Origin of the sequence: Streptococcus sp. AM43-2AT, assembly GCF_003603405.1 — a bacterium.
Classification (GTDB): Bacteria; Bacillota; Bacilli; order Lactobacillales; family Streptococcaceae; genus Streptococcus; species Streptococcus ilei.
On the sequence record NZ_QTND01000001.1, the window covers coordinates 355 to 115,697 of the forward strand.

The window sequence follows — 115,343 nt, forward strand, 5'->3', positions numbered from 1 at the left end:
CCAGACAAGCCTGTAGAACCAACTCCAGATAAGCCTGTAGAACCAACTCCAGACAAGCCTGTAGAGCCAACTCCAGATAAGCCTGTAGAACCAACTCCAGACAAACCTGTAGAACCAACTCCAGATAAGCCTGTAGAGCCAACTCCAGACAAACCTGTAGAACCAACTCCAGACAAGCCTGTAGAGCCAACTCCAGATAAGCCTGTAGAGCCAACTCCAGATAAACCAGTAGAGCCAACTCCAGACAAGCCTGTAGAACCAACCCCAGATAAGCCTGTAGAGCCAACCCCAGATAAGCCAGTGGATCCAACACCAGGTAAACCAGTGAATCCAACCCCAGATAAGCCAGTGGATCCAACACCAGGTAAACCAGTGAATCCAACCCCAGATAAGCCAGTGGATCCAACACCAGGTAAACCAGTGAATCCAACCCCAGATAAGCCAGTGGATCCAACACCAGGTAAACCAGTGAATCCAACCCCAGGTAAACCAGTGGACCCAACATCAGGTAAACCAGTAGAGTCAACACCAGCTAAAGGACAACTTCCAAATACTGGTGAAACTACATCTGTAGGATCAACTGTACTCGGACTAGTTGCAGGCCTTGTAGGATTCGTGGCATTTGGTCGTCGAAAAAAAGAAGACGAAAAATAATTCTTCTTTCTTTGGTGAAAGATTGATTTTGCTGAATTCCAAATAGCAAGGTCTACTCGATGACTAGAAAAGGTTTTATGGCCTTGAAAAAGGGGATGATGCATCCCCTTTTTTAGACCAGTCAATCACTTCAGTTATCACAATGAGATTTTTATAATAGGAGCCTCAAGTTCTAAACAGGTTAAAAGCTACAACCTGTTTGTTTCAAGAGGCTCTTTTTGATAGGCAAGAGAGTTATACAACTTCATTAATTTGGAATGTGGAAAGGAAGTTCTACTTTTGGGGGAATCACCTATCCATACGAGCTGGCATACTCAGAAATGGTCAATAGAAAAGTATGAGGTAAAATAATCGATTTTAAGACGACAAGATAGAATTTTTTTGATAGATATCACTATATAAAAAACGCTTTTTGTGGTAAAATAATACAGATCATAAAAGGAGTGACAAAATGGTAGAACCTAAGTATAAACGTATTTTAATTAAGTTATCAGGTGAAGCGTTAGCCGGTGAACGGGGTGTCGGAATTGATATCAAAACGGTTCAAAAGATGGCCCTTGAAATCAAAGAAGTTCATGACCTTGGAATTGAAATTGCTCTCGTTATCGGTGGAGGAAATCTCTGGCGTGGAGAACCTGCGGCGGAAGCAGGTATGGATCGCGTTCAAGCAGATTACACTGGAATGCTTGGAACAGTTATGAATGCCTTGGTGATGGCGGATTCTCTTCAACAGGTTGGAGTAGATACGCGTGTCCAAACAGCGATTGCCATGCAACAAGTCGCTGAGCCTTATATCCGTGGCCGCGCCCTTCGTCACTTGGAAAAAGAGCGTATTGTTATCTTTGGTGCAGGCATTGGTTCTCCATACTTCTCAACGGATACAACGGCTGCTCTTCGTGCCGCTGAAATTGAAGCAGACGCAATCTTGATGGCTAAGAATGGTGTTGACGGCGTTTATAATGCTGATCCAAAGAAAGACAAGACAGCTGTGAAGTTTGAAGAATTAACTCACCGTGATGTCATCAATAAAGGCCTTCGTATCATGGATTCGACAGCATCGACCATCTCAATGGACAATGATATTGACTTAGTCGTTTTCAACATGAATGAGCCAGGGAACATCAAACGCGTTGTCTTTGGAGAAAATATCGGTACTACCGTTTCTAATAATGTAGAAAAATAAGGAAGTTAGAGGAATAAAATGGCAAATCCAATCGTAGAAAAAGCTAAAGAAAGAATGACTCAGTCTCACCAAAGTTTGGGACGTGAATTTGGAAGTATCCGTGCAGGCCGTGCGAATGCAAGTCTCTTGGATCGGATCTATGTTCAATATTACGGAGTTGATACTCCATTGAATCAAATCGCATCGATCACCATTCCAGAAGCTCGTGTGATGTTGATCACACCTTTTGACAAGTCTTCATTGAAAGATATCGAGCACGCTTTGAATGCTTCTGATCTTGGCATTACTCCAGCCAACGATGGTTCGGTTATCCGCTTGGTCATCCCAGCTTTGACAGAAGAAACTCGTCGTGACTTGGCCAAAGAAGTAAAAAAAGTTGGTGAAAATGCTAAAGTAGCCATCCGTAACATCCGCCGTGATGCGATGGATGAAGCCAAGAAGCAAGAAAAAGCTAAAGAAATCACTGAAGATGAATTGAAGAATCTTGAGAAAGAGATCCAAAAAGTAACCGATGATGCTGTGAAGCATGTTGATGAAATGACAGCACACAAAGAAAAAGAATTGCTTGAAGTTTAATCATTTCCAGCAGTTTACAGAGGAAATGAACTCAGTTGGCACTGCTGGCTGAGTTTTGTTTCCATTAAGGGGCTATTGATGAGCTTTAGCCAGAAAGAAGGAAAAAATGAATACCAACCTCGCACATGATATCGTGGGCCTTGTAACGGATGAGAATGATCGCTTTTACTTTGTCCAGAAGGATGGGCAGACTTATGCCTTGGACAAGTCTGAAGGAGAGCATGCACTTGGAGAATCCGTCAAGGGCTTTGCCTATACGGATATGAAGCAACGTTTGCGTCTGACCACCCTAGAAGTCACAGCCCGTCAGGACCAATTTGGCTGGGGGACAGTGACTGAAGTTCGCAAGGATCTGGGTGTATTTGTCGATACGGGTCTACCCGATAAGGAGATTGTCGTCTCTCTGGATATTTTGCCAGAAATCAAGGATCTGTGGCCGAAAAAAGGCGATAAACTCTTTGTTCGCCTAGAAGTTGATAAAAAAGATCGGATCTGGGGTGTCTTGGCTTACCAAGAAGACTTCCAACGAATTGCTCGTCCAGCCTACAACAATATGCAAAACCAGAACTGGCCGGCCATCGTCTATCGCTTAAAACTTTCAGGGACCTTTGTTTACCTGCCTGAGAATAATATGCTGGGCTTTATCCATCCAAGTGAGCGCTATGCCGAACCCCGTTTGGGACAAGTCCTAGATGCTCGGGTCATCGGTTTCCGAGAGGTGGATCGGACCTTGAATTTGTCCTTGAAACCACGCTCGTTTGAAATGCTTGAAAACGATGCGCAGATGATTTTGGCCTACTTGGAGGGGAATGGTGGCTTTATGACCTTGAATGACAAGTCCTCCCCAGAAGAGATTAAGGCTACCTTTGGGATTTCCAAGGGGCAGTTCAAAAAGGCTCTAGGTGGCTTGATGAAAGCGAAAAAAATCAAGCAAGACCAGTTTGGAACGGAACTAATCTAAGAGGAGCCTTATGCGAAAATCATTTTACACTTGGCTGATGACAGAGCGCAATCCCAAAAGCAATGCTCCGAAAGCCTTGCTAGCTGATCTAGCTTTTCATGAGTCTGCCTTTCCAAAACATACAGATGATTTTGATGAGGTCAGCCGCTTTCTGGAAGAGCATGCCAGTTTCTCCTTTAATCTAGGAGAATTTGATGCGATCTGGGAAGAATACTTAGGTCATTAGTAACAGGAGATAGTGGTGAGCCGGGGATGGTCAATTCTCGGTCACTTTGTTATAATAGAGAAAACTTACAGAAATAGAGAGGTTCTTTATTTGAAAGAACATTCAATTGATATTCAATTAAGTCATCCAGATGATCTCTTCCATCTGTTTGGATCCAATGAGCGTCATTTGCGTTTGATGGAGCAAGAGTTGGATGTGATCATACATGCTCGAACAGAAATTGTCCAGGTCATTGGGCAAGAAGAAGATTGTGAGAAAGCTAGACAAGTTATTGAGGCTTTGCTGATCTTGGTGAATCGTGGTATGACCATCGGGACGCCGGATGTCGTAACAGCTATTCAAATGGTTCGTAATGATGAGTTGGATAAGTTCGTCGCCTTGTATGAAGAAGAAATCATCAAGGATAGCTACGGCAAGCCCATTCGGGTCAAAACGCTGGGGCAAAAGATTTATGTAGATAGTGTCAAGCACCATGATGTGACCTTCGGGATTGGACCAGCCGGGACAGGGAAAACCTTCTTAGCGGTGACCTTGGCCGTCACCGCCCTCAAGCGTGGTCAGGTCAAGCGGATCATTTTGACCCGTCCTGCTGTAGAAGCTGGAGAGAGCCTTGGTTTCCTTCCGGGTGACCTCAAGGAAAAAGTAGACCCTTATCTACGACCGGTCTATGATGCTCTTTACCAGATTTTAGGGAAAGACCAGACTACTCGGATGATGGAACGAGAAATTATCGAGATTGCCCCTCTGGCCTATATGCGGGGCCGGACCTTGGACGATGCCTTTGTCATTCTCGATGAAGCGCAAAATACCACCATCATGCAGATGAAGATGTTCTTGACCCGTCTTGGTTTTAACTCCAAGATGATTGTCAATGGGGATACTAGCCAGATCGACCTTCCGCGAAATGTCAAATCCGGCTTGATTGATGCCCAGGAGAAATTAAAAAATATTTCTCAGATCGACTTTGTGCATTTCTCTGCTAAGGATGTTGTTCGCCATCCTGTTGTAGCAGAAATTATTCGGGCCTACGAGCCAATCCCAAATCCAGTGCTCAAAGAAAACCTGGATGTGGAAGAAGAAGCAGAATAAAAAGGCAAAGATCTTGTGATCTTTGCCTTTTAAATGTCAGAAATTATATTAATTCGTCGATTGGTGTGAAGTCGCGCTCTAGGCCTTCTGCAACCGGTTGGCTAGTGATGTGGCCTTGATAAGTAGTAACCCCTTGGCGTAAGCCTTCATCAAGGGCGATAGCCTTATGGAACCCTTTGTCAGCTAAAGCTTCCACATAAGGAAGGGTTACGTTGGTAAGGGCGATGGTAGAAGTGCGAGCGACAGCACCTGGAATATTGGCAACGGCATAGTGGAGCACACCATGTTTTTCGTAAACAGGCTCCGTATGAGTAGTCACACGGTCTGCTGTCTCAATAACCCCACCTTGGTCAACTGCAACGTCGACGATCACAGAACCTGGACGCATTTGTTTGACCATATCGTCCGTCACTAATTTTGGAGCTTTTGCACCAGGAATCAAGACAGCCCCGATGACAACATCGGCATCACGGACGCTGGCTTCAATGTTAAATGGGTTGGACATGAGGGTTTGGATTTGGTGACCGAAGACATCTTCTAGAACTGACAAACGTTTGGCACTGATATCCAAGATGGTGACTTGGGCACCGAGTCCAAGAGCGATACGAGCTGCATGGGTTCCAACGACCCCACCTCCGATAATGGTGACTTTTCCTTTAGGAACACCAGGTACACCACCTAAGAGAACGCCTGATCCTCCTTCTTGTTTGGTGAGGAAGTGAGCGCCGATTTGCACGGCCATCCGTCCAGCAACTTCACTCATTGGGACCAAGAGTGGTAATTGTCCTTCAAGGTCTCGCACTGTTTCGTAAGCTACCCCAGTTGTCTTTGCAGCGACCATGGCATCTGCTAACTCAGGAGCGGCAGCCATGTGCAAGTAGGTGAAGAGCAAGAGGTCTTCACGAAGGAAGCCGTATTCTTCAGCGAGGGGTTCCTTTACTTTGACGACCAATTCAGCTGCCCAAGCCTCTGCAGCAGTGGCAACGATAGTTGCCCCTTGTTTGGTGTAATCTTCATCCGCAAAGCCAGAACCAAGTCCAGCGTTGGTTTCCACCAAAACTTGATGGCCCTTGCCCACCAAGCTGTGTACGCCAGCTGGTGTCAAACCGACCCGATTTTCGTTGTTTTTTATTTCTTTTGGAATACCAATTAACATTATTTTCTCCTCCTTGCTTAGATATAGGTGTAAAAAGGCCATTGGTGTGAGATTGCTCTCCTAACTCAATGACCTTTTCACTCCTCATCCCATTTTTTTAACCGAATGGTTTTATTTTATATAAAAGCTAGTTAAAAATCAAGAAAAAATTTTAAATTGCCTTCCTTTATGTTTTCTGCTAAACTAATCCCTAAAGAAGGAGTGTCTAATGGAAAATTTATATGTGAAGTTAGCGGCTTATCGTGAAATGGAGACAGAGCGTTTACGTTTGCGTCCGGTCACTCTTGAGGATGCACCGGCTATGTTTGAGTACGCTTCTGATGAGGCTGTTACGCGCTATACTTTTACAACCAATCAAAGTCTTGAAGAGACGCGGAATAACATTGCCCTCTTTTACCTAGCTAGCCCACTTGGAAGATGGGGGATCGAGCTCAAAGAAAATGGAAAATTTATCGGGACGATTGATTTACTGGATTTGGATCTTTCTCTGAAGAAGGGGAGTATCGGCTATGTTCTGAATAAAGACTATTGGAACCAAGGTCTTGCGACAGAAGCTACCAAGACAGTGATTGCCCTAGCTTTTGAACAGTTAGGGATGAACAAGCTCATTGCCGTTCATGATAAGGAAAACCCAGCTTCTGGACGGGTGATGGCCAAAGCAGGGATGCAATTTTCCCACGAAGAAGCTTATGCGATGCTAGACCCGCATGAAAAAGGGCGAATGGTGACGAGAGTCCATTATGTCCTCACGAAGGAAGAATATTTGGCAGAAAAATGAGTCAGGATATTGACAAAAGGCCTATCTCCATGATATAGTAGATAGGTACTGCTGGTTTAGCTCAGTCGGTAGAGCGCATCCATGGTAAGGATGAGGTCGCCGGTTCAATCCCGGCAACTAGCATAGTAGAAGAGAGAAGCTTAGAGAGGATCTAGGCTTCTTTTTTGTCTTTATCTTCTAACTGGGAGTCTATTTGCAGACTCTTTTTCAACAATTTTCAAAAAAACGTTGACAAGCATAGAAATACGTGGTAAAGTTATAGCAACAAAGAGAAAGGAGAAAACCGTCATGAACAAAGTAGATGTTTTGATGACACAATTGAATACACAACTTCTCCAATCTCAGTTGAGTTCGATTTAAAAAATGAATGAAACCCAAGATGGAGGAGTCTGTCTTGGGTTTTTTGTATGCATTTTTGCCTGCCTTAACTGAATTGGTGATAGGCATCAGAAGGCCCAAGTATGGACTGAGCACCTACTCAGCTCCTTACTTGGGTTTTTTCTGTGCCATTTTGAAAAGGAGAGTAGATGATAAGAGCTATTTGGGAGTATATCAGAGAGCGCAAGTGGCGCTATATTAGCATTGCTGTGGTCCTGATTCTTTATGATTATACCTTATTGATCCCGACGCAAGTTATTCAGCGTTTAGTGGATCATTTGAGTCAGCAGACGCTGACGCAATCCAACTTTGTATGGGATATGGTCCTCTTGGTAGGATCAGCCATCCTCAATTACCTGACGGCTTTTTATTGGCAGTTGCGCCTTTTTCAGTCGTCCATTCATTTTAAGTCGACCCTTCAGGAGCAAGCATTTCGTAAGCTAGTAGCCATGCGGCGTCCCTTTTTTGAGAAATTCCGCTCAGGAGATCTCTTGACGCGCTTTACGACAGATGTCGATGGCATGGCCGATATGGCTGGTTACGGAATGATGATCATCCTTTATGGTGGCGGTTTATTTACCTTTATTATATTGGCCATGTTTTTCCTTTCTTGGCAATTGACTTTGATTTGTTTTATCCCCATGATATTTCTTGTCGTATCCACCTATTTTTTGAGTAAAAAGCAGGAGGATTACATTGAGCAAAACAGGGAAGCAGTCGCGCAGTTAAACGATGAGGTCTTGGAGTCTATCGAAGGGATTCGGGTCATGCGTGCCTATAGTAGACGGGACCAGCAGGTCAAACAGTTCCAAACAAAAACAGCTAGTCTTGCTAAAACAGGAGATAAAATCGCCTCTATTCAATATTCTTTTGGCCCTTTAGCCCTTTTGTTTATTGGAGTTTCGACTGTCTTACTCTTGGTATTTGGAGGTCAATCCTTAGCTAGTGGGCAATTGAGCTTAGGAAAACTCTTGGCCTTGCAACTGTATTTGGTCTTCTTGGTTGAGCCTATGTGGATGCTATCAGATTTTATCTTGGTCTACCAGACTGGGCAAATGTCCTTTAAGAAGTTAAAAGAAGTGATTGATGAAACAGATGATTTAGAGCCAGATGGTCCGCATTTCTTGGAACAAATTGATTCGGTAGAGTTTAAGGATTATTCCTTCCGCTATCCTGGTGCTGAACGAGAGAGCCTGTCAGGTATTGATTGGACCGTTCAGAAAGGCCAAACAGTAGGGATTGTTGGTCGTACCGGATCAGGAAAGACTAGTCTGGTTCGACAATTCTTGCGGCAGTACCCAGTTGGTGAGGGAGAATTCTTGGTCAACCAGCAACCGATCGTTGCCTACAACCGGCGCTCCATTGAAGATAAAATTGGCTATGTTTCCCAAGAACATATTTTATTCTCGAAATCCATTCGTGACAATATTGCTCTGGGTAAAAATGGTGCTAGTGAAGAGGATTTAGTGGAAGCGGTAGCCCAAGCTGCTTTTGCGGATGATCTCGAGCGGATGTCTCAGGGAATGGACACCATGATCGGTGAAAAAGGGGTCTCTGTATCAGGAGGTCAAAAACAACGGATCTCTCTGGCGCGTGCCTTTTTAAGGGATGCAGATCTCTTGTTGTTAGATGATTCCCTTTCTGCAGTGGATGCCAAGACCGAACAGGCCATTATTGACAGCATTCAAACAGAGCGGAAAGGCAAGACGACCATCATTGTTTCTCATCGCTTGTCTGCTGTCCATCAGGCGGATTGGATCATTGTCTTGGATCAAGGACAGATTGTCGAAGAAGGCAGAGCTAGTGATCTGCTGGCTCAAGAGGGTTGGTACTACGAACAATACCAACGGCAACAAAAACAGGAAGGAGAATAAGATGAAAGTATTGAAACGATTATTATCTAGGATCACGCTTTATCCTACAGTCTTTCTTGTTGGCTTTATTTGTCTCTTATTAGCGACCATCTTTTCTGAGTTGTCTCCATTCATTCTTCAAAAGATGATTGATGGGCCTTTGACCGCACTGACCCATAGTGGAGAGCAAGGTCAGCTACTCCAGATGGGAGGTTTTTATCTCTTGGTCTTAAGCATTGGACAGCTGATTAGCTACCTAGGGAATCGGATCTTGCTACACGGAAGCAATCAAGTGACGGCTAACCTAAGAGACCAAGCCTTTCAAGTCATGCAAGGTCTACCGATTTCTTATTTTGATGATAAGCCGGCTGGAAAGATCGCGACAAGAATTGTCAATGATACGGAAACCTTGCGGACTCAGTTTTATAACTCCTGTATGGTGTTGATTATCTTTTTAGTACGTTTTCTCTTTGTTCTAGGGATTCTCTTTTACCTGAGCCCTATGATGGGCCTTCTCTTGTGTTTGGTCTTTCCGATTTTCTACGGGATCCAGTATCTCTACAAGGTCATGACGGACCAGCCAATGAAGGATTTCTTTGATGCGAGAAGCGAGGTCAATACCCAGGTCAATGAACTCTTGCATGGTGCCAGCATGATCCAACTCTACGGGCAAGAGCCCCATGTTATCGAGGAGTTTGAAGCCACTACCCAGAAGATGCTATGGGCTAATGACCGGATCCTTTTAGCTGATTCAATCGCTTCTTGGACCTTGACGGAATTGCTCAAGTATTTGGTCATTGCAGGTATTTTGACCATCGCTGGCATGTCTTACTTAAAAGGGAATATTGGTGTGACGGCTGGTTTCTTGTTTATCAATATCAACTATGTCATGAACCTCTTTGAACTAATGGCTGCCCTTAGTCGTCAATTTCCGAATATTCGGCGATCACTAGAGACGGGGAGTCGTGTCCTTGCCTTCTTGGATCAACCCTTAGAGGCCGATGGTGTATTGGAGCTGAAGATAGAAAAGGCTCAAGTCGTGTTTGATGATGTTCAATTTGCTTATGAAGAAGGCAAGCCAATTTTACAGGATATTGCCTTTCAGGCGAGCCCTGGGGAAACCATCGCCCTTGTGGGCCATACTGGGTCAGGTAAGTCTTCCATTATGAACCTGCTCTATCGTTTCTATGATCCTCAAGATGGAGTGATTTTGATCGATGGGCAAGATATTCGCCAAGTCTCTCGTGAGAGCCTGCGAAGCCACATGGGCATTGTTCTGCAAGATCCTTATCTATTTACAGGAACCATTGCCAGTAATGTGGCCATGAGTCAGGATCATATTGACCGGGATGCGATCAAAGATGCGCTGAAAAAAGTCGGGGCTTGGCCTTTTGTAGAGCGCCTTGAAAAGGGAATCGACCATCCAGTGGTTGAAAAGGGCTCCGCCTTCTCAAGTGGGGAGCGTCAATTGATTTCCTTTGCTCGAACCCTCTATATGAATCCGAAAATTTTGATTCTGGATGAAGCGACCTCTCACATTGATACGGAGACAGAGGAGATTATTCAACAGGCCATGGCAGTCCTACAGAAAGGTCGGACCACTTTTATCATTGCCCACCGCTTATCGACTATTCAAGATGCGGATCAGATCCTGGTTCTATCAGAAGGACGTATTGTCGAACGTGGGCAATATGCAGACTTAATTGCCCATGGTGGCATTTATGCCCAGATGCATGCCATCCAACAAACGGTTGAATAAGTGTGGCTATGAATGTCAGTCTTCAAATAGTAAAAGTAGCGTGTATTCTAGTATATGCGCTATTTTTATGCTATAATTGAAATGATAGTGAGGTGATCCAAGATGTATATCGAAATGGTTGATGAGACCGGTCAAGTCTCTCAAGAAATGATCAAACAAACCCAGGAAATTTTAGAATTTGCTGCAAAAAAATTGGGCAAAGAAGACAAGGAAATGGCAGTGACCTTTGTAACCAACGAACGCAGCCATGAATTGAACTTGGAATACCGTGATACGGATCGCCCAACGGATGTGATTAGTCTGGAATACAAACCAGAGATGGACATTGCTTTTTCAGAAGAAGATTTAGAAGACCATCCAGAATTAGCAGAAATGATGGCAGAGTTTGATACCTATATTGGAGAACTCTTTATTTCTGTAGATAAGGCGCGTGAGCAAGCGGCTGAGTATGGCCATAGCTTTGAGCGCGAGATGGGCTTTTTAGCAGTGCATGGCTTCCTTCATATCAACGGTTATGATCACTACACTCCGGAAGAAGAGAAGGAAATGTTTGGCTTACAGGAAGAGATTTTGACAGCCTATGGACTCACAAGACAATAAACGAAAATGGAAAAATCGAGAACTGATTGCCAGTCTTGAATTTGCTTTAACAGGGATTTTTACAGCCTTTAAAGAAGAAAGAAATATGCGCAAGCATGCTCTTTCAGCTATCTTAGCGATTGTTGCCGGCTTCCTTTTTCGCATTTCAGCAACAGAGTGGCTCTTTCTACTCTTAAGTGTTTCTTTGGTTATTGCCTTTGAAATCATGAATTCTGCTCTTGAAAATGTAGTGGATTTGGCGAGTGATTACCATTTCTCCATGCTGGCCAAAAATGCCAAGGATATGGCGGCAGGAGCAGTTCTCGTTATTTCAGGCTTTGCCTTGGTGACAGGTCTCATGATATTTGTGCCCAAATTATGGGCTCTAGTATTTGGATAAGGGGGATATTTCCCTCATGAAAGGAAACTATGACATTTAAATCAGGCTTTGTAGCTATTTTAGGACGTCCCAATGTTGGAAAGTCAACTTTTTTGAACCACGTCATGGGGCAAAAAATTGCCATCATGAGTGATAAGGCGCAGACAACGCGCAACAAGATTATGGGAATCTACACGACCGATAAGGAACAGATTGTCTTTATCGATACGCCAGGGATTCATAAACCTAAGACAGCCCTTGGAGACTTCATGGTAGAGTCTGCCTATAGTACACTTCGGGAAGTCGATACGGTTCTCTTTATGGTGCCGGCAGATGAACCACGTGGGAAGGGTGACGATATGATTATCGAACGCCTCAAAGCAGCCAAGGTGCCCGTTATCCTTGTGGTGAATAAGATCGACAAGGTACACCCAGACCAACTTTTGGCACAAATCGATGATTTCCGTAGTCAAATGGACTTCATGGAAATTGTGCCGATTTCAGCCCTGCAAGGAAATAATGTTTCGCATTTGATTGATATTTTGAGCGAAAACTTGGAAGAAGGTTTCCAATATTTCCCTGCTGATCAGATTACGGACCATCCAGAGCGTTTCTTGGTTTCTGAAATGATTCGGGAAAAGGTCTTGCACTTGACGCGGGAAGAAATTCCCCATTCTGTTGCAGTAGTCGTGGATTCCATGAAGCGGGATGAGGAGACCGATAAAGTCCATATCCGTGCGACCATCATGGTGGAACGTGATAGCCAAAAAGGGATTATCATCGGAAAAGGCGGTGCCATGCTCAAGAAGATTGGAACCCTTGCGCGTAAGGATATTGAACTGATGCTAGGGGACAAAGTCTTCCTAGAAACCTGGGTCAAGGTTAAGAAAAATTGGCGGGATAAGAAATTAGACCTTGCCGATTTCGGATACAACGAAAAAGAATATTAAGAAGAGGTGGGCAGAAGCCTGCTTCTTGTTTTTGAAAGGAGTTCTATGCCCGAGTTACCAGAAGTTGAGACCGTCCGACGTGGTCTTGAGAAATTAATTCTAGGGAAAACCATCCAATCCGTGGAAGTAAAGTATCCTAAGATGATTCAGACAGATCTGGATGCTTTTCGTCAAGATCTTCCAGGTCAAGAGATTCGATCCATGGGGCGTCGTGGGAAATACCTCTTGTTTCATCTGACGGATTTGGTTTTGATCTCGCATTTGCGGATGGAAGGCAAGTATTTCTTTTATCCAGACGAAGTCCCTTTTCGCAAGCACGCCCATGTCTTCTTTCATTTTACAGATGGTAGCACCCTGGTCTATGAAGATGTCCGCAAGTTTGGGACCATGGAAGTCCTAGTGCCTGAGCTTGTAGACAGCTATTTTGTGAATAAAAAAATTGGTCCAGAGCCGACAGAAGCGGAATTTAAATGGCCTGCCTTCCAAGCAGCTCTGAAAAAATCAAAGAAACCCATTAAATCAGCCCTTTTGGATCAAAAATTGGTGGCTGGTCTGGGCAATATCTATGTGGACGAGGTGCTCTATCGAGCCAAGGTTCATCCAGCCCGTTTGGGGCAAAGTTTGACTGCTACAGAAGCCAGAGCCGTTCGCAAAGAAACAATTGCCGTATTAGCTCAGGCTGTCGAAAAGGGAGGCTCCACCATTCGCTCCTACAGCAATGCCTTCGGAGAAGATGGCACTATGCAGGAAGAACACCAAGTCTATGGGAAAACGGGTCAGCCTTGTAGTCGTTGTGGCTCTCCAATCGAGAAAATCCAACTTGGGGGACGGGGGACTCATTTTTGTCCCCATTGTCAAAAGGTAAAGTAAATGGGAAAGATTATTGGATTAACAGGAGGAATTGCCTCTGGTAAGTCGACTGTGACCTCCTATTTGAGAGAAAAAGGCTATGCTGTTATTGATGCTGATCGTGTGGTCCATGACTTACAGGCACAAGGTGGAGAGCTCTATCAAGCTTTAGTGGAGCATTTTGGGACAGAAATACTCCTAGATACTGGAGATTTGAATCGTCCTGCCCTGGCTGAACGCATTTTTTCAAGCCAGAATGAGATCGCCTGGTCCAACCAGATACAAGGCGAAATGATTCGCAAAGCCCTGGCGCGAGAACGGGATCGGTTAATTGAAGCAGAAGACCTCTTTTTCATGGATATCCCCTTGTTAATCGAGCAGGGATATCTGGACTGGTTTGACCAAGTCTGGCTGGTCTATGTGACGGAGGATACTCAGTTAGAACGTTTGATGGAAAGAAATGCTTTGACAGAGGACCAGGCGCGCGATCGGTTGGCGGCCCAGATGTCTCTGGATGAGAAAAAAGCTCTTGTGGATCTCGTGATTGATAACAATAGCAAGCGTGATCACCTCTATCAGCAAATCGATAGGGCTTTAGAACAAATAGAAAGAAGATGATCCTATTTCACAGGAAATAAAATGGCGTAGAAATCTTTTCATTGCCTGGATTGGTTGTTTTTTTGTAGGGGCCAGTCTTTCATTAGTGGTCCCCTTTATGGCCCTATTTGTGGAGGAGTTGGGAGTGAGAGGTCCGGCCGTTCCTTTTTATGCAGGGATTGCTGTTGCCTCCTCCTCCTTGACATCTGCCCTGATGGCCCCAATCTGGGGGAGTTTGGCAGACCGCTATGGTCGTAAACCCATGATGCTGAGAGCCTCGATTGCCATGACCTTGACCATGGGAGGAATCGCTTTTGTCCCTTCCGTCTTTTGGTTATTGCTCCTACGCTTATTAAATGGTGTCTTTTCAGGCTTTGTTCCTAACAGCACGGCCCTCATTGCTAGTCAGGTGCCAAAGAATCAATCTGGGTATGCTTTAGGGACCTTATCGACAGGAACCATTGCAGGTACCTTGATGGGACCCCTGTTGGGGGGATTGATTGCTGAGCAATTTGGTATGCGTAATGTCTTTCTCCTCGTTGGTTTTTTCCTCTTTCTCGTCTCTGTTTTGACCTGGTGGGGCATTGAGGAAGACTACCAACAAATTTCGAAGGAGGAGCACATTTCAAGCTGGACTTTACTGGCTTCTATCCAGCATAAGGACATTTTACTGGGTCTCTTTTTGACCAGTATGACCATCCAGATGATTGGCCAGTCCATTTCTCCCATTCTTCCTTTGTATGTGCGGGAGTTAGGCCAGAGTAACAATATTATCTTTGTCTCCGGCTTGATTGTATCAGCGATGGGGATTTCCAGTATTCTTACCTCTGGTTGGATGGGTAAGCTAGGAGATAGAATTGGCAATCACCGCCTTTTGCTCTTGGCCCTTCTCTATAGTGGGATCCTCTATATCTTCTGCGCCCTTGCGCAGACCCCTTTTCAATTAGGTATTTTTCGATTCTTATTTGGTATTGGAACAGGGGCCTTGATGCCAGGTGTGACCGCCCTCTTAAACCGTATGACTCCCAAAGAAGGGATCTCTCGGATTTTTAGTTACAATCAACTCTTCTTTTATGTAGGGGGAGTTCTTGGTCCCGTGATGGGCTCTAGTATCGCCATGCATGTCAATTACCATTGGGTATTCTATGGGACTGCTATTCTAGCTTTTACAGATTTAGCCTTCCTTTTATTCATCTTTAGAAAGTATTTGAAAGTGAGAGAAATCAGTGCGCATTAAAGTACAACTAACCTGCACGAGTTGTGGCAGTCAGAATTATTTGACAAGCAAAAATATGAAGACCCACCCGGAAAAAATTGAAGTTTTGAAGTATTGTCCCAAAGAGAGAAAAGTGACATTACATCTTGAAACGAAATGATTTTTATGGTAAAATAGGTAAGATTTTAAGGAGTTTTTTAATTATGACTAAACCGTTGATTACTATTTTATTGGTACTATCTGTATTAATTATTATCGCTATCTTCATGCAACCAACTAAAAATCAATCTAGCAACGTATTCGATGCAAGTTCAAATGATTTGTTTGAACGTTCAAAAGCTCGTGGATTCGAAGCAGTGATGCAACGACTAACAGGAGTAATGATTTTCCTTTGGTTACTCATTGCGATGATTTTAATGGTATTATCCAGTAAATAAGATAGGCTTAGACATTGTCTTTGCCTATTTTTTCATCTATGAGTCGTTTGATGGGGAGATTGTCACTTGTAAAGAAAACTCTCTAAAAGAAAGAAAATAAAGGAGGCTGGCTATCCAGCGCAAGATATGAAAAGTAAAATTATTGATTATTTAAAACAGGAGGGAAAAGCTCAGGTTGATCAATTGGCACAAGCCATTGGGAGTACAGATGCCAAAGGTTTTCGTGAACTGATTAAGACCATTTCGCTAATGGAGCGACGTCGTCAACTAACCTTTGAAGAAAATGGCTTTTTAAGTCTCCTTGATGCTAAACCAAAAGGGACTATTACTGTGAAAGGGATTTTTCATGCTCATAAGAGTGGCTTTGGTTTTGTCAGCTTAGAGGGGGAAGAAGAGGATCTCTTTATTGGACGAAATGATGTCAACCACGCCATTGATGGGGATACAGTTGAGGTTGTGATCACCAAGGTAGCCGATCGGCAAAAGGGGACAGCGGCAGAGGGGAAAATCATAGATGTCTTGGAGCATAGTCTCCAAACAGTTGTCGGCCAGATTGTTTTGGATGAAGAAAAGCCCAAGTATGCAGGCTACATCGTTTCAAAGAATCAAAAGATTAGCCAACGGATCTACGTGAAAAAGCCAGCCCTGCAATTGGAGGGGACGGAAGTTCTCAAGGTTGCCATTGAGCAGTATCCGAGTCGCAAACACAACTACTTTGTGGCCACTGTTCAAGATGTGGTTGGGCATGTCACAGATCCTGGAATCGATGTCTTGGAAGTCCTAGAGTCCATGGATATCGTCTCAGAATTTCCAGAAGCAGTCCTCAAAGAAGCAGAAAGCATTCCAGACAAGCCTAGTGAGAAAGATATGGAGGGACGTTTGGACCTTCGAGATGAAATCATCTTTACCATTGATGGTGCCGATGCCAAGGACTTGGATGATGCGGTTCACATTAAACGCTTGGAAGGCGGAAACTATGAACTTGGAGTTCACATTGCAGATGTCTCATATTATGTGACTGAAGGTTCTGCCCTAGACAAGGAAGCCCTCAATCGCGCCACCTCAGTCTATGTGACAGACCGAGTCGTTCCTATGTTACCAGAGCGACTTTCCAATGGGATTTGTTCCCTAAATCCTCAAGTGGATCGCTTGACCCAATCAGCCATTATGGAGATTGACGAGCGTGGTCGGGTCCTTCGTTACCAGATTACCCAAACAGTTATTAAAACGACCTTCCGGATGACCTATAGTGATGTCAATGAGATCATTGCAGGAGACCAAGAGAAGCGTGAGGAATACCAAGCTATTGTTCCAAGTATTGAAGCTATGGTTGGCCTTCATCAGATCTTAGAAGGAATGCGGGAAAAGCGGGGAGCCCTTAACTTTGATACCAGTGAAGCTAAAATCCTGGTCAATCCTCAAGGAAAACCGGTCGACATCGTCTTGCGTCAACGGGGAATTGCAGAAAGGATGATTGAATCCTTTATGCTAATTGCCAATGAGACAGTAGCTGAGCATTTTGCCAAACGAAAACTTCCCTTCATTTACCGGGTTCACGAAGAACCTAAAGCAGAGAAGGTGCAAAAGTTTATCGATTATGCCTCTAGCTTTGGCATACCTATTTATGGGACAGCTAGTTCGATGAGTCAGGAAACCTTGCAGGATATCATGAAGAAGGTAGAAGGGGAACCTTATGCTGATGTCTTGTCCATGATGTTGCTTCGTTCCATGCAGCAGGCGCGCTATTCCGAGCACAACCATGGTCACTATGGGCTAGCTGCGGAGTTCTATACTCACTTTACCAGTCCGATTCGCCGGTATCCAGACTTATTAGTCCACCGTATGGTGCGAGAGTATGGAAAAGATTCTGAAGTGGCTAGTCATTTTGAACAGGTTATTCCAGATATCGCTAGCCAATCCTCTAGTCGGGAACGCCGCGCTATTGATGCGGAGCGAGAAGTAGAAGCCATGAAGAAGGCAGAGTATATGGAGGACTATGTTGGCGAAGAGTACGATGCTCTGGTATCCAGTGTCGTCAAGTTTGGACTCTTTGTTGAACTTCCAAATACTGTAGAAGGTTTGATCCACATCACCACCTTACCTGGTTTTTATCATTTTAATGAGCGTGATTTGACCTTGCGAGGGGAAAAATCAGGCGTGACCTTCCGAGTTGGTCAAGAGATCCGAATTAGGGTTGAAAGAGCGGATAAGATGACTGGAGAAATCGATTTTTCTTATATCCCAAGTGAGCTGGATCTGATTGAAAAAGGCCATAAAGCTTCTGGGCGTAAGGAAGGAGGTCCATCTTCTAAACGCCGTCCTTCCAAGAAAGAAGGAGAGCGAAAGCAAGGAGGCTTTAGAGATAACAAGCGCAAGCATTCTCCAAAAGACAAGAAGAAAAAGAGTAAGAAACCTTTTTACAAAGAAGTAGCAAAGAAAGGAGTCAAGCATGGCAAAGGGCGAGGGAAAGGTCGTCGCACAAAATAAAAAGGCGCACCATGACTATACAATTGTAGACACGCTAGAAGCAGGAATGGTTCTGACAGGAACTGAAATAAAAAGTGTGCGAGCAGCTCGTATCAATTTGAAAGATGGGTTTGCCCAAGTGAAAAATGGGGAAGTTTGGTTGAGCAATGTTCATATCGCTCCTTATGAAGAAGGCAATATCTGGAACCAAGATCCAGAGCGCCGTCGCAAACTTCTTCTTCATAAAAAACAAATCCAGAAATTAGAGCAAGAAACCAAAGGAACAGGGATGACGCTGGTCCCACTTAAAGTCTACATTAAAGACGGCTATGCCAAGCTCTTGCTGGGCTTAGCAAAAGGGAAGCACGATTATGACAAACGTGAATCCATCAAACGGCGGGAACAAAATCGCGATATTGCTCGTGTGATGAAACAATACAATACACGTTAAAACAAGAAATAGGAACAGCTGAAGCAAAGGCTTAAAACTGTTCCTATTTTTAATGATCTTTTTTGAAACCGCTTGCATTTCTATCTGGATAAGGGTATACTGAAGGTAGCGTTGGTATAGTTGTTTTTCGTCGGCTTGAAAATTTTTTCTAGCCTCTTTTGTAGTCATAAAGGAGATCGACTATGAGAAAACTACTGGTCAAACTAATGATTGCTTTCATGGCCTTTGCCTTGATTCCAGTTCAAGTTGCTCAGGCTTGCTCAGCCATCATTGTTGGGAAGGAGCTCACGACAGATGGTTCCATGCTCTTCGGGCGGACTGAAGACTATCCTTATGCTCCCGATGGTGGTCGCCACAATAAAACTTACGAAGTGGTACCTGCCAAAGACTATAAGGATGGGGATATGTTGGAGGATGAATCCAATGGCTTTGCTTATCCGCACTTGAGTCATGAAATGAAATATACCGCAACTTATGATGCGGCGCATGGAGATGGTTCCAACGGGAACTTCGGAGCACACGGCTTTAACGAAGCTGGTGTTTCCATGACCTCTACAGTATCGGCAACCCCACACGATAAAATTTTGAAAGCAGACCCACTCGTGAAAAATGGATTGGCTGAGGCTGCTATGGTAGACTTGGTTCTTCCACGTGCCAAAACAGCTCGTGAAGGAATTGAGTTGGTTGCCAAGGTACTTGATGAAAAAGGATCTGCCGAAGGAAACATTATTGTCGTAGCAGATAAAAATGAACTCTGGTACATGGAAATCCTATCTGGACACCAATATGTAGCTATTAAATTCCCTCAAGACCGCTATGCCATCTTTGCCAATACCTACTATCTAGGAAATGTGGATTTCAAGGACAAGGACAATGTCATTGCTTCGAAAGATGTGGAAGCAGTTGCTAAAAAGGCAGACCACTACAAGACTGATAAAGATGGCAACTTCCATATTGCAGACTCTTATGGTCCAGATGAATATACCGAACGCAACCGCTCACGGACCTATGCAGGAATTACCTTGATGGATCCGAAGGCGGATGTCAAATATGATGACAAGCACTTTGACCTCTTACGCAAACCAACGGATCCTTCTAAGAAGTATAGTCTAGAAGATGTTTTCGCTGAACAACGGAACCGTTTCGAACACCTCAAACAATATACTCCAGATGACTTGGTGGAACCAGGTAAAGAAGTAGATACCAATAAATACAAATACGCTTTGGGAAATGAAAATGTCATCAACGCCCACGTTTACCAAATTAAGAAGGACTTGCCAACTCCGTTTGGTGGTGTCGTTTGGTTGGGTCTCGCTCAAAGCCGGAACACCCCATATGTGCCATTCTATGGTATTGTCAATGATACCTATGCACCATTCAAAGTTCGCTCCGCCAAATACGATCCAACTTCATGGTACTGGGCTGTTTGGCATATTGACCAAATGGTCATGAAGTACCCAGACCTCTTTGGCAACACCATCCAAGAGAAGTGGAAAGAATTGGAAAAAGGTTGGATTAAGGAACAAGCAGCTTTGGATCAAAAATACAGTGGACTCACTGATGATCAAGCGAAAGCTACTGCAGACGAAGTAACAAGTGATTCTCTCAAACGTGCGGAAACCATCTTCAAACAAATCAAGCAAGTTGAAAGCGAGATGGAAGATAAGATTCGTACGGAAAAAGGTTTGGAAGCAGACTTTGTTTATGACGGCTATAACAAGGCTAATCTGGTAGCAGCAGCTGAAGCTGAAAAAGCATCAGCAAAAGAAACGGATAAGAAGGAAGAAACAGCTTCTAGTCAGTCTTCTACGAAGGCAAGTGATTCAAATAGCAGTTTAACCGCCATCTTAGGAGTTTTAGCCCTTGCAGGATTTGGCTTGGCAGGTTTCTACTTTAAAAAATCAAAAAAGAATGAAAATAAAGAATAAGAAGATAGAGACTGATAGATAAGCCTCCTGTCTCAAATGGATTCTTAGAGAGTGGAATAGAAGTCTTCACAAAGGAAGCTTGCAATTCCACTCTTTTTATTGTTATTTGCTTGCAATTTTTGTATGATAGGAATAGATAGAAAGAAGGAGAAGAAACGGATGCCTAAAAAATTGATTGCCTATAAGCGGATGCCTTTGTGGACTAAGGATACCATGCCAGAAGCAGTCCAAAGAAAGCACAATACCAAGATAGGAACCTGGGGAAAGATTACCGTCCTCAAAGGAAAGTTGAAGTTTGTCGAGCTGACAGAAGATGGGGAAGAAGTAGCTAGCCATGTTTTTGAAGCAGGTGCGGATAATCCTATGGCACAACCGCAAGCTTGGCACCGTGTAGAGGCCCTTACAGATGATGTGGAATGGTTTTTAGAATTCTACTGTGAGCCCAAAGATTATTTCCCAAAAAAATATAATAGCAACCCCGTCCATTCAGAAGTACTAGAAGCTATGGAGTCCCTTTCTCCAGGGAAGGCCCTGGACTTGGGATGTGGGCAAGGACGCAATGCCCTATTTTTAGCCCAACAGGGCTTTGAAGTGACGGCGGTCGATCAAAATGAATTGGCTCTGGAAATCCTACAAAGTATTGTGGAACAAGAAGATTTGGAAATGACGGTGGGACTCTATGATATTAACTCAGCAGCCCTGACGCAAACCTATGACTTGATTGTTTCAACGGTAGTCCTCATGTTCTTACAAGCAGATCGCATTCCAGCTATTATCCAAAATATGCAAGACCAGACCAATCCTGGTGGCTATAACTTGATTGTTTGTGCCATGGATACAGAGGACTATCCTTGTCAGGTACCTTTCTCCTTTACTTTTAAAGAAGGTGAACTAGCAGATTACTACAAAGATTGGGAACTTATTAAATACAATGAGAATCCAGGTCATCTTCATAGACGAGATGAAGAGGGCAATCGGATTGCCTTACGCTTTGCGACGATGTTGGCAAAGAAAAAATAAATAATTAGCTAGACAAGGTTCCCTTTGAGGAGGCACCTTGTCTTTTTTGAAAACTTTCTGAGAACACTTGATTTTTTACAGAAAAGGAGTAGACTGGTAGTGTATCTTTTAACAATATTGAGGTAAAACATGTGAAGCTCTATGTTCAACTGATGATTATCTTTACCATCTCTTTAATCGGGGAGGGAATATCGACATTATTTCATTTACCAGTTCCAGGAAGTATTATTGGTTTATTGATCCTATTTCTTTGTTTGCAATTAAAATGGCTCCGCCTTCGTCATGTAAACCTGGTAGGGTCTTTTCTATTAGCCAATATGACCATTTTATTTTTACCTCCAGCGGTTGGGATTATGGATAAGTTTGATGTCATCCAGCCTTATTTATTTCCAATCGTGTTGATGATTCTGGGAGCTATCATCATCAATATTAGTCTCATTGCGCTTGTTGTTGGATTTATCAAGACCAGATATGAGGGTAATTATGAAGGAGGGGAAAAATGATGGAAAATTTATGGTCAAATCCTCTCTTTGGGATATCTTTATCCATCTTTGCCTATCTAATTGGGATGATGATTTTTCGTCGCTTCCCTCATCCCATCACGACTCCTCTCTTAGTTGCTACGGTGTTGGTCATCGCCTTCTTGAAACTGACAGGGATTTCCTATAAGGCCTATAATATTGGGGGGACTTACCTCAGCAATTTGATTGTCCCCTCAACGGTTGTCTTAGGTATTCCCTTGTATAAGAGTTTCCATTTGATGAAGCACCATGCTAAGAGTATTCTTCTTAGTAGTTTTCTAGCCGTAGTGGTCAACACAGTTTTCACAGCTGTCCTGGCTAAGCTTTTTGGGATGAAGTACTTTCTAGCTATTTCTCTCTTTCCTAAGTCTGTAACAACAGCTATGGCAGTAGGGATTGCTGAGAAAATGCAGGGGATTACCACAATAACTTTGGTCGTCGTTGTGGCAACAGGGATTCTAACCAGTGTCTTGGGGCCGACTATTCTTAAATTCCTAAAAGTAGAGGATCCTGTTGCCATTGGGTTGGCCCTTGGAGGGACAGGTCATGCGGTGGGTACTGGCACAGCCTTTCAGTATGGTCAAGTAGCCGGGGCTATGGGAGGTTTAGCAATTGGGATAACAGGTGTTTTCTACGTCTTTGTAAGTCCCCTTGTGGCGAGCCTTATTCTTTCCTAAAAAGGATGATAGTGTTCAGAAAAAAGCTTGGAAGAAGTTCCGAGTTTTTTTATTGTACAGGTAGATTGAGAAGGTGTATGATAATTTGAATTTCAAACAATTTTCAGATAGATTACTAATTGGTTACAGTAGTTGTAAGCGCTTGCCAAACCTTGGACCAAAAGGTATACTAAAAGAGGTTATACGGTTAATATTTAGTTAAAGGAGTTCAATATGAAGAAACGATATGCTCGATCAGCCTTGGGCTTGATCACTGCTCTCTTCCTCTTTGCCCAACCGGTAGAGGCCTGTACAGGTTTTATCATCGGAAAAAAATTAACAGCAGATGGGAATGCTTTGTACGGACGTACAGAGGACTTAGAACCGAACCACAATAAGAACTTTGTGGTGCGAGAACGAACTTATAACAAGAAAGGGGATGTCTTTGAAGATGCAACCAATGGCTTTAAGTATGAGCTCCCTGAAGTAAGTTATAAATATACAGCTGTCCCAGATGTGACACCAGAACAGGGTGTATTTGATGAAGCTGGTTTTAATGAGCATGGAGTGTCCATTTCAGCGACTGTCTCAGCTTCTGCAAATGACAAGATTCAAAAGGTCGATCCTTATGTAGAGGACGGATTGGCTGAGTCTGCTCTCACTAGTGTTGTTCTTCCGAGTGTAAAAACGGCTCGTGAAGGAGTCGAGCTAATTGCAAAAATTGTGGAAGAAAAAGGGGCGGCAGAAGGTAATATTGTGACGATTGCGGACAAGGAAGGAATCTGGTACATGGAGATTCTTTCTGGTCACCAGTATGTAGCGATTCTCTTCCCAGAAGATCGCTATGCTGTCTTCCCAAACACCTTCTTCTTAGGACATGTAGATTTTACAAATACAGAACGGACGATTGCCTCCAAGGATGTTGAAAAAGTTGCCCGTGATGCAGGATCCTATAAAGAAATCGATGGCCAATTCCATGTATCTCAATCCTACAATCCCCCTTTGCATGAGGCGGACCGTTCTCGTGTTTGGTCTGGTATTAAATCACTGGATCCAGATGCAGATGTGAACTATGATGACGACTATTTTGACTTGATGCATACAACGGATCGGAAATTGACGCTACGAGATGCGATGAATCTCCAACGCAATCGATTAGAAGGAACAGACTTCAAACCACAAGATCAAATGGAGTTAGATGGAAAAGGGATCCCAGAAAAAGGGAAGTTTGATGAAGTCTATAAATACCCGATTTCGAATCCGAATGTTATGGAAGCCCATATTTTCCAACTAAAGGACAATGTTCCTGATAGTGCTGGTGGGGGAACCATGTGGTTAGCGATGGGAAGCCCACGAAATGCCCCATATCTTCCATACTATGGAAACATCACCAATACTTATCAAGCTTATCAAGAATTAGGAACAGCCTATAATCCCCAATCTTGGTATTGGACTATGTCTCGGATCAATGATTTAGTTGCTAAATATCCTGATTTATTTGGAGATGGAGCAATCCGTACCGAAATGGAACGCTTAGAATCTCAATGGATGGCTGAGCAAGAAATCAGTGACCAAGAACAAATTGCCCTCGCTTCACAGCCAGAGCAGGCGAGTCTAAAAGCGACAGAAACGAGCATGGCTCGTGCGCAAAAGACCTTTGATCGTCTACAAGAAATTCGTCAAGAAGCAGAAGAAAAAGTGATTGCTCAATATGGACAAGGCGCCATTGACGATTTAACGGATGAAGAAGATGCAAACCAAGAAGAAGAGATCAATTTGGTACCATTTGACTATGACTTCATCATCACGATTGGCCTAGCCCTTGTGACAGTGATCGGTGTAGGAGTTTTCTTCATCAAAACAAAGAAAGCAAAGGGAGGTAAGAAGGATGAATAAGTTTCAACGAATATTGCTCTTCCTATTTCTGGTCTTAGCAGGGATTGGTATGGAGTTTGAGCTAGGTTTTCTCTCTCAACAAGAGTTTAGCCAAGTAGCAGGGAGAGATTTGGTTTTAAACCTGCTCGTTTTAGGAGTGATTGTCGTTCCTCTTTATCTCTTTATTAAAGGACTTGCAAAAAGATTTGAGGTTCCCCTGCTTGTTTTGTGGGCTACCATGTTTGGCGGTGCTTTTGTTGCTGGCTGGCTCAGTTTTTCAGGGAACAGCCTAATTGACCATTTTAATAGTCATCTCATTCAGGATGTTAGTACCTTTAATAAATGGACAGATGCTTTGACAGCCCCATTTGCTGAAGAATTTTTTAAAGCTCTAGTGGCCTTCTGGATTCTCTTGATTTTGGGTCGTAAAGATTTGAAATCGATTTTAATCGCCGGTTTTGGATCTGGTCTTGGATTCCAAATCATTGAAGACCTTGGTTATGTGGCGCGTCAAACACGATCTGGAGACCTCTCAGCAGTAACGGAGGCAGTGAACCGTATTTCTGGTGGCTTAGCATCTCATGCAGTCTACACGGCTGTTGTCTCTGTTGGAGCCTTTCTCATCTTATCTCAGAGCACCAAACAAAAAGAAAAGCTCTTTGGTCTCTGGTGTGTGGTCTCCACGGTGGCGAATCACTTCTTATGGAACTCCCCATTCTATGAAACAGATCATCGGATCAATATTTTGGTAGGCTTGCTCTTTGCCTTCCAAGTTGGAACCTTTATTGAGGTGGTTCTCTTTGCTTATAAAAAACCGAATCTAGCCCTTTTAAAGAAAAACTAAGGAAAGATTCAGTAGCTATCATACATTAAAAAGCTTAGAAACTTTTGTTTCTAAGCTTTTTTTCTAGATTCTATTTGCTTTCTTCTTTTTTCTTTAGACCAAAGAAGGCTAAGACGGATGTCAACAGAGCGAGCATATAGATAGCAGGAGAGTCAGTTGTTCCTGTTTCTGGCAGGGTAGCAGAGCCTGCTGTGAATGTTTTAGCGACTGTCAATGACAAGTGATAGTTGCTGGCATCGACCTGTTTATCATCCTTAGCAGATGGTAAAGTATTCTTTGTTTGGTGAGTTAGTTGATTAGGAGAATTCGTACCAACTAGAGCTGGAATATATGTTTGATCCTTTTTACCGGTAGATGGATTAGTTGGTTGCTCATTTTTACCGGTAGATGGGATAACTGGTTGGTCATTGCTTCCTGGGTAGGACTTTGGATCAGCAGGATCTGTTCCCTGTTTGATTTCTTCAATATCTGCCACACCATCTCCATCTGAATCTTTGCTAGCAGAAAGAGAGATTGTACGAGAATTTGGATTAATCACTGCATAAGCTGTGAGATCTGCCTTAGCAAGGTAATCTGCAAAGGCAACGTCCATGGAAGGACCTTCCTCACGAGCTCCTCCTAACATGGTGTAACCATCCCCACCTGCTGCTAAGAAGTCATTGGTAGTCAAGTAGTAGTCTTTAGCAAGGTTGAGAGGTTCATATTGACCGGTTTCTGGATTTTTAATTTCGACATAGAGGACGCGTTTTTCAGCTGGTAGGCTAGTATCGTAATAAACTTTTGCTCCAGAAACTTGGAGGAAGCCTCCGCTTGGTTCAAGGAGGGGTTGACCGTTTTCATCAAGAACTGTTTTGCCATCTTTTTCTTGTAAAATAGATCCAAGAGATTTCGTAAACATATCAGCAATATTCTGACCGGTTACTTTAATTTGAGAAATGGTATTCCCAAATGGGAGAACAGCAATGACGCTTCCTTTAGTGATTGGCTTATCTTTGGCAATGGTTTCGCGCAAGCCTCCACCGTTAGTTACAGCGAGGTTAGTCTTATGACTAAATCCGGTTTGACCATATTCGTAGAGGGCATCCGCTACGACATTTCCAAGGTTGGTCTCGCGGACACGGACATTTTCCCGTTGACCATTTAGTTCTACAGGACTATTGTCACGAACAATTTTTGCATTCTCGGCATCGTATTGTTCCTTGATCTTTTGGACCATGGCAGCTACTTTTGCATTTGGTACTACATTTTTTGTTGAAGCAGCTGAAATTTGTTGAGGATTTCCAAGCAATTGGTTGGCTTGATAGGTGATTTTGCCGATATTGTTCAGGTAGCTACCGGTTTGGTTATAGGTTACGTTTTCTCCATAAGTGGTTGATTGAACCGTATGGGAATGTCCATCAATGACGGTGACGCGTTTACCTTTCAGTTTTGGATTTTTTGAAAGTTCTTCAGCTAAGGTAGATCCTCGCCATTCGACTGGTGTAGTAGTATCTACCCCCAAGTGAGCAAGGACAACATAGTTTTTGTAAGTCTTGCCCTCAGCAGTAGCACGTGCTTCAATTTCATCAATGACCTTGTTTACTTCTGATATAGGATCCGTGAAGGTGACACCTTGGACATTCTTAGGGTGGGTTTTAGTAGCTGTTTCAGGAGTTGTTACACCGATAACGACAAACTCATCCCCAACTACATTCTTATCTTTATCGACAATGGTTGAAGCTTCAAATAAGCGAGCACCGTTGATGTAGGTGTTGGAGCTGAGAAGTGGAAAGTTTAAGATTTCTTTGTATTTCTTAGCCTCATCCAAACCAAAATCGAACTCATGGTTTCCGACTGCCATAGCATCGTAGCCAATTTCGTTCAAAATTTTCGCCCGTTCTTCCCCTTTCGAACTATTTGAAATCGGGAGTCCTTGGAAGGCATCCCCAGCATCTACGACCAATGTAGATGGATTTTTCGCCCGTTCTTCATCGATGACGGCGGCTAATTTAGCATCTCCAATCACACCCTTTTCTTCGACAATCCGACCATGAACGTCGTTGGTATGTAGGATATTTGCTTCAGGCAACTCAGCTGAACTCTCTGTAGCACCTTCGGAAGTAGCAGTACTAGCTTCTGTTGAAGCAGGAGTTGCAGCATCCGTAGCATTTGTTGAAGCAGGAGCTGCTTCAAGGCTAGTTTCAGGAGCTGTTTGCTCATCTGCAGCTACCTGAGAAGCTAGGAAGGCAGGAGCAAGCAATAAGATCGGTAAAAGAAGTTTCTTCTTTTTCATAAACGGTCCTCTTTTCTATTTTATTCCGTACTAAATATTATAGCTAAAAATAGAAGAAAAAGAAAACGATTTCTGATGCTTGGGTAAATAATTCTTGTGCGAGCTTTGGTGTTTCATCTAGTTGGCCTTAGCAATAAAAAAGAGAGTGGGACAAAAGTCCTAGCCTCTTAATTTTCTTTGGATTGTCGAGCAAGACGCAGTGGTTGAGTGGACTCTACTACGCTGATTTCATTAGCTTTTACAGCTCTACTCAACTGTGCGGAGGTGGGACGACGAAATCGAATTCTAACGAATTATCGATTTCTGTCCCACTTTCCATTTTCTTATTCAGTTATAGGTTGGTTCCAAGTGGTAAAGTCAGTAACACTTAATACGACAGTTGCGATTTCGATCGGCTCTTCTTTTGCTCCAGTTGACAACCATTTCGTGATCACTGCTTCAATCGTAGCTGCAAAGATTTCAACAGCATACTTATAAGGAACTTGGAATTTATTTACCAAATGGTCTTTGGCGTGTGGAGTATCGTCAAGAAGTTGCAGGGTGAAATTTTTCATTAGAAACTGAAACTCTTGGTAATCCATCTGCATCAAGGCGTAAATAAAATCATAATTATCTTGAATATATTGAAGGGAGGCAAGAAAATTTGCTCGATTGACAGTGCTTGTAGCGAATAGTTCTCCCAACTCGCCTAATAGTTCAGATTTTAGCTGGTTGAACATATCTTGTTTGTCTACATAATGGAGATAGAATGTCCCTCGATTAATGCCGGCTTCTTTTGTTAATTGGCTAATGGTAAGACTCTCAAGTGATTGTTCAAGAAGTAGGCGTGATAGGGCACTTCGGATAGCATTTTTAGAATTCGTTTTTCTCTTTTTTCGGGTCATAGTTCCTCCTTTATCATGTAGTTTGGTATAAATTATTGTTCACTAATCATCATATTATACAGAAATCAAATTTATTCCTCAACAGAATAAAATTTTAGTATCATTCTATAAGTCTAAATAGCTTAAAATCGGGTCTTGTTCTTATACTGTGAAAGCCACTTTGGCAGGATTATAAAATTTTTTCCCAGCTCTACTTTCAAAGGGGCTATTATATAAAAAAACAAGAAAAAACTTGAAATATCAGTTATCTAAACCAATTAAATAATTCGAATATATTTGTTATTATATCACAAACTAAGAAAAGGAGGTCAGATGATGCTTGGAGAATTCTCTCTCTTGAACTAGATAAGATCAAGCCTATTCATTGTCTATTTTTGCATAGAAAAGTATTAGTTTATAGTCCAGATTTCTCCATAAGTTTATGATTGTCAAGAGCTTGTTCATTCCAGGAATTTTAGTCGTTTTCATAGATTGATTATCCTTGGTCTTCCCGTGAAAAAGGACTATAATAAAGATAGGAACTTGTGTTTAAGTGGGAGAAGAAATATGGCTTATATTGAGATGAAACATAGTTACAAGTGCTATCAAACAGGTGAGACTCACATCATTGCCAATAAAGATGTTACTTTTGAAATTGAGAAAGGCGAATTGGTCATCATTTTGGGAGCATCAGGCGCAGGAAAATCAACCCTTCTCAATATTTTGGGAGGTATGGATACCAATGATGAAGGAGAGGTTCTGGTGGATGGGAAAGCCATCTCAAGTTTCTCATCACACCAACGAACGGATTATCGCAGAAATGATGTTGGCTTTGTTTTTCAGTTTTATAATCTCATTCCCAATTTGACGGCCAAGGAAAATGTTGAGCTAGCATCTGAAATTGTTTCTGACGCCCTAGATCCTGAACAAGTCTTGCGAGAGGTTGGATTGGGAGAGCGAATGAACAACTTCCCAGCCCAGTTATCTGGTGGGGAACAACAACGGGTGGCTATTGCACGCGCAGTGGCAAAGAATCCTAAGATTCTCCTTTGTGATGAACCAACAGGGGCTTTGGATTACCAAACCGGCAAACAGGTTTTAAAAATTCTTCAGGACATGTCTCGTAAGAAAGGAGCAACAGTGATCATCGTCACCCATAATGCTTCCTTAGCACCAATAGCAGATCGCGTCATTCAGATGCATGATGCCCAAGTAAAAACCGTGACCATCCATAAATCTCCGTTAGATATCGAAAACCTAGAGTATTAGGGGGGGTAGTCATGAAGCGAAAAGTATATTGGAAAGATTTATTCCATTCTTTTACTAGTTCCAAAGGGCGCTTTTTATCCATTTTAACACTGATGATGCTAGGAACCTTAGCCCTCGTCGGTTTAAAAGTAACGACCCCAAATATGCATCGGACTGCCCAACGCTTTATTGACCAACAAGAGATGTTGGACCTAGCAGTAATGGGGGATTTTGGTTTGGACAAGACTGATCAAGAGGAACTGAGAGGCTTGACTGGGGCTCGCTTGGAATTTTCCTACTTGACGGATGTGACAATAGATGGAAAGGACAAGGCTATTCGACTTTTTTCCACTCCAGAAGCCATCTCGCGCTTTCAGCTGACTTCAGGGCGACTTCCGCAGAAACAAGATGAGGTAGCTCTAGCAGCATTTTGGAAAGATAGTTACCAGATTGGGGATCAGATAAGTATCCATGCAAAGGCAGGAAGTCCATCTGTTCTAAAGTCAAAAAATTATCGAATTGTTGGCTTTATAAAGTCTGCTGAGATGTGGTCCGAAAAAGACTTGGGACAAGCTACGAGTGGAAGTGGTTCCTTAGATGCTTATGGGGTCCTCTCAAAAGGAGCCTTTACTAGTCCTGTTTATAGCCTTGCTCGGATTCGGTTTGATGATTTGAGGGGGCTAAATCCATTCTCAACTAGCTACCAAGACCGTCTGGTCTCCCATCAAAAGGAGCTGGAAAAACTCCTAGCTGGAAATGGACAGGAGCGCTATCGAAAACTTCAGGCTGATGGGAAACAAAAGATCAAAAAAGGCCAAGAAGAACTTGATGGTGCAAACAAACGGTTAGCAGAAGCGCGTGAAAAGGCAGGCCAAGCACAGACACAATTGACGGAGCAAGCCAATAAACTAAATCAGCTTTCTACACTCTTTCCCAAAGAAGAATTAGAAGCGAGACGACGCGAGTTGGCAGAAGCCCAAAAGCAACTAGATCAGGAATTGGTCAACATACAGACGGGTGAATCAGAACTAGCAACTAAACAAAAGGACCTGGAAAAGACAAAGGAAGAATTAGAGAATCTAGCTCTACCAAACTATCATGTTTACGATCGAAAAACCATTCCAGGCGGACAGGGTTACCTCATGTATAGTAATGCCAGTGCCAGTATCTCCGAGGTAGGCAATCTATTTCCTGTGGTGCTCTACGCAGTCGCTGCCATGGTCACCTTTACGACCATGACTCGTTTTGTTGATGAAGAACGGAGCCATGCTGGCTTGTTCAAAGCCTTGGGCTATCGAACGAAAGATATCTTGGCAAAGTTTCTCCTGTATGGCTTTGTTGCTGGAACAGTTGGGACAGGCCTAGGAACTCTTATCGGTCATTATGTTCTATCGGGGACCATTTCGCAAATTATCACTCAGGGGATGGTCGTAGGACCAAGCCAACAATATTTTTATTGGTCCTATACTTTGTTAGCCTTAGGACTTTCTCTCCTTTCTAGTGTCTTTCCAGCTTATTTGGTTGCTAGAAGAGAATTGAAGGAAGAGGCCAGTCTGCTCCTACTCCCCAAACCACCAGTTTCTGGATCCAGTATTTTGCTTGAGCGCTGTCGTTTTGTGTGGAAACGTCTTAGTTTCACTCAAAAGGTGACAGTAAGGAATATTTTTCGTTACAAACAGCGGATGATTATGACTATCTTTGGTGTTGCTGGTTCGGTAGCCCTTCTCTTTGCGGGTCTGGGAATTCAATCATCTGTCGGTGGAGTACCCCAACGTCAGTTTGGGGAAATCCTTAAATACGATATGATTCTCTCGATCAAATCCAGTCTGACAGACGAAGAGGAACAATCCTTGAAGAAGCGCTTGAAGCAGGCAGATATAAAAGAAACAGAAGCCATTTTTACAAAACGACTGGAGGCTTCTTATCCATCCGGACTTGGAAAGCAAACAGTTACATTAATGGTATCATCAAAAAACAGCTTGGAACCTTTTATCAGTCTCCGCTCAGAAGAGGGAGGACTCGACCTATCCAATGGGGCGGTGATTAGTAGTAAATTAGCGCAATTAGCTAAGGTGGGAGTTGGGGATGACTTACGGCTAGATGGTCATAAGATTAGGGTAGCTGCGATTACTGAAAATTATGTAGGCCATTTCGTCTATATGAATCAAGCAAACTATCAGAAAATCTATGGAAAAAAGGCTAAGAAGAATGCCTATTTGGTCCGATTACAGTCACCTTCGCATCAGTCGGTCCAGAAGGTCAGTCGGGACATGATGGAAGATGGAGCCGTGCTTGCTGTCACGCAAAACACTTCCTTGATTTCTCTCTTTCATTCCGTAGCCCAATCGTTGAATAAGACCATGATGATTTTAGTTCTAGTATCTATTTTGCTGGCGATTGTTATTTTATACAATTTAACCAATATCAATGTTGCAGAACGAATCCGTGAGTTATCAACCATAAAGGTATTAGGTTTTCATCATCAAGAAGTCACACTTTATATTTATCGAGAAACCATCCTTTTATCTCTTGTTGGGATAGGATTGGGCCTGGTAGGAGGCTATTATCTCCATCGCTTCTTGATTGCCATGATAGCCCCAGATGCCATTCTCTTTTATCCACGAGTAGCTCTTGGTGTCTATCTTTATCCTATTGTTGGTGTCATTCTGATCCTAGCTATTCTAGGAATCTTGGTCAATCACCATCTACGCAAGGTAGACATGCTGGAGGCTTTGAAATCTGTTGAATAGAAAATAAACTTCTACCCTAGGGTGGAAGTTTTTAAGAGCTTTGGTATAATGAGAAAAGGAGAAGAGACATGATAAAAATTGCTTTGCTTTCGGATATACATGGGAATACAACTGCTTTAGAGGCTGTGCTTAAAGATGCCAAGCGGGCAGGTGTAGAAGAATACTGGTTATTAGGGGATGTCCTTATGCCGGGGACTGGTAGACGACATCTTTTGAACCTACTTGAAGAATTGCCTATCACCGTACAGATTTTAGGAAATTGGGAAGATAGCTTGTGGCGAGCGATGAAGGGGATGCTGGATCCATCAAGGGCTAGTCACCGTTATTTGATGCGCCATTGTCAGTATATCTTAGAAGAAATTCGTCCAGAAGAAATAGAGGCCATGCAAAGTCTGCCCATGCAAGTGCATCGGGAAGTTTCTGGCTTAATAGTGGGCATCACCCATCATCTGCCAGACAAAAACTGGGGACGAGAATTGATCCATATAGGAGACCAGAAAGATTTTGATCGCCTCGTAACCAATCCCCCTTGTGATCTAGCAGTCTATGGTCATATTCACCAACAATTTTTCCGATATGGAAGTGGTGGAGAGCTCATCTTGAATCCAGGTTCTATCGGCCAGCCCTTCTTTTTGCAGGCCAATCTTCGAAAGGATCTCCGGGCCATGTATGCTATTCTAGAGTTTGATGAATCGGGTTTGAAAGATGTTGACTTTCGGCGGGTGTCCTATGACATTGAGAGAGAACTCCAACTGGCCAAGGATCTGAAACTACCTTACTTCCAAGTTTACTATGAAAGTTTAGTCAATGGGATTCACCATACCCATAATCAGGAGCTTCTACATGAAATAGCCCAGCGAGAGGGACACAATGTAGAAGTAGACGCATGGTTGAGAGATTTTTTCAACTAGTGTAACAGTTGACATTACAACAAATAAGGGTATAATAGACTAAAAGAAAGAACTTTAACGTCGGAAGAGTAAATGTATCTAGTTACTGATGGCTTTAGATCCAGTTTAAGACATCCCTATCTAGATGGAAGAGAGGAGTATCCATGCAAATTTCAAGTCGTTTTACCATTGGAACCCATGTATTAGTCATGATTGCTTTAAAAGGAGATTGTACCAAGGTGACCAGTGATATGATTGCTGGCAGCGTTGGAGTGAACCCTGTCATTATTCGGAAGACCTTGTCTCAATTAAAAAAGGCAGGATTGATCCATGTGGCGCGTGGAACAGGTGGCGCCGAGATGGCCAAAGAATTGGAAGCAATTAGTTTGTTAGATATCTATCAGGCTGTTGAATGCCTTGGGAAGACTGGTCAATTATTTGGTTTCCACGATCATCCAAATCCAGACTGTCCGATTGGAAAAAATATTCATGGAGTACTCGATGGAAAACTTGAAGAGATTCAATTGGCCATGGAAAAGGAAATGTCTCAGACCAGTCTCAAAGAAGTGGTAGAGCAAGCTAGGAAGCAAATGGAGTTGGCAACCGTTTCTTGATTTGAGTCTGTGAGAAACTCGATGTAAAAAAGCCTTTCAGTTTAGACCGAAAGGCTTTTTGTTTTGTTTGACTAATGATTTAAAGTTTGTCTGATTTTTATTTTTTACTGGCTAGAAAACTAACTAGAGTAAATCCAATTGCAAAAATCCATGTCCAGTAACGATTAGGAATGAACATGAAGGAAGAACGATCGCGAAAAGCAATGCGTTGTCCTGTTGCTTCATCAATCATATACCGCACTTGATCGGAAACAAATTTTTTTGTCAGTAGATAATTAATGCCAGCAGCAAATATGCCCCAAACACATCCAAAAATAATGCTATCATTTTTTTCGTTTATATTAAGATGCAGAACTGAATAAATCACATTTGCTAAAAATGCTCCGATGATGAAAGCAAGGGGAACGAGCAAGCCTTTACCACGCCAAACAATCATAAAACAATCTCCTTATTACTAACTTAATCAAAATAGAGCAAGTCTTTGCTAGTTTCGGTAAAGAGGCCAAAGCCATCTTTTGTCACATAGCCACAGTCTTCAATCCGAACACCGACTTTTCCAGGAATATAGATACCTGGTTCGACAGAGAAGCACATGCCTTCTTCGATGACCATGTCATTTCCTTCCATGATAGAAGGGAATTCATGCACATCCATCCCAATGCCGTGTCCGAGGCGATGGTTGAAGTATTCGCCGTAACCTGCTTTTTCAATGACACTGCGAGCAGCGCGATCGACGTCGTGAGCCGTCACACCAGGTTTGATCATATCCAGAGCAGCTTGTTGAGCTTCTAAAGTTAAGTGGTAGATTTCTTTTTTGAAGTCATCTGGTTTTCCAACCGCAACGGTACGAGTCATATCGGAAGCATAGCCGTTCACCATACATCCCAAGTCGAAGAGAAGAAGAGCATCCTTTTCAATTTTGTTGCTTCCAGGGATGCCATGAGGGTTGGCTGCATTGTTGCCGGTTAAGACCATGGTTTCAAAGCTCATTTCGTAGCCCAAGCGTTTGATGCCAAAGTCGATCTCTGCGACGATATCAGTTTCAGTTTTTTCCAGAGAGATGGCGTCAAATCCCATGTTGACAGCCTTATCCGCATATTGACCAGCAACTAACATTTTTTGGATCTCATCAGCAGATTTGATCAAGCGCATGCGGTTAATCCGAGGGCTGAGATTGGTAAATGTTGCTTGTTCAAAGACTGAACGAAGTCCATGGTATTTGGTCAAAATCAAATTATCAAATTCCAAAGCGACTTTTTTGGCTTCTGGGTTGGCGCTAGCTCCTTTGATTTTTTCCCAAGGATTTTCAGAATCCACATAACCAACCACTTGGAAATCCACAACAGCAGTCGCCCGTTCTACCTCAAGAGCAGGAACAAACAGAAGTGGTTCATGGTCTGGATAGACAAATAGGAAGAGCTGACGTTCGTGAGGATCGCTATAGAATCCTGTTAAGTAGTTGATAGTGACAGGGTCAGAAACTACTGCAATATCCGTTTTTTCGGTTTCAAGAAATGCTACAATTTGATCTAATTTAGACATAAGCTACCTTCTTTCTATTGATAATATTTTGTCAAATTTTTCCTAAAAAATCAAGAGTTTGCAAAAAGATGTTAAAATGCTTGAAAGTGTTTACAATAAGTGATAAAATAGTTGTTATAGAAGACTGAAAACGAAATTTTCAATAAAGAAAGGAAGTATTATGAATACAGACGATACTGTAACCATTTACGATGTTGCCCGAGAAGCGGGTGTCTCAATGGCGACTGTTAGCCGTGTCGTGAACGGTAATAAGAACGTTAAGGAAAATACTCGTAAAAAAGTATTGGAAGTCATTGAACGTTTGGACTATCGTCCGAATGCGGTTGCTCGTGGACTTGCGAGTAAGAAAACCACAACGGTAGGTGTTGTGATTCCAAATATTACTAATAGTTACTTCTCTACTTTAGCTAAAGGAATTGATGATATCGCAGAAATGTATAAATACAATATCGTCCTTGCCAACAGCGATGAAGACGATGATAAAGAAGTTTCTGTTGTCAACACTCTTTTCTCAAAACAAGTCGATGGAATTATATTCATGGGCTACCACTTAACAGAAAAGATTCGTTCTGAATTCTCTCGTTCTCGGACGCCGGTGGTCCTTGCTGGGACAGTCGATGTCGAACATCAATTGCCAAGTGTCAATATCGATTACAAGCAAGCGACAATAGACGCGGTTACACTATTGGCTAAACGAAATAAAAAGATTGCTTTTGTAAGTGGCCCCTTAGTGGATGATATCAACGGTAAGATTCGTTTGGCTGGTTACAAAGAGGCTTTGAAAGCCAAAAAATTGTCTTATAGTGAAGGCTTGGTCTTTGAGTCTAAATACCGCTATGAAGAAGGCTATAACTTGGCTGAACGCATCATTGCGTCAAAAGCAACAGCAGCCTTTGTGACTGGGGATGAATTGGCAGCAGGTTTGCTCAATGGTCTAGCTGATCAAGGTGTGAAAGTACCTGAAGATTTTGAGTTGATTACCAGTGATGATTCACAAATTACTCGTTACACCCGTCCAAACCTTTCAACTGTTGGCCAACCACTTTATGACTTGGGAGCTATCAGTATGCGGATGTTGACCAAAATTATGCATAAAGAAGAATTGGAAGAAAGAGAAGTTCTTCTTGCCCATACCATCAATCATCGTGGGACTACTAAAAAGTAAAGACCAAGAGGCTGGGACAAAAGTCCTAGCCTCTTAACTGTCTTTGGATTGTCGAGCAAGACTCAGTGATTGAGTGAGCTCTACTACGCTGATTTCATCAGCTTTTACAGACCTACTCAACTGTGAGGAGGTGGGACGACGAAATCGAATTCTAACGAATTACCGATTTCTGTCCCACTCTCTTTTTCTTGTCTCTATATGAATCTCCGGTAAAACTTGAAGGGGTCTGCCAAATCAGGTATAATAGAGGGTATGAAAGTTTTACTGTATCTTGAAGGAAAATCCGTTTTACAAAAATCAGGGATTGGCCGTGCCCTCCAACATCAGATGCATGCCTTGGATTTGGCTGGGATTCCCTATACGACAGATATTTTAGGAGATTATGATGTGGTCCATATTAATACCTATGGTCCTCGGAGTTTGTTACTCTTACATGCTGCCAAACGTCGGGGGAAAAAGGTCATTATGCATGGGCATTCCACACGGGAAGATTTCCAAAATTCCTTTATCGGGTCCAATTTGTTTGCTTCCTTATTTGGCAAATACTTGGCTCACATGTATAAAAAAGCCGATTTTATTATTACCCCTTCGGAGTATTCTAAGCAGCTGATTCAATCCTACGGGGTCAAGACTCCAATTGTCGCTGTTTCCAATGGTATTGATTTGTCTAAATATAAAAAAGATCCCAAAAAAGAAAAGGTTTTTCGGAAGCACTTTAATATCCAAGAAGGAGAGAAGGTCGTTCTATGTGCGGGTCTCTACTTTAGACGAAAAGGGATTGAAGACTTTGTAGAAGTTGCTCGCCGGATGCCAGATGTCCGCTTTATTTGGTTGGGATCGATTAATAAATGGTTGATCCCTCGCGCTATTCGTCGTTTGGTAGAGAAAGACCATCCGAGCAACGTGGAATTCCCTGGCTATTTTAAAGGAGCTGTTTTCCAAGGGGCCATGACGGGTGCGGATGCCTTCTTCTTCCCATCTTACGAGGAAACGGAAGGGATTGTTGTCCTAGAGGCCTTAGCGGCTCACCAGCATGTCGTCCTCCGGGATATTCCAGTTTATCATGGTTGGGTGGACCAAGAGTCGGCAGAATTGTGTCATTCGGTGGATGAATTTGTGGACTCTCTTGAAAAAGTCTTGTCTGGTCAAGTGGATAAGCGAGATGCGGGAGACCGGGTCGCTCAAAGTCGCTCAATTGATTTGGTAGCCGATCAACTAGTCAAAGCCTATCAGCAGGTATTGGAGATGTAATATGCGTATTGGATTATTTACAGATACTTATTTTCCGCAAGTATCGGGGGTTGCGACCAGTATTCGAACCCTAAAAACGGAATTGGAGAAGTTGGGACATACTGTTTTTATCTTTACGACGACGGATAAGGATGTCAACCGCTATGAGGACTGGCAAATTATCCGCATTCCAAGTATCCCTTTCTTTGCTTTTAAGGATCGGCGGATTGCTTATCGAGGGTTTACCAAGGCTTTGGCCATTGCCAAACAATACAAACTGGATATGATCCATACACAGACAGAGTTTTCTTTAGGACTACTCGGAGTTTGGATTGCTAAGGAGCTTCGGATTCCAGTGATTCATACCTATCATACCCAGTATGAGGATTATGTGCGTTATATTGCTAAGGGGATGGTTATCCGACCAAGTATGGTCAAATACATCGTCCGTGGGTATATGAATGACTTGGATGGGGTAATCTGTCCAAGTGAGATCGTCTATGACCTCTTGCTGAAATATAAGGTCAAGGCTGAAAAACGGATTATTCCAACAGGAATTGAGTTGGCAAAGTTTGAACGACCTGAAATCACGCAAGTGGAGACGCAAGCCCTTCGTGAAAAATTAGGAATTCAAGAGGGTGAAACCATGCTCTTGAGCTTGTCACGGGTTTCTTATGAAAAAAATATCCAAGCAGTTATTGCGGCATTGCCTAAAGTGTTAGAAGAAAATGCGCATATTAAATTGATTGTGGCAGGAGATGGGCCTTATTTAGGGGATTTGAAAAAACAGGTGCAAAAATTAGGCATCGAACAGGCTGTGATCTTCACAGGGATGATTCCACCGAACGAAACAGCCCTTTACTATAAGGCGGCAGATTTCTTCATTTCTGCTTCAACGAGTGAGACGCAAGGTCTTACTTATCTGGAGAGCATCGCTAGTGGGACCCCCTTAATTGCTCAGAAAAATCCTTATTTAGATAATGTGATCAATGATCGGATGTTCGGAATCTTGTATGACCAGGAAGAAGATTTGGCTGCAGCTATTTTAGAAGCGACCATAGCCACCCCAGAGAAGGATGAGGCTAAGTGGGAGGAGAAGCTGTATGAAATTTCTTCTACAAACTTTGGTCGCAGGGTCTATGAGTTCTATCTAGACGCCATTATTTCGAAAGATTTTTATAATGAGCGTCATCCTGAGGAAAGTCGTACCAAACGGGTAACCAAGTCCATTGTGAAAATTCCACAAAAGGTCATCGCTATGCCAGTGAATGGGTCTGTGCGAATCATGAAGGGATCTTTTAAACAGGTCAAGAAAATTCGTCATATCACCAAGTTGTTGGATTAGCCTTTATCCAATAAGCAAGGGGCCTAAAGAAGGGCTTCTTCCTTATTGGATGGGATTATTTTCTCTTGCAAAAATTTTCAATCGTGCTATAATACTAGTCAGAGACATATCAAATCTAGGAAATCTGATAGAGAGCGCGTGGAGCTGGAAATCGCGTAGAGGATAGATTTGGGACTACTCGAGATACTTTTATGCAAACATAAAACGGTGGCTACGTTAGAGCCAATCAGAGGTGTCCCTCTTTTTTGAGGAACATAAATGAAGGTGGAACCACGTTGCGACGTCCTTTTTGGATGTCGCTTTTTGTTTTTCTTGATTTAAGACTGCAACATAGGGACACACTTCTGTTTTAGAAATAATAGATAACCAATATAAGGAGAACATCATGATTAAGATTACTTTCCCAGATGGCGCTATTCGTGAATTCGAATCTGGCGTTACAACTTTTGAAATTGCTCAATCAATCAGCAATTCCCTAGCTAAAAAAGCTCTTGCTGGTAAATTTAACGGCAAACTCATCGATACGACTCGTGCGATCACTGAAGATGGGAGCATTGAAATCGTGACACCTGATCACGAAGACGCTCTTGACATCTTGCGTCACTCAGCAGCTCACTTGTTCGCTCAAGCAGCTCGTCGCCTCTTCCCAGACATTCACTTGGGTGTTGGTCCAGCTATCGAAGATGGTTTCTACTACGATACTGATAACCAAGCTGGTCAAATCTCTAACGAAGATCTTCCTCGTATCGAAGAAGAAATGAAGAAAATCGTGAAAGAAAACTTCCCATCTATTCGTGAAGAAGTGACCAAAGATGAGGCCCGTGAAATCTTCAAGAACGACCCTTACAAGCTTGAATTAATTGAAGAGCACTCAGAAGACGAGGGTGGCTTGACCATCTACCGTCAAGGTGAATATGTTGACCTTTGCCGTGGCCCACACGTCCCATCAACTGGTCGTATCCAAATCTTCCACCTTCTCCATGTAGCAGGTGCTTACTGGCGCGGAAATAGTGACAACGCGATGATGCAACGGATCTACGGTACTGCCTGGTTTGACAAGAAAGACTTGAAGAACTACCTTCAAATGCGTGAAGAAGCCAAAGAACGTGACCACCGTAAACTTGGTAAAGAATTGGATCTCTTTATGATTTCTCAAGAAGTTGGTCAAGGTCTTCCATTCTGGTTGCCAAATGGTGCCACTATCCGTCGTGAGTTAGAACGCTACATCGTCGATAAAGAGTTGGCTTCTGGCTATCAACACGTTTACACTCCACCACTTGCTTCTGTAGAGCTTTACAAGACTTCTGGTCACTGGGATCACTACCAAGAGGACATGTTCCCAACTATGGATATGGGAGATGGTGAAGAATTCGTTCTTCGTCCAATGAACTGTCCACACCACATCCAAGTCTTTAAACACCATGTTCACTCATACCGTGAATTGCCAATCCGTATCGCTGAAATCGGGATGATGCACCGCTATGAAAAATCTGGAGCCCTTACAGGTCTTCAACGTGTACGTGAAATGTCTCTCAACGACGGTCACCTCTTTGTGACTCCAGAACAAATCCAAGAAGAATTCCAACGTGCTCTTCAGTTGATTATCGATGTTTATGAAGATTTCAACTTGAATGAATACCGTTTCCGCCTCTCTCTTCGTGACCCTCAAGATACTCACAAGTACTTTGATAACGATGAAATGTGGGAAAATGCCCAAACCATGCTTCGTGCTGCCCTTGATGAAATGGGCGTTGACTACTTTGAAGCTGAAGGTGAAGCTGCCTTCTACGGACCAAAATTGGATATCCAGGTTAAGACTGCCCTTGGTAAAGAAGAAACCCTTTCTACTATCCAGCTTGACTTCTTGCTTCCAGAACGCTTCGACCTTAAATACATCGGAGCTGATGGTGAAGAACACCGCCCAGTTATGATCCACCGTGGGGTTATCTCAACTATGGAACGCTTCACAGCGATCTTGATTGAAAACTACAAGGGTGCCTTCCCAACTTGGTTGGCACCACACCAAGTAACCCTTATCCCAGTTTCTAATGAAAAACATGTGGACTACGCATGGGAAGTAGCGAAGAAACTTCGTGACCGTGGGGTTCGTGCCGATGTGGATGAACGCAATGAGAAAATGCAATTCAAGATCCGGGCTTCACAAACGCAAAAGATTCCTTACCAATTGATCGTTGGTGACAAGGAAATGGAAGAGCAAGCCGTCAACGTTCGCCGTTATGGTCAAAAAGAAACAGAAACCATGCCGGTAGATGCATTTGTAGACTTGATTCTTGCTGATATCGCAAATAAATCTCGTGTTGAAAAATAAAAGATAGAAGAGAGTGGGACAGAAATCGGTCATTCGTTAGAACTCGATTTCGTCGTCCCACCTCCGCACAGTTGAGTAGGGCTGTAAAAGCTGATGAAATCAGCGTAGTAGAGCCCACTCAACCACTGCGTCTTGCTCGACAATCCAAAGACAATTGAGAGGCTAGGACTTTTGTCCCAGCCTCTTTTATGTGTATGGTTAAGTGCTGTTCGAGTGGCTTCTATTATCTAGATATCATTTTTCCATTGCATAACCTTTTTCTTTCTCTTTCTTTACAAATCAAAGTATAACTCCCATTTTTAAAAGAAATTTGCTATAATGAAAGGAAAGAGATTTGAAGAAGCAAAGAAAAAATAGAAGTAGGTACATGTATGAAGAAAATTCTTGTTGTAGATGATGAAAAGCCGATTTCGGATATTATAAAATTCAATATGGCGAAAGAAGGTTATGAAGTCTTGACTGCCTTCGATGGGAAAGAAGCACTGGCTGTTTTCGAAGCTGAGAACCCAGATATTTTGATTCTGGACCTCATGCTTCCTGAAATTGATGGTTTGGAAGTAGCGCGTACCATTCGAAAGACCAGTAATGTACCGATTATTGTCCTATCTGCTAAAGATACCGAATTTGATAAGGTTATCGGTCTTGAAATTGGTGCGGATGACTATGTGACTAAGCCATTCTCAAATCGTGAGCTTCAAGCTCGCGTAAAAGCTTTGTTGCGTCGGACAGAACTAACGGTAGAATCACAGACAGAGTCTATATCAGATTCAGATATTGTGATTGGTGATTTGAAAATCATTCCGGATGCCTTCCTTGCTCAGAAAAAAGGCAAAGAGCTCGAGCTGACCCATCGCGAATTTGAGTTGCTCTATCACTTGGCGACCCATGTAGGGCAAGTCATGACCCGTGAGCATTTACTGGAAACAGTCTGGGGCTACGATTATTTTGGAGATGTTCGGACAGTGGACGTAACGATTCGACGTTTGCGTGAAAAAATCGAAGATATTCCAGGTCGTCCGGAGTATATTTTAACGCGCCGCGGTGTCGGTTACTATATGAGAAACAATGATTAATCACATCAAAGAAGTCATGACCTCTTATAATTTTGTTTTTATATTAATCACTCTTGGATTTATTATCGTGGTGGCCTTGCTGATCCTAGAAAATCGCCGGGATAACATGAAGCTACGTTTGTTGAATGATAAAATTAAGAGTTTGATTGCCGGAGAATATTCAGATATTATTGATTTACAAGGAGGTCCTGAATTGACAGAGATTTCCAACAATATCAATGATTTATCAGAAGTTATCCGTTTGACGCATGAAAATTTGGAGCAAGAAACCAAGCGCTTGACTAGTATTCTTTCCTATATGACAGATGGGGTCTTAGCGACCAATCGTCGAGGACAGATTATCCTGGTTAATGAAATGGCTGCCAAACAACTCAATGTCGTGGTCGAAGAGGTCATGAACACCAGTATTCTGGATTTGCTTGGCATTAGTGAAGAGTATGAACTGCGTGACTTGATTACCAATGTTCCGGAACTGACGATCGATTCGCAGGATGAAAATGGGGAGTACATCTCTTTACGGGTTCGCTTCGCCTTGATTCGGAGAGAGTCTGGTTTTATTTCTGGTCTGGTTGCCGTTTTGCATGACACAACTGAACAGGACAAGGAAGAACGGGAACGTCGTTTATTCGTATCCAACGTTAGTCATGAACTCCGAACTCCATTGACCAGTGTCAAATCCTACTTGGAAGCCTTGGATGACGGAGCGATTTTTGATCCAGTTGCACCGGAATTTGTTAAAGTATCTTTGACAGAGACCAACCGGATGATGCGGATGGTGACGGATTTATTGAGTCTTTCACGGATTGATAATGAAACCAGTCAATTGGATGTTGAATTGACCAACTTTACAGCCTTTATTACCTTCATTTTGAACCGCTTTGATAAGATGAAGAATCAGGCTGGAGAGAAGAAATATGATATTGTTCGTGAATATCCCATTTCTCCTGTCTGGGTTGAAATTGATACAGATAAGATGACGCAGGTCTTAGACAATATCTTAAATAACGCCATTAAATATTCCCCAGATGGTGGGGAAATTCGTGTGGGGATGAAAACAACGGATGCCCAGTTGATTATTTCGATTTCGGATGAGGGCTTAGGGATTCCTAAAAAGGACCTCCCTCGTATTTTTGACCGCTTTTATCGTGTGGATAAAGCCCGTAGTCGCGCTCAGGGTGGGACTGGTTTAGGGCTTGCCATTGCGAAGGAAATTATCAAGCAGCACAATGGATTTATTTGGGCCAAGAGTGAATATGGAAAAGGTTCTACTTTCACGATTGTTCTACCATATGATAAAGATGCTATCCGGGATGATGGATGGGATAATGAGGATGAATAAGAAAACAAATGGATGAAAAAGGGTTTAAGTATAGTATTTTGGCTTCAGGATCGAGTGGTAACTCATTTTACCTAGAGACACCTAAGAAAAAAATCCTAGTAGATGCAGGCTTGTCCGGGAAGAAGATTACAGGTTTGCTTGCAGAAATTGATCGCAAACCCGAAGATCTTGATGCTATTTTGATTACACATGAACATTCGGATCACATTCATGGAGTTGGTGTACTAGCGCGTAAATACGGGATGGACCTATACGCCAATGAAGCTACATGGAAGGCCATGGAGGGAAGCAAGTACCTTGGGAAGATCGATGACTCCCAGAAACATCTTTTTGAGATGGGCAAGACCTTAACCTTTGGGGATTTGGATGTGGAAAGTTTTGGTGTCAGCCATGATGCTGCGGCTCCACAGTTCTATCGTTTCATGAAGGATGGAAAGAGTTTCGTCATGCTGACAGATACAGGTTATGTTAGCGATCGGATGGCAGGAATTGTTGAAAATGCTGATGGCTATTTGATTGAGTCCAACCATGATGTGGAAATCCTACGGGCAGGCTCTTACGCCTGGAGATTAAAGCAACGGATCTTATCCGATTTGGGTCACCTCTCTAATGAAGATGGTGCCGATGCCATGATTCGGACCCTAGGCAATAAGACCAAGAAAATTTATCTAGGCCACTTATCTAAGGAAAACAATATCAAGGAATTGGCCCATATGACCATGGTCAATCAATTGGCTCGAGCAGATTTGGCAGTAGGTCATGATTTTGAAGTGTTGGATACATCTCCGGATACAGCGACTCCGTTAGTAGATATCTAAAAGATAAAAAAGGAGATGAGGTCATCTCTTTTTTAGGTCAGTAGTGTAGCTTGAAATAAGTGGAAGGATAGGAGCAGTTAGTTTGAAATACGTGTATATAACAGTAGGGTTTATTTCCTTAGGATTAGGGATTATTGGGATTCCTTTACCGATTTTACCTACGACCCCGTTTCTTTTATTAGCCATGGCTTGTTTTGCAAAAAGTTCTCAACGCTTTGAAAAATGGTTACATGGGACCAAGTTGTACCAAACTTATGTAGCAGATTATCGGGAAACAAAGTCGATCTCTAAGAAGCGGAAAAAACGAATTATCCTACAAATTTACCTATTGATGGGGATTTCCATTTACCTGGCTCCACTCTGGTTTGTGAAATTAGGTCTAGTGGGATTAACTATTTTTATAAGCTATTATTTGTTCAAAGTGATTCCGGATAAAGAAGAATGAGATAAGGAAAGAATAGCCTATAAATCCTATCGTGAAAACAAGGGAAAGGAGTGCGATACGCACTCTTTTTTGGTATAATAGAGGGGTGTATCTTTTGGACGAAATGAGTCATAAGATTTGATCCAGATGCATAAATGAAGAAAGAAAGTAGTAACGTGATGCAAGCCTTATATAACCTTCTTGCTGAGAAATTTCGGCTGACTTTTGACGATACAGAATTGTTGGAAACAGCTTTTACACATACCTCATATGCGAATGAGCATCGCCTCTTAAAAATTTCACATAATGAACGTTTGGAATTTTTAGGAGACGCTGTTCTCCAGTTAGTGATTTCCGAATATTTATTTGCCCTCTACCCAAGCAAGCCAGAGGGTGATTTGTCAAAAATGCGCTCCATGATTGTTCGTGAGGAAAGCCTGGCAGGTTTTTCTCGTGATTGTGGTTTCGATCAATTTATCAAACTTGGCAAGGGAGAGGAAAAATCTGGAGGACGTAACCGAGATACCATCTTGGGAGATTTATTTGAAGCTTTTTTAGGGGCCTTGCTCTTGGATAAAGGAGTGGAGACTGTTCGGAATTTCATTCAGCAAGTCATGATTCCTAAAGTCGAGGCAGGTCAATTTGAACAAGTGATTGACTATAAGACACGCTTGCAAGAAATCCTTCAAATCCACGGAGATGTACAGATTACTTATGAGGTGACGAGTGAGTCAGGTCCAGCTCATGCCAAGGAATTTGAAGTTCAAGTGTCTGTCAATGGGAAACTAATCGGTCAAGGACGTGGCCGGTCTAAAAAGGCTGCCGAACAAGAAGCAGCAAAAAAAGCAGTGGAAAATAAGGTGGATCCCTCATGTATTTAAAGGAAATTGAGATTCAAGGATTTAAGTCTTTTGCAGATAAGACTCGGGTCATATTTGACCAAGGGGTAACCGCAGTAGTTGGCCCTAATGGATCTGGAAAATCAAACATTACAGAAAGTCTACGGTGGGCCTTAGGGGAATCAAGTGTCAAGAGCCTACGTGGAGGCAAGATGCCCGACGTGATTTTTGCAGGGACGGAGACTCGTAAACCCTTGAATTACGCCTGTGTAACGGTAGTGCTGGATAATCGGGATGGCTTTATCAAACATGCTGCTAAGGAAATTCGAGTAGAACGTCATATCTATCGCTCGGGTGACAGTGAGTACAAGATTGATGGCAAGAAAGTCCGTTTGAGAGATGTCCATGATCTCTTTATGGATACTGGACTTGGGAGAGACTCTTTCTCCATTATTTCCCAAGGGAAGGTCGAGGAAATCTTCAACTCGAAACCAGAAGAGAGACGGGCTATTTTTGAGGAAGCCGCTGGGGTTCTTAAATTTAAGACGCGTCGTAAGGAAACGGAATCTAAGTTGGTCCAAACCCAGGATAATTTGGACCGTTTAGAAGACATTATTTTTGAGTTAGAGGGGCAAATCAAACCTCTAGAAAAGCAAGCTCTTGTAGCCAAACGTTTCTTAGAATTGGATCAACAACGCCAAGTCCTTTATTTGGATGTTTTGATTGCTCAGATCGAAGTCAATAAAAAAGACTATGATCAAGCAGTCCAAGAAGAGGCCTCTATCCAGGAGCAATTAAAGGCTTATTACCAGAAAAGAGAAGAGTACGAGGCAGAAAGCCTCCGATTGAAACAGAGTCGTCAGGCCCTTCAACACCAATTATCAGATGATCAGGCTAGCCTCATAGAATTAACTCGCCTCTTAAGTGATTTGGAGAAACAAATCGAATTGGCACGGTTGGAGTCGCAACAGGTCGCTCGAAGCCGTCAGGAAAATCAAGAGCGGGTCAATGCTCTGGAAGAACGCCTACAAGTTCTTCGGAATCAGTTGGAAGAAAAACAAGTCAATACAAAGAGTCTTCAAGAAGAACTCCAAAAGAGCCAAGAAGCTATTGAAGGTCTGGAGAAAGAGTTGGCCAGCTTCTCAGAAGATCCAGATCAGGTGATCGAGTATCTACGTGAAAAATACGTGGCCTTGATGCAGGATGAAGCAGAGCGGTCAAATGAATTAACAACTATTGAAAATCAATTGGAAGCTTCAGCTCAATTGTCACAAAGTAAAAAGGAAGATTACAAAAATCAAATCCAATTGGTGACAGAATTGCAGGAAAAAGAGCAAGTTGCTAAAGAGGCTTATCAACTCGCTCAAGAGCATCTCAAACACTTGCTTGAGACCTATCAGTTAGAAGCGAAACAGTTTGAGGAAGCTCGCCAGGCCTATCAATCAGGCCAAGCCAAGATGTTTGATCTACTGGATCAAAGTAAGGAGAAACAGGCTCGCATTAACAGTTTGGAGGCGATTCAAAAGAATCATAGCAATTTTTATGCGGGTGTGAAGAGTGTCCTGCAAGAAGCGGCTCGTCTGGGCGGGATTGTAGGAGCTGTCAGTGAAAAACTCTCCTTCTCACCAGAATATCAGACTGCCTTAGAGATTGCTCTGGGAGCCAGCAGTCAGCATATCATCGTAGAAGACGAAGGAGCAGCAACACGGGCTATCGAATATTTGAAAAAGAATCGCTCGGGTCGGGCAACCTTCCTTCCTTTGACCACCATTAAACCACGCTACCTAGCTGGAAAGAATCAAGAACTGATTGAAGCCTGTCCCGGTTTCCTTGGGATGGCTAGCAGTTTGGTTGATTATGATCCTTCCCTAGAGTCGATTTTCCAAAACCTCTTGGGGGTTACGGCTATTTTTGATACCATTGACCATGCCAAGGCGGCTGCTCGTAAGGTCGCCTACCAGGTTCGTATGGTGACGCTGGATGGAACCGAACTTCGCACAGGTGGTTCCTTTGCAGGGGGAGCGAATCGAACCAATAATTCGATTTTTATCAAACCAGAACTGGATCGCTTGCACCAAGAATTGGCCTCTATTCAGAAGAATTTGCGGGAAGTAGAAGGCCAGGTTCAAGAGCAACAGGAACAAGTGACCAGATCACAAGAAAAACTAGAATCTTTGAAAGTTCAAGGTGAAGGAGCTCGATTAGAAGAGCAACGTCTTCAACTGGCTTTTGAGCAAGCTCACCAGCAACTCCTGGATGCCCAAGAACTGCTAGAAGTTATCCGTGCAGAGCTGGATGAGGGAAGTAACCAAGAGCTCCTCCAAAAACGAGATCTCTTGCAAGCTCGATTGAAAGAAATTGAGAAGGAAAAAGAGCAAGTTACTGCTGAGATTGAAGAAGTCAAGCTCAATAAAGATGTCATTGTTGAGAAAGTAGAAAGCCTACGAACAGCCATTGCCAAGCTCCAATTACAGAAAACAGAACTGAAGAGTCAATTGACCTTTGACCAGACAGATATAGAACGTTTGCAACAAGAGTTGGCTTCTACTGAACGAGAAATTCAGGCCCTCCAATACGCGATTGAGAAGGGAGAAGACCGACATGAGCAAATCGACGTCTCTGTCCTTGAAAAACAACTGCAAGAAACCCTTCAAGAGAAAACTGCTCTGGAGCAAGCTGTGATTCGCAAGCAATTTGAATTGGAGGATTTGGAAGGCCAGTCAGAAGATGTGGCCGGCCATATGGAGCAAGCTCGTCGTCAAAACGAGGAGTGGATTCGCCAACAGGCCAAAGCAGAATCCAATCGTGATCGCTTGGCAGACAAATTGAATAAACTGATGTTGGCTCTGACAGACGAATTCAAGATGAGTTTTGAAGAGGCTTCTAAACAGGCTAATGAACTCGAAAATCTAGCCCAGTCTGAGCAAGCCTTGAAAGACTTAGAAAAAGCCATTAAGGCCCTGGGACCTGTTAACATCGATGCCATCGAACAATACGATGAGGTCAAGACGCGATTTGATTTCCTTTCCGGTCAACGAGAAGATGTCTTGGCAGCGAAGAATCTTCTTCTTGAAACCATTAATGACATGAATGATGAGGTGAAAGAACGCTTTAAGTCGACATTTGAAGCAATTCGTGAATCTTTCCGGGTAACCTTTAAACAGATGTTTGGCGGAGGATCGGCAGATCTCATCCTGACGGATGGGGATCTCTTATCAGCTGGGGTCGAGATTTCTGTCCAACCACCTGGCAAGAAAATTCAATCCTTGAATTTGATGAGTGGTGGAGAAAAAGCTTTGTCAGCCTTAGCCCTCCTCTTCTCAATCATTCGTGTCAAGACCATTCCATTTGTCATCTTGGATGAGGTAGAAGCGGCTCTAGACGAAGCCAATGTTAAACGGTTTGGGGATTACCTCAATCGTTTTGATAAGGAAAGTCAGTTTATTGTGGTTACCCACCGTAAGGGAACCATGGCTGCAGCAGATTCCATCTACGGAGTGACCATGCAAGAATCAGGAGTCTCTAAGATTGTATCTGTAAAACTGAAAGATATAGAAGGAATGGATAATGGAAATTAAATTAGTCGCAACAGACATGGATGGGACCTTTCTGGATGAAAATCATGAATTTGATCAAGCATTATTCCTAAAGGTGCTAAAGAAATTTCAAGAAAAAGGGATCTACTTTGTGGCAGCAAGTGGTCGGCCTCTCCTCTCTTTAAAGACAATCTTTAAAGAGGTTCAGGATCAGATTATTTTTATAGCTGAAAACGGCAGTGTTGTTGAGTTTCATGGTGAGGATGTCTATGAGGCAACCATGAGTCCTGATTTTTACCAAGCCATGTTTGCCAAGTTGCAGGAATGTCCTTATTTCGATAAAAATAAGTGCTTGTTAACAGGAAAACGCGGGAGCTATGTTCTAAAGACCGTTGATCCAGACTATCTAGCTGCTTCACAAAACTACAATGAAAACATTCAAAAGGTATCGAATTTTTCAGAAATTGATGATCTTGTCTTCAAGATGACCACTAATTTTGACCAAGAAGTGTTGGTAGAAGGTGAGGCCTGGGTTACCCAAAATGTTGAAGGGGTTAAGGCCATGACCACTGGTTATGAGTGCATTGATATTGTCTTGGACTATGTGGACAAGGGAGTAGCCATCCAAGCCCTCATGGATCAGTTGGGCATTAGTCGAGATCAAGTCCTAGCTTTTGGAGATAACCTCAATGATCTTCATATGATGCAGGTAGTTGGTCATGCGATTGCGCCAGAAAATGCCCGTCCAGAGATTTTGGAGTTGGCTGAAACAGTAGTAGGCCACCATTCGACAGGATCTGTCCTTCGCTATATGGAGGAAGAACTATGAGTCATATTAAGCTTATCGCACTAGACTTGGACGGCACTCTCTTAAACTCAGAAAAGAAAATCTCCCCTCGGAATCTGGCTGCGATTCGTGCAGCACAAGAAAAAGGGGTTAAAGTGGTTTTGACGACGGGGCGTCCCCTCAAGGCCATGGATTTTCTGCTCCAAGAAATTGGGACTGCCGGCTTGTCAGATGAATTCACCATTACCTTTAATGGGGGCTTGGTACAAAAGAATACAGGAGAGATAATTGGCAAAACAGTTTTCTCTCGCGATGATGTCCTTCGGATTTATGAAGAGACAGAGGCCCTTGGCTTGCCCTTGGACGCTATTAGCGAAGGGGATGTTTATACACTTGCATCTGATCAAGAGTCTCTTTATCCCCTCTATAATCCTTACTTGAACTTTATTCCTGTTTCTATTGAAGATTTGTCCAGCCAGATTTCCTATAACAAGTGTGTGACAGCCTTTCATCAGGACTATTTGGATAGCGCAATTCCAAAGATTTCTCCTGAATTAGGGGAGCGTTTTGAGATTTTTAAATCGAGGGACATGCTCTTGGAATGGTGCCCCAAAGGAGTTCAAAAGGATCGAGGCTTGGAGGCCTTGGTAGGGTATTTAGGAATCGATGCTAGTCAAGTCATGGCTTGCGGTGATGAAGCCAATGATGCCAGCATGTTAAAATGGGCAGGACTCGGAATCGCTATGGCCAATGCGGTGGATGAAGTGAAGGAGATTGCCACTCTAGTCTCGGACTACACCAATGATCAAGATGCAGTCGGAAGAGCGATTGAAGAATATGTATTGAAGGAGGGTCAATAATGGGATTATTTGACCGACTATTTGGAAGAAAAGAAGAAACAAAACCACAAACCCAAGATCTTACAGAAGAGATTGGGGGAAGCGAGGAAGAAGTAAGCTCGCCAGCTGAGCCGGTATCAAATAAGCCTTCACAAAGTGATGAGGCTAAGATTTCGGCAATGGAAGCCTACTACGCTGAATTAAAAGAGCGAATGGCTGCCGAATCAGCGAGACCATCTCAAGAGTCGAAAGCATCTAGTGAAAAAGTGCCTTTAGAAGAGCCTGTAAATCAGGAAACAGCTGTCGAAGAAGAGGCACCTTCTCAAGTAGAGCAGGAAACCTCTCCTGAGGAAGTATCTGAGACTTCCCCTGTGACTGGAGATCAGACTTTAGATGCAGAATCCCTACAAGAAGTGGGTGTTGATGAGGAGCACCCAGATTCTTCATCAGATCTTGTCCAAGAAGCCCTGGAAGAGGAAGTTCTTGTAAAGAATGGAACAACATCTGAGACTTCAAGTCCTTCTCAAGAGTCTGACAAACTAGTTGAAGAAGAGCCTGAAGGTGTGCCAGAATTGGATGTGGTAAGGGAAGCACCTTTCGTTGAAGAGGAAATACCTGAAAGTTCTGAAGAAGGAACCGAAGTGCTTGAAGTAGAATCGCCAGTAGAGGAAGCTACTAGCGAATCCGAGATTTCAGAAGAGGTTGAGGAAGAGTCTTCAGTAGAAGAAACTACAAGTGAGCCAGAGATTGCTGAACCTACAGAAACGGTTCAAGAAAAATACAATCGGAGCTTGAAGAAAACTCGGACCGGCTTTGGAGCAGCTCTTAATGCCTTCTTTGCCAACTTCCGTTCCGTCGACGAAGATTTCTTTGAAGAGTTGGAAGAACTCTTGATTATGAGTGACGTAGGGGTCCAGGTCGCTTCGAATCTGACCGAAGAGCTCCGCTATGAAGCCCGTTTGGAAAATGCCAAGAAACCGGATGTCTTGCGTCGCGTGATCATTGAAAAATTGGTGGATCTCTACGAAAAAGATGGCCAATACAATGAGCAAATTAACTTTAAAGATGGCTTGACGGTCATGCTCTTTGTGGGAGTGAATGGCGTTGGGAAAACAACCTCTATCGGAAAACTAGCTCATAAGTACAAGAAGGAAGGGAAAAAAGTGATGTTGGTCGCAGCAGATACCTTCCGGGCAGGTGCCGTTGCTCAGTTAGCTGAATGGGGACGCCGTGTGGATGTGCCTGTTGTCACTGGTCCTGAAAAGTCAGATCCTGCAAGTGTCGTCTTTGATGGAATGGAACGGGCCGTGGCAGAGCAAGTCGATGTTTTGATGATTGATACTGCTGGTCGCCTTCAGAACAAAGACAATCTGATGGCTGAATTAGAAAAAATTGGTCGCATTATCAAGAGGGTGGATCCTACAGCCCCTCACGAAACCTTCTTGGCCTTAGATGCTTCCACAGGACAGAATGCTCTGGTCCAAGCCAAGGAATTCTCCAAGATCACGCCTATTACTGGAATCGTCCTCACTAAAATTGATGGAACGGCTCGAGGTGGAGTGGTCCTTGCAATCCGGGAAGAATTGGATATTCCTGTAAAATTAATTGGTTTTGGTGAAAAAATCGATGACATCGGTGAATTCAATTCTGAGAACTTTATGCGTGGCTTGTTAGAAGGCTTGATATAAAAAAAACTCATCTCTCTAGAGATGAGTTTTTAAGTTGCATTTTTTAGTAAGAAGGATAGATTATTCTTCAATCGTTGGTTGCCAGACCCATTCAGCATTGTAATCCTTCAAGAGGTCGAAGGATGCTTGAGGTCCCATGGTTCCAGATTTGTACTCATGAAGAGGGACTTGATTTTCTGCCCATAATTTCTCAATCCGGTCAATCAAGTTCCAAGATGCTTTTACTTCGTTCCAGTGGCTAAAGTTGGTAGAGTCATTATTTAAGACATCATAGATTAACTTTTCGTAAGGCTCTGGAGAAGCACCGGTCGCTGTCGCATCAGTTTCATAATCCAAGGATATCGGAGCGATCTGGAATTGCTCGCCGACTTCTTTCCCGTTGACAGAGAGAGAGAAGCCTTCGTTTGGTTGGATGTAGATGGTCAGCACATTGGGTTCAATTTCTTGACCAAAAATAGAGTCCATCTGTTTAAAGACCACATTCACATGGGTTCCCTTTTTTGTGAGACGTTTTCCTGTACGGAAGAAGAAAGGTACTCCACGGAAGCGATCACTATCCACAAAGAAGGCACCAGAAGCAAAGGTTTCGGTCATGGATTCAGGGTTGACATTTGGTTCACTACGGTAAGAGATGTCCTTTTTCCCTTGGATTTTTCCAGAACGATACTGGCCTCGAATAAACAATTTCTTTAATTCTTCTTCAGAAGGATTGACCAATTGTTCAAAAACTTTTACCTTCTCTTTACGGATGTCTTCCTTGGTGAAGGAAGCTGGTTTGTCCATCGCTAAGAGAGAAAGCAATTGAAGGGTATGGTTTTGAACCATGTCGCGGAGGGCACCAGATTCATCATAGTAGCCACCACGCTCTTCCACACCCAGACGTTCTGCAAAGGTGATTTGGACATTGTCGATATAGTCATGGTTCCAAATGTTTTCAAAGATTAGATTGGCAAAACGGAGGGCAAAAATAGACTGGATCATTTCTTTACCAAGGTAATGATCAATTCGGAAAATTTGCTCTTCCTCAAAGGTTTCTTCCAGTTCTTTGTTGAGCTGACTGGCTGTTTCTAAGTCAGTTCCAAATGGTTTTTCTACGATTAGACGCTCAAAGCCTTTTCCATCCACAATTCCTTCAGATTTCAAATGTTTGGCAATGGTTCCAAAGAACTGGGGTGCCATGGATAGGAAGAAGAGTTTATTGTGGTCAGCTTGGTAGGTGTCATTGAGCTGATTTTGGAGTTCACGAAGCTTGATGTAGTGCTCGGTATCATTAACATCGTGGCTTTGGTAGTAAAAGTGGCTAGCGAATTCTTGCGCCTGTTCAGGACTATCTGCTAAATCCGAAATGGAGTCAACGACAACTGATTCAAAGTATTCTTTGCTCCAAGGACGACGAGCTGTTCCAATCACTGCAAAATGCTCTGAAAGATTACCAGCTTTATAGAGTCTAAAAAGGGAAGGGTAGAGTTTGCGGTGAGCTAAATCTCCACTAGCCCCGAAAATGGTTACAATTACTTTTGAAGACATGTTCATACCTATTTTCTAACTTGATAAACCATATTCTACCATAAAATTCAGAAAATTTCTCTTTGAAAGTAAAAGTATTCTGACTTTCATAGGAAATAAAAGGAGAAGAAAGCACAAAAAAAGGTTGGACCAAAAGGTCACAACCTGCAGAGTGATAGACTGCCTAGAATACCCGATAAACATAAGGATTGGCGGGTTTTTCTACCTGATGAGCTTCCCTTATGTCTAAGACCGGAAGACTTTGGCCAAGCTGTTTATGGTATTGGATCTTTAGAGTTCCAGTAGCTTGGACCCAAGTATTATCGTCATAGGTTTGGGAGGCTCCTTTGGTCAACAGACCATAGACTCCTGAGTCGGCGATACAGTGGATAATCCCAAAACGGAAAAGGAACTGGCTACCCGGATCTTGAGGATCCTTATAAATAAAGCCGGTTAGGGTAAAGGTTTTTCCAGCAAATTCATCTGGATAGTCGTAGATAACTTCCATGACTTCCATGTAGTTTTCTGTCGTGATCTGGATATGATCTTGCTTGAGGTACTTCTTAGCTGCAGCTCTCATCTCGGATTCATAAGCAGACTTGGTAAAATAACTGCTTGTGTCAGGCTTGAGATATTGGTTGGTTGTTCCTTCGTCGTTTTGAATATCCTTAGAAGAGCCAGCTGCGATGGGGAAATGATAGCCCTTGGCTGAAACCGTTTGGGAATCCAAGGTCACTGTCGGGAAACCAATTCCAACGATCAAAGGAATCAGGAGTAAAATGATACTCATGACTTTGGCTTTTTTACTGGTTAGGTGACTATGAACGGGCAGATTCTTCATCCAAATATAGAGCTGGACGACAGCCAAAAGGAAGGAAAGAATCATAGAGATATAGGCTAAATAGGAATAATGCATATTAATGTATTGGTTGAGCTTACCAGAAAGCTGCAAATACATAGTCAGTTCGAAATAGCCTGCTAAAATGAGAAATCGAATCATAGGACCACCCCCACAAACCAAGCATAAACCAAGACAACTAGGCTGACGATGCTAATAAATTGGACAATAAAGCGATTGGTCAGATAATTCTTCATCATCAAGAGGTTCTTGACATCTAGCATGGGACCGATAACCAGGAAGGCTAGGACAGGAGCTAAGCCAAAACTAGAGAGGAGGGAGGAGCCAATAAAGGCATCTGCCTCACTACACAATGAGAGCAGGAAGGAAAGAAGCATGAGGAGGAGAATGGCTAAGAGTGGTGTTGCTGAAATAGAAGTCAGCACTCGAGTTGGCACATAGACCTGAACCACGCTGGCAAACAAACAACCAAAGACCAGATACCGTCCAGTGTCGAAAAACTCATCAATGGCCTGCACAAATACTTGGAAAAAGCATTGAGCAGCAGATAGTTTAGAAAAGTCATGTATATGGACTTCCTTGCGGTTGGCCCGTTGAATAGAAGCGGTTTGGAAAAATCCTAGGAAAATACCCAGAACAGTCGCTACCAGGATAGAGCCGATAGCTCGTAAGAGAGCCATTTGAACAGAATTGCCAAAGGCGGAATAGGTGGCAAAGAGCACAATGGGGTTAATAACTGGCGCTGTTACTAGAAAGGGCACAGCTGTATAGCTAGGGACCTTCTTTTCTAAAAAGCGATTGATAATAGGGACGATGCCACACTCACAGGAAGGGAAAATAAAACCAATCAAGGTCCCAAACAAAATTCTTCCCCATTTATTTTTAGGGAGAGCTCGATAAACTTTTTCAGGGGTGATGTAGACATCGATTGCCCCTGAAATCAGACTTCCAATCAGAACAAAAGGAAGGGCTTCAATCATAATCGAAAGAAAAATTGCTCCAGCTTGAAGGACACTAGTTGGCAACTGCTGAAAGAAATTCATTTGTCAGAATCCTTCTGCACTTTTTGCCCTTTAGTTGGTTCCTTCTTCGCATCTGGGAAAGTGGCTTGAGGGGGATCTGGGAAAACGGCAAATTCCTCAAAGAGTTTGTCTAAATCGTCTGTTTTTGAAAATTTAATAGCCATGAATAGGTCTCCTTTTCTTTTTTTTCTCATTATATCAAATTCTCAGAAAAGAGGGGAAATCAAGTGCAAAAAGAGGACGGAAGGGCGGAATAGAGAGCTTTCTATGGTATAATAGAAGCTATGGAAAAATATGAAAAAATAGCCCAGGAATTGGGCGTGAGTCTCAAACAAATTGATACCGTTTTGACCTTAACAGCAGAGGGATCCACCATCCCCTTTATTGCCCGATATCGAAAAGATGCAACGGGGAATCTAGATGAAGTGGCAATCAAGGCTATTATCGATATGGACAGGTCTTTGACAGCCTTGGCTGATCGGAAAGAAACTGTCCTAGCTAAGATTGAAGAGCTTGGGAAACTCACTCCAGCCCTAAAAGAAGCGATTGAGCAAGCTGAAAAATTGGCAGATGTGGAAGAGTTGTATCTTCCCTACAAGGAAAAACGCCGGACCAAGGCTACGATTGCGCGTGAGGCAGGGCTCTTCCCGCTTGCTCGGATGATTTTGCAAGATCAAAAGGATTTGGAAATAGCAGCAGAGGGATTTTTATCAGAAGCTTTTCCAACTGTAAAAGATGCCATTTCTGGAGCAATCGATATTTTAGTCGAAGCCATTGCAGAAGACCCACAATTGCGCAACCTTACCTACCAGGAGATTCGCAAACACTCTTTGATCACCTCTAGCTTGAAGGATGAAAGCAAAGACGAGAAGCAAGTCTTCCAAATCTATTATGATTTTTCTGAGAAGATTGCAAATATGCAGGGCTACCGAACCCTGGCCTTAAACCGTGGAGAGAAATTAGGGGTATTAAAGGTTGGATTTGAGCATCCTGTAGACCGTTTGATTCGTCACTTTGAAGCCCGATTTAAATCGAAGAATAGCTACATCGAAGAAGTTATTAACCAGGCTCTGAAAAAGAAAATGCTACCAGCTATGGAGCGTCGAATTCGGACAGAACTGACAGAAGTGGCAGAAGATGGAGCCATTCAGCTTTTCTCTGAAAATCTTCGACACCTTTTGCTGATTGCTCCCCTCAAGGGGCGCGTGGTCTTGGGATTTGACCCAGCTTTTCGGACAGGAGCTAAATTAGCTGTTGTCGATCAGACAGGAAAGATGTTGACCACCCAGGTGATTTACCCTGTTGCGCCGGCTAAACCAGCACAAATTGAAGCGGCCAAAGAAGAACTGAAACGGCTGATTCGTCAATACGGCGTGGAAATCATTGCGATTGGGAACGGGACGGCTAGTCGAGAGAGCGAAGCCTTTGTTGCGGAAGTTCTCAAGGAAGTTCCAAATGTCAGCTATGTCATTGTGAACGAGAGCGGGGCATCTGTCTATTCAGCTAGTGAATTGGCTCGCCATGAGTTTCCAGAACTGACAGTTGAAAAGCGCTCAGCCATCTCCATTGCCCGTCGTTTGCAGGATCCACTGGCTGAGTTGGTTAAGATTGATCCAAAATCTATCGGAGTCGGCCAGTACCAGCATGATGTCAGCCAGAAGAAATTATCTGAAAGCCTTGATTTCGTAGTCGATACCGTGGTAAACCAAGTCGGAGTTAATATTAACACTGCTAGTCCAGCCCTCTTGTCTCACGTGGCTGGTCTCAATAAAACCATTTCTGAGAACATCGTGAAGTACCGGGAAGAAGAAGGGTTGATCACTTCTCGGGCACAGATTAAAAAGGTTCCTCGTCTGGGAGCCAAGGCTTTTGAACAAGCAGCTGGTTTCTTACGGATCCCAGAAAGTGAGAATTTCCTCGATCGGACAGGGGTCCATCCAGAAAGTTACCCTGCAGTGAAGAAGCTCTTTACCTTACTAGGCATCAAGGAGATGGATGAAGAGGCCCAAGCCAAGTTGAAACAAATTGACACGGTTTCTATGGCCCAGGAACTTGAAATTGGCCCTGAAACCTTGAAAGATATTGTCGCAGATCTTCTCAAACCAGGTCGCGATTTACGTGATTCTTTTGATGCTCCTGTCCTTCGCCAGGATGTTCTTGATTTGAAAGACTTGAAGATTGGTCAAAAACTAGAAGGAGTTGTCCGCAATGTTGTTGACTTTGGAGCATTTGTCGATATTGGGATTCATGAAGATGGTTTGATCCACATTTCACAGATGAGCCAGCACTTTATCAAGCATCCAAGTCAAGTTGTTTCAGTTGGCGACCTAGTGACCGTTTGGGTCTACAAGATTGATTTAGAACGGGAAAAAGTGAATCTTTCCCTCTTGGCACCACATGAATCTGACTAAATACGTTCAAGAAGTATCGCTGGAAGATTTTGGTCACCCTTTTCTTCACCAAGCGATCTGGAACCCTCGCTTGCGTTCGACCGGCGGTCGCTTCTTTCCTAAAGATGGTCATCTGGATTTCAATCCTAGAATCCTAGAAAGATTTGGCTGGGAGATTTTTCGAAAGATTGTCCGTCATGAGTTGTGTCACTACCATCTCTACTATATGAAAAAGGGCTATCGCCACCAGGATCAAGATTTCAAGGCCTTACTCAAAAAGGTAGACGGCTTGCGGTATGCCCCTTCAGTTGATAAGGGAAACTATAAGATTTATGTTTGTACGAGCTGTGGGCAAGAATTCAGGAGAAAGCGGCAGATTGATCTGCAAAAGTACCGCTGTGGTCGGTGTCGAGGACTACTTAAGTATCAAGGGACAATTGATCCAGGAAATCGGCCTTGAGTCGGATGACAGTGACTTGATTTCGGGATATACTGTTCTAAAATAATAGGAGGTATGCCCTTGAATCCAACTTTTTATAAATTACGTCGAGGCAGAATCGTTTTCGGAGTATTTGCTGGACTAGCGGATCGATTTGGGCTCGATGCAAACCTATTGCGTTTTCTCTTTGTGCTCTTTAGTATCTTTCATGCTTATGGGCTTGTAGGCTTGGCTATTTATTGCCTATGTGCCTTCTCCTTGCCGTATAAAGAAGATCTTGAAAGAGAAAAGTATGGCCTCGGACCTCGCAAACGGAAGGATGCACAAGTAATCAAAGACGATGATCCATTCTTTTAAAGAATTTTCATGAATCGAATAAGAATGTGAGGCTGGGACAAAAGTCCTAGCCTCTCAATTGTCTTTGGATTATCGAGCAAGACGCAGTGGTTGAGTGCTCAAAGCACTGCTTTGAGGTGGCGGATAGAACTTGCGAAGCAAGTATCCTAAGTCTTTGTTCGCTTTTTAAGCTTCAAAGATGCCCTATGTTGACGGAAACTATGTTTCCTTTATCTGCAACCTTCAACAGTCTCCCAGACTGTTGAAGCTGTGCGGAGGTGGGACGACGAAATCGAATTCTAACGAATTACCGATTTCTGTCCCACTCTCATCTTTTTTTTCAAATGAAGAAACGATAGAAATATGGGATAACAAGGATAAAGAGAAACATCAAAGAGTACTGGAATGAGTGTGAGAATAATAGCATCAGTTTTGATACTAAAAAAAGATGCTTGAGCAAGTCTTACCTGGGATAATTTGCTATAATAGTAAGAGAAAACAAAAAGGGAGAAGCCTATGGCAATAACAGTCCGAGATTTAATTGATAAGCTTCGTTTGAAGGTTGTGTACGGCAATGAAAGCCTATTTGAAAAAGAAATCACAACGGCAGATATTTCACGTCCTGGACTTGAAATGACAGGATATTTTGATTACTATACTCCAGAACGAATTCAATTGGTTGGGATGAAAGAGTGGTCTTACCTCATCAAGATGACCTCCCACAATCGTCACCAAGTTTTGAGAAAGATGTTCCAGCCGGAAACACCGGTACTCATCATCGCGCGGGATCTAGAGGTTCCTGAAGAAATGCTCCGTGCTGCAGAGGAAAAGCAAATCGCGATTTTAAGCAGTCGCGTTCCAACTAGTCGCCTATCTGGTGAACTATCAAGCTACCTAGATTCTCTCCTTGCGGAAAGAACTAGTGTCCATGGTGTCTTGATGGATATCTATGGCATGGGGGTTCTGATCCAAGGAGATAGTGGAATCGGGAAGAGTGAGACTGGTTTAGAGCTCGTCAAACGAGGGCATCGTTTGGTAGCAGATGACCGGGTAGATGTCTTCGCCCGTGATGAGATGACCTTGTGGGGTGAGCCTGCTGAAATTCTACGTCATATGCTAGAGATTCGGGGAGTAGGGATCATTGATGTTATGAGTCTCTATGGTGCCAGTGCTGTGAAAGATTCTTCACAGGTTCAAATCGCGGTCTATTTAGAAAACTACACCAAGGAACAAACCTACGATCGTCTTGGCAATAATGCAGAAGAAATTGAGTTCTGTGGAGTGACCATTCCAAGAATTCGCATCCCTGTTAAGACAGGTCGCAATATTTCCGTTGTCATTGAGGCAGCAGCAATGAACTACCGCGCCAAAGAAATGGGATATGATGCTACTAAAACCTTTGAAGATCGATTGACCCAGTTGATTGATCAGAATGAGGTGAAAGTATGAATCCAGTAGCCATTCAACTTGGTCCCTTTAGCATTCGCTGGTATGCGATTTGTATCGTCCTCGGTCTCCTTTTGGCGGTTATCCTGTCTATGAAAGAAGCCCCTCGTAAAGGGATAGAGTCAGACGATATTATTGATTTCATTCTGATTGCTTTTCCAGTAGCGATCATAGGGGCCCGTCTTTACTATGTTATTTTTCAATGGTCTTATTACAGGGAACACCCAGGAGAGATTTTTGCCGTATGGAACGGTGGGATTGCTATCTATGGTGGACTCCTGGCAGGGGCTCTAGTCCTCTACCTATTTTCACGCAGTCGTTTGATTGACCCAGTTGATTTTTTAGATATCGCTGCACCGAGTGTCATGATTGCTCAAAGTATTGGCCGTTGGGGCAATTTTGTTAACCAAGAAGCCTACGGAGCCATTGTTAAGAATTTAGATTATTTACCTTCTTTCATTCGGAATCAGATGTTTATTGATGGACATTACCGTCAACCGACCTTCTTATATGAATCTTGTTGGAACTTGCTTGGTTTTGTGCTGATTCTTTATTTACGTCGCCGTCCCAAGCTTTTGAGAAAGGGTGAAATTACGGCTTTCTATCTCATCTGGTATGGCTTTGGTCGAATGATTATTGAAGGAATGCGAACAGATAGCTTGATGTTTTTGGGAATTCGAGTATCACAATGGCTGTCCCTATTCCTGATCTTACTTGGAATCGGAATCATGATCTATCAACGGAAAAAGAATGCACCGTTTTATAGAACGGAAATAGATTAAGGAGAAATGAAATGTTTATTGAAATTGCCTATGGGCTTTTAGGATTAGCTTTAGTCGTTTTGGTCATCTACTTGATTATCTTATTTTCAAAGATTGGAAAAGTTGTAGATGAGACTCAGGTAACGATTAAGACCTTGACATCAGATGTGAATGTAACCTTACACCAAACCAATGAGTTGTTAGCGAAAGTGAATGTTTTGACAGAAGATTTGAATCAAAAAGTTGCAACCATAGATCCACTCTTCACTGCGGTGGCAGATTTGTCTGTATCTGTATCGGATCTGAATGATCAAGCGCGTCAGATTAGCAAAAAAGCTGTCGTAGTTGGCGGAAAAACCGTCAAAACATCTGTCGGATTAAAAGCAGCTCGCATGGCTATGAAATTATTTAAATAAGAAAAGAGGTATCCTATGGGACGTTTATCATCATTATTAATTGGAACAATCACAGGCGCATCCGCCGCTTACTTCCTGACAACAAAAAGAGGAAAAGAATGGACTAGTAAAGTCAAAGATTTTGTGAAGGAATACCAAGACAATCCACAAGAAGTTCATGATTCGGTAAAACAATCCGCAATGGAACTATCTAAGCAAGCGTCAGACGCCATACAACAAACTAAGGAAAAAGTTGAAAGTGGAGAGATCAACAAAGACACTGTCATCGAAACGGTCAAAGATAAGACACAAGATGTGGTAGAATTTTCACAAGATGCCATCCAAACGATTAAGGAAAAAATCCAGCAAAAGACCGGTAATCAAGCAACTCCTTTCTACCCGACACAAGAGAAAGAAAGTGAAGAGATTGTCCTGGAATTAGAAGAAGAAACAGCTCTTCCAGGAGTTGAAGAAGAACTCAAAGAAACAGCTGTAGAAGAAGAATAAAAATAATCCCTCACCATTTGGTGAGGGATTTCTCTTATGAACTGGCAAACTAGAATGAGAAATGCCAAAAAGCCTCCCGAAGGAGGCTAAAAAATTAATCTTAGTCCTTTTTCCGTTTTAACTGGAAAATGCGGAAAGCTTGGATACTTCCCAAACTACAAGCGATTGCTGAGGCAAAAGCAAAGAAAGTATTCATCTTCATTGATAAAAAGATGAAACTAAATAAAACAGTTAAGACACAAAACACAGCAATATTAAGGAAAAATAGTAGCTCACTTAATTGAGGAGCTGGTTCAGTATCAATGTTAAAATCATAATTAGTTGTTGTATTCTCTTGTTGAAGGGGAATTTCGACATAGTCGTATTCTTCAACAACTCTAAGTTTTCTTACGGGCATATTTCTCTCTCCTAACAGTACTCTATTATTTTAACACGTTTTCAAGCATAGAAATGTTACAAAACTGTTACAATTTTTACAAAATTAAGAAATTTGGAGAGCAAAAATACTTTTTTGGTATAATAGTTTTCATGAATAAGATAATTATTACAGCTACAGCTGAAAGTATTGAACAGGTTCAAGCCCTTCTAGAAGCAGGCGTAGACCGTATTTATGTTGGTGAAAAAGATTATGGATTACGACTTCCTCATACTTTCTCGTATGACGAATTAAGTCGAATTTCTGATCTAGTCCATGCAGCAGGAAAAGAATTGACAGTGGCTGTCAATGCCTTGATGCATCAAGATATGATGGATCATATCAAACCATTTTTAGATTTCCTTGCATCGATTAACGTCGATTATATCACGGTGGGGGATGCAGGTGTCTTTTATGTCTTGAAGCGGGATGGCTACAACTTTAAAACCATTTATGATGCTTCTACCATGGTGACAAGTAGCCGTCAAATCAATTTCTGGGGACAAAAGGCTGGTGTTTCTGAAGCTGTTCTTGCTCGAGAAATCCCATCTGCAGAGCTTTTCAAGATGCCAGAAATCTTAGAGATTCCTGCTGAAATATTGGTCTATGGAGCTAGTGTAATTCACCATTCAAAACGACCTCTTCTGCAGAATTATTATAATTTTACTCACATCGATGACGAAAAGACGAGAGAGCGCGATCTCTTTCTGGCAGAGCCTGGGGATCCAGATAGCCATTACTCTATTTTTGAAGATAAACATGGAACTCATATTTTTGCCAACAATGATTTGGATTTGATGACCAAATTGTCTGAGTTAGTTGAACATGGATTTACTCATTGGAAGTTAGAGGGGATTTATACACCTGGTCAAAACTTTGTGGAAATTGCCAAGTGTTTTGTGAAAGCACGGGAGCTCTTGGAAGCTGGAACCTTCACTTCGGACCAGGCCTTCCTATTGGATGAACAGATTCACCAATTGCATCCCAAGAATCGCTTCCTCGATACTGGATTTTATGACTACGATCCAGACATGGTTAAATAAAGGAGAAAAGCCTGCCAGGAGTGCGGGCCTTCCTTTTTGATGATGGTAAAGAATGAGAATTGTCAAAACAATTCCCAAACCATTGCCTTTCGACTGGATTTGCTATAAAATAGACAAGATTGATAATCTAACTAATATACTTGTAATATACTAGGAGATATGATGACAAAACAATTGAAACGTCCAGAGGTTTTATCCCCCGCTGGAACTTTAGAAAAATTAAAAGTCGCTGTTCGCTATGGTGCGGATGCTGTCTTTATTGGTGGTCAGGCCTATGGTCTTCGTAGCCGTGCAGGAAACTTCACCTTTGAGCAAATGGAAGAAGGAGTCCAATTTGCGGCTAAATATGGAGCTAAGGTCTATGTTGCGGCCAATATGGTCATGCACGAAGGAAATGAAGTAGGAGCTGGAGAATGGTTCCGTCGTTTACGGGATATCGGAATCGCAGCGGTCATTGTTTCAGACCCTGCCTTGATTACCATCGCAGCGACTGAAGCGCCAGGTTTGGAAATTCACCTTTCTACACAAGCTAGTGCTACCAATTATGAGACCCTTGAGTTTTGGAAAGACTTGGGCTTGACACGGGTCGTTTTGGCTCGTGAAGTTTCGATGGAAGAACTAGCTGAGATTCGTAAGCGGACGGACGTTGAGATTGAAGCCTTTGTTCACGGAGCAATGTGTATTTCCTACTCTGGGCGTTGTACCCTATCCAATCATATGAGTATGCGGGATGCTAACCGTGGTGGCTGTTCCCAATCTTGTCGTTGGAAGTATGATCTCTACGATATGCCGTTCGGTCAGGAACGCAAGAGTCTCAAAGGGGAAATCCCTGAAGAATTCTCGATGTCAGCAGTTGATATGTCGATGATTGATCATATCCCTGATATGATTGAAAATGGAGTGGACAGTCTTAAAATCGAAGGCCGCATGAAGTCCATTCACTATGTTTCTACCGTAACGAACTGTTACAAGGCAGCTGTTGATGCTTATTTGGAAAGCCCTGAGAAGTTCGAAGCCATTAAGCAAGATTTGATTGATGAGATGTGGAAAGTGGCCCAACGTGAGCTAGCAACCGGTTTTTATTATGGCACTCCTTCAGAAAACGAGCAACTGTTTGGAGCTCGTCGGAAGATTCCAGAATACAAGTTTGTTGGAGAAGTGGTAGCCTATGATGCGGATCAGCAAATTGCGACCATTCGTCAACGGAATGTCATCAATGAAGGGGACCAAGTGGAATTCTACGGACCTGGTTTCCGTCATTTTGAAACAGTCATCGAAGATTTGCATGATGCCAAGGGCAATAAAATTGACCGAGCACCAAATCCGATGGAGCTATTGACCATTCATATGCCAACACCAGTTGAACCAGGTGATATGATCCGTGCTCTCAAAGAAGGCTTGATCAATCTCTATAAAGAAGATGGAACGAGTCAAACAGTTCGTGCCTAAAAAGTACAAGAAAAAAACACCGCATGCCTCCCTAGCTTGGAAGTTTACGGTGTTTTTTGTTGTGCGATTCGAATCGTATGTGGAACAAGACTAATCTTTTGAATATCAGAAATTCGAATAATGGTTGACATACTCTTTTTAAAATTTTTGACAATGAGTTGTTTTCGTTCCTGATCATATTTCACGATATCGCCTGTAAAGCTTTTATTTTGGAAGATGACATGGACTCCTTGTTTTTTTCGAAGGGCCAGTTCAATAATCTGAATAATTTTATCATCCTCAAGTGGGGCTGGTTGGGAGGTTTTATCGTTAAAAAATTCATTCGCTCGGTCCTTGAGAAGCTCAAGAAATCTTTTCATAGCATAATTCTCCATAAGTTGATACAATATATTATAGAAAATTTCATTCATTTTGTAAAATTTTTTACGAATTATTAAGGTGAAAGACATTGAAAGGAGTATTCATGGCAGATTTTAGTTTTGAAATTGAAGAACAACTCTTGGTGTTATCTGAAAATGAAAAGGGATGGACCAAGGAGTTAAACCGGGTGAGCTTTAATGGAGCACCTGCTAAATATGATATCCGCACTTGGAGTCCAGACCATACGAAGATGGGCAAGGGGATTACGCTCACTAATGAAGAATTCCAAGTTCTGTTAGATGCATTTAAACAGTAATGGACAGAGTAAGAAAGAGAGTGGGACAGAAATCGGTCATTCGTTAGAATTCGATTTCGTCGTTCCACCTCCGCACAGTCGAGTGTGGCTGTGAAAGCTGATGAAATCAGCCTAGTAGAGCCCACTCAACCACTGCGTCTTGCTCGACAATCCAAAGACAATTGAGAGGCTAGGACTTTTGTCCTAGCCTCTTTTTTGATGCTTTCTATAATTATAGCTTGAAACTATATCCTATTCAAGAAAACAAGATTAAGGCAAATCATTGTGGATGTTGACATTGACTGTTATAATAACCTTATTCGTTTATTTCATGTCGCACTTATAGGAAAGGAACCCTTATGTCAGATTTACTTAGTATTTACAAAGAATTGCAAGCTAAAAAGTGGGTAGACTTGAGTCACCAAATCAATGCAGAAAGTCCTCACTTTCCAGCTCTTCCCGCCTTGCAACAAGAAGACCTCTTCACACTAAAAGATGGCTTCCATGTTCAAAAATTTACGGTGGTTGGTCAATACGGAACGCATATCGATGCTCCGATTCACTTTGTAGAAGGTGGCCGTTGGTTGGATGAGATTGACCTCAAAGATCTCCTCTTGCCACTTTATGTCATCGACAAATCGAAAGAAGTTTCAGCCAATCCAAACTTTATCTTGAGCAAACAAGATATTTTGGATTTCGAAGCAGAACATGGACAAATTGCAGAAGGAGCTTTTGTCGCCTTCCGTAGTGATTGGTCAAAACGTTGGCCAGATCAAGATGCTATGCGCAACCTAGATGAAAATGGGGTTCAACAAAGTCCAGGATGGAGCCGTGAAGCTTTGGAATTCTTGATCCATGAACGCCATGTTAAGGCGGTGGGGCATGAGACCTTCGATACAGATGCGGGTATTCCTGCTGCAGAGCATGGCTTGGTCAATGAATACTACCTTTTGGAACAAAATATCTATCAAGTAGAAGTCTTGAACCAATTGGATCAAGTACCAGCAGTCGGTGCCTTGATTTCAATTGCCTTCCCTCATTGGGACAAGGCAACTGGTTCACCTGTTCGTGCTATTGCTATCTTACCATAAGAAGACACAGAGGCTGGGACAAAAATCCTAGCCTCTCAATTGTCTTTGGATTGTCGAGCAAGACGCAGTGGTTGAGTGGGCTCTACTAGGCTGATTTCATCAGCTTTTACAGCCCCACTCAACTGTGCGGAGGTGGGACGACGAAATCGAATTCTAACGAATGACCGATTTCTGTCCCACTCTCTTTTTTATATGATTTATTAAAAGCATGACTAGTGAAGCTAGCTTTCATTCTTTCGAAAGCTCTTATCTTACAAAAATGTAAGGTAATCAAGTTAAAATGAAAGATTAGACTATGGTAGCTCCAGTGATGATCAGTTAAAATTTAAACATCAGAAAAGGCTTGTTAAACAAACCTTTTCTGATATTAGCGCATGGTAACGAATTCTTCGGAACCGGTTGGATGGATGGCGACAGTGGCATCGAAATCGGCTTTTGTCGCTCCCATTTTGATGGCAACGGCAAATCCTTGAATCATTTCGTCTACACCATATCCAAGACCATGAAGGCCGACGACGGTTTCTTTTGGTCCTGCAGTGATGAGTTTAAATTTAGCCAGCTGACGATGTTGGGTCACAGCTGAATACATAGAGGCGAAACTAGAAGTGTAGACCTTGATAGCTTCTTTTCCATATTGTTTTTCGGCTTCTTCTTGAGTGAGACCGACTGTACCAATAGCGGGATGAGAGAAGACAACGGTAGGAATGGTTGAATAGTCCATTTTAGCATCGGTTTTTCCATTAAAGAGACGTTCGGATAGGGTACGCCCTGCCTTGATAGCGACAGGGGTTAATTCTTTTTCTCCTGTGACGTCCCCAAGAGCATAGATGCCAGGGACAACGGTATTTTGGTATTCATCTACTGCAATGAATCCTTTTTCATTTAAGGTGACACCTGCAGCTTCTAGATGGAGGTCCTGAACGTTTGGTTTTCGGCCGGTCGCCCAGATAATATGATCAGCAACAAAAGATGTTTGGTCTTCGAAATAGACACGGATTTGACCATTTTCTTCCTTTGTGAGTTGAACAGGAACCTTGTGAGGATGGAGGGACAATCCTTGTTTGTCCATCTCCTCCATTAAGCCATCGACAATGTAAGAATCAAACTTTCTTAAGGGACGATCACCGCGAACGAAGAGATCTGTCTGAACACCAAGGGCATGGAGGACACCGGCTAGTTCTACCGCAATGTAACCAGCTCCAATAATGGCAACTGATTTTGGTAGTTCTTCCCAAGCAAAGACATCGTCAGAGGTTTCTCCTAGGTCTGCTCCAGGTAGATCTGGGACGTAAGCATGGGCACCTGTAGCGATAACAATGTGTTTAGCCTTGATGGTTTCCCCGTTGACTTCAACCGTATGGGCGTCGATAAAGCGAGCGCGACCTTGGATATATTCCACACCATTTCGTTTAAAACTGCCGTCATAAGACGAACGAGCCCGATCAATATAGGCTTCGCGATTTTTTCTTAATGTCGCAAAATCAAAATTGGTCTGTTCAGAAGTAAACCCATAATCTGGACCGTAATCACGAATGGCTTCAGCAATTTGGGCGCCATACCACATAATTTTTTTAGGGACACATCCTTTGTTGACACAGGTTCCACCTAGTTGCTTTTCTTCAATAACAGCAGCGCGGGCTCCATGTTCTCCAGCACGGTTCATAGTAGCAATCCCTCCGCTACCTCCACCAATGGAGATAATATCAAATTCTTTCATGGTTAATACTCCTTTGTTGATTTACACCTTCATTGTAACAACATAGGTTACAAAAATCAAGAAATTGCCATCGTTGAATAGGAGGAGAAAACAAGATAGCAAAAAAAACTTGCAAAACAGATGATTTTGAATTGAAAAATGAGGAAATATGATATACTAAACTTATAATTTGAAACGCTTTCGAATACTGGAGGAAAGAAATGAAAAAATTTAAAAAATGGCAAATCGTTACAGCTACAGGCGCTGCACTAGCAGTCCTAGGAATTGGGAGCTGGCTTGCTTTTGGAAAATCTAGCAATAGTCCTGAGGAGTTGGTGGATATGACTCCGATGGTTCAAACAGTCAAAGAAGGTTCCATTGCTTCATCAGTATTGTTGACGGGGAAAGTCACTGCCAATCAGGAGCAATATATCTACTTTGACGGAACGAAAGGAGATTTGCAATCCATCTTAGTGAATGTTGGGGATCAAGTGACTGCTGGACAAGCCATTGTTCAATATAGCAGTACAGAAGCGCAATCTGCCTATGATGCCGCTGTTCGTGCAGTTAATAAAGCGGATCGTCAATTAAACGATCTCTTGACCAATGGGGTGACGATTGATACAACAGGGGATGAGGAAGCAGATAGCAGCTCAGCCTCTCAAGCTCAACGATCTTTGGATACTCAAGTGGGTGATTTACGCGATGCCCGTGCAGATGCTGTAGCCAATATGGAAAAAGCCAAGGCCTTATTGGATGCTACAACCGTAAAAAGTAGTACAGATGGGACAGTTGTAGAAGTTAATAAGGATGTTTCAAAATCAACAACAGGAACCAACCAAACTCTTGTTCATATCGTCAGCAATGGAAACCTTCAAGTAAAAGGAGAGTTGTCTGAATATAATCTAGCCAACATTTCAGTTGGCCAGGAAGTGACCTTAACCTCCAAGGTCTATCCTGGGAAAAAATGGACTGGAAAGATTAGCTATGTAGCTAACTATCCGACGGATGCAGGTCAGGCAGGTGCAAGTGCTGCAGGTTCTGGACAAGGAACAGGAGGAGCCAAATATCCGTTTACTGTAGATATTACGAGTGAGATCGGCGATTTGAAACAAGGTTTCTCTGTCAATATTGAAGTAAAAAGTTCAACCATCCATCCCTTAGTTCCTGTGACAAGTGTCCTATCGGATGGCGAGCAAAGCTATGTTTGGACCATTGAAGCTGGTAAGGCTAAAAAAGTTATGGTTACCTTAGGAAATGCAGATGCAGAAAATCAGGAAGTCTTATCTGGCTTGAAGAAAGATGCGCAAGTGATCATCAACCCTTCTGGAGATTTGGAAGATGGGAAAGAGGTCGGAAAATATGACAAAATTGATTGAGCTGAAAAATATCAATAAAAGTTATAAAAATGGAGATCAAACCTTACAGGTATTAAAGGATATCCATTTAGAAGTAGAAGAGGGAGAATTTCTAGCCATTATGGGACCTTCTGGTTCTGGGAAATCTACTCTAATGAATATTATTGGCCTTCTCGATCGTCCGACTAGTGGTGAGTACAGATTAGAAGGGGAAGAGGTTGGGAACCTCAGTGAGAAGAAGTTGGCTCAGGTTCGCAATGAGCAAATTGGCTTTGTCTTTCAACAATTTTTTCTCCTATCAAAACTTAATGCCTTTCAAAATGTCGAGCTCCCCTTAATTTATGCAGGAGTGAATCCTTCCAAACGAAAGGAATTAGCCGAACAGTTTTTAAAGAAAGTTGAGCTAGATACGCGGATGCACCACCTTCCTTCTGAATTGTCCGGAGGGCAAAAACAACGGGTGGCCATTGCCCGGGCTTTGGTGAATCATCCTTCTATTATCTTAGCGGATGAACCAACAGGAGCTCTTGATTCCAAAACCGGCGAACAAATTATGGAGCTTTTGACAGCACTCAATCAAGAAGGGAAAACCATCATCATGGTAACCCACGAAACGGAGATTGCTGCCTATGCCAAACGTCAGATTGTCATTCGAGATGGAGTGATATCATCGGATAGTCGCAATGAAAGGAGGGCCTGATGCAGAACTGGAAATTCGCCATTAGTTCCATTATGGGACATAAAATGAGATCTTTCTTAACCATGGTAGGGATTATTATCGGGGTTGCCTCAGTCGTTGTCATCATGGCTCTCGGAGATGGGATGAAAGCTGGAGTGACCAAGACCTTTACTAAGGATCAACAGTATGTTCAGATTTCTTATTCCGCCCGAAAGAGTGGCTACATGACTGGTTTTAATCTTGGCCCAGAACCTGTCTCAGAAGAAGGCGGCGCTGAAGGTGGTGGGGAAGGTGGCGTCGCAAGTGAAGAAGACCAAGGAATGTCACCACCAGCTGGCTATGGAGAGGAAACTAGCGAAGATGTTGATAATCCAATCCTTGAAACCCCTCCTGTTGTCCAAGAAGAATGGGTCAAAGAACTGACCAAGATTCCTGGGGTTGATGGCTACTATGTTGGTAATACAGCCAATGCTACTATCTCCTTTCAGAAGAAAAAATCTGAAGGGGTGAATATTATGGGAGTCAATGATACCTATTTCTCTGTTAGAAAATTTGAATTGGTTTCAGGAAGAAAACTAAATGCCTCAGATTACCAGAGTTTTTCTCGGGTCATCATGCTGGATGAAGGCTTAGCTTCGACCTTGTTTGGAACGGAAAGTGCTCTCAACCAAGTGGTTGCTGTCGGAGACAATAACTATCGGGTGGTAGGAATCTTCAAGGATCCAAATGCTGGATCTGCATTATATGGGGCTTCTTCTGGAGGAAGTGCCTTGATGGCTAATACCCAAGTAGCTTCAGAATTTGGAACAGAAGAAATTTCCACTATTGTGGTACATATTCCTGATGTCAAACAGATTAAATCAACTGGAATCGAAGCAGCGAAAAAATTAACCGAGCTATCAGGAGTTCGCCAAGGGGAGTTCCAAATTTTTAATATGGATAGTCTCTTAGAGCAGACCAATCAAATGCTCAGTATTATGACAACAGTCATTGGTGCGATTGCAGGAATTTCCCTTCTCGTTGGTGGGATTGGGGTCATGAATATCATGTTGGTTTCTGTGACTGAGCGGACACGTGAAATCGGTCTAAGAAAAGCACTTGGAGCTACTCGTAGCAAAATCTTGATTCAATTCCTCATCGAATCAATGGTCTTGACCATGATGGGAGGAATTCTCGGTTTGGGATTGGCCTATGGTGTCAATGCTCTCATCGCCACAGCTGCTGCAGGTGCTCTAGAAGGGCCTCCAGTCGTCTCCATGTCAGTGGCTATTGGAAGTATCATCTTCTCAGCTTGTGTCGGAATTATCTTTGGTATCCTACCAGCTAGCAAGGCATCAAAACTAGACCCAATTGAAGCCCTACGCTATGAATAAGGTAGAATGACTTGAATGATGGATTGGGACAATCGTCGTGTTCCCTTCTGAAATCTAGGAATGTGATAGGAAAGGTAGCAAACTCCCTTTCCTTCCATTCCTTTTTTCATTTTTCCTGCTCAAGAATAGTGTATTTCCCCGGTAAATATGATAAAATAGGGGAGAATAACTTAGGAGGTTCCAAATGACTACTGAACATATGGAAGAATTAAATGACCAGCAGATTGTCCGTCGCGAAAAAATGGCGGCCCTTCGTGAACAAGGAATCGACCCATTTGGAAAGCGATTCGAACGTACTGCTGATTCTGGTCAATTAAAAGAAAAATATTCAGAATTAGATAAAGAACAACTTCATGACTTGAACGAGACAGCTATTATTGCAGGCCGTCTCGTGACCAAACGTGGAAAAGGGAAGGTTGGTTTTGCCCACCTTCAAGACCGTGAAGGTCAAATCCAAATTTACGTTCGTAAAGACGCGGTTGGCGAAGAAAATTATGAAATTTTCAAAAAGGCCGACCTTGGAGATTTCCTTGGTGTAGAAGGAGAAGTGATGCGGACAGACATGGGTGAGCTTTCAATCAAAGCTACTCACATCACTCATTTATCTAAAGCCCTTCGTCCCTTGCCTGAAAAATTCCATGGGCTTTCAGATGTGGAAACCATCTACCGCAAACGCTACTTGGACTTGATTTCTAACCGTGAAAGCTTTAACCGCTTTGTAACTCGTTCAAAAATCATTTCAGAAATCCGTCGTTACTTGGATGGTCAAGGCTTCCTTGAGGTAGAAACACCTGTCCTTCACAACGAAGCTGGTGGAGCATCTGCGCGTCCATTTATCACTCACCACAATGCCCAAAACATTGATATGGTCCTTCGGATTGCGACTGAGCTTCACTTGAAGCGCTTGATCGTTGGTGGAATGGAACGCGTCTATGAAATCGGACGTATCTTCCGTAATGAAGGAATGGATGCTACCCACAACCCTGAATTTACCTCCATCGAAGTCTACCAAGCCTATGCTGACTACCAAGATATTATGGACTTGACAGAAGGCATTATCCAACACGCTGCTAAAGCCATTCATGGGGATGGTCCAGTTAACTACCAAGGAACTGAAATCAAGATCAATGAACCCTTTAAACGGGTTCACATGGTGGATGCCATCAAGGAAATTGCTGGCGTTGATTTCTGGAAGGAAATGAGCTTTGAAGAAGCAGTAGCCCTTGCCAAAGAAAAACATGTGCCAGTTGAAAAACACTACACTGAAGTAGGTCACATCATCAATGCCTTCTTCGAAGAATATGTGGAAGAAACCTTGACACAACCAACCTTTGTCTATGGACACCCTGTAGCTGTATCTCCATTGGCCAAGAAGAATGATGAAGATCCTCGTTTCACGGATCGTTTTGAGCTCTTCATCATGACCAAGGAATATGCCAATGCCTTTACAGAATTGAACGACCCAATCGACCAATTGGAACGCTTCAAAGCGCAGGCACGCGCCAAAGAATTGGGAGACGATGAAGCGACTGGTATTGACTACGACTATATTGAAGCTCTTGAATATGGTATGCCACCAACAGGAGGACTCGGAATCGGTATCGACCGTCTCTGCATGCTCCTTACTGACACAACTACTATTCGGGATGTTCTTCTCTTCCCAACTATGAAATAAGATAAAAGAAAACACTGATCGCAAGATCAGTGTTTTTTAGTCTTCCAAATAAGAGGTGTCATTCCAAGTTTCTAAGTGATAGTGCTCAAAATCATCTGTTGTCAAAATGGTCACACTGGCATTATTGAGGCCACCGTTTTTACGGAGTTCCTCTGGTTTATAGCCAAGTAGGGTCCGAATGGAAGCTGTTAAATTCGCCCCATGTCCAACGATAAGAACGGTATCGAACTCTTTTCCTTTCAGGCTTTTCACAAAATCACAGGTACGCTTGGTTGTTTCAGAAACGGATTCTGCCTCAAATAGTTCGTGATGGAATTGTGATAGATCGTGTCGGAAAGCCTTCATTTCCTCAGGATAGAGAGTTTTCAACTCCACAATTTTTCTACCTTCTAGCCTACCAAGCTGCCATTCCCGTAGAGCAGGAGTCTCTTGGAGGGAGGTAGGATGCTGATTTTGCTTGAGGAGGATTTGAGCAGTATGGATGGCTCTAGGCAAATCGCTTGAATAAGCTGCATCAAAGCGTGTTTGAGATAGATGCCGACCCAAGGCTTCTAACTGCTGTATGGAAGATTCTAAAAGCGGGGAGTCGCCGTTTGCCCCTTGGATACGGCCCTCCTCGTTCCACTCAGTGCGTCCATGACGGACAAAATATAGTTTCATAGTAGTTTTATCCTTTACTCAACCAAATCCTCGAAGCTTGCCTTGACCAAATCAGCTAAATCTTGCGCCTTGATTTGAATACTGTGACCAACTTCACCTGCAGAGACAATCATCTGATCAAGTTCCAAGGCAGATTGGTCAATGAAAATAGGGTAGTTGTGTTTTTGTCGAATGCCGACAGGATTATTGGCCCCGTGGACATAGCCTGTTGTTTTTTCTAAGTCTTTCTGTGGAATCATGCTGACTTTTTTATTGCCAGATAGTTTGGCCAATTTTTTCTCTGACAAGTGGGCAGAGATGGGAACAATTCCGATAACAGGACCAGTTTTATCGCCAGTTAGAGCCAATGTCTTATAAATTTGCTCAGTCCTAATCCCTTCTGGAATTATTCCTTCAAGGGCATTGATTTGTAATCCCATATGGGGGATTTTTGCTTTTTGCAAAATTTGTTCCACCAATGTTTTTTTTACTTTTTGTTTTTTCGCCATCTTACTGTTGTCTTTCTCTAAATTTTCTAATATTATATCATACTCTTTGAGTTGCAGTTTAAGAGAAAAAGAGGCGTCTGCCTCTTTTAATTCTTTTCTACTGTAAATAGTTTTCGGTAGATTTTTTCTTGATCTTGTGTAGGTGCAATCTGGTTCAAGTCCAAGTAGTGGGTGAAGCCATTCAATTGCCCCTGAGAGGTGTACTGGTGAAGATCATACTCATCATCAGTAGATGGAGCTGCATTGTAATAGCCATCATCATACCCATAAGTTGGAATCCAGAGGGCGGTAAATTTATCAGTGGAGATACTATGTTCTTCCATGAAATAGGTCCCAATATAGATTCCGATATTTTTGGCTCCCAATGATGCTAGCTTGGCACGGAAGGCTTCCACTCCAGCGTTCATATCACCCATGGTTTTTTCTTCTACATCCAGCCAATAATAGGTTGGTTTGTATTTTTTGGATGCCTGATAGAACTCTTCTGCTTCCTTTTCCATTTCTTTCTTGTCCTTGGCAGCTACGTAAGCATATACCGCAACTGGAATATCTCGTTTTTGAAACTCTTTAATATGAGTTTCGTATGATTTGTCTATTCCATTTAAATAAGTCGCAGCATTTTCTTTTTTAGCTTGAGCGCCACTATGAACGCGAACAATGACTCCAGAAACATTCTGTGCTAAGAGATCATAATCAATCTCGCTTGGTAATTGCCAACCAGAGATGTCAATAATTGGTCGATTCAAAAATTCTTGATCTAGTTCTTTTACTGAATCAGAAGAAGAACTAGATGGGACTTTTGATTGATTGGTTTTCTTTGCCTCTTGTGTAGTCTTGCTTCTAGCAAGTTGATTCCTTTGAATATCTGCTACTGTTTTAGAAATGAGCAGAAAGGAAAAGATGCTTAGGAAAAAGACGAAGAGGACAATTGGTTTAATCCTTTTTCTCATACAGAATCATTTTACCGCAAAAGATGGAAAAAGGCAAAACAAAGAGTCTGAAAGCACAAAAACAAACGATTGTCGTAAAGATGCGGATTACTTTTTTGGACTAAGCTAGTAGGAGGAATAAAAAAGGGCTAGACTGATCTGATTAATCCTCTATGACAGGTGAAAACCGAATCTTATTTGGTATTTCCTTTTTTTTACTATTGAAAGGTGATATAATGAAGACTGAAAATTAGAAGTATGGGTGTTACATGAAATTAGAAAAACGTCATTTTTTAAACTATTCAATCCTGATTCCGTACCTCCTTTTGTCAATATTAGGATTGATTATTGTCTACTCGACAACGAGTGCATTAGCCATCCAAAAAGGAGTTAGTCCTTTTGGGATGATCAAAAGCCAGGGAATCTTTTTTGTTCTGAGTTTGGTTACCATTCTCTTTATCTATAAGGTGAAATTGAATAACCTTAAGAAAAAGGCTTTCATTGGGATTGTTATCATTGCGGAGACGATCCTTCTCTTGCTATCGCGTTTTATCACAGACACGGTGAATGGGGCGCATGGGTGGTTGAATTTTGGAGGTTTCTCTATTCAGCCAGCTGAGTACTTGAAAATTATCCTAGTTTGGTATTTGGCCTTAGTTTTCTCTAAAAAGCAAGAAGAGATTCAGCAATATGATTACCAGGCACTTACCCATAATCAATGGATTCCTCGTGATTTGGCAGATTGGCGTTGGATGGTGCTCTTCTTGATCGCTATTGTAGTCATCATGCCAGACTTAGGAAATGCGACCATTCTTGCACTGACAACCTTAATTATGATTAGTGCAAGTGGGATAGCTTACCGCTGGTTCTCAAGTCTATTAGCTATCCTAGTAGGAGGTTCAACCGTTCTTCTTTATTCCATTCAGCTAATTGGGGTAGAGCGTTTCTCTAAAATCCCTGTCTTTGGATATGTAGCGAAACGTTTCAGTGCTTTTTATAATCCCTTTAATGATTTATCAGATTCTGGACACCAATTGGCCAATTCCTATTACGCCATGAGTAATGGGGGCTGGTTTGGCTTAGGGCTTGGAAATTCGATTGAAAAGCAAGGGTATTTGCCAGAAGCACATACAGACTTTGTCTTTTCGATCGTCATTGAAGAACTTGGTTTTGTGGGAGCTAGTCTCATCTTAGCCTTGTTGTTCTTCTTAATTTTGCGTATTATTCTTGTGGGGATACGGGCAAGAGATCCATTTAATTCGATGATGGCCATCGGTATAGGAGGGATGCTTCTGACTCAAACCTTTATTAATATTGGTGGGATTTCTGGGTTGATTCCTTCGACAGGGGTGACCTTCCCCTTCCTATCACAAGGAGGAAATAGTTTGTGGGTCTTATCCATTGCGATTGCCCTTGTCTTAAATATTGATGCGAGTGAAAAGCGCGCCCTGGCTATTCAAGAGGCTCCTTCATACGAGAAGCCTCAGAAGATCCAAAGCTATTACTAAGCCGGAGTGAGTAAAGAAAGGAGTTATCATGACTTTACAAAAACTAGAGAGCTATACCAACAAAGAGATTATCAAAGAAGAAGTTGAGATTTTAACCACTATTTTAGAAGACATTGCTAAAAATTTGGTGAGTCCAGAAACCTTTGATAAGATTCTTGAATTGAAAAAACTATCTGTCTCAAAAGATTATTTAAAATTGGATCAAATTGTTAGAGAGCTATCAAATGAAGAGATGATCGTGATTTCTCGATACTTTGCCATTCTCCCCTTATTGATTAATATCTCTGAAGATGTCGATTTGGCTTTTGAAATCAATCATCAGAATAATGTGGGACAGGACTATCTAGGCAAACTATCGTCAACCATTCGCCAGGTGGCTGAGACTGAAAATGCTCAGGAAATTTTGGAACGCCTCAACGTGGTACCAGTATTGACAGCTCATCCGACCCAAGTGCAACGGAAAACCATGTTGGACCTAACCACTCACATTCACAGTCTTTTGCGCCAACATCGGGATGTGAAAGCAGGCTTGATGAACGAGACCAAATGGTACAATAATTTGCGTCGAAATATTGAAATTATGATGCAAACCGATATGATCCGTGAAAAGAAACTCAAGGTAACCAATGAGATTACCAATGTCATGGAATACTATAATAGTTCCTTCCTTCAGGCTGTTCCTAACTTAATGTTGGAATACAAACGTCTTGCCAAGGAGCAAGGGATTGAGTTACAGCAACCTAAACCGATTACGATGGGAATGTGGATCGGTGGTGACCGGGATGGGAATCCTTTTGTAACCGCAGAGACCTTGAAGCGATCAGCTACCATTCAAAGTGAAGTCATTCTGAACTATTATATTCAGAAAATCTCTAGTCTTTATCGGAATTTCTCCCTCTCTACCAATCTTTCAAAAACCAGTCAAGCGGTTGAAGAGATGGCGGCCCGTTCGAGTGATACATCTGTCTTTAGAGAGAAGGAGCCTTACCGTCGGGCCTTCCACTATATTCAATCTAAATTGGTCCAAACCTTATTGAATATTAAGGAATGGTCAGTAGTTGGCTCAACAGTAGATGACCGTCATCCGATTGAACGTCTTCTCGGTGCTCACACCCATCAACAAGGAGTGGTTTCCGATTATATCGGTACCCGTATCAGTGGTGCTATCCAAGAGTTGGCAGAAGATCGTCCTCCTTATTACGAAACAGTTGAAGAATTTAAACAGGATTTGACCCTGATTCAAGAATCATTGATTGAAAATAAGGCAGAGGCTTTAATCTCAGGTGAGTTTGCTGAGTTATTAGAAGCAGTAGAGGTCTTTGGATTCTTCTTGGCTTCGATTGACATGCGTCAAGATTCGAGTGTCCATGAAGCCTGTGTGGCAGAACTATTAAAAGAAGCAGGGATTAATGATCACTACAGTGATTTGTCAGAAGACGAAAAGTGCGAGTTGCTTTTACAAGAGTTGTTAGAAGATCCTCGGATTTTATCTGCTACCCATGCAGAAAAATCAGAATTGCTTGAGAAAGAATTAGCTATTTTCCAAACAGCGCGTGAATTAAAAGACCGCTTAGGAGAAGATGTCATTCGTCAAACCATTATTTCTCATGCAACCAGTGTATCGGATATGCTTGAGTTGGCCATCATGTTGAAAGAAGTGGGACTGATTGACAAGGAAAGCGCACGTGTGCAAATTGTTCCTCTCTTTGAGACAATCGAAGACTTGGACCAATCTGAAGATACGATGAGAAAGTATCTGTCACTTCCAATTGCTAAACGCTGGATTGCTTCTAAGAACAACTACCAAGAAATTATGCTTGGTTATTCTGATAGTAATAAAGACGGTGGTTATCTATCTTCTTGTTGGACTCTTTATAAAGCCCAACAACAATTAACAGCGATTGGTGACGAATTTGGTGTCAAGATCACCTTCTTCCATGGCCGTGGTGGAACGGTTGGTCGTGGTGGTGGCCCAACCTATGAAGCGATCACCTCACAACCATTGAGATCTATCAATGACCGAATTCGTTTGACTGAGCAAGGTGAGGTCATTGGCAACAAATATGGGAACAAGGATGCAGCTTATTACAACTTAGAAATGTTGGTCTCTGCAACGATTAACCGGATGATTGCTAAGAAGAAGAGTGAAAAGAGCATGTCCGATCAGTACAATGAGATTATGGATCAGATTGTCAATCGTAGCTACGATATTTATCGTGAACTGGTTTTTGGCAATGAACATTTCTATGATTACTTCTTCGAATCCAGTCCAATTAAGGCCATTTCTAGTTTCAATATTGGTTCGCGTCCAGCAGCCCGTAAGACCATCAAAGAAATCGGTGGCTTGCGTGCCATTCCTTGGGTCTTCTCATGGTCACAGAGCCGCGTGATGTTCCCTGGCTGGTACGGTGTAGGGTCCAGTTTTAAAGAATTTATTGATGCAGACCCTGAAAACATTGAAACCTTGCGTTATATGTACCAAAAATGGCCATTCTTCAAGTCTCTTCTTTCAAACGTAGATATGGTGCTCTCAAAAGCCAATATGAACATCGCATTTGAATATGCCAAGCTGTGTGAAGAAGAGGAAGTTCGTGATATCTTCAATATTATCCTGGATGAATGGCAACTGACCAAGGATGTTATTTTACAAATTGAAGGGCATGATGAACTCTTAGCTGAGAACCCTTATCTAAAAGATAGTTTAGATTATCGTATGCCATACTTTAATGTTCTGAACTATATCCAATTAGAATTAATTAAACGCCAAAGACGTGGTGAATTGCCTGCAGATCAGGACAAGTTGATTCATATCACAATCAATGGTGTCGCGACAGGATTGCGTAATTCTGGTTAATCGTGAACCCTAAAAACCAATCTCAATTAGAGGGATTGGTTTTTTACTGGAATAAATTGGAAATGTTTGTGAAAAAACAGAAAATAGGAGAGAAATAATGAAATAACTAGCTGTTTGTTTCAAAGAAGTAATGGAAGTATAAATTCACAAACTTCCATTTGGACAAATTCATTTAAGAAAAAAGAAATAAGAAAAAAAGCTAGTAAAACACTTGCAATTTAGACGAAATTTGATAAAATAGTAAGGAAAGTTAGACTGTATTGCCTACTGTCTATCTATAAAATATATTTTATTGGAGGCTTTTACTCAAATGGCAAAAGAAAAATACGATCGTAGTAAACCACACGTTAACATTGGTACTATCGGACACGTTGACCACGGTAAAACTACCCTAACTGCAGCTATCACAACTGTTTTGGCACGTCGCTTGCCTTCATCAGTTAACCAACCAAAAGACTATGCGTCTATCGATGCTGCTCCAGAAGAACGCGAACGCGGTATCACCATCAACACTGCGCACGTTGAGTACGAAACTGAAAAACGTCACTATGCTCACATCGACGCTCCAGGACACGCGGACTACGTTAAAAACATGATCACTGGTGCTGCCCAAATGGACGGAGCTATCCTTGTAGTAGCTTCTACAGATGGACCAATGCCACAAACTCGTGAGCACATCCTTCTTTCACGTCAGGTTGGTGTTAAACACTTGATCGTCTTCATGAACAAAGTTGACTTGGTTGACGATGAAGAATTGCTTGAATTGGTTGAAATGGAAATCCGTGACCTTCTTTCAGAATACGATTTCCCAGGTGATGACCTTCCAGTTATCCAAGGTTCAGCTCTTAAAGCTCTTGAAGGTGATTCTAAATACGAAGACATCATCATGGACTTGATGAACACTGTTGATGAGTACATCCCAGAACCAGAACGCGATACTGACAAACCATTGCTTCTTCCAGTCGAAGACGTATTCTCAATCACTGGACGTGGTACTGTAGCATCAGGACGTATCGACCGTGGTATCGTTAAAGTCAACGACGAAATCGAAATCGTTGGTATTAAAGAAAAAATCCAAAAAGCGGTTGTTACTGGTGTTGAAATGTTCCGTAAACAACTTGACGAAGGTCTTGCAGGGGACAACGTTGGTGTGCTTCTTCGTGGTATCCAACGTGATGAAATCGAACGTGGACAAGTTATTGCTAAACCAGGTTCAATCAACCCTCACACTAAATTCAAAGGTGAAGTTTATATCCTTACTAAAGAAGAAGGTGGACGTCACACTCCATTCTTCAACAACTACCGTCCACAGTTCTACTTCCGTACAACTGACGTAACTGGATCTATCGAACTTCCTGCTGGAACTGAAATGGTAATGCCTGGTGATAACGTGACTATCGACGTTGAGTTGATCCACCCAATTGCCGTTGAAAAAGGTACTACATTCTCTATCCGTGAAGGTGGACGTACTGTTGGTTCAGGTATGGTTACTGAAATCGAAGCTTAATTCGATCTAGTTCCCAGATTAACAATTATATAGACAGACAAAAAACCCCGTGAAGACGGGGTTTTTATTATGCTAAAAAGCAAAATGATCTTGTGCAACCTTTCATTATGACGAAAATTATGGTAAAATAGGTTATATAAAATTAGAAAAACGAGGTGTGTGAAATGTCACGTAAACCATTTATTGCTGGTAACTGGAAAATGAACAAAAACCCAGAAGAAGCAAAAGCATTCGTTGAAGCTGTAGCATCAAAACTTCCTTCATCTGACCTTGTTGAAGCTGGGATTGCAGCTCCTGCCCTTGATTTGACAACTGTTCTTGCTGCGGCTAAAGGTTCAAACCTTAAAGTTGCTGCTCAAAACTGTTACTTTGAAAACGCTGGTGCCTTCACTGGTGAAACTAGCCCACAAGTTTTGAAAGAAATCGGTACTGATTACGTCGTGATCGGTCACTCAGAACGTCGTGACTACTTCCATGAAACTGATGAAGATATCAACAAAAAAGCAAAAGCAATCTTTGCTAATGGTTTGCTTCCAATCATCTGTTGTGGTGAGAGCCTTGAAACTTACGAAGCAGGAAAAGCTGCTGAATTCGTAGGTGCTCAAGTATCTGCGGCTTTGGCTGGATTGACAGCTGAGCAAGTTGCTGCATCTGTAATCGCTTATGAGCCAATCTGGGCTATCGGTACTGGTAAATCAGCTTCACAAGACGACGCACAAAAAATGTGTAAAGTGGTTCGTGACGTTGTAGCAGCTGACTTTGGTCAAGAAGTAGCTGATAAAGTACGTGTTCAATACGGAGGTTCAGTGAAACCTGAAAACGTTGCAGAATACATGGCTTGTCCAGATGTTGATGGAGCTCTTGTTGGTGGTGCATCACTTGATCCAGAAAGCTTCTTGGCATTGTTGAACTTCGTAAACTAATGCAGAATAAAAAAGGCGAGGGACTTCTCGTCTTTTTCATATGAAAAAACCAGCTAGAAGGCTGGTTTTTTTTTATGAACGTCCTAAGATTCGTTTGATCAAGGACAAGGTTTTAAATTTCAGAGGATTTGGGTAATATCGGAAGGTTCCCATCTTACGGACAATATATCCGTTGAAGTTTTGTTTGAAACGAAGAACACCGTCTGAGCCGTCAAAGATTCCTTGAATGCCTAGGAAATTGTATAAGGTGATTCCTTTTTCTAGTGCGCGCTTCATTGCATGGTATTGAATCAAGAAGGCGGCAGAAAATTTCTGATATTTGGTATACGAACCACCAAATAAATAGGTCACTTCTGATGGATTATAGATGATGAGGGCGCAGGCCAAAGGAACAGTTTCAGCAGTTTCATCAGCCAAGGTCTCTCGGACAATTGTCTTTTGTTTCTCTAATTTTTGTAGCTGTTGCTCATATTGTTTAGATGAAGGATTTAGTAAGGAAATCTTCTGGTCTAAGTAAGCAAGTGCATCAGTTGTATTGATTTCAGCAATGAGAAATTCTGCATTATCCTTAAAGGTATCATAGAGATCGTAGTAGTAGTCTAGACTCTTGTCTTCAAATCCTTGACGTTTTCCAGTTTCTTCAATAATTTTTTTAAACTGAGGGATCTCATCTCTACTAATATTTCGGATGGAAATGTCATAGTTAAGGGCAGTCGTAATATTACGGCTACAGTTTTTGTTGAAGGATTTTAGGAGAGATTTCGCATCATAATCAGTTAGGTCTTTCAGATAATGCCAAACAGGTTCTCCTCCTGGATAGCCTACTTGTAAGCCATCAAATTGATAGCCAAGATCCAGTAATGAATGGAGAAGTTGTTTTTGCTCTTCTTCGGTCGGGTTTCCATTGCTATCGAAAACTTGATAGTGGTCATAAGGTTTTAAAATAAATTCGATACCACCATTTTCTTTTACATAATCCTGCAATGCTTCGTAAAAATCTGGTAGGTAGCGAGCATCCGTCACGATTGGTCCACTATTGATTTCGTAATGCAAGCCTCCCGTCATGGGTAGGCTATATAAAATGGCAGAGATAGCTAATGTTCCTTGCTCTTCCCATCCAATATATTGAATAGTTGCGCCTCTTTTTTGAAGCAAATCAGCCATTTCAATACTCTGTAAAAAAGAGTGATTGGAAGTAGTGAGAGAGTGTTGGTAAAATTCTTCCCTACTAATAATATTGAATGTCATAGGTCACCTTACTGTTTATTTCTTAGTTTTTTTCGTAATTGATAGGCTTTGTTAACAAGGGGATAAAGAATACTTGTTGGGAGGTTGAATTCGCCAACAAATTCTTCGATCATTGGATTAAATTTTGACTTGAAGTGGTAGAGTCCTCCATCTAAATGGTTCTCAACTCCTCCCATATTTTGCCAATCAGCTCCACGGTCAAAGGCATGCTGGGCTGTTTCATACCAAGTCAAAATAGCTGGTTGATAACGGCGGAAGTTCTCATCCATCCCTGCATAGACATTCTCTGAAGTGCCTCCAAATTCAAGAGTCAAGGTTCCAGAAAGAGAAACGATTTCTTGGCTGTCTTTTAGCTCTTGATTGAGAAATTGGATTTCTTCTTCCAAACGTTCTTTTTCTTGACGGTTGTTATCAACCTTGCCTGGTTTTGTTTTTTCGTTAAAACGACTAGCTTCTGCTTGATTTTTTTCAAGTTGCTCTTTGAGTGAAGCAAGGCGTTGAGCCAAGTTAATTCTTGATAGAGTGATGTAAGATTGCCCTGCATAGGTTGTTAGCAGTTTCTCATAATAGTCTTTTCCACGAAGATGGATACCTTTACGAGCCTCTGTTTTTTTCATTAGAGCTGCAAATTCGTCTAAGAGTTCAGTGCCTCCAAAGATGACTTCGACTCCTTTATTTCGGGCGGTCCGAATGGCTTGCTTGGTGGATTTAGACAGTTGGTCCTCTGTGAAGTATTCCTTGTAGATATTGGCCTGGAAACGTGGTTGAATGGTTTCTCCCATGTCCTCCGTCCGACCAACCCATTCCACTCCACATTCTTTTAAAGATTGGATAATCGCTAAAGTAGCCTCTTGATGTTTTGCCTCTTGGCCAATTAACCCTTTTCTTAGGAAAAGAGAGGGATCAAATTTGGCGAAAACAGCTCGCTTGCTTTTAGCATATGTTTTGATGGATTGGAGCATAAAGGCCACTAATTCGCTATTTTGGTAATCCATTATAGGTCCACGTGGGATATAGAGCATAGTAAAACCAAGTGGGAGTGGTTGGATTAAAATACTTGCAACTGCAACTAGTTTTTGATCTTGGTAAATCCCAAGGCGTTCATTGCCCCAGTTATCTTTGATCTTTGCCCAATCTGAGCTTTGAAGCAAATTGGTCTGGGGGCTATTTTTAACGAATTCATCATGTTCTTCGGCTGTAATACCGATTTTATAACTATACATTAATGGAGTACCCACTTTCTAAGGGCGTAAGCGACACCCGACTCATCGTTGGAGCGCGTGATGACTTTAGCGATCTTTTTTAATTCAGGACTGGCATTGTCCATTGCTACAGGGAGACCAGCAACCTCTAGCATGGCCTGGTCGTTTTCTTGATCTCCGACCGCCATCACTTGGTCTGGACTTAGGTTTAACTTGGACGCTAACTGTAAGAGAGCTTGACCTTTATTTACTGTCTTAGGTAAAATCTCAAGGTAAAAAGGTGCGGAACGCACAATCGTAAAACGGTCGTAAAAATTATCCGGAATAGCGGAGAGGACCGTTTCTAAGACTTCCGGTTCGTCGACATACATACACTTGAGAACCGTATGATGCTCCATTTCTTCAGGAGTCCGATAGAAAAGATCCGAGTGGACCAATTTGGCTTCATGGACGGTATAGGTACCAATGTTACGATTAGCTGTATAAATGCCAGACTTGGTACTAGCATGCATAGGAACAGCTAACTTACGAGCTAGCGCTTCAATATCCAAATAATCGTTGTAGGAGAGGTGTTCTTCATAGAGAGTTTCACCAGTGTGGGCGTCTTGAATCAGTCCCCCATTGAAGGTGATGACGAGGTCACCTGGTTGATCCAAATGAAGTTCCTCCAACAATCGAAGGACACCAGAACGAGGACGACCAGTTGCTAAGACAACATGAACCCCTTGAGCTTTGGCATCTTGGATAGCCTGGAAAACTTCGGGGGTTACTTGGCCGTCAGACGTTAAAAGGGTTCCATCGATATCCAAGGCAACAAGTTTAATGTTCATGTTTCTCTCCTGTGAAGGTATCGTTAATAATATAGGACTGGAATAATTGTAGTTGAGGTGTAAACAAGCTATTTTCAAGCAACATTTCTTTCGGGAAATAGAAGCGGTTATCCCCTTGTCTACTACCAGCTAAGGAAGCAACGATAGGAGAGAGTAAGGATAGCTCAGCTAATTTACCATCCTTTTGGATGATCTCAATTTGAGTACGAGGTTTTTCTGAATCTGGTCGGTAAACGTCGTAAGGAAGGTCAAAGTTTCGATGGATAGCTGTATAATAGATCGGATCAAAACCAACCTCTTGAATCAGTTGTTTGAGAGCAGCTAATTGTTTTTCATCCTTATCTTGAAAGAGAATGGATTTGAAAACCTTGCGATTGATAAAACGCTGGGCCAAATCAGAGAGAACAGAATCAGGACTCTCCATCCAAGATTGAAAATAGGTATTCATGACGCCGTCGTCCAAAGCCAAGTAATCGGCAAGGTTCACTTGGTGTTCAAAGAATGGAATCAAGCGAGGTGAAGTCGCGTGAAAGAACTCCTTGTGCGTAGCATAGAGATGACGTGCTCGCTTGAGTAGGTTTTGCAATAGGACTTCCATTGCTCTAGTGGCTGGGTGAAAGTAGACCTGCATATACATTTGGTAACGAGAAACAACATAATCTTCAACCGCATGCATCCCATTGACCTGAAAGGCAATCCCGTTTTCTACTGGACGAATAACACGCAAAATACGAGTTAAATCAAAGTTTCCGTAAGAGGCACCAGTGAAGTAGGCGTCTCGTAGAAGGTAATCCATGCGATCGACATCAATCTGACTAGAAATTAACTGCACCACTTGTTTATTAGGGTAGGTGTGGTCGATAACACTGGCAACCTTTTGAGGGAAATCTGGAGCTACTTGAATTAAAATCTGGTAGATTTCCGTTTCAGGACAGGTAATGATTTCCTGGGTCATTTTTTCATGATCTGTATCAAATAGTCCTTCAAAGGTATGTGAATAGGCCCCGTGTCCAATGTCATGGAGCAAGGCGGCAACCATGGTAAGGAGGGATTCACTCGAGTCCCATTGGTCGGTATATTTCTCATCAAAGATAGATAAGATACGACGAGCAATTTCGTAGGCTCCTAGACAGTGCGAAAAACGACTATGCTCGCCCCCATGAAAGGTAAACCCAGAGGTTCCCAACTGTTTGATGCGACGTAGTCGTTGAAATTCTTTTGTATTAATGAGCTTGTAAATGACTGGGTGATCCACGTGGATATAGTTGTGCACAGGATCCCGAAATACTTTTTCATTCATGCCTCTATTATAGCAGAAAACAGCTTAAATTGGTATCGAGAGATGGTTGCAATAGGAAAAAGAAAGAAGTTTTTGGTAAAATAAAGGAAAGAGGGAAAGGATGGGAACTTTTGAAAATTAGAATACAAAATCAGATTCAATTTGATGATCAACTCGAAGTGATGGATCAATATTACGAAGGGGAATGGAAGGAAAAGGGTGGCTATCACTATCTGCTTTACGTCAACGAAGAAGGAGAAAAAGTAGCTTTGAAATTCCATGATCAAGAATTGACCATGACTCGCTTCTCAACTCCAAAATCCATCATGAAATTTATGGCTTCAGAGAAAGGTCATGCACTCATTCCAACTCCCCTAGGCATGCAGCAATTTGTGATTGATACCAAGGAATATGTATTGGAGCAAAATAAGCTTGGTTTGTCCTATCAGTTGTTGACGGCAGATGAAAGTCAGCAATTCGCTACCTATCACTTAGAATTGACTTGGGAAGACTAGTTTATCAGTAGTTTTTCTTGATTTTTTTACGAGTTGTGGTATAATGAAACCACTCAAGGGAGTAGCTGGCGGATTTCCCGCGATAGTGTCGTCATTACGAATTATTTCCGGCACTATATTAAACAGCGAGACTTGTTTTTTTAAAAAACAGGTCTCTTTTTTGTAAAAAGAGGCCAAAAAAGGAGGAGACTGTTTTGTCAAAAGAACAAAATAAAGACTTGTTTTACACTCAAACCGCAGAAGAAGTCCTAAAGAAATTGGACTCATCTATCGAAGGTTTGTCAACTGCTCAAGCTCAAGAACGCTTAGCGACTTATGGTCGTAATGAGTTAGAAGAGGGTGAGAAACGTAGCCTACTAGCTAAATTCCTTGATCAATTTAAGGATTTGATGATTATCATCTTGCTAGCGGCAGCGGCACTTTCTGTGATTACAGAAGGGATGGATGGTTTAACAGATGCGATTATCATCTTAGCTGTTGTTGTCTTGAATGCTGCCTTTGGGGTTTACCAAGAGGGGCAAGCTGAAGCGGCCATTGAAGCTCTGAAAAATATGTCTAGCCCCATGGCCCGTGTTCGTCGTGATGGTCATGTTATTGAGATTGACTCAAAAGAACTGGTGCCTGGGGATATCGTCTTGCTAGAAGCGGGAGATGTGGTGCCTGCTGATATGCGCTTGTTTGAAGCAGCTTCCCTTAAAATTGAAGAAGCAGCTCTTACAGGGGAGTCTGTTCCAGTTGAAAAAGATGTGACAGGACTTGTTGAAGCAGATGCTGGTATCGGGGACCGTGTTAACATGGCTTACCAAAACTCTAACGTAACTTACGGTCGTGGTATTGGTGTCGTAACCAACACTGGTATGTATACAGAAGTTGGTAAGATTGCGGACATGTTGGCCAATGCAGACGAAACGGAAACACCGTTGAAGCAAAGCTTGACTCAATTGTCTAAGACTTTGACTTACTTAATAGTTGTGATTGCAGTGATTACCTTCTTGGTTGGCGTCTTCGTTCGTGGAGAACATCCATTGGAAGGTTTGATGGTGGCGGTAGCCCTTGCGGTTGCGGCTATTCCAGAAGGACTTCCTGCTATTGTCACCATCGTTCTCTCTTTGGGAACGACAACCCTTGCAAAACGGAATTCCATCGTCCGTAAATTACCAGCGGTTGAAACGCTTGGTTCAACAGAAATCATCGCATCTGATAAAACAGGTACTTTGACGATGAACCAAATGACGGTTGAGAAGGTTTATACCAACGGTCAATTGCAAAGCTCGGCAGCAGAAATTGCTGCTAGCAACAATACGCTTCGTATCATGAACTTTGCCAATGATACCAAGGTGGACCCAGCTGGTAAGTTGATTGGGGATCCAACTGAGACTGCTTTAGTACAGTTTGGTTTGGACCACAATTTCGACGTCCGTGAAGTCTTGAAGGATGAGCCACGTGTGGCTGAATTGCCATTTGACTCAGACCGGAAACTCATGTCTACCATTCATAAGGAAGCTGATGGCTCTTACTTTATCGCTGTGAAGGGTGCCCCTGACCAATTGCTCAAACGTGTGACTCGTATTGAAGTCAATGGGGAAGTTCGCCCAATCACAGAGGAAGATAAGAAAGCTATCCTTGCTACCAACAAAGACTTGGCCAAACAAGCCCTTCGTGTCTTGATGATGGCTTATAAGACAAGCAATGAAATTCCAACCTTGGAATCTGAAATTGTTGAATCTGACCTTATCTTCTCTGGTTTGGTCGGCATGATTGACCCTGAACGTCCAGAAGCTGCAGAAGCTGTTCGTGTCGCTAAGGAGGCAGGCATTCGTCCAATCATGATTACTGGTGACCACCAAGATACAGCGGAAGCTATCGCCAAACGTCTTGGAATCATCGATCCAAATGATACAGAAGACCATGTCTTCACTGGTGCTGAGTTGAATGAACTCACTGATGAAGAATTCCAAAAAGTCTTCAAGCAATACTCTGTTTACGCGCGTGTATCGCCTGAGCACAAGGTTCGGATTGTGAAAGCATGGCAAAAAGAAGGCAAGGTTGTTGCCATGACTGGTGACGGGGTCAACGATGCTCCATCACTTAAGACTGCTGATATTGGTATCGGTATGGGGATTACTGGTACAGAGGTTTCTAAGGGAGCTTCTGATATGGTCCTTGCCGATGATAACTTCGCAACCATTATCGTAGCAGTTGAAGAAGGACGTAAGGTCTTCTCCAATATCCAAAAATCCATCCAATACCTCTTGTCTGCTAATATGGCTGAGGTCTTCACTATCTTCTTTGCAACCCTCTTTGGTTGGGACGTTCTTCAACCAGTGCATCTATTATGGATTAACTTGGTAACAGATACCCTACCAGCTATCGCTCTTGGTGTGGAACCAGCTGAGCCAGGTGTCATGACCCACAAACCTCGTGGACGTAAGTCCAACTTCTTTGACGGTGGGGTCTTTGGAGCCATCCTATATCAAGGAATCTTCCAAACTATCTTGGTACTTGGCGTATACGGATGGGCAATTCTTTTCCCAGAGCACCAGAGTCACGCAGAAATCCATGCGGATGCCCTTACTATGGCCTTTGCAACTCTCGGTTTAATCCAATTGCTCCATGCCTTTAACGTGAAATCGGTCTATCAATCGATCTTTAAAGTGGGACTCTTCAAGAACAAGACCTTTAACTGGTCTATCCCAGTAGCCTTTATTCTCTTAATGGCAACCATTATGGTACCTGGATTTAATAAACTCTTCCATGTTTCAAACTTGAGTTTGACGCAATGGTTGGTGGTTGCTGTAGGTGCAATTATGATTGTGGTTCTTGTTGAAATTGTCAAAGCCGTCCAACGTGCACTCGGTAAGGATAAAAACGCTATTTAAGCATTGAAAAGTCATCTTCGGATGGCTTTTTTTGTGTGCAGAAATGTCTGGGCATATTTCTTGAGTCCAGAATTGATTTTTGATAAACTAGACGACAGTTTGAAGAAAGGAAACTATATTATGAAAAAGTTTTTTGCTGAAGTAATCGGCACATTTATGCTTGTCTTTATCGGGACTGGCGCTGTTGTTTTTGGAAATGGAACTGAAGGTCTTGGGCATCTAGGAATTGCCTTGGCATTTGGTTTGTCAATTGTTGCAGCTGCATACTCTATTGGGACTGTTTCCGGTGCCCACTTGAACCCAGCTGTTTCTATTGCTATGTTTGTCAACAAACGCTTGTCATCTAAAGACTTGGTCAACTACATTGTAGCGCAAGTAGTGGGAGCTTTCCTTGCGACTGCTTCTGTCTTCTTCCTTTTGTCCAATTCAGGTATGTCAACAGCTAGTCTTGGTGAAAATGCCTTGGCTAAAGGAGTAACCCCATTTGGCGGTTTCTTGTTCGAAGTGATTGCATCCTTTATCTTTATCTTGGTCATTATGACAGTGACATCAGCTTCTAAAGGAAATGGTAAAATCGCTGGTCTTGTGATCGGTTTGAGCTTGACCTTGATCATTCTTGTTGGTTTGAATATTACAGGACTTTCTGTTAACCCAGCTCGTAGCTTGGCTCCTGCTCTCTTTGTAGGTGGTGCAGCTCTTCAACAAATTTGGATCTTTATCCTTGCTCCAATCGTTGGTGGTATCTTGGCAGCTCTTGTTGCAAAGAATCTCCTTGAAACAGAAGAATAAGCTATTTTAACGAAAAAAGATTTCGACTCCTTATGGGATCGAAATCTTTTTATTTTTTTTAGCAGTCAAGGATGGTTAAAGCTTGACGAAATTCATTTGCTAAATGTTGTCTTTTGTATTGATGAAATTCAGGTAAGCCCTTCACAGCATTGTAGCGTTTATGAAGGCGATACATTTGGGAAATCTTGTACTGAGGGAAGGACTTGAAAAAATCCTCCGTCAATTGCCATTCTCGAATATAGCCAAGGGGCCGCATGTGATAGTGAATGCCATCGATGACTCTGGAAGAATGGCGATGATGCAAGTGACCAAAGATCACATCTCTTACCCCATGTTTTACAAAGAGATCATGAAAAGCTTGACTACCTAAGAAGGCATTGAATTTCTGAAAGTAGGGGTGGCTAACGAGAAAATCCTTGTGGGGAACAAAGTGAAGAGCGACGATGATTCTACCATCTAAAGAAGCTAGTACCTGATCCAATTGGGAGAGAACTTCTTGCGTGATTGTTGGGTCGTCTAAGGGACGTTCCAATCTTCGATCAAACCAGAAAGTATTTTTGGTACGTAGGTGGACCTCCTTGCTCTTTTCAGGGACAAAGCTATAATCGTACCAACCAGCAAGACTGACTAAATGGCTATCTCCAAAGGTCTGGACTTGAAAATCATACTGATGGATTTCCTCCTCTGAGAGGTATAACATATCGTGATTGCCCAGATTAAAGGAAACAGGGAGCTGGGTTTGGAGCTCCTGAATAAAGGGGAGACTCATCTGCTTAAAGTTATTGGAAATGTCACCAGCTAGATGAAGGTGATCAATCTGTTCTTCTTGTAGGACCTGAAGGAGTTGCATGCGTTCGACCTCGCCAAACTGATTGGAATCCAGGTGCAGGTCACTCATAAAACCAATACGTGTCATATCACTAGTGTATCACAAGTTGATAAGAAAAAGAAAGTTAACCAACATGTAACAAATCTAACAATTATGTAACAAGGGAAGTGACAACGGCTTGGTTTTATACGATTTTTGTAGGATAAATGATTCCTACTATCTCTTACTATGTGCAAATGACGGGGTTTGTGGTATAATAGACTGATACTTAGAAAGAGGTACTTATGGATATTTCAGAAATCCGTCAGAAAATTGACGCGAATCGTGAAAAATTAGCTTCTTTCAGGGGGTCTCTTTGACTTAGAGGGTCTGGAAGAAGAAATTGCCATTTTGGAAAACAAAATGACAGAACCTGATTTTTGGGATGATAATATTGCAGCGCAAAAGACATCTCAGGAATTAAATGAGTTGAAACAAACCTACGAGAATTTCCATCAAATGACAGACTTGTTTGATGAATCCGAAATCCTTCTTGAGTTTCTCTCAGAAGATGAATCCGTTCACGAAGAGCTAGAAGAGAAGTTGATAGAGTTGGATAAGATGATGACCAGTTATGAAATGACGCTTCTCTTATCAGAACCCTATGATAATAATAATGCAATCTTGGAAATCCATCCAGGATCTGGAGGTACTGAGGCTCAGGACTGGGGAGATATGCTCCTTCGGATGTATACCCGCTTCGGAAATGCTCATGGTTTCAAAGTGGAAGTCTTGGACTATCAGGCAGGAGACGAGGCTGGGATTAAATCAGTGACGCTGTCCTTCGAAGGACCGCATGCCTATGGCTTGTTGAAATCAGAAATGGGTGTCCACCGTTTGGTACGGATCTCGCCATTCGACTCAGCTAAGCGTCGCCATACTTCCTTCACGTCAGTTGAAGTCATGCCAGAATTGGATGATACGATTGAAGTGGAAGTCCGAGATGATGATATCAAGATGGATACCTTCCGTTCAGGTGGAGCTGGTGGACAAAATGTCAACAAGGTTTCAACAGGTGTTCGATTGACCCACATCCCAACAGGGATTGTAGTGGCTTCGACGGTTGACCGGACTCAGTACGGAAACCGTGACCGTGCAATGAAAATGTTGCAGGCAAAACTTTATCAATTGGAGCAAGAAAAGAAGGCAGCTGAGGTGGACTCCTTAAAGGGTGATAAAAAAGAAATCACCTGGGGAAGTCAGATTCGCTCCTATGTCTTTACACCATATACCATGGTGAAGGATCATCGTACGAGTTACGAAGTAGCCCAAGTTGATAAAGTAATGGACGGAGATATTGATGGCTTTATTGATGCCTATTTAAAATGGCGTCTCAATTAAAGTCCTCCTTCTATATAAAATGTGGAAAGGAATTTTCAATACATGTCAATGATTGAAATGAAAGATGTTGTCAAAAAGTATGACAACGGAACGACAGCTCTTCGTGGAGTGACCGTTCATATTGAACCAGGAGAATTTGCCTATATTGTAGGACCTTCTGGTGCAGGGAAATCAACCTTTATTCGCTTGCTTTACCGTGAGGTGAAACATGATAAAGGAACCTTGAAAGTAGCTGGTTTTGACCTAGATAAAATTAAAAAACGCGATATTCCGATGTTGCGTCGAAATGTTGGAGTAGTCTTCCAAGACTACAAATTGCTTCCTAAAAAGACGGTATATGAAAATATTGCCTACGCAATGGAAGTAATTGGAGAGCGTCGTCGCAACATTAAGAAACGCGTTATGGAAGTGCTAGATCTTGTTGGTTTGAAACACAAGGTTCGTTCATTTCCAAATGAGCTTTCAGGTGGTGAGCAACAACGGATCGCCATTGCGCGTGCTATTGTGAACAATCCTAAAGTATTGATCGCGGACGAACCGACAGGGAACTTGGACCCAGATAATTCTTGGGAAATTATGAACCTCTTGGAGCGAATTAATTTACAAGGAACCACTGTTTTGATGGCGACTCATAATAGCCAAATTGTAAATACACTTCGTCACCGTGTTATCGCCATTGAAAATGGACGTGTTGTACGGGATGAAGCGGAAGGAGAGTACGGATACGATGATTAGAAGATTTTTCCGCCATCTCATTGAATCATTTAAAAGTTTAAAACGGAATGGCTGGATGACCATTGCTGCGGTTAGTTCGGTGATGATTACACTCGGACTAGTAGCAATTTTTGCCTCAGTGATTGCGAATACGATCAAGCTATCAGATGATATTCAAAATAGTGTACGAATTGTTGTCTATATGCGCAAGGATATCCAAGATCAAAGCCCGCAGATAGAAAAAGAAGGGCAGATGGTTGATAATGAAGACTACAAGAAAGTCTATAATGCGTTGACAGCCATGAAGAATGTTGATAAGGTTGAGTTCTCTAGCAAGGAAGAACAATATGAAAACTTGATCAAGACTGCCGGTAACAACTGGAAAATTTTTGATGGGGATGCCAATCCTCTCTATGATGCCTATTTTGTAGAGACAACGGCTCCTAAATATGTGAAAGAAGTTTCCAAGGCCGCTAAGAAAATTGAAGGGGTGTCTGAAGTAAAAGATGGAGGAGTTGATACTCAACGTCTCTTTGCTCTCGGAAACTTCATCCGTATTTGGGGTTTGATTGGTGCCGGTTTACTAATCTTTATCGCAGTCTTCTTGATTTCCAATACGATTCGGATTACCATTATTTCACGGAGTCGAGAAATCAAGATTATGCGTCTGGTAGGTGCTAAGAGTGGCTATATTCGTGCTCCTTTCCTTTTGGAAGGTGCCTGGATTGGCTTGATTGGTGCAATTCCACCTGCTCTCTTGCTCTATTATGTCTATAATATTGTCTACAAATCCATGTATAATACCCTACAAGATCAGAAATTGTTCTTATACAGTCCAAACCTTCTTGTTCCGATTATGGTCGGTGCTTTGTTTGGTCTCGGTATTTTAATTGGAGCACTAGGTTCATCGATTTCAATGAGACGTTTCTTGAAGATTTAAGAATATAAAAAAGAGGCTGGGACAAAAGTCCTAGCCTCTCAATTGTCTTTGGATTGTCGAGCAAGACGCAGTGGTTGAGTGGGCTCTACTACGCTGATTTCATCAGCTTTTATAGCCCCTACTCAACTGTGCGGAGGTGGGACGACGAAATCGAATTCTAACGAATGACCGATTTCTGTCCCACTCTCTTTTTTAACGATTTCGAAAGAAAGGATTAAACATTTTTTCATGACCGATGGTGGTATTATTCCCATGACCTGGGTAAACTGCATAAGAGGATGGAAGAGTGAGCAATTGTGTCTCGATGCTTTCTAGGAGTTGGGGACCGCTTCCTGTCGGCAAATCGGTCCGTCCAATGGTTTCTCGGAAAAGGGCATCACCTGTCAAGACGAGATGATCGTTAGGAAAAACTATAGAGGCACCTCCGATGGAATGTCCGGGTGTGTGAAGGACATAAAAATGGAAGTCCTTCAAATGGTAAGCTGTTCGGTAGTCAAAATGCTCTTCGGCTGGCTGGCAGACCACATCCATTAAGTCAGAATGTCGGTCTAGCCCCGAAAGATTGTCCACAGGACTTTGGAGCCAGGTCGCTTCATGAGCGTCTACATAAACAGGTGGATGGCCATAAGTTTCCCGCACCTTCTCTAAACTCATGATATGGTCGTAGTGGGTATGGGTTAGGAGAATAGCAGCAATTGGTTTTGCGAGATGATCAATGCGCTTTCGGATATCTTCCCAAGCACTGCCAGGGTCAACAACGAGAAGATCGTGCTCGTTTTCAAGTAGGTAGGTGTTTTCATAAGCGATGGGGTTGACAATACGGTGGATTTTCATAAGAGCTCCTTTCTCTATTAGTCTATCAAAAATATGATAAAATAGCTGACTAAAACGCCTCTAGAAACCGAAGAATCCTCGTTTGGTTAGTTTTAGCCCCTGCTATGTCATAAAAACCCAAGCAAAGCGAGTCGGAAAATGATATAATTTTAAGTGCTATGACGACGAATGTTAAAAGAAAATATGCTGTCGTGGACCTGGAAGCAACCAGTGCAAGCAGCAATGCAAAAATAATTCAAATCGGGATTGTCATCATTCAAGATGGGCAGATTGTAGAGACCTATGAGACAGACGTCAACCCGCATGAACAACTAGACGAACATATTCGCCAACTGACGGGAATTACCAATCAGCAACTAAAAAAGGCTCCTGATTTTTCACAAGTGGCCAGACAAGTTTACGAAATGATTGAAGATGCTGTCTTTGTTGCTCATAATGTCAAATTTGATGCCAATCTCTTGGCAGAATCTTTGTTTTGGGAAGGATTTGAGCTCACAACACCCCGGATCGATACGGTTGAATTGGCTCAAGTCTTTTTCCCAACCTTAGAAAGATACAATTTAAGTAGCTTATGCGAAGAATTAGCGATCCCCTTGGACCATGCTCATTCAGCTATATCAGATGCCCAAGCAACCGCCCAGCTCTTTCTTAAGCTTCGTGAAACGATTGCTTCCCTACCAAGAGAATTGGTGGAAACCTTGCTGTCATTTTCTGATAATCTAATTTACGAGTCGAGACTCTTGATGGAGGATGCTTTCGAGGATACGGTAGCTTTTCATGGTGAGGACTTGACCTCCCGTCATGGGATTTTTCTTCGTAAGCCCCTTATCAGGAGAGATGCTAAGAATTTTTCTGATCAGTTTGATATTAATATCCAGTTAATGGGGATGGAAGCCCGCCCCTTGCAGAAAGAGTTTGCTCAGGCCATCGAAGAAAGTCTTCAGTCCTCTAGAGATGTAGCCACCTTTGTTGAGGGTCCTACTGGGATTGGAAAAACCTATGGCTACCTCCTTCCTTTACTAGCGCATACAAAGGACCAGATTGTTGTTAGTGTTCCGACCAAGGTCTTACAAGACCAAATCATGCAGCAGGAAGCAAAGATGATTGAGGACGTTTTTCAGACCTCTTTTCATAGTTTAAAGAGTCCTCAAAATTATTTAAAACTAGATGCCTTCTATCGAATTTTGCATGAACCTGAGGAAAATCGCCTCTGGAATCGGTTCAAAATGCAATTATTGGTCTGGTTGGCTCAAACAAGGACAGGTGATCTAAACGAAGTGGGGCAGCTTCATCGCTACGGGAATTTTGTTCAACGGCTCCGTCATGATGGGAACCTATCAAAAAAATCTTTATTTTACACAGAAGATTTTTGGCGTCTCGGTCAAGAAAAAGCCAAAATGAGCCGAGTCGTGCTTACCAATCATGCCTATCTATTGACTCGTTTAGAGGACGATCCTTCATTGGTAGAAAATCGAACCCTAGTGGTGGATGAAGCACAAAAACTTTATTTTTCATTGGAGCAGTTTTCAAGGGCTTCCTTATCACTATCTGATTTCATGCTAGATCTGCAGCGTGAGATAGAAACAGAAAAATCCTTGTTGAAACGGCGAATTCTTGAAAGTCTCCAATTTGAATTAAATGCCATCCTCAAACATCTTGAATCAGGCAACAAAAAGATAGAGCTGGGAGCAGAACAGGTTCAAAAGATTCGCCAGGATTTATCTGAACTAGATAGTCCAGTTTTAGCGGAATTAAAAACGGTCTTTGACCCTCGTTTTCAAATTTTTTGGATTGATCGGACACAAGAGGACCAGCATCCGATTATTCGACTGCAGTCTGGAAGAGAGGGCTTGGTTTCGCTACAAGACTTTATTCCGACGACCACCAGACTTCTTTTGGTCTCAGCTACCTTATCGATTAGTAAAAAGGTCAATCTAGCTTCGATTTTAGGAATTGAGAACTACCAATTCATTGGAAAAGAACTATCCTATCATCAAGGTCAGATCATCTTCATCGATCGAGAATTTCCTGATTTGACCAACCTGACTCAAGAGGAGTTAGCAATCTCTTTAGCACGATATTTGAATGAACTAGCAGCTACTGGCTTGCCTCTCTTTGCCTTGTTTACTTCCAAAGACTTACTTCTAGCAACTTCACATCAGATGACAGTGAGTCATCTGGCTCAGTATAAAAATGGCGAAGCGGCAAATATTAAACGGCGATTTGATAGAGGGGAAGCTTCCGTTCTATTAGGATCCGGTAGTTTTTGGGAGGGAGTCGATTTTGCCCAGCAAGCAAAAATTATTCAAGTCATTCCTCGCATTCCTTTTGATAATCCAAGTGATTTTTTCGTACAAAAGCTACATGAAACCTTGCGTCTAGAAGGGAAAAATCCTTTTTATGATTATAGTTTGCCACTAGCTATCTTACGCTTAAAGCAGGCTCTTGGACGCTCGAGTCGTTCGAGCGAGCAAGAATCTCTGGTTATTTTATTAGATCAACGCTTATTAAACCGTCAATATGGCTCGCAGATTCAAGCCAGTTTAGAGAAAATCGCTCCTCTTGTCATCGCTAAGACTGGAGAAATAAGAGAAGTTGTTGAACAATTTAGGAGTTGAAATGAATAAAAAATCTAATTGGAGCCAGTATCTTCCAGGCCTTATGATTGCAGTTTTTTCAGCAGGACTATCTATGGTATTAGGAAAAGCAGTGCCTATCCTTGGCTCTAGTCTCTTTGCCATCTTATGTGGCATCCTTTTGAATGCTAGCCAAGTCTTGCCTCAAACGAGTAGATCGGGTCTATCCTATTCAGGGAAAAAACTCTTGCAATATTCGATTATCTTGATGGGCTTAACCTTGTCCTTTCAAAAGGTGACCAAATTGGGCCTGTCTTCTTTGATCGTTAGTTTACCGACCATCAGTATTGCCTTTCTCTCGGCTTTTGCAGTGGGCTACCTTTTAAAAGCTCCAAAGATCTTAACGACCTTGGTTGGAATGGGGACAGCAATTTGTGGAGGCTCTGCAATCGCGGCGGCTTCCCCTGTTCTAGAAGCTGATGAAAACGACATCGCTCTGTCCATGTCGACCATCTTTTTCTTCAACATCCTAGCGGTGTTCCTCTTTCCTTTCTTTGGTCACCTTCTTGCGATGACAGATCGGCAATTTGGTTTTTGGGCAGGAACGGCCATTAATGATACTTCATCTGTTGTAGCGGCGGCATTTTCCTATAGTAAAGAAGCTGGTGAAATTGCGACTGTTGTCAAGCTAACACGGGCCTTAATGATTATTCCAATCTGTTTTGGGATGCTGGGGCTAAAGCTTCTAGGACGGATGAAACAGGATCGAGAAGGGAAGCAAGTGAAACTAAGTAAAATCGTTCCTTGGTTTATTTTCTACTTCCTTTTGGCCTCTTTAGTTGCCTCCTTTGGCTGGTTTCCAAGCTCATGGATCCCCTTCTGTAAATGGTTATCACACTATTTGATGGCTATGGCCTTGGTTGGCATTGGAAGTCAAGTGTCTATTCAAGCCTTTCGCAAGCAGGGGGTAGCTCCTCTTTTTATTGGCCTTGTTGCCTGGGTAGCTGTATCCATTTCTAGTCTGCTACTTCAATACTTTTTAGGAATCTAAATGAAAGGGAGATGAAATGAAGAGACGTCAGTCTTTCAAACTTAGAGGAGATTTCTCCTTGATCACCACTGTTTTGTTGTTATTGGCATTTGGAGTGGTGGCAGTCTACATTGCAGTTTCAAATGATTATCCGGACCTGGTTTGGCCCATTTTAGGACAACAGGTTGCCTGGATTATTTTGGGCTGTATGATTAGTTTTATCGTCATGCTTTTTAATACAGAATTTTTATGGAAAGTGACGCCTTATTTGTATGTCTTAGGCTTGGTCTTAATGGTTTTGCCCCTTTATTTTTACAACCCAAACTTGGTTGCTTCGACTGGTTCTAAAAACTGGGTAGCCTACAAGGGGATTAGCCTCTTTCAACCATCAGAATTTATGAAAATTTCTTATATCTTGATGGTCTCTCGTTCGATTGTTCATTTTTTACGAAACAATAGGGAAGAAGATCGAACGCTAAAAAAAGACTTTTTTCTAATTGTACAAATTGCGGCCTACACCATACCAGTTCTTGGACTCTTGGCCTTTCAACATGATTTTGGAACTTCCTTGGTATTTATGGCGATTTTCTCAGGAGTCGTCCTCATTTCAGGGGTCTCCTGGAAAATCATTTTACCAGTCTTTTTAACCCTCGTAGGTGGGATCGCTCTCTTTTTGGCCGTCTTTCTATCAAACGGTGGGCGAGCTTTTCTCCATCAAACTCTGGGGATGCCTACCTATCAGATGAATCGTATTTTAGCCTGGTTGAATCCTTTTGACTATGCTCAAACTATGACTTTTCAACAGGCTCAAGGACAGTTGGCAATCGCAAGCGGTGGTTTATTGGGGCAAGGCTTTAATGTGTCCAACCTGTTGATCCCTGTCCGAGAGAGTGATATGATTTTTACGGTCATTGCGGAAGATTTTGGATTTGTAGGAGGTTTGGTTCTTCTCCTCTTATACATGTTTTTAGTCTATAAAATGTTGCGGATTACTCTGAAATCCAATAACCAGTTTTATACTTATATCTCGACTGGGTTTATTATGATGTTAGTCTTCCACATATTTGAAAATATTGGGGCTGTAACAGGAATATTGCCTCTAACTGGAATTCCCTTGCCTTTTATCTCACAAGGGGGATCAGCTATTGTTAGTAACCTCATTGGGATTGGCTTGTTGTTATCGATGAGCCATCAAAATCGGGTAAGTGAAGAACGAAAAAAAGAAAGTCGACTATTGAGGCAAAAACAACTCAGTCGACTACACGAGAAAGGAATCATTTGATATGGCAAAAGTAGCAGTTATGTTAGCAAGTGGGTTTGAGGAAATAGAAGCCTTGACCGTTGTCGATGTCTTGAGAAGAGCAGAAATCGAGTGTCAGATGGTTGGATTTGATCAAGAAGTGACAGGTTCTCATGGCATCACAGTGAAGGTAGATGAGGTCTGGTCCGGTTCATTGGATCATTTTGATGGCATTGTCCTTCCAGGAGGGATGCCTGGTGCGGCGAATCTACGCGACCATGAAGGCTTGATTCAGTCTTTAAAAGAAGCCCATGAACAAGAAAAAAGTCTTGCGGCTATTTGTGCAGCTCCGATTGTGTTGGATCGGGCAGGCCTGCTAGATAAAAAACACTACACCTGCTATGATGGCTTTGAAAAAGAAATTGGAACAGGACACTATGTGAAAGAAGCGGTGGTTCAGGATGGTCACATCTTGACCAGTCGGGGCCCTGCAACGGCACTTGCTTTTTCTTATGCACTGGTCAACCATTTTGGTGGAGATGCAGCAAAATTAAGAGAAGGCATGCTCTATCAAGATGTTTTTGGAACGTCGGCACCTTAGATGGTGAGAAGAAAAATGAAGGTAGAAATTTCCTGCCTTCATTTTTTTATCGTCTGGATTTCTTAAAATATAAATGCTTTTTGAATGAAAGTAAAATAGGAGGGAGAAGACTGTAAAAAAACCGTGAAAACATTGACTTTACAAGCAATTTTTCGAAAATTATGGTATAATTGAAGCTATGGATTATCATGATTTTATATGGGATCTTGGTGGGACTTTATTGGACAATTATGAGACCTCTACAAAAGCTTTTGTAGCGACCTTACAGTATTTCCAAAGGGAGGCTGATCATGATTCTGTTTATGCAGCTTTAAAGGTTTCAACGGCTTATGCTGTTCAGCAATTTGCCTCAGACTTTCCAGACTTTTTGGGAGAGTATAAAAAGCGAGAGAAGGAAGCTCTTGAAATCCCCTGCTTATTCGAGGGGACTGAGGAGTTATTGGATCGTCTGACAGCAGACGGAGCCCGTCATTTTTTGGTTTCTCACCGTGACCATCATGTAGAGACCATCCTAGAAAAAACAGGGATTCGTCATTACTTTACAGAAGTAGTGACAGCTGATGACGGTTTTCCACGTAAACCAGATCCTACTTCCATGTTGTATTTAAAAGACAAGTATGCAATTGAGTCAGGCTTGGTGATTGGAGATCGCCCGATCGATATTGAAGCTGGCCAGAGAGCTGGCATGGCGACCTATTTGTTTGACTCAATGGATCAATTAAGTGCCTATATTTTTAATTAGAAAAGGGAAAGAATGACAGAAGAATTGAAACAAGAAACGACTGGCCAAGAATATGATGCCAGTCAGATCCAGGTTTTAGAAGGTTTAGAAGCAGTTCGGATGCGTCCGGGGATGTATATCGGATCCACTTCTAAAGAAGGTCTTCACCATTTGGTCTGGGAAATCGTCGATAACTCTATCGATGAGGCCCTTGCTGGCTTTGCTAGCCATATCGAAGTCTTTATCGAAGCTGATAATTCGATTACAGTCATCGATGATGGACGGGGAATTCCGGTTGATATTCAAGAAAAAACAGGCCGTCCGGCAGTAGAAACTGTCTTTACCGTTCTCCATGCAGGAGGAAAATTTGGCGGTGGTGGTTACAAGGTTTCTGGAGGACTACATGGAGTTGGGTCATCCGTCGTAAATGCCTTGTCGACTCAGCTAGATGTACACGTCCATAAGAATGGCCAAATTCATTACCAAGAATACAAACGCGGTCAAGTCGTTGCAGATCTTGAAGTGATCGGTGAAACAGATCGAACTGGTACTACAGTCCACTTTACTCCAGACCCAGAAATTTTCACAGAAACAACTGAATTTGATTTTGAGAAATTGAACAAACGGATTCAAGAGTTGGCTTTCTTGAACCGTGGTTTACGGATCTCGATTACAGACAAGCGTGAAGGCCAGGAGCAAACGAAAGATTACCACTATGAAGGTGGGATTGCTAGTTATGTAGAATACATCAACGAAAACAAGGATGTCATCTTCGAAACTCCGATTTATACTGATGGCGAAATGGATGATATCACGGTTGAAGTGGCTATGCAGTATACGACTGGTTATCACGAAACCGTCATGAGCTTTGCCAATAACATCCATACCCATGAAGGGGGAACTCATGAGCAAGGTTTCCGTACAGCCTTAACCCGTGTTATCAACGACTATGCTCGTAAGAATAAACTTCTCAAGGACAATGAAGAGAATCTCACAGGGGAAGATGTTCGGGAAGGATTGACAGCCGTCATTTCTGTCAAACACCCAAATCCACAGTTTGAAGGACAAACCAAGACCAAACTTGGGAACTCTGAAGTGGTGAAGATTACCAACCGTTTGTTCAGCGATGCCTTCTCTGATTTCTTGTTGGAAAATCCGCAGATTGCCAAGAAAATTGTTGAAAAGGGAATTCTGGCTGCCAAAGCGCGTGTTGCTGCTAAGCGAGCCCGAGAAGTCACCCGCAAGAAATCTGGTTTAGAAATCTCAAACCTCCCTGGTAAATTAGCAGACTGTTCATCTAACAATCCAGCTGAGACAGAACTCTTCATCGTCGAAGGAGATTCTGCCGGAGGATCTGCTAAATCAGGTCGGAACCGGGAGTTCCAGGCAATTCTCCCTATTCGTGGGAAAATCCTCAACGTGGAAAAGGCTAGCATGGACAAGATTTTAGCCAACGAAGAAATTCGTAGTCTTTTCACAGCTATGGGAACCGGTTTTGGTGCAGAATTTGATGTATCAAAAGCCCGTTATCAAAAATTAGTCATCATGACGGATGCCGATGTCGATGGAGCTCATATTCGAACCCTCCTCCTAACCTTGATCTATCGCTATATGAAACCCGTTTTGGAGGCTGGCTATGTTTATATCGCCCAACCACCAATTTATGGTGTAAAAGTCGGTAGTGAGATCAAAGAATACATTCAACCAGGAGTCAACCAAGAAGCAGAATTGGCTGCGGCTTTAGAACGCTATTCTGAAGGTCGCTCCAAACCAACGATTCAACGATACAAAGGTTTGGGTGAGATGGATGATCATCAGCTCTGGGAAACAACTATGAACCCAGAACACCGCCTCATGGCTCGTGTAACAGTGGATGATGCAGCAGAAGCAGATAAAATCTTTGATATGCTCATGGGAGATCGAGTAGAACCTCGCCGTGAATTTATCGAAGAAAATGCCGAATATAGTACACTTGATGTATAAAATTCTGCGATATTTGCCAATTATTCGAATATTTATGATATAATAACTACGATTACTTTCAAGTAATTTAATGAAGGAGTTTTTATATGTCTCGTGGACTAATTATTCTCATTATTGTCATTGGGGTCCTTTTGGTTTTAGGATATGTAGTGGCAGTCTTATTGAGAAAGCGTAACGAAGCCTTACTAGCAGCACTGGAAGAACGAAAAGAAGAGTTGTATAACCTTCCGGTAAATGATGAAGTAGAGGCTGTGAAGAATATGCATTTGATTGGTCAAAGTCAAGTTGCATTTCGTGAATGGAATCAAAAATGGGTGGACCTATCCCTCAATTCTTTTGCTGATATTGAGAACAACCTCTTTGAAGCAGAAGGCTACAACAATTCTTTCCGCTTTTTAAAAGCCAAGCAAGCAATTGGAAATATTGAGAGTCAGGTTCAATTAATTGATGAAGATATCAAGGCCATCCGTCAAGCTTTATCTGAATTAAAAGAAAAAGAAGAAATGAATAGCGGTCGAGTTGTTCATGCCTTGGATATGTTTGAAAACTTGCAAAAACAAGTGGCTTCTGATCCAGATGCGTATGGCCCAGCGCTTCCCGAAATTGAGAAGCAATCTGAAAATATTCAAGTTGAGTTTTCAAAATTTGTAACCTTGAATTCATCAGGTGACCCTGTTGAAGCTGCTGAAATTCTTGACACAGCAGAAAACCATATTGTAGCCTTGACTCACATTGTTGAAAAAGTTCCTGCAATTGTGAAGGATCTACAAACAACTCTTCCTGACCAATTGGAAGATTTGGAATCTGGTTATCGCAAACTATTGGAATCTGGTTATCATTTTACAGAGACCGACTTGGAAGCACGTTTCCAACAACTGCATGCGGCATTGAAAGCCAATCTTGCCAATGTTGCTGCTCTTGAATTAGATAATGCACTCTATGAGAATGAGCAGATTCAAGAAGAAATCAACGCCTTGTATGATATTTTCACTCGTGAAATCGAATCACACAAAGTGGTTGAAAAATTGGTCAAAGCATTACCAGGTTACCTTGCCCATGCTAAGGAAAATAACAAGAGTTTAGCAGAAGAAGTTGAACGTCTCAGCAAAATATTTGAAAGCAAAGTACTCAAGGAAAATCACTTGAAGGAGTTAGAAGCTGAATTAACAGCTCAAGAGCTTGTTGTAGAGGATGCCTTGAATGATACATCTGAAACTCAAAAAGCTTACTCTATTCTTCAAGAAGAGTTAGAAGCGATTGAAGAACGTCTGAAGGAAATTGAAGATGATCAAATTGCACTGAGCGAAACCTTGTCTAAGATTGAGAAAGACGATACGAATGCTCGTCAAAAGGTAAATATCTACGCTAACCGTTTACATGCTATTAAGCGCTACATGGATAAGCGTAACTTACCTGGAATTCCTCAATCCTTCCTTACTATCTTCTTCACTGCAAGTGATAACACAGAAGCTCTCTTGGCTGAGTTAGAAGGTCGTCGTGTCAATATTGAAAACGTCAATCGTCTCCTGGATATTTTGACCAACGATATGACAGAGTTAGAGGAAGAAACTTATAAACTGGTACAATACGCTACTCTAACAGAGCAGTTGCTTCAATACTCAAATCGTTATCGTTCCTTCGATGATCATGTCCAAGCAGCTTTTGATGAAGCCTTGTACATTTTTGAAAAAGAGTATGACTATCCTGCTTCATTCAAAGTCATTTCAGAAGCATTGGAAACAGTAGAACCAGGAGTAACAGAGAGATTTGTTAGCTCATATGAAAAAACAAGAGAATCCATCCGATTCTAATCCAAAACATCCAGGAGAATATTCCTGGATGTTTTTTTATGGAGATAAGATGTGATGGGAAATACCAACATAGAAAGAGATAAAGGAGGTGACTCCATGAAAATTTTAATTGCTCCAGATTCATTCAAAGAGTGCCTACCCGCGAAAGAAGTAGCGGAAATGATTGCGGAAGGCTTGCGACAGTCTATTATCGATGTAGAACCGATTACTTGTCCTATTGGAGATGGAGGGGAAGGGACAGTGGATGCCATCCGATACTCGTTAGACTTGATGGAAACCTTTGCCCTTGTTACAGGTCCATTTGGAAAGCCGGTAGAAATGCGGTATGTGGAGAAGGAAACTATGGCTCTCTTTGAAGTAGCCGACTTGATCGGCTTAGGAAAAATTCCAGTTGATCAACGTCATCCACTTGACATAGAGACCCGAGGAATTGGAGAACTGATCTGTTATTTGATCAATAAAGGAAAAAAGGATATTTATATCGGGGTTGGAGGAACAGCCACCAATGATGGTGGGCTTGGTCTTGCAGTAGGTCTAGGCTATCAATTGTATGATAGAGAAGGAAAGCAATTGAAGGCCTGTGGACAAAGTCTTTTAAAGTGTGATTCCATCCGTAAAGAGAAAGCGATAAAGATTCCAGAGGATGTCCAGATACATATCTTAGCAGACGTGTCGAACCCTCTATGTGGACTAGATGGAGCAACCTATATTTTTGGAAAACAAAAGGGGCTTAGCCCCACTATGTTTGATAAAGTGGATCAAGCTATTTACAGCTTTTATGAAAAGAACTGTCCTAGTGTGTTGACCCAAGCAGGGATGGGAGCTGGTGGTGGCCTTGCGGCAGGTCTCTGTGCCTTCGCGCATGCAAGGATTGTTTCAGGAATTGAAACTTGTTTAGAGCTAATCGACTTTGACTCCAAGGTAGCAAATGCAGACTTGGTCATTGTCGGTGAGGGGCGACTGGACCATCAAAGTCTATCAGGAAAAGCTCCGATAGGAGTTGCGAGACGAACCCCAAAGGGAATCCCTGTCATAGCTATTTGTGGAAGTCTTGCAGATGATTTACCAAGTCTCCCATTTGAAAATATAGTCGGAGCTTTTTCCATAACGAAACACCCTGATAGTTTAGACCAACTTCTGAAGAACGCAAGGGAAAATCTTCTCTTTACAGCTAGAAATATTGGAAATCTATTAAGCATAGAAAAAAGCGGTTAAACCGCTTTTTTCTATGTAATCTTTTGCTATTGATATAAATGCCTAGGGGACAGTCATGATCAACCAAACCATTTCTTCCAAAGAGAAGGTTTGCTCGGTTTCTTTTCTTCCTCCCAGAGATCTGCAAAAGCAGAGCGAAGGTCCTTGTCAGTAGTGGTCACTGGTGCATCTGTATGTATCACGAGCCCAAAAGGAGAGGAGTCATGCTCTTCCGAAACAATGGTAGCCTGGCAACCGAACTCTTTTGCTTGTTTTAGATAGCTCAATTGGACGCTAGAATCAACATTTGGGGAGATTTTTACAAAGAGAGGGTCAGCTTGCTCACTGAAGCTTTTAAGCACCTTCAAAAAGCCCTTTTGAAGCTGAGGACTGTTGCTTGTTCTTAAATCAGCATACCCTAGGACGCGCTCTTCAAAAGTACCTAGAAAGCGACGTTGTTCATCAGGATTTAATTTTAAGCCACCGTGGGCCTTTTCCATAATTTCTTTAGATAGATCAGTCATAAGAATAGTATATCATACTTTAACTACAAAATGACAAACGAATGGAGCTGGATTTCAAGATAAAGAAAGCGATTTCTTGCTAAAGTTAAGGAAAATCTGCACAAAGATAACGTTTTTTCTTGAAAAACGCGTATTTTTAAGGTATCATAGAGGTGTAAAAAATTTAAACTCAAAGGAGAGTAAGAAATGTCAATTATTACTGATGTTTACGCTCGCGAAGTCCTAGACTCACGCGGTAACCCAACACTTGAAGTAGAAGTTTATACTGAATCAGGTGCTTTCGGACGTGGTATGGTTCCATCTGGAGCTTCTACTGGTGAACACGAAGCGGTTGAACTTCGCGACGGTGACAAATCTCGTTACGGTGGTCTTGGAACTCAAAAAGCTGTTGACAATGTAAACAACATCATTGCTGAAGCAATCATCGGTTACGATGTTCGTGATCAACAAGCTATTGACCGTGCAATGATCGCTCTTGACGGTACTCCTAACAAAGGTAAATTGGGTGCGAACGCAATCCTTGGTGTGTCTATCGCTGTAGCTCGTGCTGCTGCTGACTACCTTGAAATCCCACTTTACAGCTACCTTGGTGGATTCAACACTAAAGTTCTTCCAACTCCAATGATGAACATCATCAACGGTGGTTCTCACTCAGATGCTCCAATCGCTTTCCAAGAATTCATGATCGTACCTGCTGGTGCGCCTACATTCAAAGAAGCTCTTCGTTGGGGTGCTGAAATCTTCCACGCTCTTAAGAAAATCCTTAAATCTCGTGGTCTTGAAACAGCCGTAGGTGACGAAGGTGGATTCGCTCCTCGTTTCGAAGGAACTGAAGACGGTGTTGAAACAATCCTTGCTGCGATCGAAGCTGCTGGATATGTACCAGGTAAAGACGTATTCATCGGATTTGACTGTGCATCATCAGAATTCTACGATAAAGAACGTAAAGTCTACGACTACACTAAATTCGAAGGTGAAGGCGCTGCTGTACGTACTGCTGCAGAACAAATCGACTACCTTGAAGAATTGGTTAACAAATACCCAATCATCACTATCGAAGATGGTATGGATGAAAATGACTGGGACGGATGGAAAGCTCTTACTGAACGTCTTGGTGGAAAAGTTCAATTGGTTGGTGACGACTTCTTCGTAACAAACACTTCATACCTTGAAAAGGGTATCGCAGAAGGAGCAGCTAACTCAATCCTTATCAAAGTTAACCAAATCGGTACTCTTACTGAAACATTCGATGCTATCGAAATGGCTAAAGAAGCTGGTTACACTGCCGTTGTATCACACCGTTCAGGTGAAACTGAAGATTCAACAATCGCTGACATCGCAGTTGCAACAAACGCAGGACAAATCAAGACTGGTTCACTTTCACGTACAGACCGTATCGCTAAATACAATCAATTGCTTCGTATCGAAGATCAACTTGGTGAAGTAGCTGAATACCGTGGATTGAAATCATTCTACAACTTGAAAAAATAAGCTAGTTTACTAGACTAAAAAGATCCTTGAGTTTTCTCAAGGATCTTTTTTTGCTATCGAGCTAAACAAAAAATTCTCAACCAAGTGGTTGAGAATTTTAGGGATTAGAATAAACCTTTGATTTTATCAACAGCACCACTTACTAGATCGTTTCCAGCAACAAGAGCTTTTGCTTGTTCTAAGTAGTCACCAAGGTTATCCTTGTTGTCATCGATAAATTTTTTAGCTGTATCGAAATCTTTCTTTTCGATCATTTCTTTGACTTGGTTAAACAAATCCATTGGGTTCATGAGTTTTCTCCTATAACCTATTTATTATTATCACTATTTAATCATTTTTTAACTAAACTAGCAAGCGTTTTGATTGTTAGTTGAAGAGGACACAAACCGCCTCTGGGACATGGAAATCATGGCTCAATTCAGTCAATCGACCACTCGCTTTATCGCGTTTAAAAACAGTGGAATTGTCTGAATCTTGATGAACTGCAATGAGATATTCTTGGTCCGGACTAAGAATGAAATCACGTGGATTGAGTCCATTGGTTGGAACGATTTCTAGAAGCACTAAGCTACCATCTGCCAAGATTTCATAAACTGCAATGGAGTTATGGGCACGATTTGAGGCATAGAGGAATTTCCCATCCTCTGAGAGGCGAATAGCAGCGGCCCATTTTTGACCTTCATAATCTTTAGGTAGGGTTGAGATGGTTTGGAAATGTTCAAAGTAGCCAAGTCCATCATAGAAAAGGACATCGATGGTGGCGTTTAATTCGTTAATGAGGTAGGCGGTCTTGTAATGAGAATGGAAAATGATATGACGCGGACCAGCACCTGGAGCTGTTTGATAGGTTTGAGTCTTCGTTAGTTTTCCAAGATCATCGACTTGATAGACCACTACTTGATCGGTACCCAAATCACAAGTGATGAGTAGCTTATCGGGAGTGAGATCTGCATAATGAACATGGGGACTCGCTTGGTTTTCGTGAGGTCCAGAACCCTGATGAGTCGCTTGGTCGACAAAGGTTAAATGGCCATCTTCATGGATGCGATAAGAGAGAACTTGTCCCTTGTGATAGTTAGCTCCATAGACCAACCCCCTGGCTTCATCAACAGAGACATAACAGAGGGGCGCCCCTTCCTCGACCACATGATTGATTAACTGGTGATCAGGACTAAAGCTTGCAATGCCGCCAAGACCTTGCTCCGCACCCACACTGTATAAGAAACCAGCTTTTGAAAAAGCGAGATAGGTTGGGTTTGGCTCTTGAGCAACTAGTTCTAAGTCGCTAAGTTGACCAGTTCTTTCATCGAAGGAAGCCTTATAAATTCCTTTAGAGTCTCGTTTGGTATAGGTTCCGAAATAAATATCTTGCATCACATGCACCTCGACTTTGTGGATAGCTCCATTATATCAGAAAAGAAGGGGATGGAAAACGATTAGGTGAAGGATTGACAAGCTAAGCATTAAAAAAAAGCTCACATTTCAGCTATATCGTGAAATTATGGACTAAAAATGCTAAAATAAAGACAGATTGAAAACGAAGGAGATTCCCGTGGAACATAAAGAAAAAGATTTTAGTTTATCCTGGTTTTTTAAATGGTTTGTAGATAATAAAGCCATTACTGTTTTTCTAGTAACCTTACTGATGGGATTGAATATTTTAGTTCTCAGCAAGATTAGTTTTATTTTTACACCCCTGTTAGAGTTTGGAGCAGCAGTCATGCTACCAGTCATTATTTCAGGGCTCCTCTATTATTTGTTAAATCCAATCGTGGACTTTTTGGAAAGGCACCGAGTCAAACGGATTATTGCAATTTCCATCGTCTTTATTTTGATCGCGCTTCTCATTTTATGGGGCTTGGCTGTCGCTATTCCAGCTATTCAACATCAAGTTCTTAGTTTTATGAAGAACCTGCCAGATTACTTGGAAAAGGCCAATAGGACCATCGATGATGTCTTAGACAACAAAGTGTCGCCAGAAATCAAGCCTCAGCTGGATGAATGGACCAGCCAATTGTCGCAGAATATTACCAGTTGGGCGAGTTCTTTTTCCGCCCGAGCAGTCAACTGGGTCAGCAATCTGATTACTGTCGCCTCTCAGGTCATTATCGCTTTGATTATTATGCCTTTTATCGTCTTCTATCTTTTGAGAGATGGAAAGAACTTAAAAGGGCAAATCATCCGTTTCTTGCCAACCAAGATTCGTAAATCTGCAGACAAAGTACTGTCTGATGTCAATACACAATTGGCTAATTATGTCAGAGGTCAGATTACTGTTGCTATCATCGTAGCTTTAATGTTTATTCTTCTGCTTAAGATCATTGGGCTTCGTTACGCTGTGACACTCGGTGTAACCGCTGGTTTTTTGAACTTGATACCATACTTGGGCAGCTTCTTGGCCATGCTCCCAGCCTTAGTCTTGGGGTTGGTGGCAGGACCAGAGATGTTTGTCAAAGTCGTCATTGTCTTTATTGTTGAGCAAACAATCGAGGGACGTTTCGTTTCCCCACTTGTCTTGGGGAGTCAGCTCAATATCCACCCAATCACGATTCTGTTTGTATTGATTACTTCTGGCTCTATGTTTGGAATCTGGGGAGTCTTCTTAGGAATCCCGGTTTATGCTTCGGCTAAAGTAGTCATCAGTGCTCTATTTGAATGGTATAAAGAGGTCAGTGGTTTGTACGAAAAGGACGAAGTTGAGGAAATTCAAAGTGAAGAATAGTCAAAAAATTCTAGAAGCAATTGAGAAACAAGAGCTAGATCGTCTGCCAGCTTATTTGGATAAGGCTTTGCTAGAAGATGATCCAGCTACCTTGTTAGAATTGGGACAATATTTTGAAAGTATTGGTTTTTACCCAGAAGCCAAGCAAACCTACTTGCATCTGAGAGATGATTATCCAGAGGTCTATCTGAGTCTAGCCACTATCGTAGCGGAAGATGGACTAATGGAAGAAGCCTTTGCTTATTTGGAAGAAATCCCGGAAAGTTCGGAATGGTATCTAGCCAGTCTCTTAGTCAAGGCAGACCTCTACCAAAGTGAGGGCTTGGCAGATGTGGCTCGAGAAAAACTGATGGAAGCAGCGACTCTTTCAGATGACCCTATTATTCAACTAGGCTTGGCAGAGATTGATTTAGAACTTGAAAATTACCAAGAAGCCATTCAAGAGTATGCTCAGTTAGACAACCGTCTCATTTTAGAAGAAACGGGCATTTCCACCTACCAGCGGATTGGCTATGCTTATGCCAATCTGGGTCGGTTTGAGTCTGCTATTGAGTTTTTAGAAAAGGCCTTGGAAATTGAGTTTGATGACCAGATTGCCTATGAATTGGCAACCCTTCTCTCTGACCGAGAAGAGTATCAACGTTCTCTGATCTACTTCAAGCAGATTGATACACTGTCGCCAGACTTTGAAGGGTATGAATACGGCTATGCCTTGGCTCTTCAAGCTGAAAATGACCGAGAAACAGCGTTAGCAATAGCAGAGCAAGGGATCCAAAAGAATCCTTTTGACGCTTATCTCCTCCTTCTAGCCTCCCAATTGGCCTACGAGTTGCACCAGCCAGAAAAAGCAGAGAAGTATTTGTTAGAAGCCAAAGAAGTTGCTGAGGATCTTGAAGATATCGCCCTTCGTCTGACAACTCTTTATCTGGAACAGGAACGTTATGAAGACGTCCTTGAATGGCAAGAAGTGGAAGTGGAAAATGTCGTCACCCGTTGGAATATCGCTCGTGCCTTGGTAGCACTCGAAGAGGTTGAAAAAGCGGCTCCGATCTATGAAGAGCTCTACCCAGATTTGAAAGAAAATCCAGAGTACTTAGAAAGCTATAGTTACCTCTTGAGAGAGTTGGGACAAATCGCAAAAGCCCGGGAAGTGGCAGAAGGCTATTTGCAGCTAGTCCCAGATGATGGGCAAATGCAAGCTTTCTATGAGAGCCTGTTAGAAGATTAACTACTTGACCCTTGAAGGGCGGGAATCAGAACAAGTGTGCATCCTTGTTCTGGCCCGCTCTTTTTTAATCAGTCTTTTCTGTCATTGTCCTTGAGAATGTGGTATACTGGAAGGGCTGAAAAGAAGACAAGATGAATGAGGGAGAAGATAATGGAACCGGTGAAATTGTTTCAATACAATACCTTGGGGGCTTTGATGGCTGGTCTCTATGGAGGATCCTTTACCATTAAAGAATTACTAGAGCATGGAGATCTTGGAATTGGGACCTTGGACTCCATTGATGGCGAACTGATTGTCTTAGATGGCAAGGCCTACCAAGCTAAGGGATCAGGGGAGGAGCCAGAGATTGTGGAAGTGGCCCCGGATGCGACAGTCCCTTATGCGGCTATCGTTCCCCATCAGGCCGAAGTGATTTTTCGTCAGCGCTTTGAGATGACAGATGAGGAATTAGAGGCTCGCATTGAATCTTATTATGATGGCGAAAATTTGTTTCGTTCCATCAAGATTCACGGTGATTTCGCCAAGATGCATGTGCGTATGATTCCCAAATCAACTTCAGACACCAAATTTGCAGATGTGGCGACCCATCAGCCTGAATTTACGCGAGAAAATGTTACAGGAACTATTGTTGGTTTTTGGACACCAGAGATTTTCCATGGGGTCAGTGTAGCAGGCTATCACCTTCACTTTATCTCAGATGACCATACCTTCGGAGGTCATGTCATGGATTTTGTTATCAAAGAAGGGATTGTTGAAGTTGGGGCCATTGATCAATTGGATCAACGTTTCCCTGTCCAGGATCGCCAATATCTCTTTGCTAAGTTTAATGTTGACCAGGTCAAAGAGGATATCAATAAAGCAGAATAAAAGGTTGAGCGTCGCTCAACCTTTTAAAATGTAGACAAAGTTATTTTACATATAAGAATCTTAGTATGCTTAAAAAATGAGGTATACTTTGAGGTTCATTCAAACATACACTGAAACTTTTTATCATCAATATGAGAAAAGCTGGGACAAAAGTCCCAGCCCCTTTTTTATTATTCATTTATACGCATGGATTTAATTTTTTCTTCTTCAGGAGTGACCCGTAGTGTTTTCTGACCAGTATAGGTTACAAAGCCAGGTTTTCCTCCGGTCGGTTTGTTGAGTTTTTTGATTTCAATCATGTCGACTTGAACTAGATTAGAGAGTCGTCCCCTAGAGAAATAGGCCGCTAGCTCAGCTGCATCTGTCTTGACCTCATCTGAAGGATTGAGGTTACCAGTAATAACCACGTGACTACCTGGAATATCCTTGGCGTGGAACCAGAGTTCATCTTTCTTAGCCATCTTAAAGGTCAATTCTTCGTTTTGAAGATTGTTTCGGCCGACCAAGATAATGGTTTTTCCGTCAGAAGCTAAATACTTCTCTGGTTTTTTGCGTTTGTGGATCTTTTCTCGGTTGCGTCGTTTGATAAAGCCTGTTTGGATCAGCTCTTCTCGAATCTCGGCGACTTCAGAAAGGCTTGCTTGGGCTAGAGCTGTTTCGACTGTTTCCAGGTAGGAGATGGTTTCCTTGGTTTCCTGGATGAGAGAGGTCAAATGTTTAACAGCTTCTTTTAACTTCTGGTAACGCTTGAAGTAGCGTTGCGCATTTTGACTGGGGGTCAAAGCCTTATCCAAGGCAATGGTTATAGGTTGGTTGGTATAGTAGTTGTCCAAGGTGACCTGATCTTGATCATTTGGGACTTGATGGAGGAAGGTGGTGAGAAGCTCCCCTTTTTGCCGGAAGTCTTCGGCATTTTCAGTCGCTGCCAGTTCGGCTTCCTGTTTGGCCAACTTTTTCCGGTTTTTTTCTAGTTCATTGTC

105 protein-coding genes and 1 tRNA gene (1 of these 106 running past the window's edge) are annotated in these 115,343 nt (G+C 42.3%); 81 read left to right on the forward strand and 25 right to left on the reverse strand.

What is annotated here, in order from left to right:
* The 6 genes from DW930_RS10510 to DW930_RS00030 all read left to right on the forward strand — a co-directional run.
* A partial coding sequence (locus DW930_RS10510) for an LPXTG cell wall anchor domain-containing protein (protein WP_207801591.1) occupies window positions 1-654 on the forward strand: 654 nt, incomplete at its 5' end.
* 451 nt (window positions 655-1,105) lie between these two features.
* Complete coding sequence (gene pyrH, locus DW930_RS00010) at window positions 1,106-1,837, forward strand: UMP kinase (RefSeq protein WP_006595852.1); 732 nt, start codon at window positions 1,106-1,108, stop codon at window positions 1,835-1,837.
* A gap of 18 nt (window positions 1,838-1,855) precedes the next feature.
* Complete coding sequence (frr, locus tag DW930_RS00015; RefSeq protein WP_048689643.1) at window positions 1,856-2,413, forward strand: ribosome recycling factor; 558 nt, start codon at window positions 1,856-1,858, stop codon at window positions 2,411-2,413.
* 106 nt (window positions 2,414-2,519) lie between these two features.
* Window positions 2,520-3,374 carry an RNA-binding virulence regulatory protein CvfB gene (gene cvfB / locus DW930_RS00020; protein WP_048717452.1) on the forward strand — a complete coding sequence of 285 codons (855 nt, stop codon included), beginning with the start codon at window positions 2,520-2,522 and terminating at the stop codon, window positions 3,372-3,374.
* 10 nt (window positions 3,375-3,384) lie between these two features.
* Entirely contained in the window at window positions 3,385-3,600 is a 216-nt protein-coding gene (locus DW930_RS00025; protein ID WP_048689636.1) for a YozE family protein, read from the forward strand.
* A gap of 90 nt (window positions 3,601-3,690) precedes the next feature.
* A complete protein-coding gene (locus tag DW930_RS00030) occupies window positions 3,691-4,689 on the forward strand; it encodes a PhoH family protein (RefSeq protein WP_207801592.1) in 999 nt (332 codons plus the stop codon).
* Window positions 4,690-4,732: 43 nt separating this feature from the next.
* On the opposite strand, the gene ald is transcribed toward DW930_RS00030, so the two are convergent.
* Window positions 4,733-5,845 (reverse strand): alanine dehydrogenase, encoded by a 1,113-nt coding sequence (gene ald / locus DW930_RS00035; protein ID WP_123159008.1) that lies wholly within the window; start codon window positions 5,843-5,845, stop codon window positions 4,733-4,735.
* Window positions 5,846-6,053: 208 nt separating this feature from the next.
* Between ald and DW930_RS00040 the strand changes: the two genes are divergently transcribed.
* The 20 genes from DW930_RS00040 to DW930_RS00135 all read left to right on the forward strand — a co-directional run bounded on the left by DW930_RS00040 (window position 6,054) and on the right by DW930_RS00135 (window position 25,381).
* Window positions 6,054-6,623, forward strand: coding sequence for a GNAT family N-acetyltransferase (locus DW930_RS00040; RefSeq protein ID WP_123159009.1), 570 nt, complete (start codon window positions 6,054-6,056; stop codon window positions 6,621-6,623).
* Window positions 6,624-6,673: 50 nt separating this feature from the next.
* A tRNA-Thr gene (locus tag DW930_RS00045) sits at window positions 6,674-6,746 on the forward strand.
* 404 nt (window positions 6,747-7,150) lie between these two features.
* Window positions 7,151-8,875 (forward strand): tetracycline efflux ABC transporter Tet(46) subunit A, encoded by a 1,725-nt coding sequence (tetA(46), locus tag DW930_RS00050; RefSeq protein WP_117744524.1) that lies wholly within the window; start codon window positions 7,151-7,153, stop codon window positions 8,873-8,875.
* Window position 8,876: 1 nt separating this feature from the next.
* Window positions 8,877-10,613 (forward strand): tetracycline efflux ABC transporter Tet(46) subunit B, encoded by a 1,737-nt coding sequence (gene tetB(46) / locus DW930_RS00055; protein WP_123159010.1) that lies wholly within the window; start codon window positions 8,877-8,879, stop codon window positions 10,611-10,613.
* Between the two features lie 102 nt (window positions 10,614-10,715).
* The gene (gene ybeY / locus DW930_RS00060) at window positions 10,716-11,213 is read left to right on the forward strand and encodes an rRNA maturation RNase YbeY (RefSeq protein ID WP_117744522.1); all 498 of its coding nucleotides are present in this window, start codon (window positions 10,716-10,718) and stop codon (window positions 11,211-11,213) included.
* Entirely contained in the window at window positions 11,194-11,592 is a 399-nt protein-coding gene (locus DW930_RS00065) for a diacylglycerol kinase (protein WP_123159011.1), read from the forward strand. The genes ybeY and DW930_RS00065 overlap by 20 nt, the downstream gene beginning before the upstream one ends.
* 29 nt (window positions 11,593-11,621) lie before the next feature.
* Complete coding sequence (gene era, locus DW930_RS00070) at window positions 11,622-12,521, forward strand: GTPase Era (protein ID WP_123159012.1); 900 nt, start codon at window positions 11,622-11,624, stop codon at window positions 12,519-12,521.
* Window positions 12,522-12,566: 45 nt separating this feature from the next.
* Window positions 12,567-13,391 carry a DNA-formamidopyrimidine glycosylase gene (gene mutM / locus DW930_RS00075; RefSeq protein ID WP_123159013.1) on the forward strand — a complete coding sequence of 275 codons (825 nt, stop codon included), beginning with the start codon at window positions 12,567-12,569 and terminating at the stop codon, window positions 13,389-13,391.
* Window positions 13,392-13,988, forward strand: a complete 597-nt coding sequence (gene coaE, locus DW930_RS00080; RefSeq protein ID WP_123159014.1) for a dephospho-CoA kinase — start codon at window positions 13,392-13,394, stop codon at window positions 13,986-13,988.
* A gap of 16 nt (window positions 13,989-14,004) precedes the next feature.
* Complete coding sequence (locus tag DW930_RS00085; RefSeq protein WP_279387216.1) at window positions 14,005-15,204, forward strand: multidrug efflux MFS transporter; 1,200 nt, start codon at window positions 14,005-14,007, stop codon at window positions 15,202-15,204.
* Window positions 15,194-15,343 carry a 50S ribosomal protein L33 gene (rpmG, locus tag DW930_RS00090; RefSeq protein ID WP_081453577.1) on the forward strand — a complete coding sequence of 50 codons (150 nt, stop codon included), beginning with the start codon at window positions 15,194-15,196 and terminating at the stop codon, window positions 15,341-15,343. Before DW930_RS00085 ends, rpmG begins: the two co-directional genes overlap by 11 nt.
* Before the next feature lie 43 nt (window positions 15,344-15,386).
* Window positions 15,387-15,620, forward strand: coding sequence for a preprotein translocase subunit SecG (gene secG / locus DW930_RS00095; RefSeq protein ID WP_006595869.1), 234 nt, complete (start codon window positions 15,387-15,389; stop codon window positions 15,618-15,620).
* A 126-nt stretch (window positions 15,621-15,746) separates the two neighbouring features.
* Entirely contained in the window at window positions 15,747-18,107 is a 2,361-nt protein-coding gene (rnr, locus tag DW930_RS00100; RefSeq protein WP_120701736.1) for a ribonuclease R, read from the forward strand.
* Window positions 18,070-18,537 carry an SsrA-binding protein SmpB gene (smpB, locus tag DW930_RS00105; protein WP_023023962.1) on the forward strand — a complete coding sequence of 156 codons (468 nt, stop codon included), beginning with the start codon at window positions 18,070-18,072 and terminating at the stop codon, window positions 18,535-18,537. The genes rnr and smpB overlap by 38 nt, the downstream gene beginning before the upstream one ends.
* Before the next feature lie 182 nt (window positions 18,538-18,719).
* Window positions 18,720-20,465 (forward strand): C69 family dipeptidase, encoded by a 1,746-nt coding sequence (locus tag DW930_RS00110; protein WP_123159015.1) that lies wholly within the window; start codon window positions 18,720-18,722, stop codon window positions 20,463-20,465.
* Between the two features lie 159 nt (window positions 20,466-20,624).
* Complete coding sequence (gene tehB, locus DW930_RS00115; RefSeq protein WP_123159016.1) at window positions 20,625-21,485, forward strand: SAM-dependent methyltransferase TehB; 861 nt, start codon at window positions 20,625-20,627, stop codon at window positions 21,483-21,485.
* Window positions 21,486-21,616: 131 nt separating this feature from the next.
* Window positions 21,617-21,988 carry a CidA/LrgA family protein gene (locus tag DW930_RS00120; RefSeq protein ID WP_123159017.1) on the forward strand — a complete coding sequence of 124 codons (372 nt, stop codon included), beginning with the start codon at window positions 21,617-21,619 and terminating at the stop codon, window positions 21,986-21,988.
* Window positions 21,988-22,683, forward strand: coding sequence for an LrgB family protein (locus DW930_RS00125; RefSeq protein ID WP_123159452.1), 696 nt, complete (start codon window positions 21,988-21,990; stop codon window positions 22,681-22,683). Before DW930_RS00120 ends, DW930_RS00125 begins: the two co-directional genes overlap by 1 nt.
* A 213-nt stretch (window positions 22,684-22,896) precedes the next feature.
* The gene (locus DW930_RS00130; RefSeq protein WP_023023953.1) at window positions 22,897-24,558 is read left to right on the forward strand and encodes a C69 family dipeptidase; all 1,662 of its coding nucleotides are present in this window, start codon (window positions 22,897-22,899) and stop codon (window positions 24,556-24,558) included.
* Complete coding sequence (locus DW930_RS00135) at window positions 24,551-25,381, forward strand: PrsW family glutamic-type intramembrane protease (RefSeq protein ID WP_023023951.1); 831 nt, start codon at window positions 24,551-24,553, stop codon at window positions 25,379-25,381. Before DW930_RS00130 ends, DW930_RS00135 begins: the two co-directional genes overlap by 8 nt.
* Before the next feature lie 70 nt (window positions 25,382-25,451).
* Here DW930_RS00135 and nt5e read toward each other — a convergent pair whose 3' ends face one another.
* Together nt5e and DW930_RS00145 are read right to left on the reverse strand one after the other, a co-directional pair.
* Window positions 25,452-27,653 (reverse strand): cell surface ecto-5'-nucleotidase Nt5e, encoded by a 2,202-nt coding sequence (nt5e, locus tag DW930_RS00140; protein WP_023023948.1) that lies wholly within the window; start codon window positions 27,651-27,653, stop codon window positions 25,452-25,454.
* A gap of 323 nt (window positions 27,654-27,976) precedes the next feature.
* Complete coding sequence (locus tag DW930_RS00145; RefSeq protein ID WP_023023946.1) at window positions 27,977-28,537, reverse strand: TetR/AcrR family transcriptional regulator; 561 nt, start codon at window positions 28,535-28,537, stop codon at window positions 27,977-27,979.
* A 546-nt stretch (window positions 28,538-29,083) separates the two neighbouring features.
* On the opposite strand from DW930_RS00145, the gene DW930_RS00150 reads away from it, so the two are divergent.
* The 4 genes from DW930_RS00150 (at window position 29,084) to DW930_RS00165 (ending at window position 34,018) form a co-directional block, all read left to right on the forward strand.
* Window positions 29,084-29,785 carry an ABC transporter ATP-binding protein gene (locus tag DW930_RS00150; protein ID WP_023023941.1) on the forward strand — a complete coding sequence of 234 codons (702 nt, stop codon included), beginning with the start codon at window positions 29,084-29,086 and terminating at the stop codon, window positions 29,783-29,785.
* Between the two features lie 11 nt (window positions 29,786-29,796).
* Window positions 29,797-32,514 (forward strand): FtsX-like permease family protein, encoded by a 2,718-nt coding sequence (locus DW930_RS00155; RefSeq protein ID WP_123159018.1) that lies wholly within the window; start codon window positions 29,797-29,799, stop codon window positions 32,512-32,514.
* Window positions 32,515-32,582: 68 nt separating this feature from the next.
* On the forward strand, window positions 32,583-33,425 hold the full coding sequence (locus DW930_RS00160) for a metallophosphoesterase family protein (RefSeq protein WP_123159019.1): 843 nt from the start codon (window positions 32,583-32,585) through the stop codon (window positions 33,423-33,425).
* 143 nt (window positions 33,426-33,568) lie between these two features.
* Entirely contained in the window at window positions 33,569-34,018 is a 450-nt protein-coding gene (locus DW930_RS00165; RefSeq protein WP_123159020.1) for an Rrf2 family transcriptional regulator, read from the forward strand.
* A 97-nt stretch (window positions 34,019-34,115) separates the two neighbouring features.
* Here the strand turns inward: DW930_RS00165 and DW930_RS00170 are convergent, their stop codons facing one another.
* Complete coding sequence (locus tag DW930_RS00170) at window positions 34,116-34,454, reverse strand: hypothetical protein (RefSeq protein WP_123159021.1); 339 nt, start codon at window positions 34,452-34,454, stop codon at window positions 34,116-34,118.
* Between the two features lie 23 nt (window positions 34,455-34,477).
* On the reverse strand, window positions 34,478-35,560 hold the full coding sequence (locus DW930_RS00175) for a Xaa-Pro peptidase family protein (RefSeq protein ID WP_120701743.1): 1,083 nt from the start codon (window positions 35,558-35,560) through the stop codon (window positions 34,478-34,480).
* Between the two features lie 160 nt (window positions 35,561-35,720).
* On the opposite strand from DW930_RS00175, the gene ccpA reads away from it, so the two are divergent.
* From ccpA to ftsY, 13 genes are all read left to right on the forward strand, one after another.
* The gene (gene ccpA, locus DW930_RS00180; protein ID WP_123159022.1) at window positions 35,721-36,725 is read left to right on the forward strand and encodes a catabolite control protein A; all 1,005 of its coding nucleotides are present in this window, start codon (window positions 35,721-35,723) and stop codon (window positions 36,723-36,725) included.
* A gap of 252 nt (window positions 36,726-36,977) precedes the next feature.
* A complete protein-coding gene (locus DW930_RS00190; RefSeq protein ID WP_123159023.1) occupies window positions 36,978-37,976 on the forward strand; it encodes a glycosyltransferase in 999 nt (332 codons plus the stop codon).
* Between the two features lies 1 nt (window position 37,977).
* Window positions 37,978-39,300 (forward strand): glycosyltransferase family 4 protein, encoded by a 1,323-nt coding sequence (locus DW930_RS00195; RefSeq protein ID WP_123159024.1) that lies wholly within the window; start codon window positions 37,978-37,980, stop codon window positions 39,298-39,300.
* A 385-nt stretch (window positions 39,301-39,685) separates the two neighbouring features.
* Entirely contained in the window at window positions 39,686-41,629 is a 1,944-nt protein-coding gene (thrS, locus tag DW930_RS00205; protein ID WP_123159025.1) for a threonine--tRNA ligase, read from the forward strand.
* A gap of 371 nt (window positions 41,630-42,000) precedes the next feature.
* Complete coding sequence (gene yycF, locus DW930_RS00210; protein ID WP_117744500.1) at window positions 42,001-42,702, forward strand: response regulator YycF; 702 nt, start codon at window positions 42,001-42,003, stop codon at window positions 42,700-42,702.
* The gene (gene vicK, locus DW930_RS00215) at window positions 42,695-44,041 is read left to right on the forward strand and encodes a cell wall metabolism sensor histidine kinase VicK (protein WP_117744499.1); all 1,347 of its coding nucleotides are present in this window, start codon (window positions 42,695-42,697) and stop codon (window positions 44,039-44,041) included. Before yycF ends, vicK begins: the two co-directional genes overlap by 8 nt.
* Before the next feature lie 8 nt (window positions 44,042-44,049).
* Window positions 44,050-44,859 carry an MBL fold metallo-hydrolase gene (locus tag DW930_RS00220; RefSeq protein WP_117744498.1) on the forward strand — a complete coding sequence of 270 codons (810 nt, stop codon included), beginning with the start codon at window positions 44,050-44,052 and terminating at the stop codon, window positions 44,857-44,859.
* 82 nt (window positions 44,860-44,941) lie between these two features.
* The gene (locus DW930_RS00225; protein ID WP_023023915.1) at window positions 44,942-45,304 is read left to right on the forward strand and encodes a YbaN family protein; all 363 of its coding nucleotides are present in this window, start codon (window positions 44,942-44,944) and stop codon (window positions 45,302-45,304) included.
* A 158-nt stretch (window positions 45,305-45,462) separates the two neighbouring features.
* Window positions 45,463-46,164, forward strand: a complete 702-nt coding sequence (gene rnc, locus DW930_RS00230; RefSeq protein ID WP_117744497.1) for a ribonuclease III — start codon at window positions 45,463-45,465, stop codon at window positions 46,162-46,164.
* Complete coding sequence (smc, locus tag DW930_RS00235; protein ID WP_123159026.1) at window positions 46,155-49,700, forward strand: chromosome segregation protein SMC; 3,546 nt, start codon at window positions 46,155-46,157, stop codon at window positions 49,698-49,700. The genes rnc and smc overlap by 10 nt, the downstream gene beginning before the upstream one ends.
* The gene (locus DW930_RS00240; protein ID WP_123159027.1) at window positions 49,690-50,487 is read left to right on the forward strand and encodes an HAD family hydrolase; all 798 of its coding nucleotides are present in this window, start codon (window positions 49,690-49,692) and stop codon (window positions 50,485-50,487) included. The genes smc and DW930_RS00240 overlap by 11 nt, the downstream gene beginning before the upstream one ends.
* Complete coding sequence (locus tag DW930_RS00245; protein WP_123159028.1) at window positions 50,484-51,305, forward strand: Cof-type HAD-IIB family hydrolase; 822 nt, start codon at window positions 50,484-50,486, stop codon at window positions 51,303-51,305. Before DW930_RS00240 ends, DW930_RS00245 begins: the two co-directional genes overlap by 4 nt.
* A complete protein-coding gene (ftsY, locus tag DW930_RS00250) occupies window positions 51,305-52,972 on the forward strand; it encodes a signal recognition particle-docking protein FtsY (protein WP_117744493.1) in 1,668 nt (555 codons plus the stop codon). The genes DW930_RS00245 and ftsY overlap by 1 nt, the downstream gene beginning before the upstream one ends.
* A 60-nt stretch (window positions 52,973-53,032) precedes the next feature.
* Here the strand turns inward: ftsY and zwf are convergent, their stop codons facing one another.
* The 4 genes from zwf to DW930_RS10420 all read right to left on the reverse strand — a co-directional run bounded on the left by zwf (window position 53,033) and on the right by DW930_RS10420 (window position 56,523).
* Window positions 53,033-54,499, reverse strand: a complete 1,467-nt coding sequence (gene zwf / locus DW930_RS00255; RefSeq protein WP_120701752.1) for a glucose-6-phosphate dehydrogenase — start codon at window positions 54,497-54,499, stop codon at window positions 53,033-53,035.
* Window positions 54,500-54,662: 163 nt separating this feature from the next.
* Window positions 54,663-55,478 carry a TIGR03943 family protein gene (locus tag DW930_RS00260; RefSeq protein ID WP_120701753.1) on the reverse strand — a complete coding sequence of 272 codons (816 nt, stop codon included), beginning with the start codon at window positions 55,476-55,478 and terminating at the stop codon, window positions 54,663-54,665.
* Window positions 55,475-56,380, reverse strand: coding sequence for a permease (locus DW930_RS00265; RefSeq protein ID WP_123159029.1), 906 nt, complete (start codon window positions 56,378-56,380; stop codon window positions 55,475-55,477). Before DW930_RS00265 ends, DW930_RS00260 begins: the two co-directional genes overlap by 4 nt.
* Window positions 56,377-56,523 (reverse strand): SPJ_0845 family protein, encoded by a 147-nt coding sequence (locus tag DW930_RS10420; RefSeq protein ID WP_165851205.1) that lies wholly within the window; start codon window positions 56,521-56,523, stop codon window positions 56,377-56,379. Before DW930_RS10420 ends, DW930_RS00265 begins: the two co-directional genes overlap by 4 nt.
* Window positions 56,524-56,643: 120 nt before the next feature.
* Between DW930_RS10420 and DW930_RS00270 the strand changes: the two genes are divergently transcribed.
* The 8 genes from DW930_RS00270 to DW930_RS00300 all read left to right on the forward strand — a co-directional run bounded on the left by DW930_RS00270 (window position 56,644) and on the right by DW930_RS00300 (window position 62,633).
* Window positions 56,644-58,770, forward strand: a complete 2,127-nt coding sequence (locus DW930_RS00270; protein ID WP_123159030.1) for a Tex family protein — start codon at window positions 56,644-56,646, stop codon at window positions 58,768-58,770.
* Window positions 58,757-59,209: a SprT family protein gene (locus DW930_RS00275; protein WP_061564199.1), complete on the forward strand. Its 453-nt coding sequence runs from the start codon at window positions 58,757-58,759 to the stop codon at window positions 59,207-59,209. Before DW930_RS00270 ends, DW930_RS00275 begins: the two co-directional genes overlap by 14 nt.
* Before the next feature lie 60 nt (window positions 59,210-59,269).
* Window positions 59,270-59,545: a PspC domain-containing protein gene (locus DW930_RS00280; protein WP_048689503.1), complete on the forward strand. Its 276-nt coding sequence runs from the start codon at window positions 59,270-59,272 to the stop codon at window positions 59,543-59,545.
* Window positions 59,546-59,723: 178 nt separating this feature from the next.
* Window positions 59,724-59,933 carry a hypothetical protein gene (locus tag DW930_RS10540; RefSeq protein ID WP_243635750.1) on the forward strand — a complete coding sequence of 70 codons (210 nt, stop codon included), beginning with the start codon at window positions 59,724-59,726 and terminating at the stop codon, window positions 59,931-59,933.
* A gap of 107 nt (window positions 59,934-60,040) precedes the next feature.
* Window positions 60,041-60,973 carry an HPr(Ser) kinase/phosphatase gene (gene hprK, locus DW930_RS00285; protein WP_023027089.1) on the forward strand — a complete coding sequence of 311 codons (933 nt, stop codon included), beginning with the start codon at window positions 60,041-60,043 and terminating at the stop codon, window positions 60,971-60,973.
* On the forward strand, window positions 60,970-61,752 hold the full coding sequence (lgt, locus tag DW930_RS00290; protein WP_123159031.1) for a prolipoprotein diacylglyceryl transferase: 783 nt from the start codon (window positions 60,970-60,972) through the stop codon (window positions 61,750-61,752). Before hprK ends, lgt begins: the two co-directional genes overlap by 4 nt.
* 11 nt (window positions 61,753-61,763) lie before the next feature.
* Complete coding sequence (locus DW930_RS00295; RefSeq protein ID WP_006595909.1) at window positions 61,764-62,147, forward strand: DUF948 domain-containing protein; 384 nt, start codon at window positions 61,764-61,766, stop codon at window positions 62,145-62,147.
* A gap of 15 nt (window positions 62,148-62,162) precedes the next feature.
* Window positions 62,163-62,633, forward strand: coding sequence for a YtxH domain-containing protein (locus DW930_RS00300; RefSeq protein WP_123159032.1), 471 nt, complete (start codon window positions 62,163-62,165; stop codon window positions 62,631-62,633).
* A gap of 100 nt (window positions 62,634-62,733) precedes the next feature.
* On the opposite strand, the gene DW930_RS00305 is transcribed toward DW930_RS00300, so the two are convergent.
* Entirely contained in the window at window positions 62,734-63,030 is a 297-nt protein-coding gene (locus DW930_RS00305) for a DUF3270 family protein (RefSeq protein ID WP_117744481.1), read from the reverse strand.
* 131 nt (window positions 63,031-63,161) lie between these two features.
* Here DW930_RS00305 and DW930_RS00310 point away from each other — a divergent pair, with 131 nt between their 5' ends.
* Both DW930_RS00310 and DW930_RS00315 read left to right on the forward strand, forming a co-directional pair.
* Window positions 63,162-64,091 carry a peptidase U32 family protein gene (locus tag DW930_RS00310; RefSeq protein ID WP_123159033.1) on the forward strand — a complete coding sequence of 310 codons (930 nt, stop codon included), beginning with the start codon at window positions 63,162-63,164 and terminating at the stop codon, window positions 64,089-64,091.
* Window positions 64,092-64,253: 162 nt separating this feature from the next.
* Window positions 64,254-65,540 (forward strand): U32 family peptidase, encoded by a 1,287-nt coding sequence (locus DW930_RS00315; protein WP_117744479.1) that lies wholly within the window; start codon window positions 64,254-64,256, stop codon window positions 65,538-65,540.
* A gap of 44 nt (window positions 65,541-65,584) precedes the next feature.
* Here the strand turns inward: DW930_RS00315 and DW930_RS00320 are convergent, their stop codons facing one another.
* Window positions 65,585-65,914 (reverse strand): hypothetical protein, encoded by a 330-nt coding sequence (locus tag DW930_RS00320; protein WP_042361426.1) that lies wholly within the window; start codon window positions 65,912-65,914, stop codon window positions 65,585-65,587.
* Window positions 65,915-66,003: 89 nt separating this feature from the next.
* On the opposite strand from DW930_RS00320, the gene DW930_RS00325 reads away from it, so the two are divergent.
* Both DW930_RS00325 and DW930_RS00330 read left to right on the forward strand, forming a co-directional pair.
* The gene (locus DW930_RS00325; protein ID WP_006597402.1) at window positions 66,004-66,216 is read left to right on the forward strand and encodes a YdbC family protein; all 213 of its coding nucleotides are present in this window, start codon (window positions 66,004-66,006) and stop codon (window positions 66,214-66,216) included.
* 338 nt (window positions 66,217-66,554) lie between these two features.
* A complete protein-coding gene (locus tag DW930_RS00330; RefSeq protein ID WP_023023876.1) occupies window positions 66,555-67,286 on the forward strand; it encodes a cyclase family protein in 732 nt (243 codons plus the stop codon).
* Between the two features lie 367 nt (window positions 67,287-67,653).
* Here the strand turns inward: DW930_RS00330 and gorA are convergent, their stop codons facing one another.
* Window positions 67,654-69,003, reverse strand: a complete 1,350-nt coding sequence (gene gorA / locus DW930_RS00340) for a glutathione-disulfide reductase (protein WP_023027085.1) — start codon at window positions 69,001-69,003, stop codon at window positions 67,654-67,656.
* A 200-nt stretch (window positions 69,004-69,203) separates the two neighbouring features.
* Here gorA and DW930_RS00345 point away from each other — a divergent pair, with 200 nt between their 5' ends.
* The 4 genes from DW930_RS00345 (at window position 69,204) to lysS (ending at window position 74,067) form a co-directional block, all read left to right on the forward strand.
* Window positions 69,204-70,361: an efflux RND transporter periplasmic adaptor subunit gene (locus DW930_RS00345; RefSeq protein ID WP_120701756.1), complete on the forward strand. Its 1,158-nt coding sequence runs from the start codon at window positions 69,204-69,206 to the stop codon at window positions 70,359-70,361.
* Entirely contained in the window at window positions 70,345-71,040 is a 696-nt protein-coding gene (locus DW930_RS00350) for an ABC transporter ATP-binding protein (RefSeq protein ID WP_023023871.1), read from the forward strand. Before DW930_RS00345 ends, DW930_RS00350 begins: the two co-directional genes overlap by 17 nt.
* Window positions 71,040-72,392, forward strand: a complete 1,353-nt coding sequence (locus DW930_RS00355; RefSeq protein ID WP_023023869.1) for an ABC transporter permease — start codon at window positions 71,040-71,042, stop codon at window positions 72,390-72,392. Before DW930_RS00350 ends, DW930_RS00355 begins: the two co-directional genes overlap by 1 nt.
* A 184-nt stretch (window positions 72,393-72,576) precedes the next feature.
* Entirely contained in the window at window positions 72,577-74,067 is a 1,491-nt protein-coding gene (gene lysS / locus DW930_RS00360) for a lysine--tRNA ligase (RefSeq protein WP_023027082.1), read from the forward strand.
* A 36-nt stretch (window positions 74,068-74,103) separates the two neighbouring features.
* On the opposite strand, the gene DW930_RS00365 is transcribed toward lysS, so the two are convergent.
* The 3 genes from DW930_RS00365 to DW930_RS00375 all read right to left on the reverse strand — a co-directional run bounded on the left by DW930_RS00365 (window position 74,104) and on the right by DW930_RS00375 (window position 76,165).
* Window positions 74,104-74,727 (reverse strand): histidine phosphatase family protein, encoded by a 624-nt coding sequence (locus tag DW930_RS00365; protein WP_123159034.1) that lies wholly within the window; start codon window positions 74,725-74,727, stop codon window positions 74,104-74,106.
* Between the two features lie 14 nt (window positions 74,728-74,741).
* Window positions 74,742-75,215 (reverse strand): aminoacyl-tRNA deacylase, encoded by a 474-nt coding sequence (locus tag DW930_RS00370; protein WP_023023863.1) that lies wholly within the window; start codon window positions 75,213-75,215, stop codon window positions 74,742-74,744.
* Window positions 75,216-75,301: 86 nt separating this feature from the next.
* Complete coding sequence (locus tag DW930_RS00375) at window positions 75,302-76,165, reverse strand: GH25 family lysozyme (RefSeq protein ID WP_123159035.1); 864 nt, start codon at window positions 76,163-76,165, stop codon at window positions 75,302-75,304.
* Window positions 76,166-76,413: 248 nt separating this feature from the next.
* Between DW930_RS00375 and DW930_RS00380 the strand changes: the two genes are divergently transcribed.
* The 4 genes from DW930_RS00380 to tpiA all read left to right on the forward strand — a co-directional run bounded on the left by DW930_RS00380 (window position 76,414) and on the right by tpiA (window position 82,936).
* On the forward strand, window positions 76,414-77,652 hold the full coding sequence (locus DW930_RS00380) for an FtsW/RodA/SpoVE family cell cycle protein (protein ID WP_120701758.1): 1,239 nt from the start codon (window positions 76,414-76,416) through the stop codon (window positions 77,650-77,652).
* 28 nt (window positions 77,653-77,680) lie between these two features.
* On the forward strand, window positions 77,681-80,506 hold the full coding sequence (gene ppc / locus DW930_RS00385) for a phosphoenolpyruvate carboxylase (protein ID WP_120701759.1): 2,826 nt from the start codon (window positions 77,681-77,683) through the stop codon (window positions 80,504-80,506).
* Between the two features lie 310 nt (window positions 80,507-80,816).
* Window positions 80,817-82,013 carry an elongation factor Tu gene (gene tuf / locus DW930_RS00390; RefSeq protein WP_023023854.1) on the forward strand — a complete coding sequence of 399 codons (1,197 nt, stop codon included), beginning with the start codon at window positions 80,817-80,819 and terminating at the stop codon, window positions 82,011-82,013.
* 164 nt (window positions 82,014-82,177) lie between these two features.
* Complete coding sequence (gene tpiA / locus DW930_RS00395; RefSeq protein ID WP_023027078.1) at window positions 82,178-82,936, forward strand: triose-phosphate isomerase; 759 nt, start codon at window positions 82,178-82,180, stop codon at window positions 82,934-82,936.
* A gap of 72 nt (window positions 82,937-83,008) precedes the next feature.
* Here tpiA and DW930_RS00400 read toward each other — a convergent pair whose 3' ends face one another.
* Genes DW930_RS00400 through DW930_RS00415 form a run of 4 tightly spaced genes read right to left on the reverse strand, consistent with a single transcriptional unit; the run spans window position 83,009 to window position 87,516 of the window.
* Window positions 83,009-84,184, reverse strand: coding sequence for an aminoacyltransferase (locus tag DW930_RS00400; RefSeq protein ID WP_023027077.1), 1,176 nt, complete (start codon window positions 84,182-84,184; stop codon window positions 83,009-83,011).
* 8 nt (window positions 84,185-84,192) lie between these two features.
* Entirely contained in the window at window positions 84,193-85,407 is a 1,215-nt protein-coding gene (locus DW930_RS00405) for an aminoacyltransferase (RefSeq protein ID WP_123159036.1), read from the reverse strand.
* Window positions 85,407-86,216 (reverse strand): sugar-phosphatase, encoded by an 810-nt coding sequence (yidA, locus tag DW930_RS00410; RefSeq protein ID WP_120701763.1) that lies wholly within the window; start codon window positions 86,214-86,216, stop codon window positions 85,407-85,409. Before yidA ends, DW930_RS00405 begins: the two co-directional genes overlap by 1 nt.
* Window positions 86,206-87,516 carry an HD domain-containing protein gene (locus DW930_RS00415; RefSeq protein WP_048688696.1) on the reverse strand — a complete coding sequence of 437 codons (1,311 nt, stop codon included), beginning with the start codon at window positions 87,514-87,516 and terminating at the stop codon, window positions 86,206-86,208. Before DW930_RS00415 ends, yidA begins: the two co-directional genes overlap by 11 nt.
* Window positions 87,517-87,626: 110 nt before the next feature.
* Between DW930_RS00415 and DW930_RS00420 the strand changes: the two genes are divergently transcribed.
* The 3 genes from DW930_RS00420 to DW930_RS00430 all read left to right on the forward strand — a co-directional run bounded on the left by DW930_RS00420 (window position 87,627) and on the right by DW930_RS00430 (window position 91,678).
* Window positions 87,627-88,010 carry a DUF1934 domain-containing protein gene (locus DW930_RS00420; protein WP_023023839.1) on the forward strand — a complete coding sequence of 128 codons (384 nt, stop codon included), beginning with the start codon at window positions 87,627-87,629 and terminating at the stop codon, window positions 88,008-88,010.
* 194 nt (window positions 88,011-88,204) lie between these two features.
* Window positions 88,205-90,889 (forward strand): cation-translocating P-type ATPase, encoded by a 2,685-nt coding sequence (locus DW930_RS00425; protein WP_023027072.1) that lies wholly within the window; start codon window positions 88,205-88,207, stop codon window positions 90,887-90,889.
* Window positions 90,890-91,009: 120 nt separating this feature from the next.
* Window positions 91,010-91,678 (forward strand): MIP family channel protein, encoded by a 669-nt coding sequence (locus DW930_RS00430; protein WP_023027071.1) that lies wholly within the window; start codon window positions 91,010-91,012, stop codon window positions 91,676-91,678.
* 58 nt (window positions 91,679-91,736) lie between these two features.
* Here the strand turns inward: DW930_RS00430 and DW930_RS00435 are convergent, their stop codons facing one another.
* Window positions 91,737-92,594 carry a metallophosphoesterase gene (locus tag DW930_RS00435; protein WP_023027070.1) on the reverse strand — a complete coding sequence of 286 codons (858 nt, stop codon included), beginning with the start codon at window positions 92,592-92,594 and terminating at the stop codon, window positions 91,737-91,739.
* A 197-nt stretch (window positions 92,595-92,791) separates the two neighbouring features.
* Here DW930_RS00435 and prfB point away from each other — a divergent pair.
* From prfB to ftsX, 3 genes are all read left to right on the forward strand, one after another.
* Window positions 92,792-93,887 (forward strand): peptide chain release factor 2 gene (gene prfB / locus DW930_RS00440; protein ID WP_111674402.1). Its coding sequence is split into 2 segments (ribosomal slippage): window positions 92,792-92,863 and window positions 92,865-93,887, totalling 1,095 coding nucleotides; the frame shifts between segments, so codons are not numbered across the junction.
* A 42-nt stretch (window positions 93,888-93,929) separates the two neighbouring features.
* A complete protein-coding gene (ftsE, locus tag DW930_RS00445) occupies window positions 93,930-94,622 on the forward strand; it encodes a cell division ATP-binding protein FtsE (RefSeq protein ID WP_023023829.1) in 693 nt (230 codons plus the stop codon).
* Window positions 94,615-95,541 (forward strand): permease-like cell division protein FtsX, encoded by a 927-nt coding sequence (ftsX, locus tag DW930_RS00450; protein WP_117744466.1) that lies wholly within the window; start codon window positions 94,615-94,617, stop codon window positions 95,539-95,541. Before ftsE ends, ftsX begins: the two co-directional genes overlap by 8 nt.
* A 192-nt stretch (window positions 95,542-95,733) precedes the next feature.
* Here ftsX and DW930_RS00460 read toward each other — a convergent pair whose 3' ends face one another.
* Complete coding sequence (locus DW930_RS00460; protein ID WP_123159037.1) at window positions 95,734-96,375, reverse strand: MBL fold metallo-hydrolase; 642 nt, start codon at window positions 96,373-96,375, stop codon at window positions 95,734-95,736.
* A 158-nt stretch (window positions 96,376-96,533) separates the two neighbouring features.
* Here DW930_RS00460 and DW930_RS00465 point away from each other — a divergent pair, with 158 nt between their 5' ends.
* The 8 genes from DW930_RS00465 to DW930_RS00500 all read left to right on the forward strand — a co-directional run bounded on the left by DW930_RS00465 (window position 96,534) and on the right by DW930_RS00500 (window position 107,552).
* Window positions 96,534-98,993 (forward strand): bifunctional DnaQ family exonuclease/ATP-dependent helicase, encoded by a 2,460-nt coding sequence (locus DW930_RS00465; RefSeq protein ID WP_123159038.1) that lies wholly within the window; start codon window positions 96,534-96,536, stop codon window positions 98,991-98,993.
* Between the two features lies 1 nt (window position 98,994).
* Complete coding sequence (locus DW930_RS00470; protein ID WP_123159039.1) at window positions 98,995-100,002, forward strand: putative sulfate exporter family transporter; 1,008 nt, start codon at window positions 98,995-98,997, stop codon at window positions 100,000-100,002.
* Between the two features lie 16 nt (window positions 100,003-100,018).
* Complete coding sequence (locus DW930_RS00475) at window positions 100,019-101,263, forward strand: FtsW/RodA/SpoVE family cell cycle protein (RefSeq protein WP_123159040.1); 1,245 nt, start codon at window positions 100,019-100,021, stop codon at window positions 101,261-101,263.
* Between the two features lies 1 nt (window position 101,264).
* Window positions 101,265-101,822, forward strand: a complete 558-nt coding sequence (locus DW930_RS00480) for a DJ-1 family glyoxalase III (RefSeq protein WP_123159041.1) — start codon at window positions 101,265-101,267, stop codon at window positions 101,820-101,822.
* Between the two features lie 178 nt (window positions 101,823-102,000).
* Window positions 102,001-102,564: an HAD-IA family hydrolase gene (locus DW930_RS00485; protein ID WP_123159042.1), complete on the forward strand. Its 564-nt coding sequence runs from the start codon at window positions 102,001-102,003 to the stop codon at window positions 102,562-102,564.
* A 12-nt stretch (window positions 102,565-102,576) separates the two neighbouring features.
* On the forward strand, window positions 102,577-104,526 hold the full coding sequence (gene gyrB, locus DW930_RS00490) for a DNA topoisomerase (ATP-hydrolyzing) subunit B (RefSeq protein WP_023023814.1): 1,950 nt from the start codon (window positions 102,577-102,579) through the stop codon (window positions 104,524-104,526).
* Window positions 104,527-104,612: 86 nt separating this feature from the next.
* On the forward strand, window positions 104,613-106,337 hold the full coding sequence (ezrA, locus tag DW930_RS00495; RefSeq protein WP_023027062.1) for a septation ring formation regulator EzrA: 1,725 nt from the start codon (window positions 104,613-104,615) through the stop codon (window positions 106,335-106,337).
* Between the two features lie 96 nt (window positions 106,338-106,433).
* Window positions 106,434-107,552 (forward strand): glycerate kinase, encoded by a 1,119-nt coding sequence (locus DW930_RS00500; RefSeq protein ID WP_023027061.1) that lies wholly within the window; start codon window positions 106,434-106,436, stop codon window positions 107,550-107,552.
* Window positions 107,553-107,611: 59 nt separating this feature from the next.
* Here the strand turns inward: DW930_RS00500 and DW930_RS00505 are convergent, their stop codons facing one another.
* Window positions 107,612-108,055: a DUF1694 domain-containing protein gene (locus DW930_RS00505; protein WP_023027060.1), complete on the reverse strand. Its 444-nt coding sequence runs from the start codon at window positions 108,053-108,055 to the stop codon at window positions 107,612-107,614.
* Window positions 108,056-108,241: 186 nt separating this feature from the next.
* Between DW930_RS00505 and eno the strand changes: the two genes are divergently transcribed.
* A complete protein-coding gene (gene eno / locus DW930_RS00510) occupies window positions 108,242-109,546 on the forward strand; it encodes a surface-displayed alpha-enolase (protein WP_000022824.1) in 1,305 nt (434 codons plus the stop codon).
* A 104-nt stretch (window positions 109,547-109,650) separates the two neighbouring features.
* Here the strand turns inward: eno and DW930_RS00515 are convergent, their stop codons facing one another.
* Window positions 109,651-109,836 (reverse strand): hypothetical protein, encoded by a 186-nt coding sequence (locus tag DW930_RS00515; RefSeq protein WP_123159043.1) that lies wholly within the window; start codon window positions 109,834-109,836, stop codon window positions 109,651-109,653.
* Between the two features lie 76 nt (window positions 109,837-109,912).
* Entirely contained in the window at window positions 109,913-110,923 is a 1,011-nt protein-coding gene (locus tag DW930_RS00520) for a lactonase family protein (protein WP_207801593.1), read from the reverse strand.
* A 175-nt stretch (window positions 110,924-111,098) separates the two neighbouring features.
* Here DW930_RS00520 and DW930_RS00525 point away from each other — a divergent pair, with 175 nt between their 5' ends.
* From DW930_RS00525 to budA, 3 genes are all read left to right on the forward strand, one after another.
* The gene (locus DW930_RS00525; RefSeq protein WP_048691022.1) at window positions 111,099-112,268 is read left to right on the forward strand and encodes an AI-2E family transporter; all 1,170 of its coding nucleotides are present in this window, start codon (window positions 111,099-111,101) and stop codon (window positions 112,266-112,268) included.
* Window positions 112,258-113,496: a tetratricopeptide repeat protein gene (locus DW930_RS00530; protein WP_023027056.1), complete on the forward strand. Its 1,239-nt coding sequence runs from the start codon at window positions 112,258-112,260 to the stop codon at window positions 113,494-113,496. The genes DW930_RS00525 and DW930_RS00530 overlap by 11 nt, the downstream gene beginning before the upstream one ends.
* 135 nt (window positions 113,497-113,631) lie before the next feature.
* On the forward strand, window positions 113,632-114,363 hold the full coding sequence (budA, locus tag DW930_RS00535; protein ID WP_023027055.1) for an acetolactate decarboxylase: 732 nt from the start codon (window positions 113,632-113,634) through the stop codon (window positions 114,361-114,363).
* Between the two features lie 170 nt (window positions 114,364-114,533).
* Here budA and DW930_RS00540 read toward each other — a convergent pair whose 3' ends face one another.
* On the reverse strand, window positions 114,534-115,343 hold the final stretch of the coding sequence (locus tag DW930_RS00540) for an NFACT RNA binding domain-containing protein (RefSeq protein WP_123159045.1). It continues 852 nt past the right edge of the window; only the last 810 of its 1,662 coding nucleotides appear in the window; its start codon lies off the right edge, out of view — the gene reads right to left on this strand; it ends in the stop codon at window positions 114,534-114,536.

What these genes read in the sequence shown, in the direction of transcription:
- smpB (WP_023023962.1), top strand. Translation starts at nt 18,070, where the DNA reads ATGGCAAAGGGCGAGGGAAAGGTCGTCGCACAAAATAAAAAGGCGCAC.
- pyrH (WP_006595852.1), top strand. Translation starts at nt 1,106, where the DNA reads ATGGTAGAACCTAAGTATAAACGTATTTTAATTAAGTTATCAGGTGAA.
- DW930_RS00400 (WP_023027077.1), bottom strand. Translation starts at nt 84,184, where the DNA reads ATGACATTCAATATTATTAGTAGGGAAGAATTTTACCAACACTCTCTC.
- DW930_RS10420 (WP_165851205.1), bottom strand. Translation starts at nt 56,523, where the DNA reads ATGGCTATTAAATTTTCAAAAACAGACGATTTAGACAAACTCTTTGAG.
- budA (WP_023027055.1), top strand. Translation starts at nt 113,632, where the DNA reads ATGAGGGAGAAGATAATGGAACCGGTGAAATTGTTTCAATACAATACC.
- DW930_RS00480 (WP_123159041.1), top strand. Translation starts at nt 101,265, where the DNA reads ATGGCAAAAGTAGCAGTTATGTTAGCAAGTGGGTTTGAGGAAATAGAA.
- DW930_RS00275 (WP_061564199.1), top strand. Translation starts at nt 58,757, where the DNA reads ATGAATCTGACTAAATACGTTCAAGAAGTATCGCTGGAAGATTTTGGT.
- DW930_RS00515 (WP_123159043.1), bottom strand. Translation starts at nt 109,836, where the DNA reads ATGAACCCAATGGATTTGTTTAACCAAGTCAAAGAAATGATCGAAAAG.
- rnr (WP_120701736.1), top strand. Translation starts at nt 15,747, where the DNA reads ATGAAAAGTAAAATTATTGATTATTTAAAACAGGAGGGAAAAGCTCAG.
- DW930_RS00325 (WP_006597402.1), top strand. Translation starts at nt 66,004, where the DNA reads ATGGCAGATTTTAGTTTTGAAATTGAAGAACAACTCTTGGTGTTATCT.
- DW930_RS00190 (WP_123159023.1), top strand. Translation starts at nt 36,978, where the DNA reads ATGAAAGTTTTACTGTATCTTGAAGGAAAATCCGTTTTACAAAAATCA.
- DW930_RS00380 (WP_120701758.1), top strand. Translation starts at nt 76,414, where the DNA reads ATGAAATTAGAAAAACGTCATTTTTTAAACTATTCAATCCTGATTCCG.
- DW930_RS00470 (WP_123159039.1), top strand. Translation starts at nt 98,995, where the DNA reads ATGAATAAAAAATCTAATTGGAGCCAGTATCTTCCAGGCCTTATGATT.
- DW930_RS00315 (WP_117744479.1), top strand. Translation starts at nt 64,254, where the DNA reads ATGACAAAACAATTGAAACGTCCAGAGGTTTTATCCCCCGCTGGAACT.
- ccpA (WP_123159022.1), top strand. Translation starts at nt 35,721, where the DNA reads ATGAATACAGACGATACTGTAACCATTTACGATGTTGCCCGAGAAGCG.
- thrS (WP_123159025.1), top strand. Translation starts at nt 39,686, where the DNA reads ATGATTAAGATTACTTTCCCAGATGGCGCTATTCGTGAATTCGAATCT.
- tehB (WP_123159016.1), top strand. Translation starts at nt 20,625, where the DNA reads ATGCCTAAAAAATTGATTGCCTATAAGCGGATGCCTTTGTGGACTAAG.
- DW930_RS00345 (WP_120701756.1), top strand. Translation starts at nt 69,204, where the DNA reads ATGAAAAAATTTAAAAAATGGCAAATCGTTACAGCTACAGGCGCTGCA.
- coaE (WP_123159014.1), top strand. Translation starts at nt 13,392, where the DNA reads ATGGGAAAGATTATTGGATTAACAGGAGGAATTGCCTCTGGTAAGTCG.
- rnc (WP_117744497.1), top strand. Translation starts at nt 45,463, where the DNA reads ATGCAAGCCTTATATAACCTTCTTGCTGAGAAATTTCGGCTGACTTTT.
- DW930_RS00145 (WP_023023946.1), bottom strand. Translation starts at nt 28,537, where the DNA reads ATGACCCGAAAAAAGAGAAAAACGAATTCTAAAAATGCTATCCGAAGT.
- mutM (WP_123159013.1), top strand. Translation starts at nt 12,567, where the DNA reads ATGCCCGAGTTACCAGAAGTTGAGACCGTCCGACGTGGTCTTGAGAAA.
- zwf (WP_120701752.1), bottom strand. Translation starts at nt 54,499, where the DNA reads ATGTCTTCAAAAGTAATTGTAACCATTTTCGGGGCTAGTGGAGATTTA.
- DW930_RS00370 (WP_023023863.1), bottom strand. Translation starts at nt 75,215, where the DNA reads ATGGCGAAAAAACAAAAAGTAAAAAAAACATTGGTGGAACAAATTTTG.
- DW930_RS00125 (WP_123159452.1), top strand. Translation starts at nt 21,988, where the DNA reads ATGGAAAATTTATGGTCAAATCCTCTCTTTGGGATATCTTTATCCATC.
- ezrA (WP_023027062.1), top strand. Translation starts at nt 104,613, where the DNA reads ATGTCTCGTGGACTAATTATTCTCATTATTGTCATTGGGGTCCTTTTG.
- ybeY (WP_117744522.1), top strand. Translation starts at nt 10,716, where the DNA reads ATGTATATCGAAATGGTTGATGAGACCGGTCAAGTCTCTCAAGAAATG.
- ftsX (WP_117744466.1), top strand. Translation starts at nt 94,615, where the DNA reads ATGATTAGAAGATTTTTCCGCCATCTCATTGAATCATTTAAAAGTTTA.
- DW930_RS00265 (WP_123159029.1), bottom strand. Translation starts at nt 56,380, where the DNA reads ATGAATTTCTTTCAGCAGTTGCCAACTAGTGTCCTTCAAGCTGGAGCA.
- eno (WP_000022824.1), top strand. Translation starts at nt 108,242, where the DNA reads ATGTCAATTATTACTGATGTTTACGCTCGCGAAGTCCTAGACTCACGC.
- DW930_RS00300 (WP_123159032.1), top strand. Translation starts at nt 62,163, where the DNA reads ATGGGACGTTTATCATCATTATTAATTGGAACAATCACAGGCGCATCC.
- era (WP_123159012.1), top strand. Translation starts at nt 11,622, where the DNA reads ATGACATTTAAATCAGGCTTTGTAGCTATTTTAGGACGTCCCAATGTT.
- DW930_RS00155 (WP_123159018.1), top strand. Translation starts at nt 29,797, where the DNA reads ATGAAGCGAAAAGTATATTGGAAAGATTTATTCCATTCTTTTACTAGT.
- DW930_RS00405 (WP_123159036.1), bottom strand. Translation starts at nt 85,407, where the DNA reads ATGTATAGTTATAAAATCGGTATTACAGCCGAAGAACATGATGAATTC.
- frr (WP_048689643.1), top strand. Translation starts at nt 1,856, where the DNA reads ATGGCAAATCCAATCGTAGAAAAAGCTAAAGAAAGAATGACTCAGTCT.
- DW930_RS00295 (WP_006595909.1), top strand. Translation starts at nt 61,764, where the DNA reads ATGTTTATTGAAATTGCCTATGGGCTTTTAGGATTAGCTTTAGTCGTT.
- DW930_RS00130 (WP_023023953.1), top strand. Translation starts at nt 22,897, where the DNA reads ATGAAGAAACGATATGCTCGATCAGCCTTGGGCTTGATCACTGCTCTC.
- DW930_RS00040 (WP_123159009.1), top strand. Translation starts at nt 6,054, where the DNA reads ATGGAAAATTTATATGTGAAGTTAGCGGCTTATCGTGAAATGGAGACA.
- DW930_RS00355 (WP_023023869.1), top strand. Translation starts at nt 71,040, where the DNA reads ATGCAGAACTGGAAATTCGCCATTAGTTCCATTATGGGACATAAAATG.
- DW930_RS00310 (WP_123159033.1), top strand. Translation starts at nt 63,162, where the DNA reads ATGAATAAGATAATTATTACAGCTACAGCTGAAAGTATTGAACAGGTT.
- ftsY (WP_117744493.1), top strand. Translation starts at nt 51,305, where the DNA reads ATGGGATTATTTGACCGACTATTTGGAAGAAAAGAAGAAACAAAACCA.
- DW930_RS00435 (WP_023027070.1), bottom strand. Translation starts at nt 92,594, where the DNA reads ATGACACGTATTGGTTTTATGAGTGACCTGCACCTGGATTCCAATCAG.
- DW930_RS00170 (WP_123159021.1), bottom strand. Translation starts at nt 34,454, where the DNA reads ATGATTGTTTGGCGTGGTAAAGGCTTGCTCGTTCCCCTTGCTTTCATC.
- DW930_RS10540 (WP_243635750.1), top strand. Translation starts at nt 59,724, where the DNA reads ATGCCCTATGTTGACGGAAACTATGTTTCCTTTATCTGCAACCTTCAA.
- DW930_RS00375 (WP_123159035.1), bottom strand. Translation starts at nt 76,165, where the DNA reads ATGAGAAAAAGGATTAAACCAATTGTCCTCTTCGTCTTTTTCCTAAGC.
- DW930_RS00465 (WP_123159038.1), top strand. Translation starts at nt 96,534, where the DNA reads ATGACGACGAATGTTAAAAGAAAATATGCTGTCGTGGACCTGGAAGCA.
- DW930_RS00065 (WP_123159011.1), top strand. Translation starts at nt 11,194, where the DNA reads ATGGACTCACAAGACAATAAACGAAAATGGAAAAATCGAGAACTGATT.
- DW930_RS00150 (WP_023023941.1), top strand. Translation starts at nt 29,084, where the DNA reads ATGGCTTATATTGAGATGAAACATAGTTACAAGTGCTATCAAACAGGT.
- DW930_RS00430 (WP_023027071.1), top strand. Translation starts at nt 91,010, where the DNA reads ATGAAAAAGTTTTTTGCTGAAGTAATCGGCACATTTATGCTTGTCTTT.
- yidA (WP_120701763.1), bottom strand. Translation starts at nt 86,216, where the DNA reads ATGAACATTAAACTTGTTGCCTTGGATATCGATGGAACCCTTTTAACG.
- DW930_RS00485 (WP_123159042.1), top strand. Translation starts at nt 102,001, where the DNA reads ATGGATTATCATGATTTTATATGGGATCTTGGTGGGACTTTATTGGAC.
- yycF (WP_117744500.1), top strand. Translation starts at nt 42,001, where the DNA reads ATGAAGAAAATTCTTGTTGTAGATGATGAAAAGCCGATTTCGGATATT.
- DW930_RS00460 (WP_123159037.1), bottom strand. Translation starts at nt 96,375, where the DNA reads ATGAAAATCCACCGTATTGTCAACCCCATCGCTTATGAAAACACCTAC.
- cvfB (WP_048717452.1), top strand. Translation starts at nt 2,520, where the DNA reads ATGAATACCAACCTCGCACATGATATCGTGGGCCTTGTAACGGATGAG.
- DW930_RS00305 (WP_117744481.1), bottom strand. Translation starts at nt 63,030, where the DNA reads ATGCCCGTAAGAAAACTTAGAGTTGTTGAAGAATACGACTATGTCGAA.
- DW930_RS00500 (WP_023027061.1), top strand. Translation starts at nt 106,434, where the DNA reads ATGAAAATTTTAATTGCTCCAGATTCATTCAAAGAGTGCCTACCCGCG.
- DW930_RS00475 (WP_123159040.1), top strand. Translation starts at nt 100,019, where the DNA reads ATGAAGAGACGTCAGTCTTTCAAACTTAGAGGAGATTTCTCCTTGATC.
- DW930_RS00365 (WP_123159034.1), bottom strand. Translation starts at nt 74,727, where the DNA reads ATGAAACTATATTTTGTCCGTCATGGACGCACTGAGTGGAACGAGGAG.
- gyrB (WP_023023814.1), top strand. Translation starts at nt 102,577, where the DNA reads ATGACAGAAGAATTGAAACAAGAAACGACTGGCCAAGAATATGATGCC.
- ftsE (WP_023023829.1), top strand. Translation starts at nt 93,930, where the DNA reads ATGTCAATGATTGAAATGAAAGATGTTGTCAAAAAGTATGACAACGGA.
- DW930_RS00415 (WP_048688696.1), bottom strand. Translation starts at nt 87,516, where the DNA reads ATGAATGAAAAAGTATTTCGGGATCCTGTGCACAACTATATCCACGTG.
- DW930_RS00135 (WP_023023951.1), top strand. Translation starts at nt 24,551, where the DNA reads ATGAATAAGTTTCAACGAATATTGCTCTTCCTATTTCTGGTCTTAGCA.
- lysS (WP_023027082.1), top strand. Translation starts at nt 72,577, where the DNA reads ATGACTACTGAACATATGGAAGAATTAAATGACCAGCAGATTGTCCGT.
- nt5e (WP_023023948.1), bottom strand. Translation starts at nt 27,653, where the DNA reads ATGAAAAAGAAGAAACTTCTTTTACCGATCTTATTGCTTGCTCCTGCC.
- secG (WP_006595869.1), top strand. Translation starts at nt 15,387, where the DNA reads ATGACTAAACCGTTGATTACTATTTTATTGGTACTATCTGTATTAATT.
- DW930_RS00240 (WP_123159027.1), top strand. Translation starts at nt 49,690, where the DNA reads ATGGAAATTAAATTAGTCGCAACAGACATGGATGGGACCTTTCTGGAT.
- DW930_RS00350 (WP_023023871.1), top strand. Translation starts at nt 70,345, where the DNA reads ATGACAAAATTGATTGAGCTGAAAAATATCAATAAAAGTTATAAAAAT.
- DW930_RS00025 (WP_048689636.1), top strand. Translation starts at nt 3,385, where the DNA reads ATGCGAAAATCATTTTACACTTGGCTGATGACAGAGCGCAATCCCAAA.
- DW930_RS00175 (WP_120701743.1), bottom strand. Translation starts at nt 35,560, where the DNA reads ATGTCTAAATTAGATCAAATTGTAGCATTTCTTGAAACCGAAAAAACG.
- DW930_RS00320 (WP_042361426.1), bottom strand. Translation starts at nt 65,914, where the DNA reads ATGGAGAATTATGCTATGAAAAGATTTCTTGAGCTTCTCAAGGACCGA.
- DW930_RS00220 (WP_117744498.1), top strand. Translation starts at nt 44,050, where the DNA reads ATGGATGAAAAAGGGTTTAAGTATAGTATTTTGGCTTCAGGATCGAGT.
- DW930_RS00270 (WP_123159030.1), top strand. Translation starts at nt 56,644, where the DNA reads ATGGAAAAATATGAAAAAATAGCCCAGGAATTGGGCGTGAGTCTCAAA.
- ppc (WP_120701759.1), top strand. Translation starts at nt 77,681, where the DNA reads ATGACTTTACAAAAACTAGAGAGCTATACCAACAAAGAGATTATCAAA.
- gorA (WP_023027085.1), bottom strand. Translation starts at nt 69,003, where the DNA reads ATGAAAGAATTTGATATTATCTCCATTGGTGGAGGTAGCGGAGGGATT.
- tuf (WP_023023854.1), top strand. Translation starts at nt 80,817, where the DNA reads ATGGCAAAAGAAAAATACGATCGTAGTAAACCACACGTTAACATTGGT.
- ald (WP_123159008.1), bottom strand. Translation starts at nt 5,845, where the DNA reads ATGTTAATTGGTATTCCAAAAGAAATAAAAAACAACGAAAATCGGGTC.
- DW930_RS00260 (WP_120701753.1), bottom strand. Translation starts at nt 55,478, where the DNA reads ATGATTCGATTTCTCATTTTAGCAGGCTATTTCGAACTGACTATGTAT.
- hprK (WP_023027089.1), top strand. Translation starts at nt 60,041, where the DNA reads ATGGCAATAACAGTCCGAGATTTAATTGATAAGCTTCGTTTGAAGGTT.
- DW930_RS00195 (WP_123159024.1), top strand. Translation starts at nt 37,978, where the DNA reads ATGCGTATTGGATTATTTACAGATACTTATTTTCCGCAAGTATCGGGG.
- DW930_RS00245 (WP_123159028.1), top strand. Translation starts at nt 50,484, where the DNA reads ATGAGTCATATTAAGCTTATCGCACTAGACTTGGACGGCACTCTCTTA.
- tpiA (WP_023027078.1), top strand. Translation starts at nt 82,178, where the DNA reads ATGTCACGTAAACCATTTATTGCTGGTAACTGGAAAATGAACAAAAAC.
- vicK (WP_117744499.1), top strand. Translation starts at nt 42,695, where the DNA reads ATGATTAATCACATCAAAGAAGTCATGACCTCTTATAATTTTGTTTTT.
- DW930_RS00160 (WP_123159019.1), top strand. Translation starts at nt 32,583, where the DNA reads ATGATAAAAATTGCTTTGCTTTCGGATATACATGGGAATACAACTGCT.
- smc (WP_123159026.1), top strand. Translation starts at nt 46,155, where the DNA reads ATGTATTTAAAGGAAATTGAGATTCAAGGATTTAAGTCTTTTGCAGAT.
- DW930_RS00330 (WP_023023876.1), top strand. Translation starts at nt 66,555, where the DNA reads ATGTCAGATTTACTTAGTATTTACAAAGAATTGCAAGCTAAAAAGTGG.
- DW930_RS00505 (WP_023027060.1), bottom strand. Translation starts at nt 108,055, where the DNA reads ATGACTGATCTATCTAAAGAAATTATGGAAAAGGCCCACGGTGGCTTA.
- lgt (WP_123159031.1), top strand. Translation starts at nt 60,970, where the DNA reads ATGAATCCAGTAGCCATTCAACTTGGTCCCTTTAGCATTCGCTGGTAT.
- DW930_RS00165 (WP_123159020.1), top strand. Translation starts at nt 33,569, where the DNA reads ATGCAAATTTCAAGTCGTTTTACCATTGGAACCCATGTATTAGTCATG.
- DW930_RS00110 (WP_123159015.1), top strand. Translation starts at nt 18,720, where the DNA reads ATGAGAAAACTACTGGTCAAACTAATGATTGCTTTCATGGCCTTTGCC.